The organism is Roseivivax isoporae LMG 25204 (genome assembly GCF_000521865.1).
Lineage (GTDB): Bacteria > Pseudomonadota > Alphaproteobacteria > Rhodobacterales > Rhodobacteraceae > Roseivivax > Roseivivax isoporae.
On sequence record NZ_JAME01000011.1, the window covers coordinates 1 to 110,490 of the forward strand.

The 110,490-nt window shown below is 70.0% G+C and carries 105 protein-coding genes, 1 tRNA gene, 1 other RNA gene and 1 pseudogene (1 of these 108 only partly in view); 69 read left to right on the plus strand and 39 right to left on the minus strand.

What is annotated here, in order from left to right; all coding sequences use genetic code 11:
• Window positions 1–416: hypothetical protein (locus RISW2_RS08685; protein ID WP_043769230.1), on the plus strand; the 416-nt coding region annotated here is incomplete at its 5' end.
• A gap of 560 nt (window positions 417–976) precedes the next feature.
• Here RISW2_RS08685 and RISW2_RS08690 read toward each other — a convergent pair.
• Complete coding sequence (locus RISW2_RS08690) at window positions 977–3,256, minus strand: adenosylcobalamin-dependent ribonucleoside-diphosphate reductase (protein ID WP_043769232.1); 2,280 nt, start codon at window positions 3,254–3,256, stop codon at window positions 977–979.
• Between the two features lie 119 nt (window positions 3,257–3,375).
• On the opposite strand from RISW2_RS08690, the gene RISW2_RS08695 reads away from it, so the two are divergent.
• The gene (locus tag RISW2_RS08695; protein WP_043769235.1) at window positions 3,376–3,822 is read left to right on the plus strand and encodes a DUF1489 family protein; all 447 of its coding nucleotides are present in this window, start codon (window positions 3,376–3,378) and stop codon (window positions 3,820–3,822) included.
• Between the two features lie 34 nt (window positions 3,823–3,856).
• Here the strand turns inward: RISW2_RS08695 and RISW2_RS08700 are convergent, their stop codons facing one another.
• Entirely contained in the window at window positions 3,857–4,837 is a 981-nt protein-coding gene (locus RISW2_RS08700) for a hypothetical protein (RefSeq protein WP_043769237.1), read from the minus strand.
• A gap of 294 nt (window positions 4,838–5,131) precedes the next feature.
• Between RISW2_RS08700 and yghU the strand changes: the two genes are divergently transcribed.
• Both yghU and RISW2_RS08710 read left to right on the plus strand, forming a co-directional pair.
• On the plus strand, window positions 5,132–5,989 hold the full coding sequence (gene yghU, locus RISW2_RS08705; RefSeq protein ID WP_043769239.1) for a glutathione-dependent disulfide-bond oxidoreductase: 858 nt from the start codon (window positions 5,132–5,134) through the stop codon (window positions 5,987–5,989).
• Window positions 5,986–6,837, plus strand: coding sequence for a class I SAM-dependent methyltransferase (locus tag RISW2_RS08710; RefSeq protein WP_043769241.1), 852 nt, complete (start codon window positions 5,986–5,988; stop codon window positions 6,835–6,837). The genes yghU and RISW2_RS08710 overlap by 4 nt, the downstream gene beginning before the upstream one ends.
• Window positions 6,838–6,883: 46 nt before the next feature.
• Here the strand turns inward: RISW2_RS08710 and choX are convergent, their stop codons facing one another.
• Window positions 6,884–7,810 (minus strand): choline ABC transporter substrate-binding protein, encoded by a 927-nt coding sequence (gene choX, locus RISW2_RS08715; RefSeq protein ID WP_043769243.1) that lies wholly within the window; start codon window positions 7,808–7,810, stop codon window positions 6,884–6,886.
• Between the two features lie 195 nt (window positions 7,811–8,005).
• On the opposite strand from choX, the gene RISW2_RS08720 reads away from it, so the two are divergent.
• Complete coding sequence (locus tag RISW2_RS08720; RefSeq protein ID WP_043769245.1) at window positions 8,006–9,310, plus strand: P-loop NTPase family protein; 1,305 nt, start codon at window positions 8,006–8,008, stop codon at window positions 9,308–9,310.
• A gap of 95 nt (window positions 9,311–9,405) precedes the next feature.
• A tRNA-Met gene (locus tag RISW2_RS08725) sits at window positions 9,406–9,482 on the plus strand.
• A gap of 392 nt (window positions 9,483–9,874) precedes the next feature.
• Here RISW2_RS08725 and RISW2_RS08730 read toward each other — a convergent pair.
• Window positions 9,875–10,801 (minus strand): DMT family transporter, encoded by a 927-nt coding sequence (locus RISW2_RS08730; RefSeq protein ID WP_043769248.1) that lies wholly within the window; start codon window positions 10,799–10,801, stop codon window positions 9,875–9,877.
• Between the two features lie 69 nt (window positions 10,802–10,870).
• On the opposite strand from RISW2_RS08730, the gene RISW2_RS08735 reads away from it, so the two are divergent.
• A complete protein-coding gene (locus tag RISW2_RS08735; protein WP_043769250.1) occupies window positions 10,871–11,782 on the plus strand; it encodes a LysR family transcriptional regulator in 912 nt (303 codons plus the stop codon).
• A gap of 85 nt (window positions 11,783–11,867) precedes the next feature.
• Here RISW2_RS08735 and RISW2_RS08740 read toward each other — a convergent pair whose 3' ends face one another.
• Window positions 11,868–12,464 (minus strand): TetR/AcrR family transcriptional regulator, encoded by a 597-nt coding sequence (locus RISW2_RS08740; protein ID WP_043769251.1) that lies wholly within the window; start codon window positions 12,462–12,464, stop codon window positions 11,868–11,870.
• A gap of 197 nt (window positions 12,465–12,661) precedes the next feature.
• Here RISW2_RS08740 and RISW2_RS08745 point away from each other — a divergent pair, with 197 nt between their 5' ends.
• The 12 genes from RISW2_RS08745 to RISW2_RS08800 all read left to right on the plus strand — a co-directional run bounded on the left by RISW2_RS08745 (window position 12,662) and on the right by RISW2_RS08800 (window position 23,393).
• The gene (locus tag RISW2_RS08745; protein ID WP_043769253.1) at window positions 12,662–13,114 is read left to right on the plus strand and encodes an SRPBCC family protein; all 453 of its coding nucleotides are present in this window, start codon (window positions 12,662–12,664) and stop codon (window positions 13,112–13,114) included.
• Window positions 13,111–13,956: an FAD binding domain-containing protein gene (locus RISW2_RS08750; protein WP_043769256.1), complete on the plus strand. Its 846-nt coding sequence runs from the start codon at window positions 13,111–13,113 to the stop codon at window positions 13,954–13,956. Before RISW2_RS08745 ends, RISW2_RS08750 begins: the two co-directional genes overlap by 4 nt.
• Entirely contained in the window at window positions 13,953–14,432 is a 480-nt protein-coding gene (locus tag RISW2_RS08755; protein WP_156943808.1) for a (2Fe-2S)-binding protein, read from the plus strand. Before RISW2_RS08750 ends, RISW2_RS08755 begins: the two co-directional genes overlap by 4 nt.
• Window positions 14,429–16,750 (plus strand): xanthine dehydrogenase family protein molybdopterin-binding subunit, encoded by a 2,322-nt coding sequence (locus tag RISW2_RS08760; RefSeq protein ID WP_043769260.1) that lies wholly within the window; start codon window positions 14,429–14,431, stop codon window positions 16,748–16,750. The genes RISW2_RS08755 and RISW2_RS08760 overlap by 4 nt, the downstream gene beginning before the upstream one ends.
• Before the next feature lie 77 nt (window positions 16,751–16,827).
• On the plus strand, window positions 16,828–18,015 hold the full coding sequence (locus RISW2_RS08765; RefSeq protein WP_043769262.1) for an amino acid ABC transporter substrate-binding protein: 1,188 nt from the start codon (window positions 16,828–16,830) through the stop codon (window positions 18,013–18,015).
• A gap of 112 nt (window positions 18,016–18,127) precedes the next feature.
• On the plus strand, window positions 18,128–19,015 hold the full coding sequence (locus RISW2_RS08770) for a branched-chain amino acid ABC transporter permease (protein WP_084615309.1): 888 nt from the start codon (window positions 18,128–18,130) through the stop codon (window positions 19,013–19,015).
• Window positions 19,012–19,914, plus strand: a complete 903-nt coding sequence (locus RISW2_RS08775) for a branched-chain amino acid ABC transporter permease (RefSeq protein ID WP_043769266.1) — start codon at window positions 19,012–19,014, stop codon at window positions 19,912–19,914. Before RISW2_RS08770 ends, RISW2_RS08775 begins: the two co-directional genes overlap by 4 nt.
• Window positions 19,914–20,633, plus strand: coding sequence for an ABC transporter ATP-binding protein (locus RISW2_RS08780; protein WP_043769269.1), 720 nt, complete (start codon window positions 19,914–19,916; stop codon window positions 20,631–20,633). The genes RISW2_RS08775 and RISW2_RS08780 overlap by 1 nt, the downstream gene beginning before the upstream one ends.
• A gap of 8 nt (window positions 20,634–20,641) precedes the next feature.
• Window positions 20,642–21,346 (plus strand): ABC transporter ATP-binding protein, encoded by a 705-nt coding sequence (locus RISW2_RS08785; RefSeq protein WP_051491886.1) that lies wholly within the window; start codon window positions 20,642–20,644, stop codon window positions 21,344–21,346.
• 38 nt (window positions 21,347–21,384) lie between these two features.
• Window positions 21,385–21,675 (plus strand): YciI family protein, encoded by a 291-nt coding sequence (locus RISW2_RS08790; RefSeq protein ID WP_051491887.1) that lies wholly within the window; start codon window positions 21,385–21,387, stop codon window positions 21,673–21,675.
• Window positions 21,676–21,698: 23 nt separating this feature from the next.
• On the plus strand, window positions 21,699–22,145 hold the full coding sequence (locus RISW2_RS08795) for a cupin domain-containing protein (protein WP_051491888.1): 447 nt from the start codon (window positions 21,699–21,701) through the stop codon (window positions 22,143–22,145).
• Window positions 22,146–22,148: 3 nt separating this feature from the next.
• The gene (locus tag RISW2_RS08800) at window positions 22,149–23,393 is read left to right on the plus strand and encodes an FAD-dependent monooxygenase (RefSeq protein WP_043769273.1); all 1,245 of its coding nucleotides are present in this window, start codon (window positions 22,149–22,151) and stop codon (window positions 23,391–23,393) included.
• 173 nt (window positions 23,394–23,566) lie between these two features.
• Here RISW2_RS08800 and RISW2_RS08805 read toward each other — a convergent pair whose 3' ends face one another.
• Window positions 23,567–24,427, minus strand: coding sequence for a LysR family transcriptional regulator (locus tag RISW2_RS08805; protein WP_043769275.1), 861 nt, complete (start codon window positions 24,425–24,427; stop codon window positions 23,567–23,569).
• A 93-nt stretch (window positions 24,428–24,520) separates the two neighbouring features.
• Here RISW2_RS08805 and RISW2_RS08810 point away from each other — a divergent pair, with 93 nt between their 5' ends.
• The 6 genes from RISW2_RS08810 to RISW2_RS08835 all read left to right on the plus strand — a co-directional run bounded on the left by RISW2_RS08810 (window position 24,521) and on the right by RISW2_RS08835 (window position 31,411).
• On the plus strand, window positions 24,521–25,966 hold the full coding sequence (locus RISW2_RS08810; protein WP_043769277.1) for an aldehyde dehydrogenase family protein: 1,446 nt from the start codon (window positions 24,521–24,523) through the stop codon (window positions 25,964–25,966).
• Window positions 25,963–26,976, plus strand: coding sequence for a membrane dipeptidase (locus tag RISW2_RS08815; RefSeq protein WP_043769279.1), 1,014 nt, complete (start codon window positions 25,963–25,965; stop codon window positions 26,974–26,976). The genes RISW2_RS08810 and RISW2_RS08815 overlap by 4 nt, the downstream gene beginning before the upstream one ends.
• Window positions 26,977–27,011: 35 nt before the next feature.
• Window positions 27,012–28,562 (plus strand): BCCT family transporter, encoded by a 1,551-nt coding sequence (locus tag RISW2_RS08820; protein ID WP_043769281.1) that lies wholly within the window; start codon window positions 27,012–27,014, stop codon window positions 28,560–28,562.
• Window positions 28,563–28,629: 67 nt separating this feature from the next.
• Complete coding sequence (locus RISW2_RS08825) at window positions 28,630–30,309, plus strand: hypothetical protein (protein WP_051491889.1); 1,680 nt, start codon at window positions 28,630–28,632, stop codon at window positions 30,307–30,309.
• A complete protein-coding gene (locus RISW2_RS08830; protein ID WP_051491890.1) occupies window positions 30,306–31,040 on the plus strand; it encodes a DUF3726 domain-containing protein in 735 nt (244 codons plus the stop codon). The genes RISW2_RS08825 and RISW2_RS08830 overlap by 4 nt, the downstream gene beginning before the upstream one ends.
• Before the next feature lie 17 nt (window positions 31,041–31,057).
• Window positions 31,058–31,411 carry a RidA family protein gene (locus tag RISW2_RS08835; protein ID WP_043769286.1) on the plus strand — a complete coding sequence of 118 codons (354 nt, stop codon included), beginning with the start codon at window positions 31,058–31,060 and terminating at the stop codon, window positions 31,409–31,411.
• A gap of 52 nt (window positions 31,412–31,463) precedes the next feature.
• Here the strand turns inward: RISW2_RS08835 and RISW2_RS08840 are convergent, their stop codons facing one another.
• Window positions 31,464–31,967, minus strand: a complete 504-nt coding sequence (locus RISW2_RS08840; protein WP_043769288.1) for an MgtC/SapB family protein — start codon at window positions 31,965–31,967, stop codon at window positions 31,464–31,466.
• Between the two features lie 175 nt (window positions 31,968–32,142).
• Between RISW2_RS08840 and RISW2_RS08845 the strand changes: the two genes are divergently transcribed.
• Complete coding sequence (locus tag RISW2_RS08845) at window positions 32,143–32,673, plus strand: RNA polymerase sigma factor (RefSeq protein ID WP_051491891.1); 531 nt, start codon at window positions 32,143–32,145, stop codon at window positions 32,671–32,673.
• An 11-nt stretch (window positions 32,674–32,684) separates the two neighbouring features.
• Here the strand turns inward: RISW2_RS08845 and RISW2_RS08850 are convergent, their stop codons facing one another.
• The 4 genes from RISW2_RS08850 to RISW2_RS08865 form a co-directional block, all read right to left on the minus strand.
• Complete coding sequence (locus tag RISW2_RS08850; protein WP_051491892.1) at window positions 32,685–32,933, minus strand: DUF6894 family protein; 249 nt, start codon at window positions 32,931–32,933, stop codon at window positions 32,685–32,687.
• Window positions 32,934–32,954: 21 nt separating this feature from the next.
• Window positions 32,955–33,686: a Crp/Fnr family transcriptional regulator gene (locus tag RISW2_RS08855; protein WP_043769290.1), complete on the minus strand. Its 732-nt coding sequence runs from the start codon at window positions 33,684–33,686 to the stop codon at window positions 32,955–32,957.
• A 315-nt stretch (window positions 33,687–34,001) separates the two neighbouring features.
• Window positions 34,002–34,295, minus strand: coding sequence for a hypothetical protein (locus RISW2_RS08860; RefSeq protein WP_043769292.1), 294 nt, complete (start codon window positions 34,293–34,295; stop codon window positions 34,002–34,004).
• Window positions 34,296–34,376: 81 nt separating this feature from the next.
• A complete protein-coding gene (locus RISW2_RS08865; RefSeq protein ID WP_051491893.1) occupies window positions 34,377–35,213 on the minus strand; it encodes a M15 family metallopeptidase in 837 nt (278 codons plus the stop codon).
• A gap of 153 nt (window positions 35,214–35,366) precedes the next feature.
• On the opposite strand from RISW2_RS08865, the gene RISW2_RS08870 reads away from it, so the two are divergent.
• Both RISW2_RS08870 and RISW2_RS08875 read left to right on the plus strand, forming a co-directional pair.
• Window positions 35,367–38,042 (plus strand): S8 family serine peptidase, encoded by a 2,676-nt coding sequence (locus RISW2_RS08870; RefSeq protein WP_162164315.1) that lies wholly within the window; start codon window positions 35,367–35,369, stop codon window positions 38,040–38,042.
• Window positions 38,043–38,056: 14 nt separating this feature from the next.
• Window positions 38,057–39,715 (plus strand): S1 family peptidase, encoded by a 1,659-nt coding sequence (locus RISW2_RS08875; RefSeq protein ID WP_043769295.1) that lies wholly within the window; start codon window positions 38,057–38,059, stop codon window positions 39,713–39,715.
• Between the two features lie 6 nt (window positions 39,716–39,721).
• Here the strand turns inward: RISW2_RS08875 and RISW2_RS08880 are convergent, their stop codons facing one another.
• From RISW2_RS08880 to RISW2_RS08890, 3 genes are all read right to left on the minus strand, one after another.
• Window positions 39,722–43,180, minus strand: a complete 3,459-nt coding sequence (locus RISW2_RS08880; protein ID WP_051491894.1) for a chemotaxis protein CheB — start codon at window positions 43,178–43,180, stop codon at window positions 39,722–39,724.
• 15 nt (window positions 43,181–43,195) lie between these two features.
• On the minus strand, window positions 43,196–43,738 hold the full coding sequence (locus RISW2_RS08885) for a PAS domain-containing protein (protein ID WP_043769297.1): 543 nt from the start codon (window positions 43,736–43,738) through the stop codon (window positions 43,196–43,198).
• Window positions 43,739–43,915: 177 nt separating this feature from the next.
• On the minus strand, window positions 43,916–45,154 hold the full coding sequence (locus RISW2_RS08890) for a lytic murein transglycosylase (RefSeq protein ID WP_043769299.1): 1,239 nt from the start codon (window positions 45,152–45,154) through the stop codon (window positions 43,916–43,918).
• A 251-nt stretch (window positions 45,155–45,405) separates the two neighbouring features.
• Between RISW2_RS08890 and RISW2_RS08895 the strand changes: the two genes are divergently transcribed.
• The 4 genes from RISW2_RS08895 to RISW2_RS08905 all read left to right on the plus strand — a co-directional run bounded on the left by RISW2_RS08895 (window position 45,406) and on the right by RISW2_RS08905 (window position 47,539).
• Complete coding sequence (locus RISW2_RS08895) at window positions 45,406–46,116, plus strand: alpha/beta fold hydrolase (protein WP_043769302.1); 711 nt, start codon at window positions 45,406–45,408, stop codon at window positions 46,114–46,116.
• 59 nt (window positions 46,117–46,175) lie between these two features.
• An RNA gene (gene rnpB, locus RISW2_RS23465) (RNase P RNA component class A) lies at window positions 46,176–46,573 on the plus strand.
• Between the two features lie 144 nt (window positions 46,574–46,717).
• Window positions 46,718–46,885: a 50S ribosomal protein L33 gene (gene rpmG / locus RISW2_RS08900; RefSeq protein WP_005856346.1), complete on the plus strand. Its 168-nt coding sequence runs from the start codon at window positions 46,718–46,720 to the stop codon at window positions 46,883–46,885.
• A gap of 141 nt (window positions 46,886–47,026) precedes the next feature.
• The gene (locus RISW2_RS08905; RefSeq protein ID WP_043769305.1) at window positions 47,027–47,539 is read left to right on the plus strand and encodes a GNAT family N-acetyltransferase; all 513 of its coding nucleotides are present in this window, start codon (window positions 47,027–47,029) and stop codon (window positions 47,537–47,539) included.
• An 87-nt stretch (window positions 47,540–47,626) separates the two neighbouring features.
• Here RISW2_RS08905 and RISW2_RS08910 read toward each other — a convergent pair whose 3' ends face one another.
• Together RISW2_RS08910 and RISW2_RS08915 are read right to left on the minus strand one after the other, a co-directional pair.
• Window positions 47,627–48,409 carry a Bax inhibitor-1/YccA family protein gene (locus tag RISW2_RS08910; RefSeq protein ID WP_043769307.1) on the minus strand — a complete coding sequence of 261 codons (783 nt, stop codon included), beginning with the start codon at window positions 48,407–48,409 and terminating at the stop codon, window positions 47,627–47,629.
• Window positions 48,410–48,538: 129 nt separating this feature from the next.
• Window positions 48,539–48,751 (minus strand): DUF1127 domain-containing protein, encoded by a 213-nt coding sequence (locus RISW2_RS08915; RefSeq protein WP_043769309.1) that lies wholly within the window; start codon window positions 48,749–48,751, stop codon window positions 48,539–48,541.
• 136 nt (window positions 48,752–48,887) lie between these two features.
• Here RISW2_RS08915 and RISW2_RS08920 point away from each other — a divergent pair, with 136 nt between their 5' ends.
• Complete coding sequence (locus tag RISW2_RS08920; RefSeq protein ID WP_084615311.1) at window positions 48,888–49,817, plus strand: LysR family transcriptional regulator; 930 nt, start codon at window positions 48,888–48,890, stop codon at window positions 49,815–49,817.
• Window positions 49,818–49,836: 19 nt separating this feature from the next.
• Here the strand turns inward: RISW2_RS08920 and RISW2_RS08925 are convergent, their stop codons facing one another.
• A complete protein-coding gene (locus tag RISW2_RS08925; protein WP_043769311.1) occupies window positions 49,837–50,799 on the minus strand; it encodes an NADPH:quinone oxidoreductase family protein in 963 nt (320 codons plus the stop codon).
• A gap of 299 nt (window positions 50,800–51,098) precedes the next feature.
• Between RISW2_RS08925 and RISW2_RS08930 the strand changes: the two genes are divergently transcribed.
• The 3 genes from RISW2_RS08930 to RISW2_RS08940 all read left to right on the plus strand — a co-directional run bounded on the left by RISW2_RS08930 (window position 51,099) and on the right by RISW2_RS08940 (window position 53,827).
• The gene (locus RISW2_RS08930) at window positions 51,099–51,464 is read left to right on the plus strand and encodes a helix-turn-helix domain-containing protein (protein ID WP_043769313.1); all 366 of its coding nucleotides are present in this window, start codon (window positions 51,099–51,101) and stop codon (window positions 51,462–51,464) included.
• A gap of 78 nt (window positions 51,465–51,542) precedes the next feature.
• Window positions 51,543–52,367 (plus strand): histidinol-phosphatase, encoded by an 825-nt coding sequence (gene hisN, locus RISW2_RS08935; RefSeq protein WP_043769315.1) that lies wholly within the window; start codon window positions 51,543–51,545, stop codon window positions 52,365–52,367.
• Between the two features lie 119 nt (window positions 52,368–52,486).
• The gene (locus tag RISW2_RS08940) at window positions 52,487–53,827 is read left to right on the plus strand and encodes an 8-oxoguanine deaminase (protein WP_043769317.1); all 1,341 of its coding nucleotides are present in this window, start codon (window positions 52,487–52,489) and stop codon (window positions 53,825–53,827) included.
• Between the two features lie 94 nt (window positions 53,828–53,921).
• Here RISW2_RS08940 and guaD read toward each other — a convergent pair whose 3' ends face one another.
• The gene (guaD, locus tag RISW2_RS08945) at window positions 53,922–55,223 is read right to left on the minus strand and encodes a guanine deaminase (RefSeq protein WP_043769319.1); all 1,302 of its coding nucleotides are present in this window, start codon (window positions 55,221–55,223) and stop codon (window positions 53,922–53,924) included.
• Between the two features lie 255 nt (window positions 55,224–55,478).
• Between guaD and mgtE the strand changes: the two genes are divergently transcribed.
• From mgtE to RISW2_RS08960, 3 genes are all read left to right on the plus strand, one after another.
• The gene (gene mgtE, locus RISW2_RS08950) at window positions 55,479–56,876 is read left to right on the plus strand and encodes a magnesium transporter (RefSeq protein WP_043769321.1); all 1,398 of its coding nucleotides are present in this window, start codon (window positions 55,479–55,481) and stop codon (window positions 56,874–56,876) included.
• Window positions 56,873–57,430 carry a 5-formyltetrahydrofolate cyclo-ligase gene (locus tag RISW2_RS08955; protein WP_043769323.1) on the plus strand — a complete coding sequence of 186 codons (558 nt, stop codon included), beginning with the start codon at window positions 56,873–56,875 and terminating at the stop codon, window positions 57,428–57,430. The genes mgtE and RISW2_RS08955 overlap by 4 nt, the downstream gene beginning before the upstream one ends.
• A gap of 71 nt (window positions 57,431–57,501) precedes the next feature.
• Window positions 57,502–58,257, plus strand: coding sequence for a M48 family metallopeptidase (locus tag RISW2_RS08960; protein ID WP_051491895.1), 756 nt, complete (start codon window positions 57,502–57,504; stop codon window positions 58,255–58,257).
• Window positions 58,258–58,265: 8 nt separating this feature from the next.
• Here the strand turns inward: RISW2_RS08960 and RISW2_RS08965 are convergent, their stop codons facing one another.
• The gene (locus RISW2_RS08965; protein WP_043769325.1) at window positions 58,266–58,616 is read right to left on the minus strand and encodes a hypothetical protein; all 351 of its coding nucleotides are present in this window, start codon (window positions 58,614–58,616) and stop codon (window positions 58,266–58,268) included.
• Window positions 58,613–59,599, minus strand: a complete 987-nt coding sequence (cobS, locus tag RISW2_RS08970) for a cobaltochelatase subunit CobS (RefSeq protein ID WP_043769492.1) — start codon at window positions 59,597–59,599, stop codon at window positions 58,613–58,615. Before cobS ends, RISW2_RS08965 begins: the two co-directional genes overlap by 4 nt.
• Window positions 59,600–59,790: 191 nt before the next feature.
• On the opposite strand from cobS, the gene RISW2_RS08975 reads away from it, so the two are divergent.
• The 4 genes from RISW2_RS08975 (at window position 59,791) to msrB (ending at window position 62,359) form a co-directional block, all read left to right on the plus strand.
• Window positions 59,791–60,339, plus strand: coding sequence for a sigma-70 family RNA polymerase sigma factor (locus RISW2_RS08975; RefSeq protein WP_043769327.1), 549 nt, complete (start codon window positions 59,791–59,793; stop codon window positions 60,337–60,339).
• The gene (locus RISW2_RS08980) at window positions 60,336–61,046 is read left to right on the plus strand and encodes an anti-sigma factor (RefSeq protein WP_043769328.1); all 711 of its coding nucleotides are present in this window, start codon (window positions 60,336–60,338) and stop codon (window positions 61,044–61,046) included. Before RISW2_RS08975 ends, RISW2_RS08980 begins: the two co-directional genes overlap by 4 nt.
• Before the next feature lie 104 nt (window positions 61,047–61,150).
• Window positions 61,151–61,711, plus strand: a complete 561-nt coding sequence (locus tag RISW2_RS08985) for a fasciclin domain-containing protein (RefSeq protein WP_043769331.1) — start codon at window positions 61,151–61,153, stop codon at window positions 61,709–61,711.
• Window positions 61,712–61,870: 159 nt separating this feature from the next.
• Complete coding sequence (gene msrB / locus RISW2_RS08990) at window positions 61,871–62,359, plus strand: peptide-methionine (R)-S-oxide reductase MsrB (RefSeq protein ID WP_043769333.1); 489 nt, start codon at window positions 61,871–61,873, stop codon at window positions 62,357–62,359.
• A gap of 220 nt (window positions 62,360–62,579) precedes the next feature.
• On the opposite strand, the gene RISW2_RS08995 is transcribed toward msrB, so the two are convergent.
• Window positions 62,580–63,206 (minus strand): J domain-containing protein, encoded by a 627-nt coding sequence (locus tag RISW2_RS08995; protein ID WP_043769335.1) that lies wholly within the window; start codon window positions 63,204–63,206, stop codon window positions 62,580–62,582.
• A gap of 75 nt (window positions 63,207–63,281) precedes the next feature.
• Here RISW2_RS08995 and RISW2_RS09000 point away from each other — a divergent pair, with 75 nt between their 5' ends.
• Window positions 63,282–63,539, plus strand: coding sequence for a BolA family protein (locus tag RISW2_RS09000; protein WP_043769337.1), 258 nt, complete (start codon window positions 63,282–63,284; stop codon window positions 63,537–63,539).
• Between the two features lie 18 nt (window positions 63,540–63,557).
• Here RISW2_RS09000 and RISW2_RS09005 read toward each other — a convergent pair whose 3' ends face one another.
• Window positions 63,558–64,037, minus strand: a complete 480-nt coding sequence (locus RISW2_RS09005) for a DUF4177 domain-containing protein (protein ID WP_043769339.1) — start codon at window positions 64,035–64,037, stop codon at window positions 63,558–63,560.
• A gap of 185 nt (window positions 64,038–64,222) precedes the next feature.
• On the opposite strand from RISW2_RS09005, the gene RISW2_RS09010 reads away from it, so the two are divergent.
• A complete protein-coding gene (locus RISW2_RS09010) occupies window positions 64,223–64,600 on the plus strand; it encodes a hypothetical protein (protein ID WP_244437534.1) in 378 nt (125 codons plus the stop codon).
• 46 nt (window positions 64,601–64,646) lie between these two features.
• Here the strand turns inward: RISW2_RS09010 and gatB are convergent, their stop codons facing one another.
• Both gatB and RISW2_RS09020 read right to left on the minus strand, forming a co-directional pair.
• On the minus strand, window positions 64,647–66,164 hold the full coding sequence (gene gatB, locus RISW2_RS09015; RefSeq protein WP_043769341.1) for an Asp-tRNA(Asn)/Glu-tRNA(Gln) amidotransferase subunit GatB: 1,518 nt from the start codon (window positions 66,162–66,164) through the stop codon (window positions 64,647–64,649).
• 83 nt (window positions 66,165–66,247) lie between these two features.
• Window positions 66,248–67,483: a hypothetical protein gene (locus RISW2_RS09020; RefSeq protein WP_043769343.1), complete on the minus strand. Its 1,236-nt coding sequence runs from the start codon at window positions 67,481–67,483 to the stop codon at window positions 66,248–66,250.
• 184 nt (window positions 67,484–67,667) lie between these two features.
• Between RISW2_RS09020 and RISW2_RS09025 the strand changes: the two genes are divergently transcribed.
• On the plus strand, window positions 67,668–68,483 hold the full coding sequence (locus RISW2_RS09025; protein WP_244437535.1) for a transglycosylase SLT domain-containing protein: 816 nt from the start codon (window positions 67,668–67,670) through the stop codon (window positions 68,481–68,483).
• 34 nt (window positions 68,484–68,517) lie between these two features.
• Here the strand turns inward: RISW2_RS09025 and RISW2_RS09030 are convergent, their stop codons facing one another.
• Together RISW2_RS09030 and pepN are read right to left on the minus strand one after the other, a co-directional pair.
• Entirely contained in the window at window positions 68,518–69,384 is an 867-nt protein-coding gene (locus tag RISW2_RS09030) for a lysophospholipid acyltransferase family protein (protein WP_043769345.1), read from the minus strand.
• A 168-nt stretch (window positions 69,385–69,552) separates the two neighbouring features.
• Entirely contained in the window at window positions 69,553–72,105 is a 2,553-nt protein-coding gene (gene pepN, locus RISW2_RS09035) for an aminopeptidase N (RefSeq protein WP_043769347.1), read from the minus strand.
• 193 nt (window positions 72,106–72,298) lie between these two features.
• On the opposite strand from pepN, the gene RISW2_RS09040 reads away from it, so the two are divergent.
• From RISW2_RS09040 to RISW2_RS09055, 5 genes are all read left to right on the plus strand, one after another.
• Window positions 72,299–72,583, plus strand: a complete 285-nt coding sequence (locus RISW2_RS09040; protein WP_051491896.1) for a hypothetical protein — start codon at window positions 72,299–72,301, stop codon at window positions 72,581–72,583.
• Between the two features lie 6 nt (window positions 72,584–72,589).
• Entirely contained in the window at window positions 72,590–72,754 is a 165-nt protein-coding gene (locus RISW2_RS23950) for a DUF2256 domain-containing protein (RefSeq protein WP_084615312.1), read from the plus strand.
• 150 nt (window positions 72,755–72,904) lie between these two features.
• A complete protein-coding gene (locus tag RISW2_RS09045; protein WP_043769350.1) occupies window positions 72,905–75,046 on the plus strand; it encodes a malate synthase G in 2,142 nt (713 codons plus the stop codon).
• A 30-nt stretch (window positions 75,047–75,076) separates the two neighbouring features.
• Window positions 75,077–75,502, plus strand: coding sequence for a GlcG/HbpS family heme-binding protein (locus tag RISW2_RS09050; protein ID WP_043769352.1), 426 nt, complete (start codon window positions 75,077–75,079; stop codon window positions 75,500–75,502).
• Window positions 75,503–75,572: 70 nt separating this feature from the next.
• Window positions 75,573–76,349: a gamma-glutamyl-gamma-aminobutyrate hydrolase family protein gene (locus tag RISW2_RS09055; protein ID WP_043769354.1), complete on the plus strand. Its 777-nt coding sequence runs from the start codon at window positions 75,573–75,575 to the stop codon at window positions 76,347–76,349.
• Between the two features lie 4 nt (window positions 76,350–76,353).
• Here the strand turns inward: RISW2_RS09055 and kynU are convergent.
• Both kynU and RISW2_RS09065 read right to left on the minus strand, forming a co-directional pair.
• Window positions 76,354–77,548, minus strand: a pseudogene (gene kynU / locus RISW2_RS09060) (kynureninase).
• Window positions 77,545–78,297: an SDR family NAD(P)-dependent oxidoreductase gene (locus RISW2_RS09065; RefSeq protein WP_043769356.1), complete on the minus strand. Its 753-nt coding sequence runs from the start codon at window positions 78,295–78,297 to the stop codon at window positions 77,545–77,547. Before RISW2_RS09065 ends, kynU begins: the two are co-directional and overlap by 4 nt.
• A gap of 144 nt (window positions 78,298–78,441) precedes the next feature.
• Between RISW2_RS09065 and RISW2_RS09070 the strand changes: the two genes are divergently transcribed.
• The 5 genes from RISW2_RS09070 to RISW2_RS09090 all read left to right on the plus strand — a co-directional run bounded on the left by RISW2_RS09070 (window position 78,442) and on the right by RISW2_RS09090 (window position 84,046).
• A complete protein-coding gene (locus RISW2_RS09070) occupies window positions 78,442–78,906 on the plus strand; it encodes a methyltransferase family protein (protein ID WP_244437536.1) in 465 nt (154 codons plus the stop codon).
• 104 nt (window positions 78,907–79,010) lie between these two features.
• Window positions 79,011–80,585 (plus strand): Re/Si-specific NAD(P)(+) transhydrogenase subunit alpha, encoded by a 1,575-nt coding sequence (locus RISW2_RS09075; protein ID WP_043769358.1) that lies wholly within the window; start codon window positions 79,011–79,013, stop codon window positions 80,583–80,585.
• Between the two features lie 15 nt (window positions 80,586–80,600).
• Window positions 80,601–82,034, plus strand: coding sequence for an NAD(P)(+) transhydrogenase (Re/Si-specific) subunit beta (locus RISW2_RS09080; RefSeq protein ID WP_043769360.1), 1,434 nt, complete (start codon window positions 80,601–80,603; stop codon window positions 82,032–82,034).
• Window positions 82,035–82,334: 300 nt separating this feature from the next.
• Window positions 82,335–82,562, plus strand: coding sequence for a hypothetical protein (locus tag RISW2_RS09085; protein WP_043769362.1), 228 nt, complete (start codon window positions 82,335–82,337; stop codon window positions 82,560–82,562).
• A gap of 167 nt (window positions 82,563–82,729) precedes the next feature.
• Window positions 82,730–84,046 carry a DUF3422 family protein gene (locus RISW2_RS09090; protein ID WP_043769364.1) on the plus strand — a complete coding sequence of 439 codons (1,317 nt, stop codon included), beginning with the start codon at window positions 82,730–82,732 and terminating at the stop codon, window positions 84,044–84,046.
• On the opposite strand, the gene RISW2_RS23955 is transcribed toward RISW2_RS09090, so the two are convergent.
• From RISW2_RS23955 to RISW2_RS09110, 4 genes are all read right to left on the minus strand, one after another.
• The gene (locus RISW2_RS23955) at window positions 83,949–85,034 is read right to left on the minus strand and encodes a YeeE/YedE thiosulfate transporter family protein (RefSeq protein ID WP_084615313.1); all 1,086 of its coding nucleotides are present in this window, start codon (window positions 85,032–85,034) and stop codon (window positions 83,949–83,951) included. The two genes, RISW2_RS09090 and RISW2_RS23955, sit on opposite strands and share 98 nt — an antisense overlap.
• 221 nt (window positions 85,035–85,255) lie before the next feature.
• A complete protein-coding gene (locus tag RISW2_RS09100; RefSeq protein ID WP_043769369.1) occupies window positions 85,256–86,236 on the minus strand; it encodes an ABC transporter permease in 981 nt (326 codons plus the stop codon).
• A complete protein-coding gene (locus RISW2_RS09105) occupies window positions 86,229–87,266 on the minus strand; it encodes an ABC transporter permease (protein WP_043769372.1) in 1,038 nt (345 codons plus the stop codon). Before RISW2_RS09105 ends, RISW2_RS09100 begins: the two co-directional genes overlap by 8 nt.
• A gap of 161 nt (window positions 87,267–87,427) precedes the next feature.
• Complete coding sequence (locus RISW2_RS09110) at window positions 87,428–89,134, minus strand: peptide ABC transporter substrate-binding protein (protein ID WP_043769375.1); 1,707 nt, start codon at window positions 89,132–89,134, stop codon at window positions 87,428–87,430.
• 244 nt (window positions 89,135–89,378) lie between these two features.
• Between RISW2_RS09110 and RISW2_RS09115 the strand changes: the two genes are divergently transcribed.
• Entirely contained in the window at window positions 89,379–91,214 is a 1,836-nt protein-coding gene (locus RISW2_RS09115) for an ABC transporter ATP-binding protein (RefSeq protein ID WP_043769378.1), read from the plus strand.
• Window positions 91,215–91,314: 100 nt separating this feature from the next.
• Here the strand turns inward: RISW2_RS09115 and RISW2_RS09120 are convergent, their stop codons facing one another.
• The 3 genes from RISW2_RS09120 to argE all read right to left on the minus strand — a co-directional run bounded on the left by RISW2_RS09120 (window position 91,315) and on the right by argE (window position 95,071).
• Window positions 91,315–92,478 carry a M20 aminoacylase family protein gene (locus RISW2_RS09120; protein ID WP_043769380.1) on the minus strand — a complete coding sequence of 388 codons (1,164 nt, stop codon included), beginning with the start codon at window positions 92,476–92,478 and terminating at the stop codon, window positions 91,315–91,317.
• Between the two features lie 89 nt (window positions 92,479–92,567).
• Complete coding sequence (locus RISW2_RS09125) at window positions 92,568–93,911, minus strand: NAD(P)/FAD-dependent oxidoreductase (protein ID WP_051491897.1); 1,344 nt, start codon at window positions 93,909–93,911, stop codon at window positions 92,568–92,570.
• On the minus strand, window positions 93,908–95,071 hold the full coding sequence (gene argE / locus RISW2_RS09130) for an acetylornithine deacetylase (protein ID WP_043769382.1): 1,164 nt from the start codon (window positions 95,069–95,071) through the stop codon (window positions 93,908–93,910). The genes RISW2_RS09125 and argE overlap by 4 nt, the downstream gene beginning before the upstream one ends.
• Before the next feature lie 122 nt (window positions 95,072–95,193).
• Between argE and RISW2_RS09135 the strand changes: the two genes are divergently transcribed.
• From RISW2_RS09135 to mltG, 3 genes are all read left to right on the plus strand, one after another.
• Entirely contained in the window at window positions 95,194–95,991 is a 798-nt protein-coding gene (locus RISW2_RS09135; protein WP_043769385.1) for a hypothetical protein, read from the plus strand.
• A gap of 108 nt (window positions 95,992–96,099) precedes the next feature.
• Entirely contained in the window at window positions 96,100–97,359 is a 1,260-nt protein-coding gene (gene fabF, locus RISW2_RS09140; RefSeq protein WP_043769388.1) for a beta-ketoacyl-ACP synthase II, read from the plus strand.
• A gap of 4 nt (window positions 97,360–97,363) precedes the next feature.
• A complete protein-coding gene (gene mltG, locus RISW2_RS09145) occupies window positions 97,364–98,524 on the plus strand; it encodes an endolytic transglycosylase MltG (protein WP_043769390.1) in 1,161 nt (386 codons plus the stop codon).
• A 16-nt stretch (window positions 98,525–98,540) separates the two neighbouring features.
• Here the strand turns inward: mltG and RISW2_RS09150 are convergent, their stop codons facing one another.
• Window positions 98,541–99,017, minus strand: a complete 477-nt coding sequence (locus tag RISW2_RS09150) for an SRPBCC family protein (protein WP_043769392.1) — start codon at window positions 99,015–99,017, stop codon at window positions 98,541–98,543.
• 163 nt (window positions 99,018–99,180) lie between these two features.
• Complete coding sequence (locus RISW2_RS09155) at window positions 99,181–99,921, minus strand: YebC/PmpR family DNA-binding transcriptional regulator (RefSeq protein WP_043769394.1); 741 nt, start codon at window positions 99,919–99,921, stop codon at window positions 99,181–99,183.
• Between the two features lie 138 nt (window positions 99,922–100,059).
• Between RISW2_RS09155 and RISW2_RS09160 the strand changes: the two genes are divergently transcribed.
• The 8 genes from RISW2_RS09160 to RISW2_RS09195 all read left to right on the plus strand — a co-directional run bounded on the left by RISW2_RS09160 (window position 100,060) and on the right by RISW2_RS09195 (window position 108,058).
• Window positions 100,060–100,653, plus strand: coding sequence for a LysE/ArgO family amino acid transporter (locus RISW2_RS09160; protein WP_043769396.1), 594 nt, complete (start codon window positions 100,060–100,062; stop codon window positions 100,651–100,653).
• Between the two features lie 58 nt (window positions 100,654–100,711).
• Window positions 100,712–101,614, plus strand: coding sequence for a DMT family transporter (locus RISW2_RS09165; RefSeq protein ID WP_244437537.1), 903 nt, complete (start codon window positions 100,712–100,714; stop codon window positions 101,612–101,614).
• A 115-nt stretch (window positions 101,615–101,729) separates the two neighbouring features.
• On the plus strand, window positions 101,730–101,927 hold the full coding sequence (locus tag RISW2_RS09170; RefSeq protein WP_043769399.1) for a hypothetical protein: 198 nt from the start codon (window positions 101,730–101,732) through the stop codon (window positions 101,925–101,927).
• A gap of 191 nt (window positions 101,928–102,118) precedes the next feature.
• Window positions 102,119–103,627: a choline-sulfatase gene (gene betC, locus RISW2_RS09175; RefSeq protein WP_043769402.1), complete on the plus strand. Its 1,509-nt coding sequence runs from the start codon at window positions 102,119–102,121 to the stop codon at window positions 103,625–103,627.
• A gap of 3 nt (window positions 103,628–103,630) precedes the next feature.
• Window positions 103,631–105,088 carry a betaine-aldehyde dehydrogenase gene (gene betB / locus RISW2_RS09180; protein ID WP_043769405.1) on the plus strand — a complete coding sequence of 486 codons (1,458 nt, stop codon included), beginning with the start codon at window positions 103,631–103,633 and terminating at the stop codon, window positions 105,086–105,088.
• A gap of 253 nt (window positions 105,089–105,341) precedes the next feature.
• Window positions 105,342–106,979, plus strand: a complete 1,638-nt coding sequence (betA, locus tag RISW2_RS09185) for a choline dehydrogenase (RefSeq protein ID WP_043769408.1) — start codon at window positions 105,342–105,344, stop codon at window positions 106,977–106,979.
• 57 nt (window positions 106,980–107,036) lie between these two features.
• Entirely contained in the window at window positions 107,037–107,732 is a 696-nt protein-coding gene (locus tag RISW2_RS09190) for a thermonuclease family protein (protein WP_043769414.1), read from the plus strand.
• 80 nt (window positions 107,733–107,812) lie between these two features.
• A complete protein-coding gene (locus tag RISW2_RS09195; RefSeq protein ID WP_043769417.1) occupies window positions 107,813–108,058 on the plus strand; it encodes an HP1242/YdcH family protein in 246 nt (81 codons plus the stop codon).
• On the opposite strand, the gene RISW2_RS09200 is transcribed toward RISW2_RS09195, so the two are convergent.
• The gene (locus RISW2_RS09200) at window positions 108,039–108,569 is read right to left on the minus strand and encodes a glutathione peroxidase (RefSeq protein WP_051491899.1); all 531 of its coding nucleotides are present in this window, start codon (window positions 108,567–108,569) and stop codon (window positions 108,039–108,041) included. The two genes, RISW2_RS09195 and RISW2_RS09200, sit on opposite strands and share 20 nt — an antisense overlap.
• A gap of 106 nt (window positions 108,570–108,675) precedes the next feature.
• Between RISW2_RS09200 and RISW2_RS09205 the strand changes: the two genes are divergently transcribed.
• Window positions 108,676–108,945, plus strand: a complete 270-nt coding sequence (locus tag RISW2_RS09205; protein WP_043769420.1) for a DksA/TraR family C4-type zinc finger protein — start codon at window positions 108,676–108,678, stop codon at window positions 108,943–108,945.
• 176 nt (window positions 108,946–109,121) lie between these two features.
• Here RISW2_RS09205 and RISW2_RS09210 read toward each other — a convergent pair whose 3' ends face one another.
• Window positions 109,122–110,490: the 3' portion of a M3 family oligoendopeptidase gene (locus RISW2_RS09210; protein ID WP_043769422.1), read on the minus strand. The gene runs 461 nt beyond the window's last position; the window shows 1,369 of its 1,830 coding nt (coding positions 462–1,830); its start codon lies off the right edge, out of view; the stop codon is at window positions 109,122–109,124.

The window sequence follows — 110,490 nt, forward strand, 5'->3', positions numbered from 1 at the left end:
GGTCGAAACCGGGGCCAGTTCAGAATGAGACCTGGGCACGCTGTGCCCTTCAGGCGGCGCGGCAGCGCCGCCTGAGCGTCTATCCCGATGAGTTCGGATTGGAGCAGGACATCTGCGACGTGACGCTGTGGCTCATCGAGATGCACAGCCTGTCTCGTGTCCACGTGTGGGTGGACCGTCACTACACGCAGATCGGCCGGGAGATCGCCGGCGTGACCGTCATGACCTCGCCGAGCCATCCCGCGCGGCTGACCGACGCGGCGCACCAGGCTTTTCTCGCGCTCGGCTACACGATCGAAGACACCCGCGCAGACACTTACGGCCACCAATTCTGCAACGGGTATCACTCGAAGCATGAGGCGATGCAGGCCTACGCGCGTATCGAGGGTGCGTTGCGACGCTGGCGATCCCCATAGGAAATTCGCAAGCACCTCGGAAAAGGGCGGCGAAAGCCGCCCTTTTTTCTCCTGTCGGGTTCGGCACACCGCCAACTTACGCCTTCCGATCCGTTTTCTGGAAACCGTGTCCTGTCTGCATCTGCTTCAGGCGCGAAACGCTCTCATGTAGCGCGTCAAAATCGCCCAACACGCGACGCCTTGAGTAATAGATGACCCGGGACTCCGATTACCGACACCGTGGATCGAAAATGCTGTAGGGAAAGGACCCACGTTGTCACGCGGGCAGCGAGGCTTTGGGCTCCATAAAAGCAGAAACTGACCAGGAAAAACGGCCCGCCTCCCGGAAGGGAAGCGGGCCGAACTTTTGCTCATGTCGGAGAACTCAGGGGGGACCTGCCAGCAGGACTGTCACGGCAGCATTATCCCACCAAAACAGGCTTGGATACGCGTTCTCAAGAAACCCAGTGATTTCAATCCTTAACTGGATGCAGGCAAAACAAGTCCCGACCCTTGGCAGGCGAATTCACGGGTTTTGGCATAACTACGCCCGTAAAAACAATAACTCGCCCCTCACCATCCTACTGGCACTTCGAATACCCGCAGCTCGTGCAGGTCATGCAGCCTTCGGACATGTGCATGTCGTACTGGCCGCAGGAGGGGCAGGGGCGGCCGCGGGGGGTGTCGAGGCCGACCACGCGGGCCTGGGGGTCGCTCTTGAGGCCCATGCCCTCGCCCTCGAGGAAGCCGATGGCGACGAGGTGCTGCTCGATCACGCCGCCGATGGCGGCGAGGATCGAGGGGATGTAGCGGCCCTTGACCCAGGCGCCGCCGCGGGGATCGAAGACGGCCTTCAGTTCCTCGACCACGAAGGAGACGTCGCCGCCGCGCCGGAACACCGCCGAGATCATGCGGGTGAGCGCCACGGTCCAGGCGAAGTGCTCCATGTTCTTCGAGTTGATGAAGACCTCGAACGGACGGCGGCGCCCGCCCACCACGATGTCGTTGATGGTGAGGTAGATGGCGTGCTCGCTGTCGGGCCACTTGAGCTTGTAGGTGGCGCCCTCGAGCGTCTGCGGCCGGTCGAGGGGCTCGGACATGTAGACGACCTCGGCGCCGGCCTCGGCCTCGTGCACGAGGACGGGCGTCTCGGCGGGCTTGTCGGCCTCGCTCACGCTCAGGACCGACCCGGTGACGTCGTTCGGGCGGTAGGTGGTGCAGCCCTTGCAGCCGGTCTCGTAGGCCTGCATGTAGACGTCCTTGAACGCCTCGAAGCCGATGTCCTCGGGGCAGTTGATGGTCTTCGAGATCGACGAATCCACCCATTTCTGCGCTGCCGCCTGCATCTTGACGTGCTCCTGCGGCGACAGGACCTGGGCGTTCACGAAATGGTCGGGCAGGGGGGCGTCGCCGCGGGTCTCGCGCCACATCTGCACGGCGTAGTCGACCACCTCCTCCTCGGTGCGGGTTCCGTCCTTCTGCAGGACCTTGCGGGTGTAGGCATAGGCGAAGACGGGCTCGATCCCGGAGGAGACGTTGCCGGCATAGAGCGAGATCGTGCCCGTGGGCGCGATCGAGGTCAGGAGGGCGTTGCGGATGCCGTGCGTGCGGATCGCCTCGCGCACGTCCTCGTCCATGGCGCGCATGGTGCCCGAGGCCAGGTACTTCTCGGCGTCGAAGAGGGGGAAGGCGCCCTTTTCCTTCGCGAGGTCCACGCTCGCGAGATAGGCCGCCCGTGCGATGCGCCTGAGCCAGGCCTCGGTCTGCGCGGCGGCCGCGTCCGAGCCGTAGCGCAGCCCGACCATCAGGAGCGCATCGGCGAGGCCCGTCACGCCGAGGCCGATCCGGCGCTTGGCGGCGGCCTCCTCCGCCTGCTGGGGCAGGGGGAAACGCGAGGCGTCCACCACGTTGTCCATCATGCGCACCGCGGTCGCCACCAGATCGTCGAGGGCGTCCTCGTCGAGGCTCGCATCCGTGCCGAACGGATCGGCCACGAGCCGGGCGAGGTTGATCGAGCCGAGAAGGCAGGCGCCGTAGGGCGGCAGGGGTTGCTCGCCGCAGGGATTGGTCGCCGCGATCGTCTCGCAATAGGCGAGGTTGTTGGCGGCGTTGATGCGGTCGATGAAGATGACGCCCGGCTCAGCATAGTCGTAGGTGGCGCGCATGATCCGGTTCCAGAGATCGCGCGCGGGCAGGGTGCGGAACACCTTGCCGCCGAAGGTCAGCTCCCACGGGCCGTCGGCCTTGACCGCCTCCATGAAGGCGTCGGTGACGAGGACCGAGAGGTTGAACATGCGCAGCCGCGCGCTGTCGGCCTTGGCGCCGATGAAGTCCTCGATGTCGGGATGGTCGCAGCGCATGGTTGCCATCATAGCGCCGCGGCGCGAGCCGGCCGACATGATGGTGCGGCACATGGCGTCCCAGACATCCATGAAGGACAGCGGGCCCGAGGCGTCGGCGGCGACGCCCGCGACCGGTGCGCCGCGCGGGCGGATGGTCGAGAAGTCGTAGCCGATGCCGCCGCCCTGCTGCATGGTCAGCGCGGCCTCCTTCAGCATGTCGAAGATGCCGGCCATGGTGTCGGGCACCGTCCCCATGACGAAGCAGTTGAACAGCGTGACCGACCGCGCCGTGCCGGCGCCCGCGGTGATGCGGCCCGCGGGGAGGTAGCGGAAATCCTCGAGCGCGGCGTAGAAGCGATCCTCCCAGGCCGCGGGCTCCGCCTCGGTTTCGGCCAGCGCGCGGGCGATCCGCCGCCAGGTGTCCTCGACCGAGCGGTCGACGGGCGTTCCGTCCGCCTCCTTGAGCCGGTACTTCATGTCCCAGATCTGTTCGGCGATGGGGGCGGCGAAGCGGGTCATGAGGCGATTCCTGATCTGTCGCGAGGGGCCGTCCACCATAGACCGGCCTGCGGATTTGCTCAACGGGTTGCTGTCGATGACGCGACGCCTACAATATGCGCCGTGGAGTGGGAACCATCATGGCACAAGCACGCGCATCCGGGATCTGTCATCTGCTCAAGCTCAGCGCCGGCACCGAGTCGGTCGAGGAGCTGGCGCGCTGGCAGGCTTCGGCGCGCGCCAAGGGTGCGGACGGCAATCCGCGCCACGTGACCCGCATGTGGCCCAAGCGCGAGGCCGACATCGTCGCCGGCGGATCGATCTACTGGGTGATCAAGGGATTGATCCAGTGCCGCCAGCGGGTGCTGCGGCTCGACGAGGTCGCGGGCGGGGACGGGGTGCGCCGCTGCGCCATCGTGCTCGAGCCGGGGCTGATCCGCGTGACGCCGGCGCCGCGGCGGCCGTTCCAGGGCTGGCGCTACCTGATGCCCGACGACGCGCCCGCGGATCTTCCGGCGTCGCGGCAGGACGAGGACGCCCTGCCGCCGGAGCTGGCCGGGGCGCTGGCCGAGATCGGCGTGATCTGAGGCGCGGCGGCCCCGCGCCCCGGATGGCGACGTCTCAGAACCCGATGCCGGTAAGGACGCCGCCCGTGGCGGTCCGGTCGCCCTCGAGAACGTTGCCGGTGAGGGTGTTGCCCGGCAGCCGCTTGCGCGCGGAGGTGTCGCCGAGCGGGATCGTCGCACCGATGGCGATGCGGCGGCCGTCGCTCGCGCCGCCCACCGTGTCGCCATTGAGGTGGGTGTACTCGCCGCTCAGGATCACCGGCTGACCCGCCGCGTAGAGCGTGTAGGCCGCGCCCACCGAGGTGCTGTTGAGCGTGGCGTCGAGGTCATCGGAGGTCGTGCGGTGATAGCTGCCGAACGCCTCGATCCCGTTGCCGAACGCATAGGCCGCGCCGATGCCCGCGGCGGAGGAATCGAAGGTCGTGTCGCCGATGTCGCCGCGCGACAGCACGCCGCTCGCGAACAGGGTAAAGCCGTTCTGGAGGTCGAAGCGCGTGGCCAGCCCGTAATCGATCACGTCGATGTCGTCGGCCGCGTCGTCGAGCTCGGTCTCGCCAATGCTGAGGCGCGTCTGCCAGCGCGGCGTGTCGTAGAACATCTCGATGCCGTAGCTGTCGAGGTTCTGCCGGTCGCCGCCGCCGAAATCGATCGAATCGCGGGCGATGTAGGTCCCGGCGCCGAGTGCGGGCGAGAACTGGTAGCGCGCGGCCACGTCGACGCCGCGGTTCGAGTCGATGCCGAGCCCCTCGCCATCGTTGGTGCCCGTCGCGTCGAGGTCCATGTCGAGGCTAACCGGTCCCGACGAGAACGTGCCGCCGAAATCCAGCGTGCCGGCGGTGCCGTCGAGCCCGTCATCGCCGCCGTAATCGCTGAGGCCGAGAGAGAAGGCGCCGCCGAAGGACACGCCGCCGCCGCCCCCCGGGCCCGCCTGCGCCGCCGCGCCGCCTGCCAGCGCCGCCCAAGACAGCGCCGCGAGAGAGAGGATGCCCGTGCAGCGGGCCCGGCCCTGCCGCGTCGTGAAGGGGATGCTGCCCATGATCTGCCGCCTCGCGTTTTTTTGTGAGCTAAACTAAAGCGTTACTTGCGCCTTTATGCACGGTCAACGTTCGCCCGCACGATTCGTTGCAACCGGCGGGAAGTCGCCGCGGATTTATATGCGGGCCCGTTCACCGCCTGTGCGCACCCCGACGCGGCCTGTGCGGTGGTGCAGCCTGCGGCGTCTGGCCTTTCGGCGGGCGATGGCTACCTTGCGGCCACAAGGCAGGGCTCCGTCCGGGGGCCCGGGCAACGTCCGCGGCGCCGCGCGCCGTGTCATCTGAAAGGAGCCGACATGAGCTACACGCCCCCCGAGATCTGGACATGGGACGCCGAGAGCGGCGGCAAGTGGGCCAAGCTGAACCGCCCGATCGCCGGCCCGACCCACGACAAGGAGCTGCCGGTCGGACAGCATCCGTTTCAGCTCTATTCGCTGGCGACGCCGAACGGCGTGAAGGTGACGGTGCTCTTCGAGGAGCTGCTGGCGGCCGGGCATGCCGGTGCCGAATACGACGCGTGGCTCATCCGCATCCAGGACGGCGACCAGTTCGGGTCGGGCTTCGTCGACGTGAACCCAAACTCGAAGATCCCCGCGCTGATGGACCGCTCGGGTCCGGAACCGGTGCGGGTCTTCGAATCCGGTGCCATCCTGCTGCACCTCGCCGAGAAGTTCGACGCCTTCCTCGGGCCGCGCGCGGTCCGTCCCGAGATGCTGTCGTGGCTCTTCTGGCAGATGGGATCGGCGCCCTATCTCGGAGGCGGCTTCGGCCATTTCTACGCCTATGCGCCCGAGCCCATGGAATACCCGATCAACCGCTTCGCGATGGAGGTGAAGCGCCAGCTCGACGTGCTCGACCGGACCCTCGCGGACCGGCGCTACCTCGCGGGTGACGACTACACCATCGCCGACATGGCGAACTGGGCGTGGTACGGGCAGCTCGCGCTCGGCCGGCAATACGAGGCGGGGACGTTCCTGCAGGTCGAAAGCTACGAGAACGTGCAGCGCTGGGCCAAGGAGATCGACGCGCGTCCGGCCGTGCAGCGCGGGCGCATGGTCAACCGCATGACCGGCGCGCCCGAGACGCAGCTGCACGAACGTCACGACGCCTCCGATTTCGAGACCAGCACGCAGGACAAGGTGGGCGGCGCGTGACCGGTGCGCCCGGCGGCAGCCCCAACGCCGCGCAGGCCGAGGCCTGGGGCGGCGACATGGGCCGCCGCTGGGCGGCACGCACGGCCGATCTCGAGGCGCAGATGGCGGGCGTGCTCGACGTGCTCCTCGACCGCGCCGCCCTGGCGCCGGGCGAACGCGTGCTCGACATCGGCTGCGGGGCCGGCGGCTCCACCCGGGCCGCGGCACGGGCGGTGGGCCCCTCGGGCAGTGCGCTCGGGCTCGACATCTCGGCGCCGCTCCTGGCGCTCGCGCGCGAACGCGCGCCGGACAACGCGCGCTTCGTCCAGGCCGATGCGCAGGTCCACGGCTTTGACGGGCCGCCCTTCGACGCCGCGCTCTCGCGTTTCGGGGTGATGTTCTTCGACGACCCGGTCGCAGCCTTCGCCAACATCCGTTCCGCGCTCGCGCCGGGCGGGCGTCTCGTGATGGCGTGCTGGGCGGGGCCCGAGGGCAACCCGTGGTTCACCGACCCGCGCGACGCGGCGGTGGCACGGCTCGGCCCGGTGCCGCAGGGGGACCCGGATGCGGCCGGTCCCATGGCCTTCCGCGACCCCAGCCGCGTCCTGCCGATCCTCGCGGCCGCGGGCTTTGCCGATGCCGGCGTCGAGACGGTGACCCCTGACCTGCACCTTCCGGACGGCTGGGCGGCGATGGAGCGGATGCTGCCCGAGATCGGCCCGATCCCGGGCATCCTGCGCGAGCGGGGCGGCACGCAGGAGGACCTGCGCGCCATCCTCGGGACGCTGCACGCGCGCTGGCGCGACCGGATCGGACCCGACGGCATCCGGCTGCCCGCCCGCGTCAGGATCTACGCCGCGCGCGCGTGACTGCGCCGCCGCCGGGGGCTTCGCCGCCCCCGCCCGGCGCGCGGGGTCACTGCAGCGCCGACATCACCGCCTCGGTCGCGTCGCCGCCGTCGCGCGTGGTGACGCCCTCGAGCCAGCCCTCGACCATGCCGGTGTTCTCGGCCATCCACGCGGTCGCGGCCGCCTCGGGATCCTGACCGTCGTCGAGGATCGCGGCCATGATCTGGTTCTCCATCTCGAGGCTGAAGGCGAGGTTGTCGAGCAGCGTGCCCACGTTCGGACAGTCCTCGGCAAAGCCCGCGCGCGTGTTGGTGTAGACCGTCGCGCCGCCCAGGTTGGGGCCGAAATACTCGTCGCCTCCCGTGAGATAGGTCAGATCGTAGTTCGCGTTCATCGGATGCGGTTCCCACGCGAGAAAGACGATGGGCTCGTCGCGGTCGCTCAGGCGTCCGACCTGCGCCAGCATCCCCTGTTCAGAGCTCTCGCGGATGTCGAAGTCGCCGAGGCCGAAGGCGTCCGCCTCGATCATGTCGAGGATCAGCCGGTTGCCGTCGTTGCCGGGCTCGATCCCGTAGATCGTTTCGTCGAGCGCGTCGGCGTTCGCGGCGATGTCCTCGAAGCTCTCGATGCCGAGCGCGGCGCCCGCCGCGTTGGTGGCGAGCGTGTACTTCGCGCCCTCGAGGTTCGCGCGCACGGTCACGACAGACCCGTCTTCGCGGTAGGGCGCGATGTCGTTCTCCATCGTCGGCATCCAGTTCCCGAGGAACACGTCGATGTCGCCGTCCGCCATGGAGGTGTAGGTCACCGGCACCGACAGGACCTTGACGTCGGTCTCGTAGCCGAGCGCCTCGAGCACCACGGTCGTCGCCGCGGTCGTCGCGGTGATGTCGGTCCAGCCGACATCGGCGAAGCTGATCTCCTCGCAGGCATCCTGGGCCTGTGCGGCACCGGCGGCGAGGGCCACGGCGATTGCGGTCGTCAGCGTCAGTCTCATGCGGTTTTTCCCCTTCTGTGGTGCCCGCCCGTCGCGGGCGGGCGCATCATGGCCATATAGGCCGGTGCTTCAAGGTTTCCGCAGAGGATGCAGTCCGGCGAAGTCCGGCAAATTGTCCAGTCCGGGCCGCTCTCTCGCCACAAACTGGCGCTTCCTTGTGCGCAAGACCCGCCCAGGGGGAAGAAGGAGCGCCAGATGAACATGCAGTCCACCGTGCTCGCGCCGCCGGCGCCGAAGCGGATCGAGGACATGGCGCTGTCGAAGGTGATGATGCGCGACATCGTCCTCAAGACGATGTTCCGCAAGAGCCTCAACACCGTGAGCGAGCTCGCGCGCACGGTCTGCCTGCCCGTGCAGGTCACGCAGGAGATCGTGGACTACGCCCGCGGCCAGATGCTGCTCGAGGCGATGGGCACGCTGTCGGCCTCGGCGCTGGCCGAGATGACCTACCAGCTGACCGATTCGGGGCGCGCGCGCGCGCTCGACGCGCTGTCGCAGTCGGAATATTTCGGCGCGATGCCGGTGCCGCTGTCGGTCTACCGCGAACAGGTGGCGCGCCAGTCGATCCGCAACATCCAGATCACGCGCGACCAGCTGACGCGCGCCATGGGCCACCTCGTGCTGCCGCCGACACTCCTCGACACGCTCGGGCCCGCGGTCAGCTCCGGCCGGTCGATCCTGATGTACGGGCCCCCGGGCAACGGCAAGTCGTCGATCTCGAACGGGATCCGCGATGCCATGGGCGACCGCATCTACGTGCCGCGCGCGATCGAGTATGCGGGGCAGGTCATCACCATGTACGACCCGATCGTGCACAACGCCGCCGAGGAGGCGCAGGACGATCCCACGCAGCTGCGCCGCCGCACGCTGTTCGATGCGCGCTACGTGCTCTGCCAGCGGCCCACGGTGATCACCGGGGGCGAGCTGTCGCTCGACATGCTCGACCTCGTCTACAACCCCACCGCGCGCACCTACCAGGCGCCGCTGCAGCTCAAGTCGACCGGCGGCATCTTCATTGTCGACGACCTCGGCCGGCAGGCCGAGCCGCCGCAGAAGCTGGTGAACCGCTGGATCGTGCCGCTCGAGGAGGGCAAGGACATCCTCGCGCTGCAATCGGGCGAGAAGTTCGAGGTGCCCTTCGACACGCTCGTGATCTTCTCGACCAACTTCCACCCGAACGAGATCTTCGACCGGGCGGCGCTGCGGCGGATCTTCTTCAAGATCAAGATCGACGGCCCGGACCAGGAGAACTTCCTCAAGATCTTCGCCCTCGTCGCGCGCAAGAAGAAGATGCAGCTCTGCGAAAGGAGCCTCGTCTACCTGCTCAAGCACAAGTACCCGACGATCGACAACGTCTACGCCAACTACCAGCCGGTGTTCCTGGTCGACCAGATGATCGCGGTCTGCAATTTCGAAGGTCTGCCCTACAAGATGACGCCGGAACTGGTCGACCGCGCCTGGGCGAACATGTTCGTGCGCGACGAGCAGATCGTGAAGTGACGGCCCCGCGCGGGGCCGCGGCGGCGCGGGCGAAAAAGTCGGGAAATTTCCGCTTGACCGTCCCCGCCACCTGCCATACTCACCCCCACGCTCTTGGCGGAGTAGCTCAGTTGGTTAGAGCAGAGGAATCATAATCCTTGTGTCGGGGGTTCAAGTCCCTCCTCCGCTACCATCACACCCCAACCTGAAAATCAGGCTCCGAGACGAATGCGGTAATGCGCCGCCTCGGCGGGGAACCCGGCGTCATCACGCCGGGGCCGATGTCAAGACTTCACGCCGAACTGCTGTACCGAACGGGGAGAGGTCACCTTTCTCCCGGACGGCGACGCAGACCTCCATCCCCGGCATCCGTGGTCGCTGGGACGTCGCCTCCATGCCACGTTTCCTCTCGCCCGCGGTCGGTGACGGCGCCATGGCCGTCATGTACATCCATCGCTCTCGCGGCTGGCCGGCGCCTGAGCGCAAGGAGATCCCGCAGGACCGTTTCCCGTCAGCTGGTGATGCCGCGTTCTGCCCCGGCCCGCTTCGGGACCAGGGCGGGCCCACGGACCGGCAACCGGCGCCCTAGCCCCTGTTCCGGTTCCTGCTCATGAGGATCGCGCCGGCGGCGATCATGGTGATCCCCAGCCCTTCCCGCGTGCTGGGAACCTCCCCGAAAAAGAGGGCGCCCCATACGGCGGCGAACCCCAGATACGCGGTGTCGAAGACCCCCACCACCGGTGTCGGAGCGAGGCGGTAGGCCAGGGCAACCGCCGGGGCGATGATTGCCATGAGCACCCCGAGGAGGATCGCGAGGCTCCAGCCCGCGATGCCCAGCGGTGGCCAGAGAGACAGGGCGAAGCCCCCGTCGCCTCCTGGCCGGACGATTGCGAGGACGGCCAGCCCGGCGGCGGCCACACCGCAGAGGCAGAGGTTGAGCGTGACGGCCATCGCGCCCGGGCTCTCGTCCTGGCAGCGGCTCCAGGTGATCAGCCCGGCCAGGGCGTAGAACCCGGCGGCCGCGAGCGGGAGCAGCATCAGAGGGGTGACGCTTTCGGGCGAGGGGGAAACCGCGAGGAACACGCCCGCGAGCGAGAGCGCGATGGCGCTCCACCCGAGGCCGCCGATCGTCATGCCCAGCAGGACGCGGCCGAGCAGCGCCATCCAGGCGGGTGCGGTGTAGTAGCAGGCGGCCGCGAGGGCGAAGGACATGGCCGGCAGCGCCGCGTAGTAGCTGAGCCACATGGCGGAGAGGCAGAGGCTGCGTGCCCAGACCCAGCCGGATAGGCTCGGGCACAGGCCCTGGGCGCCCCGGTCGCGCAGCAGCCATATGGCGAGCAGAAGCGTGGCGACGACGGAGCGCAGCAGGACCAGCTGCGCCAGCCCGAAGCGGTCATCCCCGAGCTTCACCACAGCGTCCGAGAAGGACAGCAGGAAGACGGCCGCGAGGATCGCAAGGATGCCGCGCGCGGGTCCGCCTAGCGGGCGGGGTGGTCTGGATGTCCATTCCATGCGGGGTGGAAAGCAGGCCCGGGCTTGTTCATAAAATGAGAACTTCGAGAAGAACCATGAGGACGTGGAATGGATCGTCGGATGCTGCCGCCGCTGTCCCGTCTGCCGGCCTTCGAGGCGGCCGCACGGCATGAGAGCTTCACCGCCGCCGCCCGGGAACTCGGCCTGACGCAGACCGCCGTGACCAAGCAGATCGCTGCCCTCGAGGCGGATCTCGGTGTGCGGCTCTTCGAGCGGCGGAACAGGGCGGTGTTCCTGACCGACGCGGGACGCGCCTTCGGCCGGGTGGTCGGGACGGCCCTGGCCGACATCTCGGCCGAGACGGCCCGGTTGCGCGGCGGACGCGCCGCCGGCGGACTGGTCCTGCACTGTCAGCTCTGCGAGGCGTTCTACTGGCTGATGCCGCGCCTCGCGCGGTTTCACGAACGGCACCCCGGACTGGAGGTTCGTGTCATCAGCGCGCTCGCCCCGCTCATCGCGGCGCCGGAACCCTTCGACGTGGCGATCCAGACGACCGGGCGGCCGTCCGGCTCGGCGCGCCTGGCCTTCACCGCCTCGGACGAGATCTTTCCGGTTGCGGCGACGGGGCTGGTGCCCGCCGACGCCCTTCCGCTGCCGGTCGCGCGGCTGCCGCAGTACACGCTGCTGTCGCACCAGGTCCTGCCGCAGGACTGGCTGGACTGGCCCGACTGGTTCGCGGCGCTCGGGCACGCGACCCCGAGAAATGCCAGGCTGGCCGGCTTCGACAGCTTTCCGCTGGTCCTGCAGGCGGCGGTGGCGGGCCAGGGGATCGCGCTCGGCTGGCGCAACACGGTGAGCGGGCTCATCGCCGATGGCAAGCTCGTGCGGGTCTGCGCCGAGGCCGTGTTCCGCCCGACCGAGATCTCGGTCTTTCGCGGCACGCGGAGCGGGAACCATCCGGAGACGGATGCCCTGCTCGCCTGGCTGCGCGACGAGCTGGCCGAGCCCGGACGGCATTGACCGTTTCGCCGCCCGGGCGTTCGGCGGGAACGACGCGTCACGACATGCCAACCGCCCCCGCCGGCCGACGGTCGGCTCCGGCCGCTCAGGAGCTGGCGTGGGACCGGCGATCGACGAGCGCGCGCACCATCATGTACAACGCGTCGACGGAGAGGCTGTCCTCGATCTCGCCGCGCCGGAGGTTCTGGCGCAGCGCGATGCCGTCGAAGGCAAGCATGAGCGAATGGGTCAGCGCCTCGCGTTCGGCCGGGTCGGAGCCGGGCAGGGCGCCGCCGATCATGTTGTGGATGCGTGACATGGTCCAGATCAGAAGGTCCGGATTGTATTCGTCGCCGGGCTTTGCCGTGGCGAGGGCCTGAACGAGCGTGAGCGTCTGGCCCGAGCGGTCGGCCGCGATGCCGTGCAACAGCCCGTCGATCAGGCTTCGCAGGCATGCCTCCGGTGTGTCCTGAGCCATGACCTGCTCTTCCAGTTCGGCGACCTTGGCGCGCAGCCATGGATCGAAGACCGCGAACGCGATCTCGAACTTCGAGGCGAAGTAGACGTAGACGTTCGACTGCGAGGTGCCGGCCGCCCGCGCGATGCTGCTGATCGTCGTCGCGATGTAGCCCTTTTCCATGAACAGCCGGTGCGCGGCCTCCATGATGGCCTTTCGGACCTGCTCGCTTTTTTGGCGTGCCATCGGCGCGTCTCCACCGTCGTTTTTAACCGAATGACATTCGCTATTGACAGAATCAAGCCCTTTGCTCCTCATTAAAGAACGTCATTCGTTAATGCGCCGTCAGAGCGTGAAGCCAACCGGGAGATGACCTTGCCACGAACCAGCCAGCCGAACTTCATCTGCAACCTTCCCCTGCGTCATTCCGCTAGGGCAGTCACATGAAGATCGAGGGAGAATTCGAGGTCGAGGCCCCGCGCAGCGAGGTTTGGGACAGGATCCGCGACCCTCAGGTCATGGGCGCCTGCATTCCCGGCTGCGAGGCGGTCGAACAGGTGGACGACATGGCCTACCGGGCGAACATCTCGGTGAAGGTCGGCCCCATCAAGGCGCGCTTCAACCTGCTGGTCGAAGTGCTCGAGGAACGGCCCGAGCACACGATCCTCTCCCGCACCTCCGGCGAGGAAGGGACACGCGCAAGCGTCGTGACCTCGGACAACGTGGTGCGGCTTTGCGATACCGACAGCGGCGGCACGCGGGTGGACTATGCGGCGGATGTCTCGGTCACCGGGCGGCTCGGCAAGTTCGGCCTTGGGATCTTCCGCAAGAAGGCGGACCAGCTGGCGGCACAGTTCGTCGAGAACTTCCGTGCGAGACTGGGGGTGACGGCATGACCGAGGTCCTCAGTCCCCTGACCGTCGACGACGCGATAGCGCTGCTGGTCGAGCATGATGAGGCCATGCCGCTGGCGGGAGGTGCGACATTGATCGCGATGCGCAACGCCTCCCTGGTCGAGCCCTCGCATCTTGTCAGCCTTGACCGTATTGCCGAGCTGCGCGGGATCGACCGCACCGCCGACGGGACGATCCGGATCGGCGCCATGACCCGGCATTGCGACACCGCCGCCTGCGCCGAACTCACCGGCAGTCTTCACGTCCTGCGCCGTGCCGCGGGCATGATCGCCAACCGCGTGGTGCGCAACATGGGCACGATGGGCGGGGCGGTCGCCAATGCCGACCCGGCGGCGGACTACCTTCCGGCGCTCGCCTGCTGCGACGCGACGCTTGAAATCGCGGGGCCGGAGGGGCGGCGGAGCCTTTCGATCCACGACTATGTCGATGACTGGTACGAGACCGCGCTGGGCGAGGGCGAGATCATCACGGCGATCATGCTGCCCGCACCGGTCGAGGCACCTTCCGCGTACCGCAAGATCGCACGGGTGTCGGGCGACTATGCCACCGCGTCCTGCGCCATGGCGCTCGACCCGGACGGGCAGGGTCTGCGCGTAGCCATCGGGGCGTGCGGGCCGGGCCCCCTGCGCGACCGCGCCGGCGAGGACGCCCTGCGCGGCAAGCTCCACGATCCTGCGGCTCTTGCCGAATTCGCCGGCCGGCTCGTGGCCCTGGCCGATCCCGTGGACGACGTGCGCGGCAGCGCCGAGTACCGCCTGCGTCTCATCCCGCGGCTCGTCGCGTCGGTCCTGTCCGAACTCGCCCCGCAGAAGGAGACGGCATGATGGTAAAGAAAGTCCTGCACAGCCTCACCCTGAACGGAGAGGAGGTCCAGGTGGCCACTGCAGCCGGGGCGACGCTTCTCCAGACGCTGCGGGAAGACCTGCGGATCCTCAGCTCCAAGCGCGGATGCAACCAGGGCGTCTGCGGCGCCTGCACCGTGCTCGTGGACGGCACGCCGGTCCGCGCCTGCCTGACCCTGACCGCCCGCTGCGAGGGTCATGCGGTGCAGACGATGGAGGGCATGGACGGCGACCGCGTGATGGCGACGCTCCAGCGCCACATGGTTCAGAGCGGCGGGGTCCAGTGCGGATTCTGTACCGGGGGCGTCCTGATCTCCGCACGCGACCTGCTCGAGGCCGATCCGACCCCGAGCCGCGAGGCGGTGAAGACCGCGCTGTCCGGAAACATCTGCCGCTGCACCGGGTATCGCACCATCGTCGATGCTGTCTGCGGTGCGGCCGAGGAGCTGTCGCAATGAGTCTCGATCAACCGGAACCGATCTTCGTCGGCGGCACCGTCGGCCAGTCCGTCGCCAAGACCGACAGCCTCGAGAAGGTGCAGGGGCGCGCCGAGTACATCGCCGATCTCTACCGCCCCGGCATGTTGCACGGAGCGATCCTCGCCAGCCCGCATGCGCATGCCCGCATCCGGGGCTACGACCTGTCCGAGGCGATGCAGGCCCCGGGCGTCGTGGCGATCATAACCGGGGACGACGTGGGCGAGGGCCGCATGGGCGCCTTCATCAAGGACGAGCACGCCATCGCGAAGGGCAAGGTGCTCTATGTCGGGGAGCCCGTCGCCGCCGTCGCAGCCCGGACCGAGGAGGAGGCACGCCACGCCTGCCGCCTGATCAAGGTGGACTACGAGGAGCTGCCCGCGGTCCTGTCCCCCGAGGAGGGGCTCGCCCGGGACGCACCGATCCTGCACGAGCACCTGGCGGAATACATCAAGGTCTTCGACGCGGGTTCCGACGGCAACCTCTGCAGCCGTACCGAGCTGAGCGAGGGCGACGTGGATGCGGCCTGGGCCGACTGCGACGTGATCGTGGAGGGCGAGTACACCACCCAGCCACAGGCGCATGTCTCGATGGAGCCCTGCGGTGCCCTGGCCGAGGTGGACGCCGCCGGCCGCGTCACGCTCTGGTCCGCGAACCAGTCGGTTTTCCGGGTGCAGGCCAATGTATGCGAAAGCCTCGGCCTTCCGATGTCGAGGCTCCGCAGCCTGACGCCCCGGGTCGGCGCGGGATTCGGGAACAAGATGGAGCCGCACATCCAGCCCATCACCGTGGCGCTGGCCATGAAGGCGATGCGGCCCGTGAAGCTGATCCTGTCGCGCGAGGAAGATTTCGAGATGGTCCGCGCGCGCCATCCCTACCGGGTCCGGATGAAGACCGGCGCGAAATCCGACGGGACGCTCGTCGCGCGCGAATGCGAGGTGCTCGTGGAATGCGGGGCCTTCGCGGACGACAGTCCCGGGGTGATGGGCTACAGCCTGCTGATGTGCGGCGGCCCCTACCGCATCCCGCACATGAAAGCCTCGGGCAAGCTGGTCTACACCAACAAGCTGCGCTTCGGCGCGTTCCGCGGCTTCGGCAACCCGCAGGTTCTGTTCGCGGGGGAACAGCAGATCGACCAGATCGGCGAGAAGCTGGGCCTCGACCCGTTCACGATCCGGCGCCGGAACCTGCTGCGCCGGGGCGACCAGTGGTTCGTCGGGCCGCGCATCGGCTCGAACGGGCTCGGCCGCTGCCTCGACGCGGTCGAGCAGGCCGCCAAGGGGGCTCGCGCCGACGGCAGCCCGCGCAATTTCGGCCTTGCCGTCACCGCGCACATCTCGGGTCTCCTCGGCACCGGCGCCATCGTCAGGATGCTCGAGGACGGGACGATCTCGCTCAATACCGGGGCGACCGATATCGGGCAGGGATCGGACACGGTCCTGGCTCAGATCTGCGCCGAGGAACTGAAACTGCCTTTCGACCAGGTGGCGGTCGCCAGTCCTGACACGGACGGGTCGCCCTACAACTGGGGCACGACCGCGTCCCGCGTGACCTATACCACGGGCCGCGCGGTGAAGGCGGCGGCGAAGAAAGTCGTGGACCAGGCAATGGATCACGCGGCCGAGATTCTGGACTGCGATGTCGCCGACCTCGAACTGCGCGAGGGCGGCCGGATCGGGCGACACGGCTCGAACACCGACGTGACCTTCGCCCAAATCTCGGGGCGCGCGCACTGGGCAGCAGGCGGGCCGCTGGTCGGCAGCGAGACGCTGGTCTTCGACGAGCCGACGCACGATCCGAAGCGGGCGATCGCCCTCGGGCTTCCGTTCCCGCGCATCGGCGTGTTCAGCTTCGCCGCACTCGGCGTCGACGTGGATGTGGACGACACCAGCGGACAGGTGAGCGTGCATGAGGCATGGTCGGCCGCCGATGTGGGGCGCGCGATCAATCCGAGGCTGGTCGAGGTGCAGCTTCACGGCGGCTTCGTCCAGGGGCTGGGATATTCGCTGTACGAGGAAATGGTCTGGGACGGGGCCCGGCTCGCGAACCCGTCCCTCATGGACTACAAGGTGCCGACCGCGCGCGACGTCCCCGACGCGATCCATACCTTCATCATCGAGGACCCGGATCCCACCGGCCCCTTCGGCGCGAAGGGCGCGGGCGAGATCGGCCTGAATGCCGCCCCCGGCGCGATCGCCAACGCCGTGGCCAGGGCCACCGGCGCCCGGCATGCGCATCTGCCGCTGACCGGCGAGCGTGTGCTGGCGGGCATGCTGGACCCCGGGGCCCTGCAGGACTGACCAAAAAGATCCGCACACAAGATCGCAAAGATCAAAAAAAGGGGCCGCGAACAGGGCCTCCAACAGGAGACGAAACGATGAAACGACCAACAAGGCTCGCATCTGCCGCGCTGGCGACGGCGATCGCCCTGACCGCCGCCGGCGCCGCGATCGCGCAGGATCCGATCACGATCGGCTATTCCATCGCGCGTACCGGCATCTACGCGGCCGCCGCGCCGTCGCAGGAAAACCCCTACAAGCTCTGGCAGACGCAGGTGAACGCCGAGGGCGGGCTTGAGCTGCCCGACGGCGTCCGGCGCCCGGTGGAGTTCGTCAGCTACGACGACCAGTCCAACCCCGCCAACACCGTGCGGATTTACGAAAAGCTGATCACGCAGGACGAGGTCGATCTCCTGGCCGCGCCGTGGGGCACGCCGATGCACCTGGCCCTCGCGCCCGTGCTCCAGCGCTTCAAGATGCCGATGGTCGGCAATACCGCGGCATCCGTGCAGCTGCGGAACGTGGCGCCCGGCTATATCTGGTTCCCCACCTCGGCGATCCCCGACACGATGGGGGCGGAGCTTGCCAAGATGATGCAGGCCGAGGGCGTCCAAAGCGTGGCCCTGCTCGCGAACGAGCTGCCCTATTCGCAGGAGTTCCGCAGTTTCCTGATCCCCGCGCTCGAAGAGGCCGGGATCGAGGTCATGGTGGACGAAAGCTATCCGCCCGACATCAAGGACATGACCTCGATGCTGGTCGAGGTACGCGACGCGGCGCCGGACGCGGTGGTCGCGATGACCTACCCGTCGGATGCCTTCCTGTTCGCGGGGCAGGCGAAGGAGTTGGGGATCGAGGCGCCCTTCGTGATGTCGCTGATCGGCCCCACGATCGACGCCTACCGCAAGGCGAACGGGACCGCCGTGAATGGTGTCGTCTCCTCCGCACACTGGTCGCCCGAGGCGGTTGACTGGCCGAAGGGGCAGGCGTTCTTCGATGCCTACGTGGAGGCGTTCGGCGAGGAGCCCGACGCGCTCGATTCCGCGCTCGCCTACATGTCGCTGGAAATCCTCCAGCAGGCGGTGGCCGAGGTGGGCCTCGATCCTGAGGCGCTGCGCGAGGAGATCGCCAGCGGTACCTTCGACACGATCAACGGCGAGGTCCGCTTCGACGGCGTCCAGAACGTCGTGACCCCGACGGGCTTCGTCCAGATCCAGGACGGAAAGATCGAACTGGTCTGGCCCGAGGCCGTGAAGACCGCCGACTACGCGCCCAAGCAGGGCTGGTAATCCGCGGAGCCCCGTCCATGGCGGGCGGGGCAGCCTTCCGTGCCAATCCGACCCGCGCGGGCTTGGCCCCGCGCCATGCCCCCGGGGTCTCAGCTACGGGAACAGGACCGTCGTGGATACATTGCTGTCAGGACAACTTCTCTTTGCCGCGCTCGTTTCGGGATCGCTCTACGCGCTTGTCGCGCTCGGGCTGAACCTAGTCTACGGCACGCTGCGGCTGCTCAACATCGCCCATGGCGATCTGGTGATGATCGGGGCCTACACGGCCTTCTGGGCAATCTCGCTGCTCGCCATCCCGCCGGTCGTCTCGCTGGTCATCGCGGCCGCGCTCTGCGCCCTGCTGGGATGGGCCGTCTACGCGGGTCTCTTCCGGCGGATGCTGGCCAGGCCCGATCTCGCCAAGCGGGTCGAGGCGAACTCCCTGATCCTCTTCTACGGCATTTCGGTGATCCTGCAGAACCTCGCAGCGCTCGCGTTCACCTCGACATCGCGCGGCTACCAGTACCTCGACACCGTCATCACGTGGCAGTGCGTCAGCATGACCGGCAACCGCCTGCTGTCGCTGGGCGTGGCGGCGGCGGTCTGCTTCGGCACCTTGCTGTTCCTGCGCTTCCACCTCTTCGGATGGAGCCTGCGCGCCGTGATCCAGCGGCGCGAGGCGGCGCAGGTCGTGGGCGTGAACCTCAACAGGGTTCAGATGCTGACGATCTGCGCCGGTTTCGCGGTCGCCGGCGTGGCGGGCGTGCTGGTCAGCATGACCGAGCAGATCACGCCCTTCATGGGGTTCCCGTTCACGATCGTGGCCTTCGTCGTGATCATCATCGGGGGCCTCGGCAATATCGGCGCCGGGGTGCTTGCAGGCTTCTGCCTCGGCCTCGTCGAGACCTACGGCATCGCGCTGACCTCGCCCGGCTATCGCTCGATCCTGATCTACGGGCTCTTCGTCGGCGTTCTCCTTCTCCGTCCCGAAGGCATCTTTACCAAGGCGGTGCGGTCATGAGGGGCGCCGGCATGATCCTCGGCGTCGCGCTCGCCGTATTCGGCGCGGCGGTTCCCGCTTTCGGAAGTCCCTACCTGATGGGAGTGGTCTTTCAGGTGGCGATGTGGATCGCCCTCGCGCAGAGCTGGTCGATGCTCTCCGCGACGACCGGCTACCTGTCTCTCGGCCATGCGGTGTTCTACGGCGTCGGAGCCTATGTCTGCGTCCTGCTGACCGGCACGATCCCTTTCGAGCTGGCGTTGCTCGCGGCGGCCGCCGCGGCCGCGCTTTTCGCCGCGCTGGTCGGGATGCCGGTGCTGAGGGTGCGCGGCCCCTATTTCGTGATCCTGACCTACGGGCTGTCCGAGCTTGTCCGCCACGTGGTCATGCGGATCGAATCCGCGCTCGGCAGCTTCGGGCGGATGATCTTCGACGTTCCCGCGACCGAGGTGCTGCTGTGGTGGATGGTTGGGCTTGCGGTGCTGGCCACCCTGGGCGCCTATGCCATCCGTCACTCGCGCTTCGGTGCCGGACTGGCCGCCATCCGCGAGGACGAGGTCGCGGCCGAAACCGTCGGCGTTCCCGTCACGCGCCTCAAGCTCCTGGCCTTCATCGCGTCCGCCGCCATTCCCGGCGCCGTCGGCGGCCTCGCCCTGCTGCGCACGAGCTACTTCGAGCCCGCGCAGGCATTCGATCCGGTGATCTCGTTCACGATCGTCACCATGGCCCTCGTGGGCGGAACCGAAACGGTGCGCGGCCCGATCCTCGGTGCCGTGGGTTTCGCGCTGCTCTCGGAACTTCTGTGGTCCAGCCTGCCCCAGCTTTACATGATCGTGCTGGGCGTGACGCTGATCGCCTTCATCCTCTTCGTTCCGAGAGGCCTCTCCGGCTTGGTCGGACGCATCGGGAGGGCAGGCTGATGGCATTTCTCGACATCACGGGCGTGAGCAAGCGCTTCGGCGGCCTCATGGCGCTCAGCGACGTCAGCCTTCAGGTCGAGAAGGGAGAAATCTTCGGCCTGATGGGGGCCAACGGCGCCGGCAAGACGACGCTCTTCAGCGTGATCGCCGGGCACGTGGCGCCCTCGGCCGGCGAGGTCGTCTTCAACGGGACGCGCCTGACCGGACTGTCGCCCAGCCGGATCTGCCGCCTCGGCCTCTGCCGTACCTTCCAGATCGTGCGGCCCTTCGCCGGTCTCACGGTGGCCGAGAACCTGCGCGTCGCGGCCCTCTACGGAAGCGGGCGCAAGCTCTCGGCCGTCGAGATCGCCCGGGTGGTCGACGCGGCGCTGGAGGCCGTCGACCTGTCGGACCGTCGCCACCTCGACGCGGCGCAGCTGACCCTGTCCGGACAGAAGCGGCTGGAGATCGCCCGCGCGCTCGCCACCGGCGCGCAGCTCGTGATGCTGGACGAGGTCATGGCCGGCCTCAACCCGACCGAGGTCAGCGCGATGCTCGCCACGCTCGAACGGCTGCGCGGCGATCACAGGCTGACCTTCGTGATCGTCGAACACGTGATCGGCGCCCTGATGACGCTCTCCGACCGCATCCTCGTGCTCGATCACGGCGAGTGCATCGCGTTCGGCACGCCCGAGGAGATCGGCAACCACGATCGCGTCGCGGAGGTGTACTTCGGATGACCGTTCCCATGCTTTCCGTAACGGGACTGCGTGCCGCCTACGGGCCGGTCCAGGTCCTGTTCGACGTGGACTTCGACGTGGCAGCGGGCAGCGTGACAACGCTGATCGGTGCCAATGGCGCGGGCAAGACAACGATCATGAAATCCGTGGCCGGACTGGTATCGGCGACGGGCGGGACGATCCGGTTCGAGGGGCGGGACATCACGCGGACGGCGAGCCACGACCGGGTGGACGCGGGCCTCTGCCTGATCCCCGAAGGACGCCTCGTGTTTCCGGGCATGACGGTCGAGCAGAACCTGCGCCTCGGTGCGATCGCGCCGAGGGCGCGGGCGGGCCATTCCGGGATGCTGCAAGAGGTGTTCCGGCGGTTTCCCCGGTTGGAGGAACGCCGGGCCCAGCAGGCCGGGCTGATGTCCGGGGGCGAACAGCAGATGCTGGCGCTCGGGCGGGGTCTCATGGCGCGGCCGCGCCTGATCCTGATGGACGAACCCACCCTCGGGCTGGCGCCGGTGATGGTGAAACAGGTTTTCGAGACGATCGAGGAGCTGCGCACCGCCGGCTTCACGATCCTGCTCGCCGAACAGAATGCCAGGGTCGCGCTCGAGCTCGCCGACAGGGCCTACCTGCTGGAAAACGGCCGCGTCGCGCTGTCGGGGCCCGGGTCAGACCTGCTGGGATCGCCCGAGGTGCGCCGCGCCTATCTCGGGATGTGACCGCCATGCCCGCGTGTCCTCAACCATAGGAGCCGCAGATGCGCTTCATCGCCCTCTTCCTCGACGACGTCCAGCCGGCGCAGATCGACGCGGATCTGACGCGGGACCACTTCGACTACCTGGCCGCCCGCCGCGATCGGATCACCGAGGCGGGCGGACTGCGCGAGGGGCCCGAGGCCCCCTTCTGCGGCTCGCTCTGGGTCATCGAGGCCGACACCCTGGCTGAGGCGCAGGCGCTCGCCGAGGGAGATCCCTACTGCAAGGCCGGGCTCCGGCCCGAGTGCCGCGTGCTGCAATGGAACCGGGCGCCCCTGCCCAAGACCGACTGACCCGACAAGGAAAGGATTGAGCCATGAGTCTCCCGGACGGCACCGAGGTGAAGGTCTTCACCCCCGGCACCACGACCGAAGCCAAGCAGGGCATGCCGCAGTTCTTCGGCGTTTCTGAGAACACGACCGGTGCCAGGCACCTGTCGCTGAACGTGACGGCCTTCGGCCCCGGCGGGCGGGCGAAGTCGCATCGGCACAGGGATTACGAGACGGCGATCTACACCATGTCGGGCCGGATCGTGCTGCTGCACGGGCCGGCCCTCGAAACCGAGAGCCTGATGGAGCCCGGAAGCTTCTGCTTCATCCCGGCAGAGGTGCCGCATGTGGCCTTCAACCTGTCCGAGACCGAGCCGGCGACGGCGCTGACCGCGCGCAACGACCCGCGCGAGCAGGAGAACGTCGTGCTGATGCCCGAACTCGATACCGCGGACCTGGACGCGCGCATCGCCAAGCGCCGGGCGGAGGGCTGAGGGATGAAGGTCATCATCGCGGGCGGCGGCATCGGGGGCCTCACGGCCGCGCTGTATCTCCACAAGCACGGCGTGTCCTGCCAGGTCTTCGAGAAGGTCCCGGAGATCCTGCAACTCGGCGTGGGCATCACCATGCTTCCGCATGCTATCCGCGCCATGAACGAACTCGGGCTGATGGAGCGGCTCGATGAGCTGGGCGTCCGCACGGACCGCATGATCTTCCGGACCCGTGGCGGGCAGGAAGTCTGGAACGCGCCGCGCGGCCTGGCGGCAGGCTACGACGTGCCGCAGATCACCGCGCACCGCGCAGACATCCATCAGGTGCTGCTCGATGCCGTGACCGAACGGCTTCCCGCGGGGGCACTGACCCTCGACGCGGCGTTCGAGGCCGTGGAGGACACGGGGGAGGGGGTCCACGTCACCCTGCGGCGGGGGGACGGCACCACGTTCACAGCCGAGGGCGACGTGCTGATCGGGGCCGACGGCATCCATTCCGCCGTGCGCCGTCTCCTGAACCCCGACGAGGGCGCGCCGCGCTGGTCCGGCCTGATGCTCTGGCGCGGAGCGCTGGACTGGCCGAAGGTGCTCGACGGGCACACGATTATCAATTCGGGCGGCATCGGCAGAAAGTTCATCTTCTACCCGATCGGCCCCGGCAAGACGCCCGGCACGCAGCTCATGAACTGGGCTTGCGTGGTCCGCCAGGCCGAGCCGGGCGCGCCGGCGCCCGGCCGCGAGGACTGGAACCGCGAGGCGCAGGCCGAGGTGCTGCACCCGATCCTCGCCGATTTCGACGTGCCCGAGACCGACATCCGCGCGATGGTCGACGCTACGCCTGTGTTCTGGGATTTCCCGATGTGCGACCGGGACCCGCTCAAGACGTGGACACGGGGCCGCGTGACCCTGCTCGGAGACGCTGCGCACCCGATGTATCCGTTCGGGGCGAACGGATCGGCGCAGGCGATCCTCGATGCGCGCGCACTCGGTCGGCTCTGCGGCGCGGGCGGCGATCCGGCCGCGATCCTGCAGGCCTACGAGGCCGAGCGGCTCGGGCCGGTGAACGAGGTCGTCGCCGGCAATCGCACCGGCGGGCCGGAGCGCGTGATCGACGAGGTGGAAGCCCGCATCGCGCACATGCCCGGGCAAAGGTTCTCCGATCTCGAGACGATCCTGCCCTTCAAGGAACGCGACGCCATCGTGAACGGCTATTCGAGGCTTGCGGGCTTCGCGACGGAGCAGGTGCGCTGACCGATCGGTCGGTCGGCCCGGCGATCCGCTGCGGCGCTCTCAGTCCCTCCAGGCCGGCCCCCTTCCGCTGACGCGCCGCCGCGGCCCGGCCGGTGCGCGGTGAGGGGGCCAGCCACGACGGGCCACGATCCCGGCAATGGGCGCGACGGGCCCCTGTCACGGGTCCGTCCGGCCTAGAGCGCGGTCCAGAATGCCTCGGCTGCGGGACCGAGGTGGCGATCCTCCGACCGGATCTTCCGCAAGTGGCGTCGTGTCGCCGGATCCTCGGGCATCAGGAAGGTCAGTTGGTCGGGCTGGTGCTGCAGGGCGGCACGCGGCAGCACCGTTGCGCCGAGGCCCGCGCGCACGAAGGACAAGAGCGCGGTCGTGTTGCGGGCCTCGAGATTGCAGGCCATGAGCAACCGCGGCACGCAGGCGTGATCGACAAGGTGGCAGAGCGGGTTCGCGATGAGCGGTTCCCGTTCGAGCAGGCTCCAGGAGACCGCTGATCCATCTGTGACTGCCCGTGCGATTGGCCCATCCGTGCGGCAGACAATGCCGAGGTCGTCCTCGAGGATCACGTTGCCATCCTCCGGGGCATCCGTCGTCGCCGACAGGATTCCGATATCGGCGGCGTCGAGCTTGACCCGCCGGCGCACCGTCGCGCTGTCCACGTCGCTGATCTCGAGCCTCACGTCGGGACGGATGCGGCGGAAGGCGGCGATGACGCCAGGCAGGACGGTGACGGCCGCCGACGGTACCGCGGCGATCCGGACCGTTCCCGCCGTCGAGACCGCGTGCCGCCCGATGGCGTCGACACTGCGGGCGAAGGCATCGGTGGCGCGGCTGCTTTCCTCGAGCACGAGCTGTCCCAGCGGCGTCAGCCGGTTCTTCCGGTCGGTCTCGAACAGGGGGGCGCCGATATGGGCTTCGAGCTGCGCGAGTGTCATCGACACCGCGGACGGCGTCCGGGCAAGCAGCGCCGACGCCGCGGTGAGCGAGCCTTGCTCCGCGACGATCCGAAAGGTGCGCAGCATCTCGAGCTTGATGGCCATTACAGAAATCCTGAAATTACATTCAAATGTTCAAGATAGTCTGAAGTCATTCTCCCCGCTAAGGACTGGAGTCAAGCAAGACGAGGATGAGCGATGCACACCGGACTCTACATCGACGGCCGCTGGGAAGCCGGCGCCAGCGAGATCGAAAACCGCAATCCCTCGGACCTGTCGGATGTGATCGGCCATTATGCGCAGGCGAGCGCGGACCAGCTGGACGCGGCCCTGCACGCGGCCAGGCGCGCGCAGGTGGCATGGTGGGCCGCGGGCATCCAGAAACGCCACGACGTGCTCATGGCGATCGGCACCGAGCTGATGGCCCGCGCGGATGAGATCGGTCGGACCGTGGCGCGCGAGGAAGGAAAGCCGCTGGCCGAAGGCAAGGGCGAGGTCTACCGCGCCGGGCAGTTCTTCACGTATTTCGCCGGAGAATGCCTGCGCAATCAGGGCGACCTGGCTGAAAGCGTCCGTGCCGGCGTGGAGATCGATGTGCGCCGCGAACCCTTGGGCGTCGTGGCGATCATCTCGCCCTGGAATTTCCCGGTCGCGACCCCCGCGTGGAAGATCGCCCCGGCGCTCGCCTTCGGCAATGCGGTGGTCTGGAAACCCGCGAACCTGACTCCGGCCAGTGCGGTTGCCCTGACCGAGATCATCGCCAGGCAGGATATCCCGGCAGGCCTCTTCAATCTTGTTGCCGGCCCGGGCCGCGATGTCGGCCAGCGCCTCGTCGATAGCCGAGAGGTCGCGGCGATCAGCTTTACCGGCTCGGTCCCGGTGGGGCGCGGCCTCGCCGCCTCGGCCATCCGCAACATGACCAAGGTGCAGATGGAGATGGGGTCGAAAAATCCAATGGTCATCATGGACGATGCCGATCTCGATCTTGCCGTGGCCTGCGCGTCCGGTGCGGCCTTCGGGGCCACCGGCCAGAAATGCACGGCCGCCTCGCGCCTGATCGTGCACGATTCCGTCCATGACGCGTTCGTCGAGAAGCTGGTCGAGGCGGCAGAGGCTCTCCGGGTCGGTCACGCGCTGGAAGAGGGGACGCAGCTTGGCCCCGTGGTAAGCGAGAGCCAGCTCGCGCAGAACCTCGACTATGTCGGGATCGGCAAACGCGAAGGCGCCGAGCTCTTGTGCGGCGGCGCGCGGCTGGAGCGCGCAACCGAGGGATATTACATGTCCCCGGCGGTCTTCGCGGGAACGCGGAACGACATGCGCATCAACCGTGAGGAGATGTTCGCGCCGATCACCTGCGTGATCAAGGCGGGCAGCTATGACGAGGCGCTCGCCATCGCCAATGACAGCGAATTCGGCCTGACCGCGGGGATCATGACGCGCAGCCTGGCGCGCGCCAGCCATTTCCGCGCCAACATGCGCGCAGGCTGCGTCATGGTGAACCTCCCGACGGCGGGCACGGATTACCACGTCCCCTTCGGCGGACGCGGTGCGTCGTCCTATGGTCCGCGCGAGCAGGGGGCCTACGCCGCCGAGTTCTACACCACCGTCAAGACCGCCTACGTCGCAGCGGGCGAGCCGTCATGAGCGTGCTGATCGACGGGCTGCAATACGCCAACTGGTCGGAAAAGATCTTCCGCCAGATGCGCATGGGCGGCGTGGACGCGGTGCATGTCACCATCGCCTACCACGAGACCTTTCGCGAGACGGTGCTGCAGATCGAACGCTGGAACCGCTGGTTCGAGCGTTACCCCGACCTGATCTTCCAGGGCCGCACCGCGGCGGACGTGACGCTGGCGCAGGCAACCGGCCGCACCGCGATCTTCTTCGGCGCGCAGAATCCCTCCTGCATGGAGGACGATATCGGGTTGATCGAGATCCTGCACACGCTGGGCCTGCGCTTCATGCAGCTGACCTACAACAACCAGTCGCTGCTGGCCTCGGGCTGCTACGAGGCGGACGACACCGGGCTGACCCGCATGGGGCGAGAGGTCGTGGCAGAGATGAACCGCGTGGGCCTCGTGGTCGACATGAGCCATTCCGGCGAACGGTCGACACTGGAGGCGATCGAGCATTCGACCCGCCCGATCGCGATCACCCACGCCAATCCCGCCAGCTGGCACGGGGCACTGCGCAACAAGTCGGATGTCGTGCTGAAGGCCCTGGGCGAAACCGGCGGCATGATGGGCTTCTCGGTCTATCCGCATCACCTGAAGGGCGGGAGCGCCTGCAGCCTTCAGGACTTCTGCGACATGGTCGCGCGCACCGCCGATCTGGTGGGCATCGGCCATGTGGGGATCGGCACCGACCTGTGCCAGGACCAGCCCGACAGCATCGTGGAATGGATGCGGACGGGACGCTGGACCAAGCGGATCGACTACGGCGAAGGCAGTGCCGCGACCCCCGGCTTTCCGGACATGCCGGGCTGGTTCGCCGACAACCGCGATTTCGGCACCCTCCGGGCAGGCCTGCGCGCCGCCGGGATGACCGATGCGGATGCGGACGCAGTCATGGGAGGGAACTGGCTGCGGTTCTTCGAGACGAGTTTCGGTGCTGCCCGCGAATGGGGCGATACCACCGCGCACGCCGCGCAATGACCCCCAAGGGGGGCGATCTTTTGGGAGGAGATCCGATGACCGACACGATCGAAGCCGGCGGCCTGTCCGCCGGTCTTGGAAAGGTGGACAAGCCCTTGTTCGCCATCACCGGGGGCTTCATCGCCCTGTTCTGCGCGCTGGCGCTTTTCAACATCGACCTGCTGTCCGGCATCGTCGACTGGGGATTCAATTTTGCCGCCACCTATTTCGGCCTTTACTGGCAGGTGCTGCTGCTGGCGACTTTCCTGATCGGGCTGCTGCTCTGCGTCCTGCCCGGCGGCAAGACGCGCATGGGCAACCTCGCAAAGCCGGAGTTCACGGTGTTCCAGTGGGGCTCGATGATCATGTGCACGTTGCTGGCCGGCGGCGGCGTCTTCTGGGCCGCGGGCGAGCCCATCGCGCATTACCTTTCGACGCCCCCGCTCTTCGGGGATCTGAGCGCCGATCCGCAGGCGGCGGCCCATGCCGCGCTGGCGCAGAGCTTCCTGCACTGGGGCTTTCTGGCCTGGGCGATCCTCGGCTCGCTGACCACCGTGATGCTGATGCATTACCACTACGACAAGGGCCTGCCCCTCGCTCCGCGCACGCTGCTTTATCCGCTGTTCGGCGACCGGGCGATCAGCGGCCCCATCGGCCTGATCGCGGATGCCTCGTGCATCATCGCCGTCGTGGCGGGGACCGTCGGCCCGATCGGCTTCCTGGGCCTGCAGATGTCCTACGGTCTGAACGCGCTGTTCGGCATCCCGGACACCTTCGCCACGCAGACCGTGGTGATCCTCGCCCTGGCCGGCGTCTACACCGTCTCGGCGATTTCGGGCCTGTCCAAGGGCATCCAGCTTCTGTCCAAGATCAACGTGATCCTCGCGTTCGTGCTGCTGGCCTTCATGCTCGTCGCGGGGCCGACCTTCTTCATCTTCGACGGGTTTGCCGGCGGAATGGGCGTCTACCTGTCGAACTTCTTCGACATGGCGATGTATCGCGGCGAGGCGGGAATGTTCGGCGCGCCAGGCTGGCTCGGCTGGTGGACCGTCTTCTTCTGGGGTTGGTTCCTGGGCTACGGGCCGATGATGGCGATCTTCATCGCCCGGGTCAGCCGCGGCCGGTCGATCCGCTCGATCGTCCTGATGCTGTCGGTCCTCGCGCCGATCGTCACCAATTTCTGGTTCACGATCATCGGCGGCACCGGCATCGCGCTGGAACAGATGACCCCCGGCGTGATCTCGGGGCCGTTCGAGGGCTTCGACCTGCCCGCAGGGCTCCTCGCCACGACGCAGGCGCTGCCGATGGGATTCCTCCTGTCGGTGCTGTTCCTCGTGCTGACGATGATCTTCGTCGCCACCACAAGCGACTCGATGAGCTACGTGATCGCGACGTCGATGTCCGACGACAACCCGTCGCCCATGCTGCGCGCCTTCTGGGGGCTTGCCATGGGGGTGATGGCGCTGATCCTGATCTCGACCGGGGCCGGCGGCATCGGCAAGCTGCAGAGCTTCATCGTGGTCACGGCGGCACCCGTGTCGCTGGTGCTGCTGCCCTCGCTCTGGGACGCGCTGCGCATCACCTTGATGCTGGGAAAGAGAGCCTGATCATTGCCTGGACGTGCGGGCGGGTCGGAACCGCCCGCAGCTTGGACCGACGAACCGCGAGGATGCCATGGATTGCGCTTCCCTGAACCCGATGCCCGAGGCCGAGGCCTTCCGTCGCCCGCCGTCGCAGGTGATGCGCCTCGCGCGGATGGGCTGCGCGCACCCGACCCGCCTGTCGTTCCTGCGCACGCTCCTGCGCCGGGTGACCCGCGAAGGCTGGACCTTCGACCGGCCGGTCTGGGACATCGACGGTACCGGCGTCGGACGCGCCGTCTACCGGGCCGCGGGGCCGGACCGTACCTATTCGCTGGTGGCGTTCGCCCATGACCTGCCCGACGGCATGCGGTCGGACCGGGTGATCGCGACGGCCTGGGACGCCACCTTCACGCTCTTCGACGGGGAACCCAGCGCCGCCGACCTCGACCGCCTCGAGGCCAATGTGCCGCTGCAGGAAGCGGGCCGCATCAGCCCGCGCGAACTGTCGCTCAGCCGCGCCAACCGCTCGGTGCGCCTCTTCGCCCATGTGGTCGAGCGGCTGGCCCGTGGCCAGCAGCCCGACCGCGCCGAAGTCGACGCCGTCGGATACCTGATGCGCACCACCGCCGTGTACGGGTCGGGCAAGTTCGGTGCGGCGGACCGCGCGGCCATCGCGGACCGGCCGGAACTCAGCGCCCCGTTCCAGGCCGAAATGCTCTCGGTCTGGCTGACGCGGCAGTTCACCGTGGATATCGCGGAACACCTTGCCGCCGTTCGCGGCGGTACCGCGGCCGCGCGGCTTGATCCCGCGATCCGGCAGGCTTTGGGCGTCGGAAATTCCACCGGGCTCGGCATGGCGCCGTTCCTGGTGCGCCACCCGGTGCTGCTGAACAACTGGATGGTGGCCCGCGAGGAGGCGCTTGCCCGTGTCCGCGCGCAGCAGGCCGCGGACCCCGACGCCGTGGCGGGATTGCGAGCGGCGATTGCCGACGCCCGGGAGAACGCCATGCTCTGGCGGTCGGGCCATCCGGTCCAGGTGGGGAAACTCGGTGCGCTGCGCCGCGACCTGTCACGTCTCGCCGATCATGTCGCCGGCTGGCCCGCGCCGGGCCTGCGCATTCCCTGGGACGCGCTCTGGCGCTGGGGCGAATCCGAGCTGTCGCTGGAGGGCCAGGAGGCGCTGCTGGCATTGATGCTCGAGCCGCATGGCACGCTCGTCGACGACCTGGCCGATTGCATGACGGCGGACGAAGCGGCCACGTTCCGTCTCGACGGTGCGATGACCGTGGCGACGCTGTCGGCCCTCCTGAAAGAGCATTGCGACTGGGCGCTCTCCACGGATTTCGACCTGCCGGAGAACGCCGCGCGGTTCTGGTACGTGTCCGAGGAAAAGCTGGAACCGCGCCTCGGAAACCGGTTCGAGGAGGAGGGGGCCGCGCTGGAACAGCCTCTCTGCATCGCGCGGCTGGCGCGGGACCTGCATGCGGCGCTGGCCGACTGGCCCGCGGAGACGCCCCTGGCCACGTTCCTCCTTGCCCATCCCGAGCATCGGCTCATGGCACGGCGCGCGCAGATCCTGCACAGCCATCCCTATGCCGAGGTGCAGGACAACCTGATCGCCGAAACGATGCTGCCCATCGACCTCATGCGCTGCAAACTGGCGTTCTTCGGTGCCAGCCGCTTCGACCCCCGGTCCGACAAGTGGGTGCGCATCAGCCTCTTCCAGGGGCTGCCCTATCCGGCCGACGTGAGCCCGGGAGCCTGGACATGACGACGGCGCAGGCTCCTGACTCAGAACCCAACGACCCCACGCGGTCCGGCCCGCAATGGCCGGCGGGCTCGGGCGCGCGGCTGTCGCTGAACGAGATTGCCCAGCTCTGTCTCAAGGCCGCCCGCGGCGCCGGCATGAGCTGGGGCCTGGCCGAGGAGGCGGGCTTTGCCGCGGCCTGGATGGCGGAACGCGGCCTCGACGGACCCGGGGCACTCTTGACGCAGCTCCGCGATGCGGTCGGACGTCCCTGGCGCGACATCTGCCCCGTCGTCGCTCCGGGTGCCTTCCGGGCGGGCGACCGCGGCGGTCTCTGCCCCATCGCGCTTGGCTCGGCGCTCTGCGACCATGCCCGTCTGCCGGAAACCGCCATGGACGGGGCCGCCCTGCAGGTGGGCCCGGTCGATCACCCCGTCCTGCTGCTGGCCTTCCTGTCCGACCTCGCGCGGACGCGGGGCGGCGCCGTACGGCTGGTCTGGCCCCGGGGCGCCGTGCTGCTGACGGCCGATGGCCGAGTGTTCGGCGACGCGGACGAACTGGCACGCGAGACCCGGCTCGACGGCGCGCTGTCCCTCGATGACGTCGCCCCGGAGGAGCAGCCGGCGCCCCGCGCGCCGCTATACGTGCCCTCGGAAACCCTGAGCGGTCTCAATGCCTTCGCGCTGCGCACCACGGTTCCGGCCTCGGACGCCTCGCGCGCCGGCGCCGGTGCCACCGCCGGCGACAACGATTGACAAAAGGAAAGAACCCAATGCGGCTGCAACGATTGAACCCGGGACCACGCATGAGCCAGGCGGTCCTCATCGGCGACACCGCCTTTCTGGCCGGACAGGTGCCCACCGACCTGACGGGCGACATCGCCGCGCAGACCCGCGAGGTGCTGGACAAGGTCGATGCCGTGATGGCCGAACTCGGCGGCACCAAGGCCGACATCGCGTCGGTGCAGGTCTGGCTCGCCGACATGGCCGATTTCCAGGGCATGAATGCCGTCTGGGATGCATGGGTCGACGCCGCCAATCCGCCGGCGCGCGCGACCTGTGGCGTGGCGCTGGCCCGCCCCGGAATGCGGGTCGAGATGATCGTGGTCGCGCGCGCGCCGAGGTGAGCCGGGCCGGTTCTGGGTGACCGCTGCGTGTACCGCGCCATCCGTGGCGCGGTCATTCTTGCGCGTCGACCCCGTCGTCGTCGCGGCCGAAGGCCTTCTCGCCCTCCTTCAGGATGCGCATGACCACCAGCGCGAGGATGGTGGAGGTGACGGCGAGCGACCAGAGGCCAAGGCCGCAGGCCACGCCGATTGCGGCCGAGAGCCACATGCCGGCGCCGGTGGTGAGCCCGCGGACCTCGCCGCGGGTCAGGACGATCAGGCCGGCGGCCAGGAAGGCCACGCCCTCGGTCACCGCCTCGACCACCCGGATCGGGTCGGCGCGCACGTGGTCGCCGGCATCCTCCATCATCACCACGAGTTCCAGCATCACGATGCAGTAGACGCAGGCCGCGACGCCCGTGAGGATGTGCGTGCGCAGGCCCGCGGCCTTGGCGTGCAGCTCGCGCTCGAAGCCGATGAGCCCGCACAGGCCGAGGGCGCCGAGCAGGCGCATCACCACCACGGGCAGGGGCAGGGCGCTGCCGGCCGCGAGGTCGTTGAGGAGCGTGTTCATCATCGGGGCGTGAAACAGCGCAGCGGCCGGAACGTTCCAGAGACCGCGCGCCCTCGGCGCCGACGATCCCCTTTCAGGGGAATGTTCCAGAAAAAATCCCGCATAAGGAGAAAAAAATCGACGCGAGGGCGACTCCATGTTGCCGCGCGTCCGGGGCGTGTCCGGCAAGAAAACGACTATGACGGAACAGCATCGCCACCCCGCCGAGCAGACCCCGGAACTCCGCCGGGACCAGTCCCGCAGCGCGTTCGAGGACGCCCTGACCTCCGAGATGCCCCATGTCAGAAGCTACGCGCTGTCGTTGACGCGCGATGCCGCCAATGCCGACGACCTGGTGCAGGACTGCATGGTGCGGGCGCTGAAGAACTGGCAGTCCTACGCCGCCGGCACCCACATGCGGCGCTGGCTCTTCACCATCGTGCGCAACCGCCATCTCGACCGCTGCCGCAGCGAATCGCGGCGCGGGCAGTCGATCTCGATCGACGACTGCCCGCAGGGCACCCTCGGCCAGCGGGCCGCGCAGGACGACTGGATGGCGCTGCGCGATTGCGGGCGCAAGCTGCGCGAGGCGCGGGCCTGCGACCGCGAGATCCTGTTCATGCGGGTTTTCTCGGGGCTCTCGAACGAGGAGATCGCCCGGCGGCTCGGCATCGCCGAGGGCACCGTCCGCAGCCGTCTGTCGCGCATGCGGGCACAGATGCGGGCCTGAGGCGGCAACCGTCAGGTCGCGTCTGGATCGAGAACCTCGCAGAGGATGCTGGCCGTCGCCACGATGACCGGCACGCGCGCCTCGTCGCGCACCACCACCACGTAGGTCGCGCGGTCGCCGTCGGGCAGTTCGTCCCGCACGATCAGCGCAAGCTCGTGGACAGCGGTGTTCCGCGCGGCCCACAGCGATGGCAGGCATTGCCCGTCGGGATCGCGTTCCCGGGTGCGGCCGTCGTCGATGTCGAAGTAGTACCGTCCCACGCGTTCTCCTTCCTGCAGGGGTCAGCGGTGCGGCGCACCGTCGAGATGAAGGTATCCCGGGTCGAAATGCGCGAACTCCGCCGCCACGTCGTAATCGGGAAAGGTGATCCGCCGGGCCTGCAGCGTGATGAGGCCTTGGTTGCGCATGGACCGGAGCACGCGCTGAACGTGCACCGGAGAGATGCCGAGCAGGTCCGCGATCACCGGCTGCGTGAACGGCAGCTCGAAGGACGTCTCGCCGCCGAGACCCACCGCGCGCAGCCGCGCATGCAGCTCGCAGAAGAGGTGGGTGACCTGCTGGATCGACGGGCGGCGGCCCACGTTCACGAGCCATTCCCGCAGGATCGATTCCTCGACCAGCGACGCCCACCAGCAGGCGCGGCTGATGCCGGACGAGGCGTCGACCAGGGCGAGCACCTCGGTGGCGTCGACGCGGGCGATCCGCGAGGGCACGAGGGTGCCGATCGCGTGATCGACGTGGCCCAGCACCGACATGTGCAGGTCGCAGAAATCGCCGGGCAGCATCAGCCCCACGATGGCGCGCCGCCCGTCGGGCAGGTGACGGTAGCGGCAGGCGACGCCCTCGGTCACCACGTGCACGCGCCGCGGTCGGTCCTCCTCCTGCACGAGGTCGACGCCCGGGGCGACGAGCCGTGCGACCCGGGTCAGGTCGTCGAGGCGCGCCATGTCGGTGCTGCAAAGCGTCGCGCCGCGCTGCAGCTTGCGAACCAGGTGGCTTTTCGTCTGTCTCATGACATCCGGCCGTACCAGGGGCGGGCGCCGCGGAGGCGTGAGCGGTCCGGCGACGCGGGACCCCGCGGGCGGGGACGCGCAGCGGCCCGCAGGCCATCGCCCGGTGGGGCGAGGATAGCACGTTTTCGCGCGCGCCGCCGCATCGGCATGCGGTCGCGCAGGAAGGCCGGGCGGTGGCCCGACGCGGAGATTGGATCGATCCGGCATGTCATTGTGGCGTTCCCCGCGAGCCGTTCGGACACTTATGTCGCATAAACGTCCCGGTCCCGCGACCGTTGCGGCGCGGGGGCACGGGGGTGCGGGGTGCGCGCGTCCTCAGGGCCGGTCAGGACCGGCGTCGTTCGCGGTCGCGGCGTCGGGCACGGGGACATCGCGCGGCTCGGTGCCCGCGGTCAGGTCCTCGTCCTGTCCTGCCGTCGTCGAGATGCCCTGGGCGTCGACGCCGTCGAGCGCCTCGGGCGTGTCGGTGTCGTTCAGGCTGTCGGTATAGGGCACGTAGGTGAACGCGATGAAGGAGGCGATCGCCAGTGCCGCGGGAATCCCGAAAAGCAGGAACAGGGTGCGTCCGCGGCTTCGGCCGCGATCGGACCATGGGGGCTTCGATGCCATGTCGTCTCTCCCGTTCATCGGATCGTGGTCAGGAGAACAACGATGCCGCGGGCCGCGTGCTGCATTCGGATGCGGTGGCGCTCAGGGCCGCCGGCCTGCGACCAGGCGGGCATGCAGGATCAGCTCCGGCCGGTATTCGAAGTGCATCGCGTCGAAATGGTGCCACTTGCCGCCCCAGATGAAGCCGCGGCGCTCCATCGCTTCGACCACGTCCTGCGGCATGCGGTTGTCGTAGCCGCCCGCGGCGCCCTGCCGCCCGCCGGACCAGCGCCAGTAGGGGCCGGTCGCCGGATCGAGATCGACCGCGATGCCGAAGCTGTGGGCGCTCAGCCGGTCGGTCCCGGCGATGACACGCCAGTTGAACCCGCCGCCCGGCGCGCGGAATGCCTCGGCAGTGCCGGGGCCGGCGCGGGCCGCCTCCGCGAGCGCGGCGCGCAGCTGGCAGGCGACGTTGCGCCGCGTGGTGACGGTCACAGGCGCGCCGAGCGGCGGATCGGCCACGGCCACGAGGTGCGCGCGGACCTCGTCCCGCGTGGCGCCCCAGAGCGCGCGGAAGAATGTATCGTTCCGAACGCGTCCCGGATCGTTCCAGGGAACGCTTCGCGCGGCGAGGTCGAAGGCGAGCGGGTAGGGATCGTGGAACTGCGCCCGCACAGACCCGCGCTCCAGACGCTCTGCGGGCGCCAGGTCCGCGCCGTCATCCCAGGGGATCGGGGCGCCCCCGCCGACCGAGAGCTGCGCGCCGTCGGCCGAGAACGCGATGTCGGGATAGGCGAGGCGCAGCGCCGCGCGGGCGGGATCGCCCGGCGCGGCGGGCAGAGGCAGGGCGCGGTAGTCGATGGCGGTGCAGGCGCCTTTCGCCGCGAGCGGCGCCGCACCGAGCAGGACCAGGGCCAAGACCCGCAGGAAGAGCGCCATGAGAGGTCCGTCCCTCGCCGTTTCCCCACCCGACGATGCCGCGCAGCCCGCCCTCGCGCAACCGCGCGTGCGGGGCGCGGACGTCCCGGGGCTTGGCGGGTGACGTAAAGTCATGCTCTACTCCGGCGGGCGGAGATGCGCGGCGGGGGCACGATGGAAGTGCGGGACGACTGGCTGGCCGGGGGCCATTTCAGCTGGGACGCGGGCTATGCGCTCGCCTCCGCATGCAAGCTCGCCTACCGCCCGCCGCGCGCGGCGGCGCAGGTCATCGGCGAGGTCTGGGGCATGTCGCCCCGCACCTTCGAGCGCCGCGCGACGACCGGGTTCGTGGCGATCGGGGAACGGGCGGCGGTGCTGGCCTTCCGCGGCACCGACGGCTTCGCGGACTGGCTCGGCAATCTCGACCTCGACCCGGTCGCCGAACCGGGGCTCGGGGGCCGCGTGCATTCGGGCTTCGTCGCCGCCTACCAGGCGGTCGCGGCGGACGTGGCCGAGGCGCTGTCGGGGATCGGCGAGCGGACGCTCTGGATCACGGGACATTCGCTGGGTGGCGCGCTTGCGGTCATCGCCGCCGGCGCGCAGATCGCGCACCGGCCGGCAGGGCTCGTGACCTTCGGCCAGCCGCGGATGCTCAAGCCGGACGCGCGCGACTTCGTCGACCGGACCTTCGGCAACGCCTACCTGCGCATCGTCAACGACGACGACATCGTGGCGCGCATCCCGCCGAATTACGGCCATACCGGCAGCCTCCTGCATTTCGACTTCACCGGCAGCCTGCTCGAGGCGGGCGAGGCACTCGATTCCGGCGCGGACGGGCCGCCGCCGTTGTCCGACGCGGAGTTCCAGCGCCTGCAGGACACAGCGCGCATGCTCGACGCGGTCGCGACCGAGGGCGCGGCCGATGTCGCGGTCGAGGGGCTGATCCCCGGCCTGCCTGCGCACCGGATCGACGCCTACGTGAACCTGATGCGCCAGCAGGCGCGGCGCCAGCCCGCGACCGGGGCGGCCGAGGCGATGGAAAGCCTGCGCGATGCCGGCCCGGCGGCGCCGCGCGCCGGCGCGCGGGGGGGTGGGCTGGAATCCGGCATCGCCGGCATCGCCGGCGCCGCGCGGCCAGCCCGCCCGGTGGCGCGCCAGCCGGTCCTCGTGCGGCTGCGCGGCAGCGACTGGAAGGAACCGGCTGGGCTCGTGGTGCAGTCGCGCTTCGGCATGTTCGCCACGGCCATGGCGAGCGCCGAGGACCTCCAGGCGCTTGCCGGTGACCCGGGCGTGGTCGCGGTCGAACTCAGCCGCGATCCGAGCGGGCTGACCGAGCTCGACCGCTCGGTGCCCTTCGTGCGCGGGGACGAGGTGCAGCGCCCCCCGCTCGACGAACGCGGCGCGGGCGCGCTCGTGGGCGTGATCGACACCGGCATCGACATCCTGCACGACGCCTTCCTCGACGCGCACGGCACCAGCCGGATCCTCGCCATCTGGGACCAGCGCGCGACGGATCCCGCGCGCACGCCGCATGCGCTGGCCCCGGGCGCCTTCGGCCAGGATTACGGCACGCTGCACCTTGCCGCCGACATCGCGCGGTTCCGCGCCGACGCCGCCGCCGGCATGCCGAGCCACCCGGCCGCGCTGCGCGACCCGCAGGGTCACGGCAGCCACGTGGCGGGCATCGCGGCGGGGCGCGCGGTGGGCGGAATGGCCGACGGCATGGCGCCCGAGGCCGCGATCGTCTGCGTCATCGCGGCGGTGCGGCAGGGGCCGGACGACCCGCCGAGCCTCGGCTATTCCTTCAGCCACGTGGACGCCCTGGCCTTCCTGCGCCGGGTCGCGGACGGCGGCACGCCGGTCCTCGACGATGCCCGCCCGCTCGCCGTGAACGTGAGCCTCGGGATGAACGCCGGGGCGCATGACGGCACCACGACGCTCGAGGCCGCGTTCGACGGCATCACCGGCGGCGGGCGCGATCCTGGCATCGTCATCGTCAAGAGCGCCGGGAACGAGCGCGGCAATGGCGGTCATGCCCGGGTGTCGGTGTTCCAGGGCGGCATCCTGCCGCTCGAATGGGACAGCTCGTCCCGTTTCCGTGACGAGGACTATCTCGAAGGCTGGTTCGACGGGCTCGACGACATCGCGTTCCAGGTGGTCGACCCGGCCGGGACCCGCGGAACGGTCGTCGACTTCGCCAACCCGCGCGCGACCGATCACCTCGGCGGCAACGAGGTGCGCGTGGCGCTGACCCAGATGCACCCAGACAACGGCGACAACCGCCTGACGGTCACGATCCGCGCCGGCACGTCCGCGATCCAGCCCGGCACATGGACGCTCGAGGCCGAGGGCCGGCGTATCGTCAGCGCCGACGGCATGGTCCATGTCTGGATCGAGCGGACCGGCACGCGCGCCGTCCGCTTCCGCGTCGAGGACCCGGAGATGACGCTGTCGGTGCCGGGCACCGCGCGGACGGTGGTCTGCGTCGGCGCCTCGGACGCGGCGATCCCGCTCCGTCTGCTCGGCGCGTCGTCCTGGGGGCTGACGCGCGACGGGCGGGCCAAGCCCGACCTCTGCGCGCCGGGACACGGCATCGTATCGGTGCGCGCGGGCGCGGGCCCGCGGGATACCGTGGCGCTGCCCGGCACGTCCATGGCCGCGCCGCACGTCACCGGGGCGCTGGCGCTCGTCCTCTCGGCGCAGGCGCGGCGCGGACTGCCCCTGTCGAACGCGATGCAGCTGCAGACCGCCCTCGCGCGCACGGTGCGCGGCCTGCCGAGCCGGCACAATGTCGGGGCGGGGTTCGGCGTGCTCGACGCGCGCGCGCTCTTCGACCTGCTCGTGCCCTGAAGGAGGAGCGGCGGATGGCGGAGCACGCGGACGATCCCGGCCTTGCGGCACTGATCGCCCGGCTGCGCGCCTTCGCCGAGGACGCGAGCGATGCCGAGACCGGGCGCGGTCTTCTCGAGGACCTGAAGGATCACCGCCAGTTCGAGCAGATGCTGGGCGTGGCCGAGACGCTGCTCATGCAGGCGCCGGACGACGTGCACCTGCGAAAGCTGCGCGCGCAGGCGCTGCTCGACACCGGCCGCCCGTCGCTCGCGCGCGATGCGCTGCGGGCGCTCGTGGCCGACGGCGACCCGGCCGAGCCCGAGATCGTGGACGCGATGGGGCTGCTCGGGCGCGCGTACAAGGACCTGATGCTGGGCCTCGCCGACACCCATCCCGACCGCGCCGCCACCTGCGCGCGGGCGAGCCTTGCCGCCTATCTCGACACGTTCCGCGCGGCGCCGGCCGGGCGGTCCTATCACGGCATCAACGCCGCCGCGGTCCGGCACTGGGCGGGCGCGCGGGGGCTCGACCACGGCTGCGCCGAGACCCCCGCCGACATCGCCGCCGAGGTGCACGCCGCGCTCGAGGCAGAGGCGACCGACCCGCCGACGATCTGGTGGATCGCCACGCGTACCGAGGCCTTCGTCGCGCAAGGCCGGGTCGAGGCGGCGTTCCCGCTGCTCGCGCGCTATATCGGCGATCCCCGCGCCACGCTCTTCACGCTCGGCTCGACGCTCCGGCAATTCGCGGGCCTCTGGGCGCTGCATGAATGCGGCCCCGAGGGCAAGGCGCTGATCGCGCTCCTCGAATCGTCCTACCTGCAGCGCAGCCAGGCACAGGGCGTGGGCGTCGGAGCGAGCCTCGTGGTGGCCCCCGACCACCTGCGCGACATGCGCACGGGCGAGATCGAGGCGCGCGGCGAACTCGAGGCGATCCTCGGCGCGGAGCAGACGAAGTCGCTCGACTGGTACCGCGACGGGCTGCGGCGCGCGGCCGCGGTGGGGCTCGTGACGCGCCGGGGCGGCGGGCGCAAGGGCACGTGCTTCTGCGTCGATCCGGCGGATTTCGGGCTGCCGGCGGCCGGCGGCGCGCTCTACGCGCTCACGAACTTCCACGTGCTGAACCGCGCGGGCGTGGCGCCGGGGATCGTGCCCGCGGACGCGCGCATCCGGTTCGAGGCCGCGGACGAGCCGGTCGCCTCCACCGACTACGCGGTGGCCGGGATCGTCGCGGAATCCGACGCCGTGGGCGGGCTCGACTATGCGCTCCTGCGGCTCGAGGCGGCGGGTGGCGGGCCGCAGCCTCTCGAGTTGCGGCCCGACCTGCCGCGGCCCGACCCGGCGGCGCGCGCCTACGTGGTGGGCTACCCGCAAAGCGGCACGGGCCTGTCCTTCTCGCTGCACGATTCCCGGCTGCTCGACCACGAGGGGCCGGCGGACGGCGTGCCCGAACGGCAGGACCGCATCCGCATCCACTATTTCTCGCCCACCGAGCCCGGCAATTCCGGCAGCCCGGTCTTCGACCGCGAATGGCGCTGCATCGGCCTGCACCGCGCGGGCTACCGGATCGACATGCGGGCGGGGCTCTTCGGCACGCGCAAGCTGAACGGGCGCCCCGGCACCTATGCCGCGAACGAGGGCTACTGGATCCGCTCGGTCATCGAGGACGTGCGGCGCCAGACGGGCGGCTGAGCCGGGTCAGGCGCGCGGCGTGTAGACCAGCACGGTGCGCCGCTCGGTCGCGTCGGTCTCGGTGTCGACCCGGCCGTCGAGCTGCGCCGCCGACAGCTGCACGAGCGTGGTGCCAAAGCCCGAGGGGCCCTGTTCCAGTTCCTGCGGAGTGTCGTAGACCTCGCGCCAGACCAGTTCCACCCGGTCCGCGTCGAGCTGCGTCCAGCGCACCTCCAGCCGTCCCCGGATCGGGCCCAGAACGCCGTATTTCGCCGCGTTCGTCGCCCATTCGTGCATGAGAAGCGACAGGGCCGTCAGGTCCTGGCTGCCCGCCGGCACGCGCGGGCCACCGATCGCGATGTCCGCATGGCCCGCATGCGGCGCGAGCGAGGCGCGCACGGCATCGTCGAGCGTCAGGTCGCCCTGATCCGGCGTGCGCTGGGTCAGGTCGTGCGATCGGGCAAGCGCGTTCACCCGTTCCTCGACGCGACCGACGAGATCCTCGATCGAGCTGGCCGACCGGCCGGCGATCCGCACCATGCCCGAGATGATCGAGAACATGTTCTTCACGCGGTGGTTCATCTCGCTCAGCACGGTCTCGCGGATGCGCCGCGCCTCGCGTTCGGCGGTGATGTCGAACACGACCCCCAGCACGCGCGAGGTGCCCTGCGTCAGCGGCCCGCTCGTCACGCGCCGGCCGACCACCCGCAGCGACCGGCCCGGCCGCCCCGCGCCGTCGCCGAGCGCGAAGGTCACGTCGATGGCGTCGCCCTCGAGGCCGCGCATGCGCAGGGCATCCTCGACGGCCCCGCGGTCCTCGGGGGCGACGCGGCGCAGCACCTCCCGCAGGCCGGTCAGCGGCGCGTCGTTGCCGATGAGCTTGCGACCCATCTCGTCGAAGCGCAGCGCGCGGTCCCGCGCGTCGTATTCCCAGACGCCGAGCTCCGCCACGTCGAGCGCGAGGCGCAGCCGTTCGCCCTCGTGCGCGAGCGCCTCCTCGAGCCGCAGTGCCTCGGTCAGTTCGCTGAAGATCAGCGTCGCGCCGTCGAGGCGGCCGTCGCGCGTCCGGTAGGGCGTGATGGCAAGCGACCAGAACCGCTCCGCGCCGCGGTCGTCCACCCGCATCTGGCGCACCTCGCCGGTGCGGATCACCTCGTCGACGGTGTCGAGCACCTCCTGCCACTGCCGGAGCGCGCTCGTCATCTCGCCGAGCGGCCGGCCCCGGTCGCCGGCGCGGATCGGGTAGAGCGCCTGGATCGCGCCGGTGTAGTTGCGGATCCGGAGACCCGCGTCGACCACCACAAGCGGCAGCGCGGTCGAGGCAAAGAGGTTCGACAGGTCGGCATTGGCCACCGACAGCTCGTCCACCTTGCTCTTCAGCTCGTCGTTGACCGTCGAAAGCTCCTCGTTCGTCGACTGGAGCTCCTCGTTCATCGACATCATTTCTTCGTTGGAACTCTTCAGCTCCTCGTTCGCGGTCTCGAGCTCCTCGACGGTGGTGTGCAGGCGCGCGCGCGTGGTGCGCAGCTCTTCCTCGAGGCTCTGGACGTGGCTGTCCGAGCGGTCGAGCTCGTCGTATTCGTCCTCGTCCTGCGGCTGGAACGCCGCGCGCTCGCGGAAGACGAGGAGGATCGTGCCGTCTCCCAGCGGGTCGGCCACGAGGTCGAAGCTCTGGCTGCCGAACTCGGACTGCGCGCGCAGGTCGCGCGCCACCGACCGCTTCTGCCGCTCGGCCACGCGCCGGATGATCGCCGACACCGCGTCGCGCGCCCCCGGCCGGGCGAGCGCCGCAGCGTATTGCCGTTCGCCGAGGCCCGGCGACAGCTCCAGGTACTTCCCGAGCTTGCCGGTCGCGTAGAGGATCTCGCCCGTCGGCGCGACCTGCAGGGTCGGGGGGGCATGCGCGGCGAGGATGCGCTGCGCGACGTCCGTCTCCTTCCAGTCGAAGCCGGCGGTCTCCTCGCTCTGCCGTTCAGTGCGTCGCCGCCCGCCGCCCGCATGCGCCTGCCCGCGCAGGTGCAGCGGGTATTCCGGCCGCCCGTCGTTCCGGCGGAAGATCCGCGCGTTGGCGTCAATCGGCGCGAACATATGGTCGTACCGCCCGACCGTCTCGGACGGGCCGAGGAACAGCACGCCGCGCGGCCGGACCGCGTAGTGGAAGATCGGCAGCGCCGAGGCCTGCAACTGGTCGCCGAAATAGATCAGCAGGTTGCGGCACGACAAGAGGTCGATGTTTGAGAACGGCGGGTCGCGGACGACGGAATGCACCGAGAACCGGATCATGTCGCGGATCTTGGCCGAGACCTGGAACTGGCCGTCGCGCGCCACGGTGTAGAGGTCGCGCATCTCCTCCGGGATGTCGGCCAGGGCGGCGTGGGGATAGAGGCCCTCTCGCGCCACGCGCAGCATGCGCTCGTCGATGTCGGTGGCAAAGACCTGCGCCGTGACCTTGCGCTTCTGGAGCCGCGCCTCGTGGGCAAAGAGCATGGCGATGGAATAGGCTTCCTCGCCGCTCGAGCAGCCGGGCACCCAGACGCGGATGTCCTCGCTGCGGCCGGTATTGGCGACGAGCGGGCGCACCACGTGCTCGCGCAGGGCGGCGAAGTGCTCGGAATCGCGGAAGAACCGCGTGACGTTGATCAGGAGGTCGCGGAACAGCGCCTCGCATTCGTCGGGATCGGCGCGGATGTGCGACAGGTAGGCGGTGGCGTCGCCGAGGTCGAGCACCTGAATCCGCCGCTGCACCCGCCGCACCAGGGTCGAGCGCTTGTATCCCGCGAAGTCGTGCCCGACGGTCATCCGCACCACCGAGCAGATGTCGGCGATCGCGTCCTCCACCGTGCGGGCGAGCTTGGTGTCCTCGCTGCCGAGCATGGTGTGGGCGTGGAAATGGCGGATGCTCTCGATGATGCGGTCGGGGCTGCGGACGAAGTCCACGAGCCCGGTCGCCTGCGCCGAGGTGGGCATCCCGTCATATTTCGCGGTGTCGGGGTCCTGCACGATGCAGAGCCCGCCATGTTCCTTGATCGCCCGCAGCCCGGCGCTGCCGTCGGCGCCGGTGCCCGACAGGATGACGCAGGCCGCGGCCGGCCCCTGGTCCTGCGCGAGGCTCTCGAAGAAGTCGTCGATGGGCCGGCGCAGCCCGCGCGGCTGCGCGAATTCCGTCAGGTGGAGCACGCCGCCCTGCACCGACAGGCCGTGCCCAGGGGGGATGATGTAGACCGTGCCGGCAACGATCTTCTCGCCGCCCGACACCTGCATCACGCGCAGGTCGGTGTGCCGGCCGAGCAGTTCAGCCAGCAGGCTCTCGTGGTTCGGGTCGAGGTGCTGCACCACGACATAGGCCATCGGCGCATCGGCCTGCGCCGATTGCAGCATCTCGCGGATCGCCTCGAGCCCGCCGGCCGAGGCGCCGATGCCGACGATGCACAGCCGGTCCGTGCCGGTCGTATCGGTGGTGGTGTCGTTCTCGCGATCGTCTTTCATCTGGCGCGCAGCCCGTCAAACCCCGTCGTCGTTCAGTGTCATGCGCGCCATCATGGCGACCGACCCCGAGATGATTTCCGCCGATCCGAGCATCGCGAGCCCGAATTCCCGGCCGATCTGTTCCATGTCGGACAGGCTGCGGCCGAGTTCGGCGTCGTTCTCGGGCAGCCTGTTTCGCTGGAGCGCGGATGTCATGTCAAATTGTGAGGCCAGGATGTACCTTGTGTCGCCCTCTGCTCCGCGCAGCCGTGCCATGAACACGAGGTTGTGAAACGGCGTGCCGTCCTTGCGGTAGTTCAGGATCGGGAATCTGCCCTGCTCGACGCTGTCGTCGTCGAGGAAGTCGCGGATCGCCTGGCGATCCTTGTCGCGGGTCTCGGCGCCCTGGAGAAAGCGGCAGTTGCGGCCGATCACGTCGTCGGCGTCGTAGCCCGAGAGCTTGCAGAAGGCCTCGTTCACGACGAGCAACGGCGAGTCCTCGTCGCCGCGCGCAAGCGCCAGCGCGACGCCGGAACGTGCGATGTAGGCGCCGAGTGCGCCGGGAGGATCCTCGTGCATCCGTGTCCGTTCCTTGCCGCGGACGCCCCCGGGAGGCGCCGCAGCGCTCTACATATTCCGTATCCGCGATTCGTCTCGTGCAGAAGCGCCGTTGCATGAATATCGCGACGTCTCGCGGCGGCGAAGACAGAGCCGGTATCGTGCCGGGCGCGGGGGTGCAAGGCCGCCCGCGCGGCCTCAGCGGCCGAGCGCCGCGCGCATGCCGGTCTCGGGAAAGCAGGTCGCGGCGTCTCCGCGCTCCTCCTGCCAGGCACCGATGGCCCGGCGCGTGCGGAACCCGGCGAGCCCGTCCGCCCCGCCGGTGTCGTGGCCCATCGCCTGCAGCGCGCGCTGCATCTCTGCCACGTCCGACCGCATGAGCCCGCCGACCGGTCCCCAGGGCGCCGCGAAGTCGCCGACGCCATAGGCGATGCGGTCGCCCACGTGCCCGACGAACAGCGCGTAGAGGTCGCTCATGTTGTAGTCCTTGAGCACGTAGAAGTTCGGCGTGACCAGGAAGGCCGGCCCGTTCCGTCCCGCGGGCAGCATCAGGTAGCCCTCGCCGTCGCGTTCGTGGGCGGGAAAGGCCCGGCCCGAGACGCGCGCGATGCCCATGGCCTCCCACTCCCGGATCGGCCGGCCACGGTCGGGTCCCTCGAGCGTGCAGGACATGTCGGCGGGAAGCGTCACCTCGAACCCCCAGTCGCGGCCGGCGACCCAGCCGTGCCGCGCGAGGTAGGTCGCGATCGACGCGATGGTGTCCGCCTCGGAGTTCCAGATGTCCGCGCGCCCGTCGCCGTCGCCGTCCGCGGCATGTTCGAGAAAGCTCGACGGCATGAATTGCGGCTGGCCGAGCGCGCCTGCCCAGCTGCTCCGGAGCCCGCCCGGTCCGGCGTGCCCGTCCTCGGCGATGCGCAGCGCCGCGACGAGCTCGGCGGTGAAGAGCTCCGGGCGCGTGCTCATGAACCCCTTCGTTCCCAGCACCTCGAACGCGTCGTGCGGGATCGCCGCGCGGCCGTAATTGCTCTCGCGGCCCCAGATCGCCAGCACGATGTGGCCCGGCACGCCGGTGGCGCGCTCCGCCGCGGCGAGGGCAGGGGCGTGCCGCGCGGCCATCTCGCGTCCGATCCTGACCGCCGCGGCGACGCCGCCCGCGTCGAAGTAGCGCCCCGGGCTGCCGAACTCGGCCTGCCGCTGGCGCCGCGGGACCGGGGCGCCGCCCGGCGGCACGAGGCCCGGCAGGTCCCAGTCGAGCCGCAGCCCGCCCGTGGCCCTGTCGAAGGTCGTGCGCGACACGCCCGCCGCGGCCGCCGCGGGCCAGACGGTGTCCTCGAGCCATGCGCGGTAGTCCCGTTCCACCGCCGCGCGGTCGGTCGCCGCGGCGAGGGTCGCCGACAGCGACAGGACGAGCGCGGCGAGGCAGGCGCGGAACGGCATGGGCGGCATCCTCCGGGTTGCGCGGCCGACCCTAGCGCGGATCGCCGGGCGATGCGCCCCGCTTTTTCGGACCGACGCGCGACGGCCGGAATTTCCCGCCGATTCCCTGGCGCGCATCTTTCGCGTGCCATCAGCTCTGGTAACGTCGGGCGGGACTGGCGGTCGGCGGACCGCCGCGGACGGCAGGCAAGAGGGGCAGCGATGGGCGGCGGCAGCAACAGGGTCCGGGAACCGGAGCCGGGTGGCCGCGCATGAGCGAGGCCTTGGTTCTGGTGCCGGGCATCGGGGCGGATGCGCGGCTCTTCCGCCCCCAGATCGAGCACCTCTCGCGCCGCCGGCCGGTCACGGTCGTGCCCGCCGCGCGCGGCGAACGGATCGAGGAGATGGCCTCGGACATCCTGCCGCACCTGCCGCAGCGCTTCGCGCTGGCTGGGCACGGGCTGGGCGGCATGGTGGCGATGGAGATCGTCCGGCGCGCGCCCGACCGGGTCACGCGGATCGCGCTCCTGTCGACGTCGCCGCTGCCCGACACGCCGCCCGAGGCCGCCGCCCGCGAGCCGCGGCTCATCGCGGCGCGGTCGGGGCGGCTTTCCGATGCGCTGTCCGAGGAGGTGCCCGCCACAGCGCTCGCACCGGGACCCGGGCGCATGGCGATTGCCGCCTCATTCCGCGAGATGGCGCTGTCCATCGGGCCCGAGTCCTATTCCCGGCAGGTGCGCGCGCTCCAGCGGCGCAAGGACCAGCAGGCGACGCTGCGCCGCCTGCGCGTGCCCGCGCTCGTGCTCTGCGGGGCGCACGATACGCTGCACCCGGTGCGGCGGCAGAGCTTCCTCGCCGAACTGATCCCGAACGCCGTGCTCGAGGTGATCGACGAGGCCGGCCACCTGCCGACGCTCGAGACGCCCGAGGCCGTGACCGAGGCGCTGGGCGCCTGGCTCGCGGCGCCCATGGTGCCGCGCTGAGGCGGCGCCATCCGAAGGCCCGTTGACCGCGCCGCCGCGCCCGCCTACATCGGCCGGGCGCGGAGGGCCGGATGGCCGCGGGCGGGGCGACCCGTCCGAGGAAAGTCGGGACTCCCGGAAGCAACGGTGCCGGGTAACGCCCGGGCAGGGCAACCTGACGGACAGCGCCACAGAGAACAGACCGCCCCGGTCCGCCGGGGTCAGGGTGAAACGGTGGGGTAAGAGCCCACCGGGGGGCCGGCAACGGCGCCCGCATGGCAAGCCCCACCGGGAGCAATGCCAAATAGGGACCCCGCGCGGGCTGATCCCTCCGGGGATATCGTCGCAGGGCCGCTTCCGCCCTAGGGGTCCGGGTTGGCAGCTCGAGCCGTCGGGTGACCGGCGGCCCAGAGGAATGGTCATCTCCGCCTCCGCGAGGGGGTGCAGACAGAATCCCGCTTACAGGCCCTCCGCGCGTTTCTGCCGCCGGCCCCGCGTCGGCGCAAGAATCCCCGCCCGGGTGCGCCGCGCCCGGTTGACTCGCGGGCCCGCGCGGGTAAAAGGCGGGCTTCGAGACAGATTTCACGGGCCCGCCCGCCGTGCCCGCCCGAAGGAGACGACCATGGCCAAGCCGACCACCATCAAGATCCGCCTGAACTCCACCGCAGGCACGGGCCACTTCTACGTGACCAAGAAGAACGCGCGCACGATGACCGAGAAGATGACCATCCGCAAATTCGACCCGGTCGCGCGCAAGCACGTCGAATACAAGGAAGGCAAGATCAAGTAAGCCTTCCGCCTCGCGACAGACGAGGGACAGGGAAAACCGCGTCCGGGCCGCCGCCCGGTCGCGGTTTTTCGCGTCTGCACGGTGCCGTTCCGCGCCGGTGTGGTATCGTGTCCCGACACGCGGCAGCGGAAGGGGCGGAACATGACGACGGCCGACGCACTGGTCCTGCGCACCGCCCGCCGGACGGACATCGAGGCGATCGACAGGCTCTTGTCCGAAAGCTATCCGCGGCTCCTCAAGGCCGATTACCCGCCCTCGGTGCTGGTGACGGTGATCCCGGTGATCGCCCGCGCGCGCCCGCGGCTCGTGACCTCGGGGACCTATTTCGTGGCCGAGCGCGAGGGCCGCATCGTCGGGGCGGGGGGATGGAGCCCGGTCCCGCGCGACCCGACCGATCCCCGCACCCGTCGTGCCGCCAGCATCCGGCACGTGGTCACCGACTGGCGCGAGGTGCGGCGCGGCATCGGCCGGGCGCTGCTGACCCACGTGATCGAGGATGCGGCGCGCGCCGGCGCGCACAGGCTCACCTGCCGGGCGACGCTGACCGCGGTGCCGTTCTACCGGGCGCTCGGCTTCACCGCCGAGCGGGTCGAGGCGGTCGAGATGCTGCAGGGCATCCCCTTCGAGGCCATGGTGATGTGGCGGACGCTCTGACGTCCCGGGCCTGCCGCCGGAACGAAGAAGGGGCACACCGCCCGCGCGGTGCGCCCCCTGTCTTTCCCGGGTCCGATGGAACCGGTTTTATTCCCGGTTGCCAAGCAATTGCAGCAGGAACATGAACATGTTGATGAAGTCGAGGTAGAGACGCAGCGCGCCCATGATCGCCGACTTGCCCAGCCACTCGCTGTCACCGTACTGCGCGTGCTGCAGGTACTCGTTCTTGATCGACTGCGTGTCGTAGGCGGTCAGGCCCGCGAAGATCAGCACACCCAGCACCGACACGGCGAAGGCGATCGCCGGCGAGCCGAGGAAGATGTTGATGATCGACGCCACGATCAGGCCGATCACGCCCATGATCAGGAACGACCCCCAGCCCGAGATGTCCTTCTTGGTGGTGTAGCCCCAGAGCGAGAGGCCCGCGAAGGCGATCGAGGTCACGAGGAAGACCTGGATGATCGAGTAGCCGGTGAACACGAGGAAGATGGAGCTGATCGACAGGCCCATCACCGCCGCGAAGGCGTAGAAGACGGTCTGCGCGGTCGCCGCCGACATCTTGTTGATGGCGGCGCTGAAGCCGAACACGAACAGCAGGGGCGCGAACATGATCACCCACTTCAGGGGCGAGGCGTAGATCGCCTGGCCGAGCCCGGTCAGGTAGCGATCGGCGCCGATCTGCGCGACACCGGCCGACGGATCGGCCGTGACAGCCAGCGTCGAGATGGCCCAGGCCGCGAGGAACGTGATGAACGTCCCCACCGACATGGTGCCGTAGACCTTGTTCATGTGGGCGCGAAGCCCCTCGTCAATCTGGACCGCGCGGGCGCCGGTGGCCGCGCCGGTCCGGATCGTGTTGTAGTCAGCCATCTGTGCCTCCGAATTGAACCGCGTCCCGGACGTCTCCGCCCAGGTTTGCCTTGCGAATATCGGGAGAGCGTCGTCGCATTTCAAGCACGGATGGTGCGCGTCGGTAGCGGAAACAGCCTGTTCGCGCGTTCAGCGGCGCCATGTCGCAGGCACGTCCCAGGCCGGGCGCCGCGCCTCGGTGCGGGCGTCCGCCGGATCGATGCCGAGGTCGTCGAGCCGGGCGGCATCGAGGCGGCCGAGGTCCCGCCGGCTGCGCGCCAGGTCGCGCATGGTGGCCAGGCGCCGGCCGAGGCCGGACAGGGGCAGGCGCAGCACGGGGGCCAGCACATCATCAAGGGTCATGACGGTCTCCTTCACGTTTCGTGATGTATCGCGTTTCGGGTATCGTTCCTGCTGATGCATATTGTCTTTCGCCGCCCGTTGTGAAACGAATGATTATGACGTCGAACATCACGGCGGCTGATGAGTGGAGGCGAGGATGCGCACCCTGGACCTGACGACGCTGCGGTCCTTCGCGGCGGTGGCCGAGACCGGCGGCGTCACGCGCGCGGCGCGGATGCTGAACCTCACGCAATCGGCAGTGTCGATGCAGCTCAAGCGGCTCGAGGAGATGCTGGGCCTGCAGCTCTTGGAGCGGGCAGGGCGGGGCGTCGCGCTGACGCAGGCAGGCGAGCAGCTCCTGGGCTACGCGCAGCGCATGGTGGCGCTCAACGACGAGATCTACGCGCGGCTGACCGACGACGCCTTCGAGGGAGAGCTGGTGCTCGGCGTGCCCAAGGACATCGTCTACCCGGCGGTGCCGCGCATCCTGCGCCGCTTCCATGCCGAGTTCCCGCGCATGCGCGTGCACCTGCGCGCATCGAACACCGTCACGCTGCGCGAGGATCACCGGCGCGGCGACACCGACATGATCCTGACCACCGAAGAACAGGCGGGCCCGGGGGGCGAGGTGCTGGCCGAGGCGCCGTTGCGGTGGTTCGGCGCGCCCGGGGGCGTGGCGTTCCGCAAGCGGCCGCTGCCGCTGGCGCAGGCGCGGCCGTGCGTGTTCCGCCCGACGGTCCTGCGGCGCCTCAAGGAAGAGGGGCTTGACTGGGAAAGCGCGGTCGAGACCGACAGCGACCGGGGCGTCGAGGCGACGGTCAGCGCGGATCTGGGCGTGACCGCGCTGCTCGAGGGGCACGCGCCGCCCCAGCTCGAGGCGCTCGATCCGGGCCTTCTGCCCGATCTCGGGCGCATCCGCATCAACCTCTATACTGGCGGGCCGGCCTCGGCGCCGGCCGAGGCGCTCGCGCGCATGATCCGGCAGGCCTATGCCGCGCTCGGCACCGGGCCCGATGGCGGCGTGCCCGAAAGCGCGCTGGCGGCGACGCCCATGCCGGCGGCCGAGATGGCAGGCGGGTCGGCCTGAGCACCGCGGAGGGCCGCGCTCAGCCCGGGATGCGGATGACCACCTTGCCGGTGGCCGCGCGCCGCCGCAGCAGGTCGAGCCCCTCCGCCGCCTCGGCCAGGGGCAGCACATGGCTCACATGCGGCCGGATCCGGCCCTTGGCATACCAGTCGAGGAGCGTGCCGAGGCTGTCGGTCAGCACGTCGGGGCGGAACGAGAGGTAGCCCCCCCAATAGAGGCCGATGACCGAGACGTTCTTGACCAGCAGGTGGTTCGCGCGGATCTGCGGCACGTCCCCGCTCGCGAACCCGATGACCAGCACGCGTGCCTCGGGCCGGCAGGCGCGCAGCGCCGCCTCGAACTGCGCGCCGCCCACCGGGTCGTAGACCACGTCGGCGCCGCCGAGCGCCTTGACCTCGGCGCGGATGTCCTGCGTCTCGGCGTCGATCACGTGATCGGCTCCCGCGCCGCGCGCTGCCTCGAGCTTGTCGGCCCCGCGCGCGCAGGCGATCATCCGCGCGCCCATCACCTTGCCGATCTCGACCGCGGTCAGCCCGACGCCGCCGCCTGCGCCGAGCACGAGCAGCGTCTCGCCCTCGGCGAGCCGCGCGCGGTGCGCGAGCGCCACGTGGCTCGTGCCGTAGGCGATCTGGAAGGCCGCGGCGTCGACCGCGTCCATCCCCTCGGGCAGGATCACGGCGCGGTTCGCGGGGAACACGCCCTTCTCGGCGAGCCCGCCCTGTCCGCCGAAGACGGCGACGCGGGTGCCGGGCGCGATGCCCGCGGACGCGCCCGCCGCCTCGACCCGGCCCGCGACCTCCATCCCGAGCACGAAGGGCGGCTCGGGCATCTCCTGGTAGGTGCCCTTGATCATCAGGAGGTCGGCGAAGTTCAGGCCGCAGGCCTCGATGGCCACCCGGATCTCGTCGGGCCCCGGCTCGGGGTCGGGGAGGTCGGCAAGGGCGGGCGCGGCCCCCGCCGCGGCGATCTGGTAGGCGCGCATCTGTCGCTCCGGTCAAGGCTTCGGTTCCGGACGACGTTTGCAGAGCGCCGGGCCAAGTTCAAATGGCCAGGCGACCCGCTCGGTCAGATTGCTGCGCTATCCGTAGGGATAGGCGACATGACGTTAAGAATATTCACTTTAAATGAGTGATAGTCTTGCCCCAATCCGTTGTTTGGCTATACCTTCCCCACACGCTGTAGGGGTGCGCAGCCAGGGAGTGGGTTCGGGAATCGCCGCATGTCGGCCTGCCTCGGAAACCGGTCCCGATTTGTCGGTTATTAAACGAGGAACAGTTCTGGATGACGCATCCTGTGGACGTGCACGTGGGCAAGCGGATTCGGCATCGCCGATGGCTTGTCGGAATGACCCAGCAGCAGCTTGCCGAAAGGGTCGGGATCAAGTTTCAGCAGATCCAGAAGTACGAGACAGGGGCGAATCGCGTCAGCGCATCCCGTCTCTGGGACATTGCGGACGCGCTCGACGTGTCGGTGAGCTTCTTCTTCGAGGGGCTCGAATCCGACAGCGCCGCGCTGCCGGACAATGTCCCTGCGAACCTGATGGGCGACAAGGAAGCGCTGGACCTCATCCGGTCCTATTACGCCATTCCCGAACACCAGCGCCGCCGGCTTTTCGAACTCGCCCGCGTCCTGTCGGACGTCGCCTGAAAGCCTTGAGCACGGTTGCCCCGGCACGCGTCCGGGGCTACCCGTCGGCCCGATGAGGGCAGGGACGGGAACACCACCATGACATCCGGGATCGCCGCCGGCACCGAGGCCGCGCTGATCGAGACCGCGCACGCGCTGGCCGATGCCGCGCGCGACGCGATCCTTCCGCATTTTCGCGCCTCCGCGCTCGTCGTCGACAACAAGCAGGCAGGCGGCTTCGACCCGGTGACCGAGGCGGACCGCGCCGCCGAGGCCGCCATGCGCGCGGTCCTGGCCCAGCGCCGGCCCGACGACGCCATCCTCGGCGAGGAGGCCGGCCGCGCGGCCGGCACGACGGGGCTCACCTGGGTCCTCGATCCCATCGACGGGACGCGCGGCTTCATGTCGGGCACGCCCACCTGGGGCGTCCTGATCGCGCTTGCCGACGCGCACGGCCCCCGCTACGGCCTGATCGACCAGCCCTATATCGGCGAGCGTTTCGAGGGCGGTCTCGGCCGCGCGACCTGGACCGGCCCGCGGGGCGGCGGCGCGCTCGGCGTGCGCGGCACCACGCGGCTCGCCGACGCGACCCTCATGACCACCTTTCCCGAGATCGGCACGCCCGCCGAGCGCGCCGCCTTCGCCCGCGTGGCCGGGGGTGTCCGCCTCGTGCGCTACGGCTGCGACTGCTACGCCTACGCGCTCCTCGCGGCGGGGCACGTGGACCTCGTGATCGAGGCGGGGCTTCAGCCCTACGACATCCAAGCGCCCATCGCGGTGATCGAGGCCGCGGGAGGCGTCGTCACCGACTGGGACGGGCGTCCGGCCCATGCGGGCGGCCGGGTGATCGCCGCCGCGACGCCCGCGCTGCACGCGGCCGCCCGCGCGGCGCTCGCGGCCCCGGGCCCGGCCGAGGGGGGCTGACAGCGCGCGGCCCCTGCGCTAGGACGGTGCCGCTGCGCGAGTCCTTGCCGTCCCTTTTCTGTCGCGCCGCCCCGGTCCCGCACCGAAAAGGGCGCCTTGCGAACAGGGAGCCGCACGCCGTGCCCGACATCCTCCTCCGCGCCGCCGCGCATGTCCTGACCATGGACGACGCGGGCTCCGAGCCCGCTGACACCGACATCCTCCTCCGCGACGGCGTGATCGCCGCCATCGGCCGCGACCTGCACGCGCCCGGCGCCGAGATCGTGCAGGCCCGCGGCTGCCTCGTGACGCCCGGCCTCGTGAACACGCATCACCACCTCTTCCAGACCCTGACGCGCGCCGTGCCGGGCGCGCAGGACGCGGCACTCTTCGGCTGGCTGCGGACGCTCTACCCGGTCTGGGCGCGCATGGGTCCCGAGGAGCTGCGCGTCTCGGCGCTGACGGGCCTCGCCGAGCTCGCGCTCTCGGGCTGCACGCTCAGTTCCGACCACCTCTACCTCTACCCGAACGGCGCCCGGCTCGACGACACGATCGACGCCGCGCGCGAGATCGGCCTGCGCTTCCATCCGACGCGCGGCGCCATGTCGATCGGCGAGAGCGCGGGCGGCCTGCCGCCCGACTCGCTGGTCGAGGACGAGGCCGCGATCCTCGAGGATTGCATCCGCGTGGTCGACGCCTTCCACGATGCCGCGCCCGGCGCCATGATCCGCGTGGGCATCGCGCCCTGCTCGCCCTTCTCGGTCAGCCGCGCGCTCATGCGCGACGCGGCCCTCCTCGCCCGGGACAAGGGCGTCATGCTGCACACCCACCTCGCCGAGAACGACGAGGACGTGGCCTATTCGCGCGCCACCTTCGGCTGCCGCCCCGGCGAATATGCCGAGGAACTCGGCTGGACCGGCCCGGATGTCTGGCATGCCCATTGCGTCCGCCTCGACGCGCCCGAGATCGACCTCTTCGCCCGCACGCGCACCGGCATCGCCCATTGCCCCTGCTCGAACTGCCGCCTCGGGTCGGGCATCGCGCCGGTCCGCGCGCTGCGCGACGCGGGCGTGCCGGTGGGCCTCGGCGTCGACGGCTCGGCCTCGAACGACGCGGGCAACCTCGTGGCCGAGGCGCGCATGGCCATGCTGCTGCAGCGCGTCGCGCACGGACCCGGCGCCATGTCCGCGCGCGAGGCGCTGCGCCTGACCACCCGCGGCGGCGCCGAGGTGCTCGGCCGCGACGATCTCGGTCAGGTCGTTCCGGGCATGCGCGCCGACCTCGCCCTCTGGGACCTCACGGGCGCCGAGAGCGCGGGCAGCTGGGACCCGGCGGCGCTCCTCCTCGCGGGGCCGATGCGGGTGCGCGACCTCTTCGTCGAGGGACGCCAGGTGGTGCGCGACGGCCACCTCGCCACCCTCGACCTGCCGCGGGTCCTCGAGCGCCAGCGCGATCTCGCCCGCGGACTCGCGCGGGCCTGAACGTCCCGCCCTCTCCCCGGCCTCGGGGTCCCGTCTTCTTCTTGGCGGAAATATCCCGGGAGCGCGAGGGCAGCGCCCTCGCAGGCCGGACGGCTCAGCCGGCGGGCGCGCGGGACACCGCCCGCCCGCCGACATAGACCTGCCGCACCGCCCGGTCGTCGCCCATCATGAGCGTCGGGAACACCTCCTCCCAGGCATCCTCCGCGCCTTCCGCGCGCTGGGCGATGGCGGGCGTCGCCGCGAGGTCGAGCACGCAGAGATCGGCCTCGTGGCCGGGCGCGATCCGGCCGATCCGGTCGCCCAGCCCGAGCGCGTCCGCCGAGCCCGCGGTGGCGAGCCACAGGAGCTCGGCAGGATGCAGCGCGAGCCCGCGCAGCTGCCCGATCTCGTAGGCCGCGGCCATGGTGCGCAGCATGGAAAAGGACGACCCGCCCCCGGTGTCGGTGGCGAGCCCGACCCGCATGCCCGCCCGCGCGAGCCCCATGTCGAACAGCCCCGAGCCGATGAAGGTGTTCGAGGTCGGGCAATGCGCCAGCGCCGCGCCGACCTCGGCCAGCCGGTCGCGCTCGCGCGCGGTCAGGTGGATCGCGTGCCCGTAGATGCCGTTCGCCCCCAGCAGCCCGAAGGCCTCGTAGGTGTCGAGGTAGTCGCGCGCCGAGGGGAAGAGCTCCGCCACCCAGGCGATCTCGTCGGTCTGCTCGCTCAGATGGGTCTGCATCGGGCAATCGGGGTGCTCGGCCCAGAGCGCCCCCAGCGCCTCGAGCTGGCCGGGGCTCGACGTGGGCGAGAAGCGCGGCGTGATGGCATAGCCCAGCCGGTCGCGCCCGTGCCAGCGGGCGATCAGCGCCTTCGACTCGTCGTAGGCGCGGCGCGGGTCGTCGCGGAGCGCCGCGGGCGCGTTGCGGTCCATGCAGGTCTTGCCAGCCACCACCCGCTGGCCGCGCGCCCGGGCCTCGGCGAAATAGGCCTCGACGCTCTCGGGATGCGACGTGCAGAAGGTGCAGATGGTGGTGGTGCCGTGCGCCGCCGTCAGGTCGAGGTGCAGCGCCGCCACCGCGCGGGCATGGTCCGGGTCGCCGAACGCGGATTCGACCGGAAAGGTGTAGGTCTCGAGCCAGTCGATGAGCCGCTTTCCCCAGCTCGCGATCATGCGGGTCTGGGGGTAGTGCGCGTGCGCGTCGACGAAGCCCGGGCAGATCAGGTCGCGGCCGAAATCGCGGATGCGCGCCGCGGGATGCGCCGCCCGCAGGCGGTCGACAGGCCCGACCGCGGCGATCCGGCCCTCCGCCACGAGGACACCCGTCTCCGTGGCGATGCGCACCGCCTCCGGTCCCTCGGTCAGCGGGTTGCCGTCGAACAGCAGCACCCGGCCGAGCAGCAGCTCCGCCTCATCCATGCGCCTCATCCCCATCTTCCCGCGCCGATCCCTTCTTAATGACGCCCGCGGGCGCGGTAAATCTTGGGTGACCTTGCGTCATCCCCGTGGCAGGCGGCCCGCGGGCGGGGCAGGCCGGTCGCACAGGCGGTCGCGCGCGCGCGATATGCAGGCCCGGGCCTGTTGATTTCCAGAACCCTCCCCTAATGTCCAGCCGAGTCACGCGCGCCGGAACGCGGCGCCGCCGACGGGTTCACAGGCAGGGGTGGGAGTGGCATGACCGAAGAACAGACCGACATCGCGCCCGAGCCCGAGTCCGAGGACGAGGACGCCTACGTCCTGTCGCCGCGCACGATCTCCTCGATCCTCTATGCGGTCGAGGTCAACGACCGCTCGCGGCTCGTGGAGCTCCTCGAGCCGCTGCACCCGGCGGACATCGCCGACCTTCTGGAGCAGCTCAACGCCTTCGACCGGATGCGGCTCATCCGGCTCTACGGCAACGAGTTCGACGGCGAGATCCTGACCGAGCTCGACGAGGGCATCCGCGAGGAGGTCATCGGGATCCTCAATCCCAAGGTCCTCGCCGACGCGGTGCGCGAGCTCGATTCCGACGACGTGGTCGACCTGCTCGAGGATCTCGAGGACCCGCAGCGCGACGCGATCCTCGACGTGCTCGACGACCCGGACCGGATCGCCGTCGAGCAGTCGCTGACCTACCCGGAATATTCCGCCGGCCGCCTGATGCAGCGCGAGGTGGTCATGGCCCCCGAGCACTGGAACGTGGGCGAGGCCATCGACTACATGCGCAACAATGACGACCTGCCGTCGCAGTTCTACCACATCATCCTCGTGGACCCGCGGCTGAAGCCGGTGGGCAAGGTGGCGCTGGGCAAGATCATGTCGTCGCGGCGGTCCGTGCGGCTGCAGGACATCGCCGACGAAAGCTTCCACGTCATCCCGGTGACCCGCTACGAGGGCGACGTTGCCTATGCCTTCAACCAGTACCACCTGATCTCGGCCCCGGTCGTGGACGAGAACGACCGGCTGGTGGGTGTCATCACCATCGACGACGCGATGATGGTACTCGACGAGGAGCACGCCGAGGACATGCTGCGCCTCGCGGGCGTGGGCGAGGAAAGCTCGCTGTCCGACACCGTGATGGAGACGACGCGCCAGCGGTTTCCGTGGCTTGCCGTCAACCTCGTGACGGCGGTGCTGGCCTCGCTGGTGATCGCGCAGTTCGAGACCGCCATCGCGCAGATCACCGCGCTGGCGGTGCTCATGCCCATCGTGGCGTCCATGGGCGGCAATGCCGGCACGCAGGCGCTGACGGTGGCGGTGCGCGCGCTGGCGACGCGCGACCTCACCGGGTCGAACGCGCTGCGGGTGATCCGGCGCGAGATCGCCGTGGGGCTGGTGAACGGCGCGGCCTTCGCGGTCATCATGGGGATCGTGGGCCTCGTCTGGTTCGGCTCTCTGGACCTCGGTCTGGTGATCGCCGCCGCGATGGTCATCAACCTCGTGGTGGCGGGGCTCGCGGGCATCGGCATCCCCATCGTGCTCGAGAAGGCCGGCGTCGATCCGGCGCTCGCCTCGGGCGCCTTCGTGACCACGGTGACGGACGTGGTGGGTTTCTTCGCCTTCCTCGGGCTCGCGGTGGTGGTGCTGCTGTGACGCTGGCCGAGGACAAGCGCGCGGCGCGGAAGGCGGCCTTTGCCCGCCGCGCCGCGGCCTTCGAGGCGCGCCTGCCCGGTGCCGCCGACCGGCTGGCCGAGGTCCTGTCCGCCCATCGCGGCGCGACCGTGGCCGGGTACCTGCCGATCCGGACCGAGATCGACCCGCTGCCGGCCATGGTCCGCGCCGCGGCGCACGGGCCGGTGGCGGTGCCGCTCATCGACGGGCCGGGACGGCCGCTGCGCTTTGCGCGCTGGAGCCCGGGGATCGAGATGGTCGAGGGGCCGTTCGGCACGCGCACCCCGGTCGCGCCCGAGATCGTCGAACCCGACGTGCTGATCGTGCCGCTCGTGGCGTTCACCCGCGGCGGCGCGCGGCTCGGCTATGGCGGGGGGTTCTACGACCGGACGCTCGCGCTCCTGCGGGCGCGCCGGCCGACCCGCGCCATCGGGTTCGCCTTTGCCGCGCAGGAGGCCGAGAGCCTGCCCGTCGACGACACCGACGCTCCGCTCGACCTGGTCGTGACCGAGGCCGAGATCATCCTGCCCGCCTGAGCGCGGGGCAGGGGAACCCTTTGGCTCCGTCGCGCGATGATCTCGCGACCCCTCGATCCGCCGGAGCCGCCATGTCCTGCACCTGTCACGCGCCGCTGACCCGCCGCCGCCTGCTGACCGGGGCGGCGGCCCTGCCGCTCGCCACGCTGCCCGCCGCCTGCGACCGCGCGGCGGTGCTGGTCTCCGAGGAACAGGCGGCCGAGATGGGGGCCGCGGCCTGGGCCGAGATCCGCGGCTCGGTGCCCGAGAGCCGCGACGCAGCCTTCCGCGAGACGGTGGCGTCGCTGTCCCAGCGCCTGATCGGCGCCGCCGGCAGCGATCCGGCCGCATGGGAGGTCGTCGCCTTCGAGTCGCCCGAGGTCAACGCCTTCGCGCTGCCGGGCGGGCGGATCGGCGTCTTCCGCGGGCTCTACGACCTCGCCGAGACGCCGGCGGAACTGGCCGCGGTCATCGGCCACGAGATCGGGCACCTGCAGGCCGACCATGCCCGCGAGCGCATGGGCAACGCGGTGGCCCAGGGCGTGCTGCAGCGCATGGTGGCGTTCCTCCTGCGGCAGGGTGACATCCAGTTCGACGAGGAGATCATGGCGGCGCTGGGCCTTGGCCTGCGCTACGGGCTGGCACTGCCCTATGGCCGCGCGCAAGAGCTCGAGGCCGACCGGCTGGGCGTCGCCCTGATGCGGGAGGCGGATCTCGATACGCAGGCGGCGATCCGTCTCTGGCAGCGGATGCAGGCGGCCCAGCGGGGCGGGCCGCCGGCGATGCTCGCCACGCACCCCGCGCCCGAGACGCGCATCCGCGAGCTGCAGGAGATCATCGGGACCTGAGCGCCGCTTCAGCCGTCGCCGCAGCGGGTCAGGGCGCGCTCGAGGATGTTGCGGGTGGTCTCGTCACCGCCCACCACGTAGGCGTCGAACATCAGCGCGCGGCCGGGCGCCTCGGCAGCGATGTAGGCGTCGACGCCGGCGGTATCGCCGGTCTCCGCGATCGCCTTTGCGCGCCAGGCGGCGGCATCCTCGCGCGCGGCCTTGGCGCCGTCGAGATAGGCCGAGGCCTCGGCGTAGCGGGCATAGCCGGTCCAGAGGGCCGCGCATTCCGCGGCGGCGTTGCCCTCGACCGAGGCGGCCGCGGGCAGAAGGTGCAGAAGCAGCGCCGCGGGGGCGAGGGTCGCCGCCCGGGGTGTCACCGGATCGCGAGGCGCGCCGCGCTTTCGGGCAGTTCCTCGTCGAAGCAGCGCTGATAGAACTCCGCGACCGTCGACCGCTCGAGCTCGTCGCACTTGTTCAGGAACGACACGCGGAAGGCGTAGCCGATGTCCTTGAAGATCTCGGCGTTCTGCGCCCAGGCGATCACCGTCCGCGGCGACATGACCGTCGAGAGGTCGCCGTTCATGAATGCGGTGCGCGAGAGGTCCGCCACCGTCACCATCTGACGGATCTGCCGACGGCCCTTTTCCGTGTTGTAATGCGGGCACTTCGACAGGACGATCGCCGTCTCGGCGTCGATCGACAGGTAGTTCAGCGTCGCGACCAGCGACCAGCGGTCCATCTGGCCCTGGTTGATCTGCTGGGTGCCGTGATAAAGGCCCGTCGTGTCCCCGAGGCCCACCGTGTTGGCCGTGGCGAAGATGCGGAAATAGGGATGCGGGTGGATCACCTCGTTCTGGTCGAGCAGCGTCAGCTTGCCGTCGACCTCGAGCACGCGCTGGATCACGAACATCACGTCGGCGCGGCCGGCATCGTATTCGTCGAACACGATCGCGGTCGGATTCCGCAGCGCCCAGGGCAGGATGCCCTCCTGGAACTCGGTCACCTGCATGCCGTTCTTGAGCTTGATCGCGTCCTTGCCGATGAGATCGATCCGGCTGATGTGGCTGTCGAGGTTCACGCGCACGCAGGGCCAGTTGAGGCGCGCTGCCACCTGTTCGATATGGGTCGACTTGCCCGTGCCGTGATAGCCCTGGATCATCACGCGGCGGTTGTTGCGGAACCCCGCGAGGATCGCCATCGTCGTGTCGGGATCGAACTTGTACGTGCTGTCGACGTCCGGCACCCGTTCGGTCCGCTCGGGGAAGCCGTGCACGGTCATGTCGGTGTCGATGCCGAAAACCTCGCGGACCGAGATCTCCTCGGTCGGCTTGGCGTTGATGTCGATCGCGCCGTCCGCCATGTCGTTCATGCCTCTCTCGCCGTCCTGCGCGCCACAAGGGGGCGGCGCGCGTCGCGCCCGTGGTGCAACATATCTCGGAGAGGGGCAAGGGGAAGCGTTGCGCGCATCCGGGCCCCATGCCACAAGGTCCGGGCGCGGGCCGCCTTTGCTCCCGCCGCAGTCGCAAGCGCGGATCGGACGGACCGGACGGGATGACCCCTCAGGAGGAAATCGAGGAACTTCTGGCACGGATCGCCATGGGCGATCGCAAGGCGTTCTCGGCGCTATACGACCGGACATCGGCCAAGCTCTACGGCATCTGCCTGCGCGTTCTCGGCGACCGCGCCGAGGCGGAGGAGGCGCTGCAGGAGGCGTTCATCCGCGTCTGGAACCGCGCCGACCTCTACCGCGTGAACGGCTTCTCGCCGATGACCTGGCTCATCACGCTGACGCGCAACATCGCCATCGACCGCCGCAGGCGCAGCCGCGCCGCGAAGCCGGCCGAGGCGCTGGACGTGGCCGACACGATGCCCGACACCGCGCCCGGCCCCGAGGCGCAGGCGGCGCTCGCCTCCGAGACCGAGCGCCTGCACGGATGCATGCGGGAGCTTCCGCCCGACCGTGCAGAGATGGTGCGTCGCGCCTATCTCGAGGGACACACCTACGCCGAGCTGTCCGAGGCCACCGGCGTCAAGCTCAACACCGTGCGCACGTGGCTTCGGCGCGCACTGATCCAGCTCAGGGACTGCCTGGCCAGATGACCGACCGCGAGGACATGGCGACTGACCCTGCAGGGGGCGATGACCGCGCCCTCGCGGCGGAGTACGTCCTGGGCCTCCTGTCGGAGGCCGAGACGGCCGCGTTCGAGGCGCGCCTCGCCGCCGAACCCGCGCTCGAGGCCGAGGTGGTGACCTGGACCGAGTACTTCGCCTCGCTCGCGGGCGAGGTGCCCGAGACCGTGCCGCCCGCGGGCCTGCGCCGCCGGATCGAGGCGCGGGCCTTCGGCGCGCCCGCCGAGGACCGCCGCCCGTTCTGGCGCATGCTGGTGCCCTACGGGCTCGGCGGTGTCGCGGCGGCACTCGTGGTGTGGGCGGCGCTGACCTTCGGCATCCTGAACATGGGCGGGGCAGAGCCGCTCTACGTGGCCGATGCCTCGGTCACGGGCGGCGATCTCGTCGTGCATATCGGCTATTTCGAGGACGCGGGCGAACTGCTGGTGATCCGCGAGGCGGGCGAGGTGCCCGCCGGCAGCGACATCGAGCTGTGGCTGATCCAGGGCGAGGCGGCGCCGGTCTCGCTGGGGCTCCTGCCGCAGGTCGAGGACCGCGTGCGCTACGACATGCCCGCCGACCTCGCCGCGCTCCTGCCCGGCGCGACCTTCGCGATCAGCCAGGAGCCGCCGGGCGGCTCGCCGCTCGGGACCCCGACCGGGCCCGTGCTCGCCACCGCGCCGGTCACGCCTTATTGATCGCGCATGCGCGACGCAGGCGGAAACCCACCGCCTGACCCCTCCGTGGCTTGGAGCGATCCCCCCGTTTCGGGCCGGGACGCATCCAAGGAGGAGAAAGACCCATGACCCTCGGAAAGATCGGTCTCGTCGCGGCCGCCGCGCTCATCGCCGGTGCCGCCCACGCGCAGGACAACCCGCAGGTCGGCGGCGCCGACATGTTCGCCGACCGCACCATCGTCGAGAACGCGGTGAACTCGCCCGTGCACACCACGCTCGTGGCGGCGGTGCAGCAGGCCGGGCTCGTGGACACGCTGAACTCGGCCGGGCCGTTCACCGTTTTCGCACCGACCGACGACGCGTTCGGCATGCTGTCCGACGACAGCCTCTCGGCGCTCATGATGGACGAGAACCGCGAGCAGCTCGCGCAGATCCTGACCTGCCACGTCGTGGCGACCAACGCGCTGTCCGACGCCATCGCCGGCATGATCGCCGATGACGGCGGCATGCACCCGGTTCCGACCGTGGGCGGATGCACGCTGCAGGCGCGGATGTCGGGCGGCACGATCACCCTGACCGACGAGAACGGGCGCGAGGCGACGGTGACCGTGGCCGACGTGCGCCAGTCGAACGGCGTGATCCACGTGATCGACCGCGTTCTGCTGCCGGCGGGGCAGGCGGGCTGACGGCCCGGCCCTTAACGCGGCGGGCCTGAAGCCCCATCTTGGGAAGCGGACGCCCCGGCCTCCCCCCGTCCTCGCGCGGGGCGGGGGGAGGCCGATCCCGGGCGGATATCGAGGCGACGGGCCGTGCGCCGGACCCCGCGCCGGAACTGGAGGTTCGACATGATGAGACGAGATTTCCTGTCCCGCACCGCCGCGGCCCTCGGTCTCGGAGGCGCGGGCGTGGCCGCGTCCCGCAGCGCGCAGGCCGCCGACGGGCCGTACCCGATCCAGCGCAGCGCGGCCGAATGGCGCGAGATGCTGAGCGACGCGGAATACCGCGTGATGCGCGAGGAAGGCACCGAGCGCGCCTTTTCCTCGCCGCTGCACGACCTGAAGCAGGCTGGCACCTATGCCTGCCGCGGCTGCGACCAGCCGCTCTATTCCTCTGAGCACAAGTTCGACAGCGGCACCGGCTGGCCGAGCTTCTGGCAGCCGATCTCCGGCGATGCCATCGGCACCAAGGATGACTGGTCGCTGTTCATGCGGCGGACCGAGTGCCATTGCAGCCGCTGCGGATCGCATCTGGGCCACATCTTCGACGACGGGCCCGAGCCGACCGGCAAGCGTCACTGCCTGAACGGCGTGTCTCTGACCTTTCAGGCGGCCTGACAGGACGTCGGGACAAGGCGCGGGGGACCCCCGAAAACGTCAAGGGCATCCGGCGGGGATCGACCGGATGCCCTTTTCCGTGAGTGCCTTAGGTCCGCTCCCGGTATGTCGGCGGTGCAACCGACACTAGAAAGTTACATCGGGTCATCAATCCGAGTCAAAGGAAAAATACCTCCTTAAGCGGGAATCCGTTGGCGCAGATGCAACCCCCGGTCAGACCTCACTTGAAGTTCCGGCTGTCCTTGATCTGGTCCCATGCCCAGACGACCTGCTGCAGCTGTTCCTCCTGGCTCCGGTCCCCGCCGTTCATGTCGGGATGCAGCACCTTGATCAGCGACTTGTAGGCCTTGCGCACGTCGGCTTTCGACCAGTCCTCGCGCGCATCGAGGATCTCGATCGCCTTGCGCTCGGTGGGGGGCAGGCGACGGCCGCTGCCGCCGTTGGCCTTGCCCGGGTTGCGGGTCGCGTTCTCGCCCAGCACCTGGTGCGCGTCCTCGATGCCGAGACGGGCCCAGGCGCGCGCCTCGGGGTCGCGCCAGTCCTTGGTCTGGCGGTCCCAGACCTTGTCAGCGCTGGCCTGCGCGTTCATCTCCGCCTCGGTCTTGCCGTCGAAGAAGTTCCACTTGAGATTATACTCGCGGACATGGTCCTTGCAGAACCAGTAGAAATCGTCCAGCACGTCGGGAGCCTTCGGCGCACGGAACTTGCCCGGCTGGTCGCAGCCCTCGTGGTCGCAGATACGGGTCGAGGTCTCGCTCTCGCCCGACATGCCACGGCGGCCGCGCGGGTTCTTCCTTTTCGCCGAGGACACGGACATGTCGAAACCGAAGGGGTCGGGTCTGCTCATGTGGGCACCTCTTTTCGACTCGGACGCCGGAGTTTAGACAATCCCCGGCAGGTGTGTAGGGGGAGACGCGGAAAAATGTCCCGATCGGCGGAAATCGAGACGCGGCTGCGCGAGGCCTTCGCGCCGCGCGAACTGATGGTGCGTGACGACAGCGAACGCCACCGCGGCCACGCGGGGTATCGTGAAGGCGGTGACAGCCATTTTCATGTGGTGCTGCGCAGCGCCCGTTTCGAGGGGCTGTCCCGCATCGCCCGTCACAGGGCCGTGCACGACGCGCTGGGATCGCAGCTCATGTCGGACATCCACGCGCTGTCGCTCGACCTCGGGACCTGAGCGCGGCGGCGCGACGGCTCAGCGATCGGGCGTGCGGTCCGCGCGGGCGCGCAGGATGGCCGAAAGGTCGCGCACCTGCTGGGTGTTCTCGACGCCGTTGTCGGTCAGGACCGACGGCTTCTGCGGCGGCGGACCGGGCACGATGCGCACCTCCCCGGCCTTGTCGGCTTCGGGCGCGGCAGCGGTCGCAGGCGCGGGCGCCTCTGGCGGCGTCCCCTCTTCGGGCTTTTCGAGGAGGCGCGGCTGCAAGCCCTCGGGCGAGCCGCTCCGCGGCCGGCGGAACACGAGCAGCGTGCGCCACGTGGTGACCGTGCTCGCGAGTCCGCTGCGTTCCTCGGCGGGCAGGGTGTCCGAACGCTGATATTCCCAGCCCTCCGCGGCCATCTCGTTCATCACCCGCTCCACCGCGCGGGCGAATCGCGCCTCGGGCGTCTTGAGCCCCTTGGCCTTTTCCCCGCGGTAGGGCGCGGGAACGATCCTGTACTCGTAATCCGGCATGGCACCTGTCCGTCGCTCTGCCGGCAGACCCTAGAGCATCGGCGCATGCGGGCGCCAGAGCCCGGCCCGGCGCTACGGATCGCATCGGCACGCTTGCCACAGGCCCGGCGCGCGGGCAGGCTGAGGGCGACGCCACGGCGCCATTTCCGTTCCTACCCGATTTCGCATGACCCGGAGATTTCAGCATGACCCGCATTCCCGCCATCCTCGGCGCCGCTGCCGCCCTCTGCCTCGGTGCCGGCCTGTCGGCCGTCCTGCCGGACAGGGCCGGCGCGCAGTCCTGTTCCGAGATTCGCTTTGCCCGCGGGGCATCCTCGGGCGAGGTGTCGGGCCGCGTCGCCGAAGGCGAGGCGCTCTGCTACAGCTTCGGGACCGGCAGCGGGCAGACCGCGCGCCTCCAGCTCTTCGGCAGCCGGAACACCTGTTTCGCCGTCTTGGGCGTGGTCGACTGTCAGGAGGATTTCAGCTTCCGCACGCAGGCGGGCACCTACGAGGTCTACGTGGCGCCGCTGTTCCGCACGGCCACCTACGAGACCTTCACCCTGCGCCTCACCATCAACTGACGCGCGGGGCGGGGCCGGCCGGCGCTGGACCGGCCGGTGCCGGGCCTCAGAGGCCCAGCTTCGACGAGACGATGTCGTTCACGGCCTTCGGGTTCGCCTTGCCGCCCGTGGCCTTCATGACCTGGCCCACGAACCATCCGGCGAGCTTGGGGTTCGCCTTGGCCTTCTCGACCTGGGCGGGATTCGCGGCGATGACCTCGTCCACCGCGGCCTCGATGGCGCCGGTGTCCGTCACCTGCTTCAGGCCGCGCGCCTCGACGATCTCGGCCGGGTCGCCGCCCTCGGTGTAGAGGATCTCGAAGACGTCCTTGGCGATCTTGCCCGAGATGTCGCCCGACACGATCAGCCGGATCAGACCGCCCAGCTGGTCGGGCGAGACGGGGCTCTCGGTGATGTGGCGGTCGTCGTCCTTGCGCAGCCGGCCGAAGAGCTCGTTGACGACCCAGTTCGCCGCTATCTTGCCCTCGCCGGCCTTGGCCGCCACCGCCTCGAAGAACGCGGCCGTCTCGGCCTCGGCGGTCAGCACGCCCGCGTCGTATTCCGACAGGCCCATCTCCTTGACGAGCCGCGCCTTCTTCTCGTCGGGCAGCTCGGGCAGGGAGGCCGCGATGTCGTCGACCCAGGCCTGTTCCAGCTCCAGCGGCAGAAGGTCCGGGTCGGGGAAGTAGCGGTAGTCGTGCGCCTCTTCCTTCGACCGCATCGACCGCGTCTCGTTGCGGTCTGGATCGTAGAGCCGCGTCTCCTGGTCGATGCTGCCGCCGGCTTCGAGGATGCCGATCTGGCGGCGCGCCTCGTAGTCGATCGCGGCCTGGATGAAGCGCATGGAGTTCATGTTCTTGATCTCGCAGCGCGTGCCGAGATGCGAGAAGTCCTGCGTTTCCTGGTACTTCTCGTAGGCGCCGGGCCGGCAGACCGACACGTTCACGTCCGCCCGCAAGTTGCCGTTCTGCATGTTGCCGTCGCAGGTCCCGAGATAGCGCAGGATCTGGCGCAGCTTGGACAGGTAGGCCGCGGCCTCTTCCGGGCCGCGGATGTCGGGGCGCGACACGATCTCCATCAGCGCGACGCCGGTGCGGTTGAGGTCCACGAAGCTCAGGTTCGGGTCCATGTCATGCACCGACTTGCCCGCGTCCTGCTCGACATGGATGCGCTCGATCCGCACGAGCCGCGCCACGCCGGGCTCCATGTCCACGAGAATCTCGCCCTCGCCGACGAGCGGGTGGTAGAGCTGGCTGATCTGGTAGCCCTGCGGCAGGTCGGGATAGAAGTAGTTCTTGCGGTCGAAGGCCGAGAACAGGTTGATCTTGGCCTTCAGGCCAAGCCCCGTGCGCACCGCCTGCTCGATGCAGAACTCGTTGACCACGGGCAGCATGCCCGGCATCGCGGCGTCGACGAAGGACACGTTGGAATTCGGCATCGCGCCGAACTGCGTGGACGCGCCCGAGAACAGCTTGGCCTTCGAGGCGACCTGGGCATGGACTTCCATGCCGATGACCAGTTCCCAGTCGTGTTTCGCCCCGGCGATGACCTTGGGTTTCGGCGGCTGATAGGTCAGATCCAGCATCCTGCGCTCTCCGGCATTGGCTTGGCGCCCCGTCTTAGGCGAGCACCGCCCCGTCGGCAAGGGGACCGGCCGGTCCGGAGCGCTCAGCGGCCGCCGATCTGCCAGCCGGAGGGCGTCAGCGCCACGTCCTGCCCGTTTCCCAGCTCCGCGGCGAAGTGCTGCGCCAGCGTCGAGAGCGCGCGCGCCTTGCCGCGCTCGGCGGCGCAACCCTCGGTCGGCGTGCCGACCCGGGCATGGGCGGCGGCCCAGACCATCGGATGCACCTCGAGCAGCCGGTCGCGCAGGATCCAGTCGAAGGCGCCGGCGACGCGGCGCTCGGCCGGGTGCGCGTCGGGGCCCGAGCAGAGGGTGAAGCCGGTGAAGGCGGCGAGCATGTTGACCACGTGCTGTTCCGGCCGCCGCTCGAGGATGTCGTAGAGGCCCGCCACGAGGAACTCGGGATCGACCAGCGCGGAGGCGCCGGGATCGACGGCGAGGGCGTCGAGATAGACCCACGCGTAGGCGCCGGCGCCCCAGATGTCCGCGGTGCGCGCGGCGGTGCGCCGGGCCTCGAGGTCGAGCGCGCCGTAGCTGCCGAACCAGCGCGGCAGGAGGTGGGTGCCGAGCGCCCGCATGTGCCGCGGCGTCGTCGGGTCGAGATCGACGAGGTCCTCGTAATCGTCGGCGACCCGCGCTGCCGGACGCCGGTCCGCGGCGAGGAGCGCGCAGCGCACCGCGGCAAGCGAGGGCGCGTCGCATTCGAACGGGTCGTGGGCGTCGACGATGCGCCGGGCGGCGCGGAAATGCGCATGGAACGCGGCGCGGTTCGTCGAGGGCACCTTGGCCCACGCCGCCTCGCCGCGCCAGGCATGGCCGATGTCCACGTGGGCGAGCGCCACCACCAGCGCCACGCCGTGATCGCAGCAGAGCTCCTCGAGCACCTGCTCGAGTTCCCCGAGCGGCTTCAGCGACCCGTCCGCGTCGCCTCGGCGCGCGGCGGCGATGCCGGCATCGACCACGTCCGACCGCGCGCCGCTCGCGAGGATCTCGGCCACGGGCAGGCCCCCCGCGCTCTGGGCGCGGCGCCGGTCGCAGGCGCGGATCAGCGCGCCGAGGGCGCCCCACTCCTCCTGCCGCGCCATGTGCCGGCCCTGCTCGAAATGCCGGGTGATCTCGGCCATCTCGCGGGTGCGCGCGATCACCGGAACCTCGAGCCGACCAGTGCGGAGCGCGGTGTCCCGCGCCCGCGCGGGGGTGTCGGGGCGGAGGGTCACGCGCAGGGCGTCGGCGATGCGGCGCAGCGCGGGGCGGGGCGATATCTCGAGGCTCAGGGTTCGCATGGTCCGACGATTGCTCCGGGTTCTGGGCGCAATCATGGCGGGTGGAAAGCCCGAGCGGTACATATCCGGGGCATGCGCGCGATGCGCGGGTCCTTGCCGACGCGGTCGGATTTCCGCCCATGCCGGACGGGGACACATCACGGATGCTTGCATGGCGGGGCGGATTCGACCGAGGCTCGCGCGCATGCGACGTCATCTGCTTCTTTCCTGCGCAGTGTTCCTCGGGGTGCTCGCGACGCAGGCCGCGGCGAACGGTCCGCTCGGCGCCCTGACCCCCAGGGTCCGCGCCGAAACACCCATCTCAGCGACGATGGCCGCGCCGACCGCGGCGGTGGCCCGGTCGCTTCGTCCGCAGATGCGCGACGACCGCCTGCCGCGCGCCCGCTGGGGCGACACGGCCCGCGGTGTGGCCTGGACGCGTGCGAGCGTGCGCGCGCTGCGCAGCCACGCCGCCGCGCTGACCGACATGGTGCCCGCCGACATCGATCAGTGGTGCCCCGCCTATCCCGAGAACGACGAACGCCTGCGCGAGGCGTTCTGGGTCGGGCTCGTCTCCTCGCTCGCCCGGCACGAGAGCACGTGGCGCCCCACGGTCGTGGGCGGCGGCGGGCGCTGGCACGGGCTCCTGCAGATCCTGCCCTCGACCGCGCGGCTCTACGATTGCCGGGCCAATACCGGCGCGGCGCTGCTTGACGGGCCGGCCAACCTGTCCTGCGGGTTCCGCATCATGGCGCGGACAGTTGCGCGCGACGGCGTCGTGTCGCGCGGCATGCGCGGCGTGGCGGCCGACTGGGGTCCGTTCCACAGCAGCGCCAAGCGCGCGGACATGATGGCATGGTCGCGCAACCAGGCCTATTGCAAGACGGTGCCGTCGACGCGTCCGGTGCTGCGGCCCGAGAGCGGGCAGGGGGCGCCGGTCTTCGCCTTCCGGCCCGCCGGCACGCCGACCCTGTCGACCCGGTCCGAACCGGGCTACCTGCAGCAGTCAGAGGCGCGCTGAGCGCCGGCCAGGACGACGAGCGACGAGGCGGCGTTCAGGTCGCCTTCATCCACGAGGGCCTGCGGGAATTGTCGATGAGCGACACCGCCGGCGCGCGCCGGCCGCCGAGCGCCAGCGTCGCGCGGCGCAGCAGGTCGATTCCCTCTTCGGACGTCTTCGGCAGCGCCGCCGCCGAAATCGGCTCGCCCACCGTCACGCGGTAGGGCTGGCGGTGCTTGTTGAGCGTCTCGTGGAACAGCGTGATGTCCCGCAGCGTCGGGTGGATGAGGTCGAAGAGGTAGAACAGCACCGAGTTGCGCGCGCGGATGTTCACCGGGATCACCGGCAGCTCGAACTTGCGGGCGATCATCGCTGCCGATGCCATCCAGGGCCGCTCGTGCAGGCTGAGACCGCGCCGCTTGGCAAGCCGCCCCGAGGGAAAGATCACGCCGAGCCGTCCGGCATCCACCGCGCGGCGGGTATAGGCCATGGTCTCGCGCGTCTTGCCGTGGCTGCGCTTTTCCTGCCGCCATTCCACCGGCGCGATCATCTCCTCGAACTGCGGCAGGACGCGCAGGATGTCGTGATTCGCGAAATAATAGGCATCGGGCCGCATGGGCGAGATCAGGTGATGCAGCATGATCCCGTCGGCGATGCCGGTCGGGTGGTTCGCCACGATCAGCGCCGGACCGTTGCGCGGGATGTTCGACAGGCCCTTGATCTGCACGTCGCGCGCGAGCATCGCGCCGAGTTGCGCCATGATCTCGGATGCGGGCAGGTCGCGGAACGTGCCGGCAAGCGCGATCGTCTTCTCGTAGCCAAGCATGACGTTGAGAAGCTGGCGCGCCCGGACCGTGCCGAGGCGGTTGGAGTACAGCCACGGCGCACGTTCGGCGATGAGCGGATCGATACGGTCCTTCATGTCCGGCACTCAGTCACGATTTCGTAAAACTCCCATGACACGGCGGTGCCCGAAAGGGAAGGCCGCCGAGGCGGGAGCCCCGCTTGCGGCAGGGGTCCGCCTTACTTCGCAACGCGCGGACGTGCGAACGCGTTCCGTGGCGCCGGAAAAAAATGCGGCGGGCCCCGCTCAGCCGAGGAGCCGCGCCACCATCTCGGACGTGTCGCGGCTGAGGCCCGGCTGGTCGCGCAGCCGGCCGAGCGCCGCCCTCATCTTCTCCTGCCGGGCGGCGTCGTACCGCTTCCAGCTCTGGAAGGCGGTGCACATCCGCGCGGTGGTCTGCGGGTTCTTGGCGTCGAGGCGGATCAGCCAGTCGGCGAGCAGATCGTAGGCCGCCCCGTCCGCACGGTGGAACCCCGCGTGGTTCATCGCCAGCGCGCCGAGGCAGGCTCGGAACCGGTTGGGGTTTTTCCAGTCGAAATCCGGGTGTTCCGTCAGCCGCCGCGTCACGTCGACCGCGTCGTGCGGCGGGGCAAAGGCGATCTGCACGCCGAACCACTTGTCCATCACCAGCCGGTCGTGGCGCCATTGCGCCTCGAAGGCGGCGAGCGCGTCGTCGGCGGCGCCAGCGGTGATGAGGCTCGTCAGCGCCGAAAGCTGTGCGGTCATGTTGTCGGCCGCATCGAATTGCGCGCTGGCGGCCTTTCCGCCGTCGACCCGGCTCTGCATCGCAAGGACCGCGCCGCCGAGCGCGCGCTTGCCCGCCTGCGCGGCATCGGGGCTGAACGGCGCGTCGACGCGCGCCTCCTCGGCGAGGGCCGGAAGCTGCGCCTGCCAGAGCTCGGCGCGGGCCTGCCGGTGCTTTTCGGCCGCGGCGTGGATCGCCTCGGGATCGGGCGTCGTGCCCGCCTCGTAGAGCCGTTGTGCCAGTTCCGATTCCGACGGGAGCCCGAGAAGCAGGGCACGATAGGCCGGGTCCAGCGCGCTGTCGCGAATCACGTCGAGCAGCGCGTCGAGCCAGGCGCCGTCGGGGCCCCGGGCCGGATCGGACAGCATGTTCATGAGCGAGGCGACCGCCAGCGCGCGGCTCGCCTCCCACCGGTTGAAGGGGTCGGTGTCGTGCGCCAGGAGGAACAGGTTCTCCTCGCGGCTCGCGTCGCGCTCCAGCACCACGGGGGCCGAGAAGCCGCGCAGGATCGAGGCCACCGGCCTGGCCGGCAGGTTCGGAAAGCTGAAGCTCTGCTCGGCCTCGGTCATCTCGAGCAGGGTGGTCGGCACCACCTCGTCGCCGTTGGGGTTCAGGAGCCCGACCGCGATGGGCAGGACCTGCGGCAGCTTCTCGTCCTGCCCGGGCGTGGGCGGCGTGTGCTGGCGGAAGGTCAGCGTGTAGGTCGCGTCGGCATAGCTTTCCTCGACCGACAGGCGCGGCGTGCCGGCCTGCGAATACCAGCGCTTGAACTGCGCGAGGTCGCGCCCGGTCGTGTCCTCGAACACCCGGAGCCAGTCCTCGATGGTGCAGGCCTGCCCGTCGTGACGCTCGAAATAGAGGTCGAGCGCGCGCGCATAGGCGTCGTCGCCCACCAGCCGCTTGAGCATGCCGATGACCTCGGCGCCCTTCTCGTAGACCGTCGCGGTGTAGAAGTTGTTGATCTCCTGAAAGCTCTCGGGCCGCACGGGATGGCTCAGCGGCCCCTGGTCCTCGGGGAACTGGCGCGCGCGCAGGTCGATCACGTCGCCGATGCGCTTGACCGGGGCCGAGCGCAGGTCCGAGGTGAACTGGCTGTCGCGGAACACGGTCAGCCCTTCCTTGAGGCAGAGCTGGAACCAGTCGCGGCAGGTGATGCGGTTGCCGGTCCAGTTGTGGAAGTACTCGTGCGCGATGATCGCCTCGATGCGCTCGAAATTGGCGTCGGTCGAGGTCTCGGGGCTCGCCAGCACCGCCGACGAGTTGAAGATGTTGAGACCCTTGTTCTCCATCGCGCCCATGTTGAAGTCGTCGACGGCGACGATGTTGAACACGTCGAGGTCGTATTCGCGGCCGTAGACGTCCTCGTCCCAGCGCATGGACTTCTTCAGCGCCTCCATGCCCCAGGCGCATTTGCCCTCGTCGCCGGGGCGCACCCACAGGTTCAGGTCGACAGCGCGTCCAGACCGCGTGGTGAAACGGTCCGAATGGGCGCGCAGGTCGCCCGCGACAAGCGCGAAGAGGTAGGCGGGCTTGGGCCACGGGTCGTGCCATTCGGCCCAGCCCGCGCCCGTGTCGCCGGGATTGCCGTTCGACAGGAGCACCGGCAGGTCCGACTCGATCCGGACCGAGAACACCGCCATCACGTCGGGACGGTCGGGATAATAGGTGATCTTGCGGAAGCCCTCGGCCTCGCACTGGGTGCAGTACATGCCGCGCGACATGTAGAGACCCTCGAGCGCGGTGTTGTCCTCCGGCGCGATCTCGACCTCGGCCTCCCAGTCGAAGGGGGCGTCCGGCACCGGGCAGGTCAGGCCCTGCGGCGTCACGTCGGGCGTGACCTCGGCGCCGTCGATCGCGGCGCGGATCAGCTTCAGCTCCTCCCCGTGCAGGAAGAACGTGCGGTCCGTTGCCGCAGGGTTCGGCGCGAAACGGATGCGGCTCGTGACGCGCGTCGCCGTGGGAGCCAGCCGGAAGGTCAGCTCGACCTTTTCGACGGTGAAGCCGAAGGGCGTGTAATCCTTGAGGTAGATCGTCTGCGGCGCGGCGTCTTTCACCGGAAGTCTCCTTCTCGCGAGGTCGCGGATGGCGCCGGGCGCGCGCGCCCGGGGATGTGATGTCGGGGGGCGGCGTGTTGCCGGAACATCGCTCTGGCCTACCGTGTTAGCCAACAAGGTCCTGTCCCGCAACGACTCCGGTGCCTCCGGACCCGGCGGGAACGCGCAGGGCGGAAACACGGATGGAAAGACCATGTCTGCACCCGACACGAACACCGAGAAAGAGGAAAAGCGCCATCGCCCGGCCCTGCTCGGGATCCGCGCGACCCTCGTCTACGCGGGGATATTGCTCATCGCCTTCATCGCCTGGATCAGCTTCAGCAGTTCCGAGGATACCGGCGAGCCCGGCGGCGACGACACTGTCCAGACCGTGCCCGAAGGGCAGGAAACCGAGAACGCGCTCGAGGGCTACGAGGAGGACAATTACGAGCCCGGCGGCAATGCGACCGGCACCGTGGACGGCACCTCCACCGAGTAGGCCGCGATGCCCAGGGCCCGGGCCAAGGCCGACCTGCCGACCAAGACCTGCCCGGTCTGCGGCCGCCCCTTCACGTGGCGCCGCAAGTGGGCCCGGGTCTGGGACGAGGTCATCTACTGTTCCGAACGCTGCCGACGCAGCAAGGCGCCGCGCAAGGACCGCGGCGCCTGACATGCGTGCGCATGCCTGCTGGACGGGCGGTGCACGTGGTACGATCTTCTCCACCCAAGCGCGGGCTTGTTTCCGATAGGAACGCGGTGCTAATTGCGCACCACGGCATACTGAGCCCGCGAGACGACGCCCGAAGGAGGAGAGCCGACCATGTCCGACCGTGTCACGAAGGCCGATTTGGCCATCGACCGAGAGCTGTTCGACTTCGTCGAGAAGGAGGCGCTGCCCGGAACGGGCGTCGACGCCGACCGCTTCTGGCAGGGCCTGTCGGACCTCGCGCACACCTTCGGGCCGCGCAACGCGGAACTCCTGTCGGTGCGCGACCGGCTGCAGCAGCAGATCGACGACTGGCACCTGCGCAACCGCAACGCGCCGCACGACCACGAGGCCTACAAGCGTTTCCTCGAGGAGATCGGCTACCTGCTGCCCGAGGGCGAGGATTTCGAGATCGACACCGCGAATGTCGACCCCGAGATCGCGACCGTGCCCGGGCCGCAGCTCGTGGTGCCGATCACCAACGCACGCTACGCGCTCAACGCCGCCAACGCGCGCTGGGGCTCGCTCTATGACGGACTCTACGGCACGGATGCCATGGGCAGCACGCCGCCCGCGGGCGGCTACGACAAGGGCCGCGGCGCGCGGGTGGTGGCCCGGGCGCGCGTCTTCCTCGACGAGGCCTTCCCGATCGAGGGCGGCAGCCATGCCGATGCCCGCCGGTACCACGTCTCGAAGGGTGCGCTCCTCGTCGACGACATGCCGCTCGCCGATCCGTCGAAGTTCGTGGGTTACCGCGGTCACCCGCGCGCACCCGATGCGGTCCTGCTGCGCAACAACGGCCTGCACGTGGAACTGGTGTTCGACCGGACCCACGCGATCGGGTCGCGCGACCAGTGCGGGCTTGCCGACGTGCGGCTCGAGAGCGCGATCTCGGCGATCATGGACTGCGAGGACTCGGTCGCGTGCGTCGACGCCGCCGACAAGGTGCTGGCCTACCGCAACTGGCTGGGCCTCATGCGCGGCGACCTGACCGACACCTTCGAGAAGGGCGGCCAGCCGGTCACCCGCGCGCTCAACCCCGACCTGACCTTCACCGCGCCGGACGGCAGCGGGTCGGTGTCGGTCAAGGGCCGCGCGCTCATGCTCGTGCGCAATGTCGGCCACCTCATGACGAACCCCGCGATCCTCACGAAGGACGGGGCGGAGATCTACGAGGGCCTGATGGACGCCATGGTGACGGCGCTTATCGCCATTCACGACCTCGCGCGGCCGGGCGGCAATTCCGTAGCCGGATCGGTCTACGTGGTGAAGCCCAAGATGCACGGACCGGACGAGGTCGCCTTTGCCGACGAGACCTTCACCCGCGTCGAGGAGGTGCTGGGCCTGCCGAAGAACACCGTCAAGCTCGGCATCATGGACGAGGAGCGGCGCACGTCGGTCAACCTCAAGGATTGCATCCGTGCGGCGCGGCACCGCTGCGCCTTCATCAACACGGGCTTCCTCGACCGCACCGGCGACGAGATCCACACCTCGATGGAGGCCGGACCGTTCAGCCGCAAGGACTTCATCAAGCGCAAGGCTTGGATCGGCGGCTACGAGAACCGCAACGTCGACATCGGGCTCGAATGCGGCCTCTCGGGCCGCGCGCAGATCGGCAAGGGCATGTGGGCCATGCCCGACATGATGGCGGCGATGCTCGAGACCAAGATCGAGCACCCCAAGGCCGGCGCGAACTGCGCCTGGGTGCCGTCGCCCACCGCCGCCACGCTGCACGCGCTGCACTACCACAAGGTCGACGTCTTCGCGGTGCAGGCGCGCCTGCGCAAGGGCGGGCGCCGCGCGCATGTCGACCAGCTGCTCGACATCCCGCTCGCGAGCTACCGCAAGTGGTCCAAGGAGCAGGTCGAGCGCGAGGTCGAGAACAACGCTCAAGGCATCCTCGGCTACGTGGTCCGCTGGGTCGACCAGGGCGTCGGCTGCTCCAAGGTGCCCGACATCAACGACGTGGGCCTGATGGAGGACCGCGCGACCTGCCGCATCTCGGCACAGCACATCGCCAACTGGATGCATCACGACGTGATCTCGCGCGAGGACGTCATGGCGATCCTGCGCCGCATGGCCGAGGTGGTCGACCGCCAGAACGCGGGCGACCCGGCCTACCGGCCGATGGCGCCGGGCTTCGACGGGATCGCGTTCCAGGCAGCCTGCGACCTCGTCTTCCGCGGCCGCGAACAGCCCTCGGGCTACACCGAGCCGGTGCTGCACCGCCGCCGCCTCGAGCTCAAGTCGGCCTGAGACACACGCCAGAAAGGGAGAGGGACACCCATGTCGATTTCACTGAGACGCGCGCGGACCATGATCCGCAAGGCCTTCGAGAACGCGCGGGGCGCCGAGATGAAGCCGCTCGCCGCGGTCGTGCTGGACGAGGGCGGCCACATCATCGCCTTCGAACGCGAGGACGGCGCGCGCCCGGGCCGGTTCGAGATCGCCCACGGCAAGGCCTACGGCGCCGTGATGCTGGGCATGCCGGGCTCCGCACAGATGGCGCGCGCTGAGGCACAGGCCTATTTCATCGCCTGCGCGAACGGCGCGCTCGGCGGCCGCATGGTGCCGGTACCGGGCGGGGTCATCGTGCGGGATTCCAAGGGAAAGATCCTCGGCGCCGTCGGTGTGAGCGGGGATACCTCGGACAACGACGCGGCTGCCGCAAAAGCGGGCATCGAGGCGGCCGGGCTGACCGCGGAAATCTGACGCGGGTTTATAAGGGCGGGCCGTCCGGCTATATCTGGTGCCATAGCAGCAGCACGCAGAGAGGTCAGCCATGGCCCGCCCCGTCATCGGCATCGTCACGAACTCCCACCTCATCAACGACCAGTATCCCGCGCATGCGAGCGGCACGATGCTGTCCGAGGCGGTGGCCGAGGTATCGGACGGCCTGCCGCTCCTGATCCCGGCGGACCCGACCCACGTGGCGCTGGGCGACCTTCTCGACACCTGCGACGGCTTCCTGCTTCCCGGCGGTCGTCCGAACGTGCACCCAGAGGAATACGGCGAGCAGCCGACCGAGGCGCACGGCGCCTTTGACCGTGGCCGCGACCGGGTGGTGCTGCCGCTCATCCGCGCCTGCGTCGAGCGCGGGCAGCCCTTCCTCGGCGTCTGCCGCGGCTTCCAGGAGGTCAACGTCGCCATGGGCGGGACGCTGCACCCCGAGATCCGCGAGCTTCCCGGCCGGATGAACCACCGCATGCCCCCCGACGGCACGCTCGAGGAGAAGTTCGCGCTGCGCCACAAGGTGGCCTTTACCGAGAACGGACCGTTCCACCGTCTGATGGGATCGACCGAGGTGATGACGAACACGCTGCACGGGCAGGGCATCCAGGTCGCGGGCCGCCGCATCGTCATCGATGGCCGCGCCCCGGACGGCACGCCCGAGGCGATCTACGTGGACGGCGCGCCGGGGTTCACGCTGGCGGTGCAGTGGCACCCCGAGTGGAAGGCGTCCGAGGACCCGGTGTCGCGGCCGCTCTTCGCGGCCTTCGGGCAGGCGGCCCGCGACTGGGCTGCGCGCAGCCGGTATGCCGGCCTGAAATCCGCCTGATCGGTCAGGTCACCGCTGCGCGCGCCCGGAATTCCGGGCGGTCCCACGCGCCGCTGTCGATCACCCGCCCGATCACGCCGGCCGCGCGGTCGATGTCGTCCTCGTCGAGGTAGAGCGGCGTCACCCCGAACCGCATGATGTCGGGCGCGCGAAAATCGCCGATCACGCCCTGCGCGATGAGCGCCTGCATCGCGGCATAGCCTTCGGCAAAGCGGAACGACACCTGGCTGCCGCGCCGGGCGTGGTCGCGCGGGGTCACGAGCTCGAGCGCGGGGCAGGCGGCTTCGACCGCCGCGATGAACCGGTCGGTCAGTTCCAGCGACCGCGCCGCGCAGCGCGGCCATGTCGACCGCGTCCCAGACGTCGAGCGCGGCCTCGAGCGCCGCGAGCGCGAGGATCGGCGGCGTGCCGACGCGCATCCGCTCGATGCCGGCGCCGGGTGCGTAGCCCTGCTCGAACGCGAAGGGCCGCGCATGGCCGAGCCAGCCCGACAGCGCCGGCCGGGCGCTGTCGGCATGCGCTGCCGCCACGTAGATGAAGGCCGGTGCGCCGGGCCCCCCGTTCAGGTACTTGTAGGTGCAGCCCACGGCGAAATCCGCCTGCCCGCCCGCCACGTCGACGTCGAGCGCGCCGGCCGAATGGGCAAGGTCCCAGATCGCGAGGGCACCCGCCGCATGGGCCCGCCGGGTCAGGTCCGCCATGTCGTGCCGCCGCCCGGTGCGGTAGTCGACTTCGGTCACGAGCGTGCAGGCGACCTCGTCGGTGATGGCGTCCGCCAGGTCCTCCGGCGCCACCACGCGCAGCTCGTAACCCTGCCCGAGCATGCCGAGAAGCCCCTCGGCCATGTAGAGGTCGGAGGGAAAGTTGCCGCTGTCCGACAGCACCACGCGCCGATCGGGCCGCAGCGCCAGGGCCGCGGCAAGCGCCTGGTAGACCTTGATCGACAGCGTGTCGCCCATGACGACGCTGCCCGCGGGCGCGCCGATCAGCCGCCCCACGCGGTCGCCCACGTCGCGCGGCATCGCCATCCAGCCGCAGGTGTTCCAGCCGCGGATCAGCTCCGCCCCCCATTCCCCGGTCAGCATCTTCTGCATGCGCGCGGGCGCGCCCACCGGCAGCGGCCCGAGCGAGTTGCCGTCGAGATAGGTCACGCCGTCGGGCAGGGCGAACTGGGTCCGGGTCCAGCGGAAATCGGTCACATCTCACCTCCGGCGATCTGGATGGCCTGTCCGCGCACGCTACCCGAGCCGCCGGAGCAGAGCCAGAGGGCGGCCTCGGCCACCTCCTCGGGCAGGATCAGGCGGCCGTGCGGGTTCGCGCCCTCCATGGTGCGGCGGGCCTCGGCCTCGGACAGTCCGGTGCGCTCCATGATCCGCGCGACGTTCTGCGGCACGATGTCGGTGTCCACGTAGGCCGGGCAGAGCGCGTTGAAGGTGATGGGTTTGCCTGCGTAGTCGGCCGACAGGCCGCGGATCAGCCCGACGAGCCCGTGCTTGGACGCCGTGTAGACCGGCGCGCCGTTCAGCCCCTTCAGCCCCGCGATGGACGCGATGGCGATCACGCGGCCCCAGTCGGTCTGCCGCATCCCGCCCAGGCACTCGCGGATGGTCAGGAAGGCCCCGTCGAGGTTCGTGGCCATCGTGCGCCGCCAGAAATCCATGTCGGTGCGGTGGATGGCCGAGGGCTCGGCGATGCCGGCATTGGGCACGCAGATCTGCACCGGCCCCCGCGCCGCCACTGCCGCGGCGACGCCGTCCACGACCGAGGCCTCGTCCGACACGTCCATCTGCAGCGGGTGGATGCGCTCGGCGCGCGCGGCCTCGAGCGGTCCGGCCCGGCGTCCGGTGATCGTCACCTCTGCGCCCTCGGCCGCGAGCGCGCGCGCGACGGCGAGCCCGATCCCCGTGCCGCCGCCCGTCACCAGCGCGTGTCTGCCTGCGTGCTGCATCTGCTCCTCCCGGTTGCGTGCCCGGGACCCTAGCCGCGCCGGCGGGCGGGGTGAAGTCCGCGTGTCCCTCCCTGTCGCTTTTGCCCTTGCCCACGGGCCCCGTACTCCCGATGGTGCCCGGGAACCTTGCCGCAGGTCGTGGGGATGACATCCGAGATGCCGCGCAACGCGCTGAAATGGCTCGACATGCCGCCCGTCTGGCTGGCGGCGGCCCTGCTGCTCGCGTGGCAGCTGCGCGGCATCGGCCCGGCGCTCGGCCGGGCGGGCGACGTGGCGGGCGGGCTCCTCCTCGTGGCGGCCCTGGCCCTTCTCGGGCTCGCGGTGCGCGAGTTCCGCAGGCACCGCACCACCATCGTCCCGCACGAAGAGGCGCGCGCGCTCATCACGACGGGCATCTACGCGCGGTCGCGCAACCCGATCTACCTCGCCGACGCGCTGATCCTCGCCGGGTTCGCGCTGGTCTGGTCGGCGCCGCTCGGCCTGATCCTCGTGCCGGTCTTCGTCTGGATCGTCACCAAGCGGTTCATCCAGCCCGAGGAGGCGCGATTGTCGGCTAAGTTTGTTGCCGCCTTCGACGCTTACGCGCAACAAACGAATAGGTGGCTTTAACTCGTCGCGAAGCTATGCTCTATGGCCGCGATGATTGCGGACCGCCGCCGGCCCGGCCCGGCGCCACCCCGCACAACAGGAATGAGGGAGAGGGGACGACACCCGTGAAGATAGGCACGCCAAAGGAAATCCTCGACGGCGAGAACCGGGTCGCGATGACCCCGGACTCGGCGAAGATGCTGCAGAAGCTCGGCCATGAATGCCTGATCGAGGCGGGGGCCGGCGAACGCGCCGGGTTCCTCGACGCGGATTACCGCGAGGCCGGCGTGACCGTGGTGGACGGCCCCGACGCGCTCTGGCAGGGCGCCGACGTCATCGCCAAGGTGCGCCCGCCCACCGAGGGCGAGGTCGACCGGCTCGACAGCGGCAAGACGCTGATCTCCATGTTCTATCCGGCCTCGAACGAGGACCTGATGAAGCGTGCGGCCGACAAGGGCGCAAGCGTCATCGCGATGGATATGGTGCCGCGCATCAGCCGCGCGCAGAAGATGGACGCGCTGTCGTCCATGGCCAACATCGCTGGCTACCGCGCGGTGATGGAGGCGGGCAACAATTTCGGCCGCTTCTTCACCGGGCAGGTGACGGCCGCGGGCAAGGTGCCGCCGGCCAAGGTGCTGGTGGTGGGCGCGGGCGTCGCCGGGCTGGCCGCGATCGGCACGTCCACGAGCCTCGGCGCCATCACCTACGCCTTCGACGTGCGCCCCGAGGTGGCCGAGCAGGTCGAATCGATGGGCGCCGAGTTCGTCTATCTCGACTTCGAGGAAGAGCAGACCGACGGTTCGGAATCGGGCGGCTACGCGAAGCCCTCGAGCCCCGAGTTCCGCGAGGCGCAGCTGGCGAAGTTCCGCGAGCTGGCGCCCGACATCGACATCGTCATCACGACGGCGCTCATTCCCAACCGCGAGGCGCCCGAGCTCTGGACCGAGGACATGGTCAAGGCCATGAAGCCCGGCTCGGTGATCGTCGACCTCGCCGCCGAGCGGGGCGGCAACTGCAAGCTCACGGTGAAGGACGAACGCATCGTCACCGAGAACGGCGTGATCATCGTTGGCTACACCGACTTCCCCAGCCGGATGGCCAAGCAGTCCTCGCTGCTCTTCTCGACGAACGTGCGCCACCTCCTGACCGATCTGACGCCCGAGAAGGACGGCAAGATCAACCACAACATGGAGGACGATGTGATCCGCGGCGCGACCATCGCGCACGCGAAGGAGGTCACCTTCCCGCCGCCGCCGCCCAAGACCAAGGCGATCGCGGCGCAGAAGCCCAAGCCCAAGGAAAAGGAAAAGACCCCCGAGGAGAAGCGCGCCGAGGAGATGGCCGCCTTCAAGAAGCAGACGCGGAGCCAGGTGACGCTGCTCACCGTGGGCGCCGTGCTGCTGCTGGCGGTGGGTCTCGTGGCGCCCGCAAGCTTCATGCAGCACTTCATCGTCTTCGTGCTGTCGGTCTTCGTGGGCTTCCAGGTGATCTGGAACGTGAGCCATTCGCTGCACACGCCGCTCATGGCGGTGACCAACGCCATCTCGTCGATCATCATCCTCGGCGCGCTGATGCAGCTCGGGTCCACGTCCTACCTCGTGATCCTCCTCGCCGCGGTCTCGGTCTTCATGGCCGGCATCAACATCTTCGGCGGCTTCCTCGTCACCCGGCGCATGCTCGCCATGTTCCAGAAATCGTAAGCGGGAGGCAGGACAATGGATTTCGGTTTCACAACCGCGGCCTACGTGGTCGCAGCGGTCCTCTTCATCCTCTCGCTCGGGGGGCTGTCGGGACAGGAAAGCGCGAAGCGCGCGATCTGGTACGGCATCGCCGGCATGGCGCTGGCGGTGGTCGCCACGCTGATCGGCCCGGGGTCGGGCCTCTGGGGCGTGTCGGTCATCCTCGTGCTCATGGGCGGCGTGATCGGCTGGCAGCTCGCCAACCGCGTACAGATGACGCAGATGCCCGAGCTCGTGGCGGCGATGCACAGCCTCGTGGGTCTCGCGGCAGTCTTCGTCGGCTTCAACGCCGACTTCACCATCAACCTCGTCGAGGCCGCCAAGGAGACGGGGCAGGCGGTCGAGGGGAACTTCGCGCTGCTCGTCGCCAAGAAGACGCCGGTCGAGATCGGCATCCTCATGGTCGAGCTCAGCCTCGGCGTGTTCATCGGCGCGGTGACCTTCACCGGCTCGATCATCGCCTACGGCAAGCTTGCGGGTAAGGTGAACACCACTGCCCAGCAGTTGCCCGGCGGGCACATGCTGAACCTCGCCGCGGTGCTGGGCTCGGTCCTGATGCTCGTCCTCTACCTGAGCGGCGCGGGCTCTTGGACGCTGTTCGTGCTGGCGCTCCTGGCGTTCTTCATCGGCTACCACCTCATCATGGGCATCGGCGGCGCCGACATGCCGGTCGTGGTGTCGATGCTGAACTCCTATTCGGGCTGGGCCGCCGCGGCTATCGGCTTCTCGCTCGGCAACGACCTGCTGATCGTGGTCGGCGCGCTCGTCGGCTCGTCGGGTGCGATCCTCAGCTACATCATGTGCAAGGGCATGAACCGGTCCTTCGTGTCGGTCATCCTCGGCGGCTGGGGCGGCACGCAGGGCGAGCAGCAGGCGGTCGAGGGCGAGATGGTGCCCACCGACGCCGACAACGTCGCGCAGTTGCTGGACGAGGCCGACAGCGTGATCATCGTCCCGGGCTACGGCATGGCGGTGGCGCAGGCACAGGGCAACGTGGCCGAGCTGACCCGCCGCCTGCGCGCGCAGGGCAAGGAGGTGCGCTTTGCCATCCACCCGGTTGCGGGCCGTCTGCCCGGGCACATGAACGTCCTATTGGCCGAGGCCAAGGTCCCCTACGACATCGTTCTCGAGATGGACGAGATCAACGAGGATTTCCCCGACACCGACGTGGTGATCGTGATCGGCTCGAACGACATCGTGAACCCCGCGGCGCAGGACGACCCGAACTCGCCCATCGCCGGCATGCCGGTGCTCGAGGTCTGGAAGGCCAAGAACGTCATCGTCTCGAAGCGGGGGCAGGGCACGGGCTATTCCGGCATCGAGAACCCGCTGTTCTTCAAGGACAACACCCGGATGTTCTACGGCGACGCCAAGAAGTCGCTGGACGAGCTGCTGACCAAGGTCGCCTGAGGGCACGAACCGCCCACGACTCCAGGCTTCCGGCGCCCTGCCGCGTACCCCGCGGCAGGGCGTTTTCCGTTGCGGGAAGGCGACTCGCAGGTGTTGCAGGCATGCATCTGTTCCAGCGCGTTCCGCGCCGCGGGACGCCGGGCACCTGCGGCGCTGAGCCGATTGCCGCGCAGCGCGCGGCCATCCTCTGCCGACCGGTTTGGACCTCGCTGCGCCCCACTCCAGATCCATGCTACAGACCATGGGCGCCCGCTCCGGGATGGATGAAACGGCGCCGCTTGCTGCCCATAAGGTGATCGCATGATCAGTCAGGAAACGCGCTCGATGCGCATTTTTGCCATGGCGACGATGGGGCTCCTGCTTGCAGGGATCGCCATGCTCGCCGCCCCGACCATCGGGAACTGGGCCGTCGTGCTCGGGGTCATGGCCGCGCTGCCGCTGCTGCGCGCGGTGCTTCTGGCCATCTCGCTCGACCGGCCGGACCGCGACGACGCCGACCTGCCCGAAAAAGCGCCGCGCGGCCACTGACCGCATCTGGGCCGGTCGCGTGCCAAGGCGCTGAAAGACCTGCGCATCCCGGGGATGCGCCGGCATGACGGGGCGGCTGCAGTGGGCGGCCGCGGCGATCGGGGCGCTTTACGCGGGGGCGTCGCGCGGTATCTAGTCGGCCGAGACGACCCGAGGCCGGAGCCCCAATGCCCCCGATCCAGGACCACCCGCTGCGCTACAAGCTTGCCAACGAGCTGCACGCGCGGCCGTTTCCCTCGCTCAAGGCGCCCTGCCGCGCGGTCTACCTCGCGGTCAAGAAGCCGCACCAGGCGGCGTCGCGGGACAAGACGCAGGACCTCCAGCACCTGACCGCGCTGCTCGAGCGGCACGGCGACCAGCCGCCGCAGCCGGGGGCCACGCATTTCTCGGGCAGGCTGGGCCAGCACACGCTGAAATGGGAACAGCACACCGAGTTCGTCACCTACACGGTGTTCCTGAACGGGCTGAGCGACCGTCCCTTCGACCCCGCGGATTTCGACGTCTTCCCCTCCGACTGGCTCGACCAGGCGCCGGGCGTGCGCATCACTTCGGCGCTGATCCGGGTGGAGGAGCGTCCCGAGGGCGACGAGGGGATCGAGCGGCGGCTCGAGGACTGGCTCGTGCCCGAAAGCATCGCTGTGTCGGCCGTGCTGGACGACGACGCGATCATCGCGGGCGATTTCCGCATCGATCCCGCCGGGCACCAGCGCTTTGCCGTGTTCACCAAGGGGCATGTGGGCGAGCGGCGCACCGGCCGGGTGGTCCAGCGGCTCTGCGAGATCGAGACCTACAAGGCGATGTCCATGCTCGGCTTCACCCGGGTCAAGGAGATCTCGCCGAAGCTCGGCCAGATCGACACCGAGCTGTCGAAGCTGATGGAGGCGATGACACAGGGCACCGGCCCTGCGGAGGAGACGCTGAAGGCGCTCCTGTCGGTGTCGGCCGAGCTCGAGGCGCTGTCGGCGCAGACCTCGTTCCGGCTGGGCGCCACGGGCGCCTACGAGGCCATCGTGGGGCAGCGCATCTCGGTCCTGCGCGAGGCGCGCTGGAAGGGGCGGCAGACCTTCGCCGAGTTCATGATGCGCCGCTACGATCCGGCCATGCGCACGGTGAAGTCGACGGAGCGGCGCATCGGCACCATGTCGCTGCGGGCGATGCGCACGTCGGAATTGCTGCGCACGCGGGTCGAGGTGGAACGCTCGGCGCAGAACCAGGAACTGCTCGAGGGCATGAACCAGCGCGCCGAGATGCAGCTGCGCCTGCAGAAGACGGTCGAGGGCCTCTCGACCGTCGCGATCAGCTACTACGCCGTGTCGCTCGCGTCCTACCTGCTCTACCCGGTGGCGGAGGGCTTCGGCGTGTCGAAGGGCCTCCTGACCGCGGGTGTCACTCTGCCGGTTGTGCTGGCCGTGTGGTGGATGATCCGGCGCCTGCGCCGCGAGATGGAAGGTCGCGCGCCCGAGAAACCCCCGGCACCGCGTTGACGGCGAGGGCCCCCACCACGATCGAGACCAGCGCCAGCGTCGCGGCGACCGACAGCGTGGGCACGCCGGCGAGGCCTGCGCCAACGGTGCAGCCCCCCGCCAGCACGCCGCCCATGCCCATGAGCACCGCGCCCGCGGCATAGCGGCCGGTCTCGGCCGGGGACTCGAAGCTCTGCCAGCGGAAGCTGCCGAAGATCAGCGCCGCGAGCAGCGCGCCGAGCAGCGTGCCGCCCACGAGACCGGTGCCGAAGCCCGCCGGAATGGCGGTCGAGGCGATCACGAAGAAGAGCGAGTCGGCCCAGGGCGCGGTGAAGGACAGGCTCTCGAAGGGGACGGGGTCGAAGTCGTCGAAGAGGACGAAGCCCGTGCCGATCCAGCCGAGCGGCACCAGCGCCCCGATGAGCGCCGCCATCACGAGCATGCCGGCCCGGTTGCCCGAACGCAGCGCCACCACGAGCGCGCCCACCGCAAGGAGCGCCGTCCAGAGCAGGGCGGGACCGGGCAGGGCCGCCATGTCGCCGAGCGGCAGCGTCACGCTGCCGAGGGTCGTGCGCACGGGCGCGAGGACGCCCTTCAGCGTCGCGTGTGCCGCGACCGCGAAGACCAGCACGACGAAGACCGCGCGCAGGTTCCCGCCCGCGCCGAGGACCGTCAGCCGCGAGATGCAGCCGCGGGTCAGGACCATGCCCGCCCCGAACATGAGTCCGCCCGCCACGATCGCGAGCACCGGCAGGTTCGTGGCCATGAAGCGGTGGCCGCCGAAATCGATCCAGCCGGCTGCGACCGCGGCCTGCGTGCCGACGACCGCGACGGCGAGCGCGGTCAGCCAGACGCCACCCGCGGCGCGCGCGTCGCTGCCGACGAGAGAGCGGCGCAGGCAGAAGCCCGTGCGTTCCGCGAGGACCCCGAACGCGAGACCGAGGACAAGGCCGAGGACGACGGCCGCCTGGGCCACGGTCAGGGTCTCGACCCCCAATTGCTCGAACATGGCGCACACCTCCCGCAGGATCTGGAATCCAGACCTGATAGAGCGGGCGCGCGGAGGAATTCAAGCGCGGGGCAGGCGCCCGCGAGGGGCGGGCAGAGAACGCTCGTCCTTCGGGCTCGGGCCTTCAGGGACATGCGTTCCAAACGCGCCCGCAGCGCTCCGCCCGCGTTTGGGCCCGCGGGGAGGGGCCGCAAGCCTGTCTTTTTTCGCGTCCCGCCGCCTCAGCGGCCGCGGATGCGCGGGTCGAGCGCGTCGCGCAGGCCGTCGCCCAGGTAGTTCACCGACAGGACCGTGAGCGAGATGGCGATGCCTGGCAGCATCACGCGTTCGGGAAAGTCGACCATGCGTGGCACCGCGTCGGCCAGCATCTTGCCCCAGGTGGGAAAGTCCGAGGGAAAGCCCACGCCGAGGAACGACAGCGCGCTTTCGGTGATGATCGCCGTGGCAAGGCCCAGGGTCGCCGAGACCATGATGGGCGACAGCACGTTCGGCAGGAGGTGGCGCAGGATGATCTTCCACGAGGTGGTGCCGATCGACCGGGCCGCCAGCACGAACTCGCGTTCCTTGAGCGCCAGCACGTCGCCGCGCACGATCCGCGCGGTGGGCATCCACGAGGTGATGGCGATGACCGTCACGATCAGGATGAACATGCCGCCCTCGGGGCCGAAATTCGCCCTGAGCGGCTGGCGGAAGAGCGTCACCGCCACGAGGAGGAGCGGCAGGATCGGCAACGACAGGAAGAGGTCGGTGAGCCGCATGAGCGGACCGTCGAGCCGCCGGAAGAACCCCGCGGCGACGCCGATGGCCGTGCCGATCAGGACCGACAGCACCATCGCCGCCCAGCCGACCGCGAGCGAGGCCCGGCCGCCCGCGATCATCTGCGCCAGCTGGTCGCGTCCGAGGTTGTCGGTTCCGAACGGATGCGCCCATGAGACCGTCGCGTCGCCGTTCCAGAGCACGGTGTAGATCGGCCGCACGTCCTTGTTGCGGATGTCGAGCTGCTGGGGATCGAGCGTCCAGATGTAGGGGCCGAAGAGCACCGCGAGCGTGACGAAGATCAGGAACCCGCCGCCGAGCACCGCCCCCTTGTGGCGCAGGAACTGGCGCCAGACATCCGCCCACTGGCTGCGCGGCGGCGCCTCGGGGCCTTCGTCGCGCAGCGCCTCGATGGCCTGCGGGCTGGCGGGAGTGGGCTCAGTCATAGCGGATCCTCGGGTCGAGCACGCCATAGAGCACGTCGGCGATGAGGTTGAACATGACGATGAGGAAGGCGAAGATGAAGGTCAGCGTCATCACCATCGGCAGGTCGTTCGCGAAGAGCGCGGTGATCAGGAGCTGCCCGATCCCGTTCACCTTGAACACGTTCTCGGTGATGATCGCGCCGCCGAAGATCGCCGGGACCCCGAGCGCGATCACCGTGACCACCGGGATCATCGAGTTCCGCAGCACGTGGATGTTGACGACCACCGCCTCGGTCAGGCCCTTGGCGCGGGCGGTGCGCACGTAGTCCTGCCGCAGGTTGTCGAGCATCGAGGCGCGCATGTAGCGCGAGAACTGCGCGGTGGTCTGCAGCGCCAGCACCATCACCGGCATGATCATCTGCTGCAGCTGGAAGACGAAGCTGTCCCAGTCGTTCACCACGTGCGTGGTGTCGTAGATCGACGGGAACCAGCCGAGCTGCACCGAGAAGATCACGATCAGCAGCGGACCGGTGAAGAAGGGCGGGATCGAGAAGCCGATCATCGTGACGAAGGTGCCGGCCTGGTCGAAGACCGAGTATTGCCGGTAGGCCGAGTAGATGCCGATCGGCAGCGAGATCAGGATGCCCACCACGTAGGCGAGGCCCACCACCCAGAGCGTCTGCGGCAGGCGCTGGATCACGATGTCCATGACCGGCGAGCGGGTCTGCCACGAGATCACGCGCAGTTCGCCCGCGTAGAGGTTGGTGTCGGGCAGCCAGCCGAAGAGCATCGTGTCGCGGGTCAGCCAGTCGATGAAGACCTGCGGCTCGAGCACGAAGACCTGCCACAGCCACTTGCCGTACTGCACCAGCGGCGGCTCGCCGAGCCCCAGCGCCTGGCGCATCTGTTCCTTCACCTCGGGCGGAACCGTCAGCGGGACCTGCGCCATCGGGTCGCCGGGGGCGAGCTGCAGCAGCATGAAGATCACGAAGCTGATGAGCAGCAGCGTCGGGATCGACAGGATCAGCCGCCGGATCGTGTAGGTGAGCATGCGGGGCCTCCGGAGGGTGAGGGGCCGTCAGGGACAGAGCGGCGCCGGTCCGGAAAGCCGTCCGGGCGGGCGCGGGGCCCGCCCGGAGCAGGAAGGCGTCCGGAACGATGCAGGCCGGGCGGCGCGGCGGCCTTGCGGCCCGCGCACACCGCCGCGGTCGGTCAGCCGTCGATCCGGTACCAGTCGGCAGCGTTCCAGAGCTCGCTGTCCCAGGTGTTCAGGACCACGCCGCCCAGCGTGTTCGACCGGGCCGAGACGCGGCCGCGGTCCACGAGCGGAACGATGGTCATGCTCTCCTTGGTGATCATGTCGTTCAGAGCCTTGGCGATCCGCGTCCGCTCGGACATCTCGCCGGTGCGGGCAAGCTCGTCGAGCAGCGCGTCGTACTCCTCGTCACAGTAGCGGTTGATGTTCTCGCCCTGCCACTGGGTCGAGGGCTTGGGCTCGTTCCCGCAGCGGTACATCGACAGGTACGGCTGGGGATCGGTGCCGTCGAAGTTGTTGGCGTACATCTCGACGTCCGCGTAGAACTTCTGGAAGGTGTCCGGCGACCCCGGGTCCCCGCCGAAGAACACCGAGGAATCCACGTTGCGCAGCTCGGTCTCGACGCCGATCTCGGACCACCACTGCTTGATCAGCGCCTGGAAGTCCTGCCGCACCGCGTTGGTGGAGCTCTGGAACAGCAGCGACAGCGGCTCGCCGTCCTTGTCGCGGATGCCGTCGCCGTCGCTGTCGGTCCAGCCCGCCTCCTCGAGCAGCGCCTTGGCGCCCTCGATGTCCTGGGTCAGGCAGTCGGTGTTGTCCGAGGCGAACATCTCGGGCGCCGGCACGAGGTTGCAGGTGGCGCGGCCGGCCTGGCCGTAGCCCACCTCGACGAGCAGCTCGCGGTCGATCGCCATGGAGAGGGCGCGGCGCACGCGCTCGTCCGACAGGATCGGGTGCGGGTGCGCCACGGTGGACCGCTCGCCCTCGGGCAGGGACGGGTCGGGATCGGTCATGTTCATCTCGATGCGCTCGACCAGCGTGCCGAAGGCCGCGATCGGCTCGCCCTGGCCCGCCGCCGCCATCTGCTCGAGCACGTCGGGCGCGAGCTGCAGGTTCCACGCATAATCGAACTCGCCGGTCTCGAGCACCGCGCGCGCCGCCGCGACCGCATCGCCGCCGCCCTTGAAGTTCACCGTCGCGAAGGCCGGCTTTGCGGGATCGCGGTAGTTCGGGTTCGCCTCGAGCGAGATCACGTCGTTCGGGCGGAACTCGGTCACGGTGAAGGGCCCGGTGCCCACCGGGTTGAAGTTCTGCTCGGTGCAGGACGAGGCCGCGGCGCCGAGGCAGTCCTGGAACTGCGCCTTCTGCAGGATGGGAGACTGGCCGCCCATGAAGGGCCCGTAGGGGTTCGGCGTCGGCTGGCCGAAGGTCACCTGCACGGTCAGGTCGTCCAGCGCCTCGACGCTGGTCACGCCGTCGAACTTCGCGCGCTGGGCGCAGCCGCCCTCGGGATGCATGCAGTATTCCGCGGTGAAGACCACGTCCGCGGCGGTGAACGGCGTGCCGTCGGACCAGAGCAGCCCCTCCCTGATCTTCCACGTGATCTGGGTGAGGTCCTCGGAGACGCCGCCGTTCTCGACCGTCGGGATCTCGGTGGCGAGGTAGGGCACGCGCTCGCCCTTCTCGTTGTAGCGCGCCAGCGGCTCGATCACGAGGCTCGAGGCCTCGATGTCCTTGGTGCCCCCAGAGAGGTAGGGGTTCATGATCGACGGGGCCTGCCAGTAGATGATGTTCACCTGCCCGTCGGAGCCACGCTCCGCGAAGGCTGCGGGCGCAAGTGCCACGCCTGCGGCAGCCCCCAGAAGAAGGGTCTTGAGCTTCATGTCTGTCTCCCTGTTGCGCACCCTTTTGGGTTGCGTCGACATTGCCGGCCTCGTGCGGCGTCGCGACCCGCCATCTGCCGGAGACGGCCGGGCCGTGCGCGAACGCCGCACCGTAGCGGGCATCGAAAACCGAGATTCGTCAAAAAGCAAGTCTCGGCGTGCGGAATTGCCGCAGGGCATTTGACCCGCGCCGAGCCTGACCGTAGCGTTGCCCGAACCTGCCGCGTTCCGAGGAGTTCCGCGCATGCTCGACACGACCGCCGAGGCCCGCCCGATCGCCCGGATCGACAAGCTCAGGGTCGAGTTCGAGAGCAAGACCGGCATCATCGTCGGCGTGAAGGACGTCTCCTTCGACATCGCCGCCGGCGAGACCGTCTGCGTCGTCGGCGAGAGCGGGTCGGGCAAGTCGGTGACCTCGCTGTCGCTGATGCGGCTGATCGAGTTCGGCGGCGGCCGCATCGCCGGTGGCTCGCTGGTCTTCGACCGCCGTACCGACGGCCCGCTCGAGCTGGCGGGCGCCGACCAGGACCTGATGCGGTCGATCCGCGGCAACGAGATCGGCATGATCTTCCAGGAGCCGATGACGGCGCTGAACCCGGTCTTCACGATCGGCCGGCAGCTGACCGAGGGCCTCAGGGTGCATCGCGGGCTCGACCGCGACGCCGCGACCGCGCGCGCTCTCGAGCTCCTGCGCGAGGTCCGCATCCCCGAACCAGAGCGGCGGCTGAAACAATATCCGCACGAGCTCTCGGGCGGCATGCGGCAGCGCGTGGTGATCGCCATGGCGCTCGCCTGCAAGCCGCGCCTCCTCATCGCCGACGAGCCCACGACCGCGCTCGACGTGACGATCCAGGCCGAGATCCTCGCGCTCATCGACCGGTTGAAGCGCGAGACCGGGACGGCGGTCATGTTCATCACCCACGACATGGCGGTGGTGGCGCAGATGGCCGACCGCGTCGTGGTCATGTTCCGCGGCGAGAAGGTGGAGGAGGGTCCGGTCACCGAGATCTTCGAGCGCCCGCGGCATCCCTACACCCGGGCGCTGCTCGCCGCGGTGCCGAAGCTCGGCGAGATGCGGGGCACCGACGCCCCCGCGCCGATGAAGCTCGTGGGCCGCGACGACATCGACCGCAGCCCGATCCCCGGCACCGCCGAGACGCTCCTGACCGTGCGCAACCTCACCACGCGCTTCGCGGTCCGGGGCGGCTTCTTCCGCCGCACCGTCGCCAACGTGCACGCGGTCGAGGACGTGTCCTTCACCATCAACCGCGGGCAGACCCTGTCGCTCGTGGGCGAATCGGGCTGCGGCAAGTCTACTGCCGGCCGCTCGCTCCTGCGTCTCGTCGAACCGCTCTCGGGCAGCGTCGATCTCGACGGCACCGACATCCTCGCGCTCTCGCCGGCCGCGCTGCGCCGCGCGCGCCAGGACATGCAGATGATCTTCCAGGACCCGTTCGCCTCGCTCAACCCGCAGATGCAGCTCGCGGACCAGGTGGCGGAGCCCATCCGCAACTACGGCACCCTCGCGGGCTCGGCGATCCGCGACCGGGTGGCCATGCTCTTCGACCGGGTCGAGCTGCCGCGCTCGTTCATGCGCCGCTACCCGCACGAGCTCTCGGGCGGCCAGCGGCAGCGCATCGCCATCGCCCGCGCGCTCGCCCTCAACCCCAAGCTCATCGTCTCCGACGAGGCGGTCTCGGCGCTCGACGTCTCGGTGCAGGCGCAGGTGCTGAACCTGATGATGGAGCTGCAGGCCGAGCTCGGCCTCTCCTACCTCTTCATCAGCCACGACATGGCGGTGGTCGAACGGGTCTCGCACCATGTGGGGGTCATGTATCTCGGCCGCATCGTCGAGCTCGGCCCGCGCCGCGCGGTCTTCGAGGACCCGCGCCACCCCTACACGAAGGCGCTGATGCAGGCGGTCCCGATCGCCGATCCGCGCCAGCGCAAGACCGAGCGCGACCTGAACTTCAAGCCGATCCCGTCGCCGATCCACCCGGTCGGCCACGATCCCGAACCCTCGGTCTACGAGGAGGTGGCGCCCGGCCACCTCGTCCTCGCGACGGAGAGCGGCTACTGACGGGGCAGGCCGGCGAAGGGCCCCGGTCCGGCCCTTCTTCTTGGTCGAAATATCCCGGGAGCGCGAGGGCAGCGCCCTCGCAGCCCGGCCGCCGCTCGCCTCAGGCGGCGGGCAGGCGGCGCTCGACGATCTCGGCCCACCACGAACAGCCCGCGGGGATCGCCTCGTCGTTGAAGTTGTATTCGGGGTGATGCACCGAGGCGGTGTCGCCGTTGCCCACGAGGATGTAGGCGCCCGGCCGTTCCTCGAGCATGAAGGCGAAATCCTCGCCGCCCATGACGAGCTCGGCATCCGCGCACTGGCCCGAGACCGCGCGGGCCACCTCGGCCGCGAACGTGGTCTGTTCGTCCGAGTTCACCATCACCGGGTAGTTGCGCGTGTAGCTCACCTCCGCCGTCGCCCCGAAGGCCTCGGCGACCGAGGTGCAGATCGCCTTCATCCGCGTCTCGGCGAGGTCGCGCATCTCGGGCGAGAGCGTGCGCACCGTGCCCTTGAGGTGCACGCGCTGCGGGATGACGTTGTAGGCGTTGGACGAGGTCTGGAAGGATGTGACCGACACCACGAGCTGCGCCACGGGGTCGGCGTTGCGGCTCGCGATGCTCTGCAGCGCGCCCACGATCTGCGCGGCGGCAACCGTGGTGTCGACAGTCTCGTGCGGCTTCGCGGCGTGGCCGCCCTTGCCCTCGATCTCGATGTCGAAGATGTCGGTCGCGGCAAAGAACGGGCCCGGCCGGATCGCGAACTGTCCCACGGGCACGCCGGGCCAGTTGTGCATGCCGTAGACTTCCTCGATCCCTAAGCGTTCCATCATCCCGTCGCGGCACATCTCGCGGCCGCCGCCGCCGCCTTCCTCCGCCGGCTGGAAGATCACGGCGACGGTGCCGTCGAAGTTGCGCGTCTCGGCGAGGTAGCGCGCCGCGCCGAGCAGCATCGCGGTGTGCCCGTCATGGCCGCAGGCATGCATCGCGCCGGGCATTTTCGAGGCGTAGTCGAGCCCCGTCGCCTCGGTGATGGGCAGCGCGTCCATGTCGGCGCGCAGCCCGATGGTGCGGCCCGACGCGGTCGAGCGGCCGCGGATCACTCCCACGACGCCGGTGCGGCCGATGCCCTCGACCACCTCGTCGCAGCCGAAGGCGCGCAGCTTCTCGGCGACCAGCGCCGAGGTGCGGTGCGTCTCGAACAGGATCTCGGGGTTTTCGTGGATGTCGCGTCGCCACGCGGTGATGTCGCCGTGCAGTTCGGCGAAGCGGTTCTTGACCGGCATGAGGGGATCCCAGGATTTGATCAGAATTGCTCCGAGCCTGCCTCAGCCCGCCGCCGTCCGCAAGGCGGCACGCGGGATCGTGCCGGGCCTCAGACGTTCGGGCCGGGCACCATGCGCGAGCCGTCCGAGAACCGCGAGAGGCGGAACCGGACCAGGTCGTGGCCCGGCGCGTTCCCCTGCACGAGGTCGGCGGCGATGCGCCCGAAGGCCGGCCCGATGCCGAAGCCGTGCCCGCTCATCCCGAAGGCGAGGGTGAGGCCGGGCAGGGGGGCGGCGCGGTCGACCACCGGCACCAGGTCGGGCATGGTGTCGATCATCCCCGCCCAGACCCTGCGGGCGCGGACCGGCCCGAGATCGGGAAAGGCCGCCTCGAACCCGGCGATCGCCGAGGCCGCGCCGGCCATGTCGGGCGCGGGGTCGAGGATGCGCATGCGCTCGAACGGGCTTTCCGCGTCGGCGTCCCACCGGCGCGGGGTGCGCCAGGCGTCGGGAAAATGCGCGGGCGCCGCGGGCTTCAGCCGCACCGGCACCGTGCCCTGCCGCAGCACCGGCAGGTAGGACGGCGCGGCGCGCACCGCGTCGGGCCCCACATAGAGCGTCGCCGCGACCGAGGGGGCGAGCGTGTAGCCGCCGTCGGCGCGCGGCCGGAACGCCACGCGGTCGTCGACGCCCGCGCCCGCCACGCGCTGCGGCAGCGGATCGGTCGCCAGCGCCGTGGAGCGCACGGAGAGCTGCGGCACCCGGATCCCGTGGCGGCGCAGGAAGAGCGCCGACCAGGCGCCGCCCGCCAGCACCGCCTCGGACGTGCGGATCGTGCCGTGCTCGGTCACGACCCCAGCGACCCGGCCGCCGGCGATGTCGAGCGTCCGCACCGCGCAGCCCTCGAGGATCGTCGCGCCCTCGGCCACGGCGAGGCGCGCGAGCTCGGGCACCGCGACCCACGGCTCGCCCTTCAGGTCTGTGGGCGTGTGCAGCGCGCCGGTCCAGCCCGCCGCCGCGCCCGGCAGCAGCGCGTCGAGCCCGGAGGCCTCGACGAGGTGCGAGGATAGGCCGTGATCGCGGGCCGAGGCGAGCCATGCCGCGAAACGCTCCATCTCCTTCTGCCCGCGGGCGAGGTAGCTCACGCCCACCTGGCGGATGCCGAGCCGGCCGCCGCATTCGGCGTCGAGCGCCTGCCACAGGCGCTGCGCCTCGAGCGCCACGGGAATCTCGGCCATGTCGCGCCCCTGCACGCGGATCCAGCCCCAGTTGCGCGAGCTCTGCTCGGCCGCGATGCGCCCCTTCTCGAGCAGGGTGACGCGCAGGCCCGCCCGCGCCAGAAAGAGCGCGGCGCTGACCCCGATCACGCCGCCGCCGATCACCACGACGTCGGCGGCCGCGGGCAGCGCGGCGCCGTGTTCCGCGGGCCGGTCCATGCGGAAGGGGAAGCTCATGCCGCCAGCGCTCCCACGAGGCGGCGCATGAAGTCGTGCCCCGCCTCGAAATCGGCGACGGAGATGTACTCGTCGGGCTGGTGGGCGATGCCGATGTCGCCCGGCCCGCAGACCACCGCGGAATAGCCCGCCGTCTGGAAGTGGCTCGCCTCGGTGCCGTAGCTCACCATGTGGGTGGCGTTGTCGCCGGTCAGCCGGCGCACCAGCGCCTCGGCCGCGCCGTCCTCCTCGGGCACGAAGGTCGGCAGCGAGAACGCGTCGGTGACGATCACCCGCGCCTCGGGCCGGACCGCCTGCATCTCGGCCTCGAGCGCCGCCGCGCGGTCGAGGAAGCGCTGCCGCCAGGCCTGCGGGTCCTCGCCCGGCACGACGCGGAATCCCATGGAGAAATGGCAGTCCTTCGCGGTGATGTTGTGCGCGGTGCCGCCGCGGATCATGCCCACGTGCACGTTGGTGCAGGGCGGGTCGAAGGCGGCGGCGAGCGCGCTCGGCTCGGCGCCGTAGGTCTCGGCGTTCACCGCGTTCGCCCACTCAACGAGCTTCGCCCCCCACATGATCGCCGACACGCCGCGGTCGAGGATCGAGGAATGGACCTCGAAGCCCTGCACGTGCACGTCGAAGCTGACGCCGCCCTTGTGGCCGGTCACCGGCGCGAGGTTCGTGGGCTCGCCCACGATCACCGCCGAGGCGCGCGGCAGCGCCGCCTGCATGGCCGCGATCATCGGCGGCGCGCCGGTGCAGCCGATCTCCTCGTCGTAGGAAAGCGCGATCTGCAGCGGCCGCGCGACGCCCGCGTGCCGCGCCTCGACCAGCGCCCAGATCGCCAGCGCGTCGAAACCCTTCATGTCGGTGGTGCCGCGTCCGTAGAGCCGCCCGTCGCGCTCGGTCAGGGTGAAGGGGTCGGACGTCCAGGGCTGGCCGTCGACCGGGACCACGTCGGTATGGCCCGACAGGACCAGCCCGCCCTCGACCTCGGGTCCCACATGGGCGAAGAGCGCCGCCTTGTCCCGGGTGTCGTTCCAGTGCCGGTGGCAGGTGATGCCGTGCCCCGAGAGGTAGTCCTCCACCCAGTCGACGAGATCTAGGTTGCTGTCGCGGCTGACGGTCGGAAACGCGATCAGGCGGGCGAGGATGTCGCGGGGCGAGAGGCGGTCGGGCATGGATCCTCCGGGAACGTGGGGCGGCGGTCCAGACTTACGCGCATCCCGCGTCGATCGCAAAGCCCCCGCCGCCGGGACCTGCGGGCTTGCGACGGGCACGGCGCGGCGCTAAGCGCTGCGCCATGACCCGCGCCACCATCGCCTGCATCAAGTGGGGAACGCTCTTCGGCCCCGAATACGTGAACCGGCTCTATTCCGGGGTGCGTCGCAACCTGTCGGTGCCGGTGCGCTTCGTCTGCATGACCGAGGAGCGCGCGGGCCTGCATCCCGACATCGAGGTGATCGGCCTGCCGACCGAGCCCTTCCGCGCCGAGATGGACGCGGCGCTCGCGGTGGCGAACCGGCAGGGCGCCATGCGCAAGACCTCGCTGTTCCGCGAGGGCGCGATCCCGGACGCGGACGGGCCCGTGCTGGGCTTCGATCTCGACGTGGTGATCACCGGTGATCTCGACCCGCTCCTCGCGCTCGAGCCCGGCAAGGTCGCCATGCGCCACGACTGGACGGAACGGCGCAAGGGCCGCCCCACGGGGCACGGCTCGGTCTTCCGCTTCGACCCGGCACGGCACGGCTACCTCTACGACGACCTCGCCGCAGCACCTTATGCCGAGGTCGAGAAGGCGCGCGGGTCCGAGCAGCGCTATACCAGCCACAAGGCGATGGATCGGGGTGATTTCGTCTATATTCCGGGCGATTGGGTGGTCAGCTTCAAGTATGACTGCAACCCGTTCCCGCGGAACTGGCTGCGGCCGCCGCGCCTGCCCGGGGACGCGCGCGTCGTGTGCTTCCACGGCCGGCCGAAGATGCCGGAGGCGATCGAGGGCTACACCCGGTCGCTGGTGCGGCGCTCGGCTCCCTGCGGCTGGCTTGCCGAGCACTGGGTCGACCGCGCGCGCGCTGATCTCGGGCCCGATTGGGCCTGAGCCCGAACCCGGCGCGGATCCCCGCCCGCGCCCGTCCCTTGCCCTTGCCCCGCCGCCCCGGCACGCGGTAAGAGCAGACGCCAAAGCTTATCGAGGAAGGGCAGCAACATGCGTCGCGTCGTGGTCACCGGTCTTGGCCTTGTCACCCCGCTTGCTTGCGGCGTCGAGGAAAGCTGGCGCCGCATCCTCGCCGGGAAATCCGGCGCGGGTACGATCACCCGGTTCGACGCGAGCCATCTCGCGACGACCTATGCCTGCGAAGTTCCACACGGCGACGGCAGCGACGGCACCTTCAATCCCGACGACTGGCTGGAGAAGAAGGAGCAGCGCAAGGTCGATGCCTTCATCCTCTACGGCCTCGCCGCGGCGGAACAGGCCGTGCGCGATGCCGGCTGGACGCCCGAGGACGAGGAGGAGCGCCTGCGCACCGGCGTCATGATCGGCTCGGGCATCGGCGGGCTCGAGGCCATCGCCGAGACCGCCTACCTCATCCGCGACAAGGGCGCGCGGCGGGTCTCGCCGTTCTTCATTCCCGGCGCGCTCATCAACCTGATCTCGGGCAACGTGTCGATCCGCTACGGCTTCAAGGGGCCGAACCACTCGGTGGTCACCGCCTGCTCGACCGGGGCACACGCCATCGGCGACGCCGCGCGGCTCATCATGCTGGGCGACGCGGACGTGATGGTGGCGGGCGGCGCCGAGGCCGCGATCTGCGAGATCGGCATCGCCGGCTTCAACGCCTGCAAGGCGCTGTCGACCAAGCGCGGCAACGCGCCCGAGACCGCCAGCCGGCCCTATGACGCCGACCGCGACGGATTCGTCATGGGCGAGGGCGCGGGCATCGTCGTGCTCGAGGATTACGAGCACGCCAAGGCGCGCGGCGCGAAGATCTACGCCGAGGTCAAGGGCTACGGCATGTCGGGCGACGCCTACCACATCACCGCGCCGGCCGAGGACGGCGACGGCGCGCTGCGCTCCATGCGCGCGGCGCTCCGCAGCGCGGGGCTCGAACCGGCGGATCTCGACTACATCAACGCGCACGGCACCTCCACCATGGCCGACGTGATCGAGCTCGCCGCGGTCGAGCGCATGCTGGGCGATGCCGCCTCCAAGGTCACCATGTCCTCGACCAAGTCGTCGACCGGGCACCTCCTCGGTGCCGCCGGGGCGATCGAGGCGATCTTCTCGATCCTCGCGATCCGCGACCAGGTCGCGCCGCCGACCATCAACCTCGACAACCCCGCCGTCGAGACGCCCATCGACCTCGCGCCCAACGCCAAGCGCGAGCGCGAGGTGCGCTACGCGCTCTCCAACTCGTTCGGGTTCGGCGGCACCAATGCCAGCGTGATCTTCGGACAGGTGGCCTGACCCGATGTGGAAGAGCATCGCCTCGAACGCGCTCACGTTCCTCGTCGTCGCGGTGTTCCTGCTGGGCGGCGCGCTGATCTGGGCGCAGAACACCTATTCCGACGAAGGGCCGCTGGCCGAGGCCATCTGCCTCGACGTGCCGCGCGGGTCGAACATGTCGCTGGTGTCCGAGAACCTGGCCGAACAGGGCGCGGTCTCGTCCCCGATGCTGTTCCGGCTCGGCGCGGAGTACAGCGACAAGACGCAGGACCTGAAGGCCGGCAGCTTCCTGGTGCCCGAGCGGGCCTCGATGGCCGAGATCGTCGACATCGTCACCCGCGGCGGCGCCTCCACCTGCGGGACCGAGATCATCTACCGCATCGGCGTGAACGCCGCCGAGGTCGAGGTGCGCGAACTCGACCCCGCCACCGGCCGCTTCGTCGAGGTGGTGGAATTCGATCCCGCCGCCGACGCGGCGCTGCCCGAGGACTACGTGTCGCGCCGCGACGACGCCGACACGCGCTTCCGCGTGGCGCTGGCAGAGGGCGTGACCTCCTGGCAGGTGGTCGAGGAGCTGAAATCCGTCGACGTGCTCGAGGGCGAGGTCGAGGTGCCCGTCGAAGGCTCGCTCGCGCCCGACAGCTACGAGATCGCCCGCGGCGACAGCCGGGCCGAACTCATCGGCCGCATGCAGCGCGCCCAGGAGGTCATCCTGGCCGAGGCCTGGGAGAACCGCGCCGACGAGCTGCCGCTCGAGACGCCGGAAGAGGCGCTGATCCTCGCCTCGATCGTCGAGAAGGAGACCGGCGTCGCCGAGGAGCGGCCGCAGGTCGCGTCGGTCTTCGTGAACCGCCTGCGCCGCGGCATGCGGCTGCAGACCGACCCGACGGTGATCTACGGAATCACGGAGGGGCAGGGCGTGCTGGGCCGGGGCATCCGCCAGTCGGAACTGCGCGCGGCGACGCCCTACAACACCTACGTGATCGAGGGGCTGCCGCCCACGCCCATCGCCAATCCGGGGCGCCTCTCGATCGAGGCCGCGCTGAACCCCGCCGAGACGCCCTACGTGTTCTTCGTTGCCGACGGCACCGGCGGCCACGCCTTTGCCGAGACGCTCGAGGAGCACAACCGCAACGTCGCCCGCTGGCGCGAGATCGAGGCGGAACGCGCCCAGCAGCAGAACTGACCGGGCGCGCTGGCCGTCACATGCGGACGGCCAGCTTTTGCGCGTAGGCCTCGAGCTGCGTCGCGACGACACCCCAGCCGTCGAAGAACCCCATCTCCTCGTGGTTCCTGCGGGCCTCGGGCGTGCGGTGCCGGGCGGTCGCGGTGTAGCGCGTGCCGCCCTCTCCATCGTCCGCGAAGTCGAGGATCGCGGTCATGAACGGCTCGGGCGCGGGCTTCCACCCCTCGGTATACGCATCGGTGAAGACGAGCCGTTCCCGCGGCACGATCTCGAGGAAGACGCCGCGATTCTCCATCACGTTGCCCTCGACCTCGAAGGTGGTGTCGAACCGGCCCCCGACCCGCAGGTCGATGTCGCAGGCGGTCACCCTGTGCGGGGCGGGAATGAAGAAGTGCGGGATGTGCCGGGGATCGGTCCAGCAGGCCCAGACCGCGGTGCGGGGCGCGGCGAGGTCGCGGGTGAACGAAAGGTCGGTATCGGGATCGGGTGTCATGGCGGGCGGGCCTCCTCTGCATCAGGGCGCGGTGCGGCGCGGGGTCGGTCGTCCCCGCATCGCCGTGCCCCCGATCAGGCTGCCCCGCCCGCACCGCGCGGAGCAAGGCCGCTCCGCGCCTCGGGCTTTGCCCGGCGGCCGTCCGCCGGATGCCGCGGCGCGCTCAGAGCTGCGCCATGACCTCGTCGGAGGCCTCGAAGTTGGTGGTGACGCGCTGCACGTCGTCGTCGTCCTCGAGCGCTTCCACGAGCTTCATCAGTGACTGCATGCCGTCGAGGTCGAGTTCCGTGGTGGTCGAGGGACGCCAGACGAGCTTGGTCGATTCGGATTCGCCAAGCGCCTCCTCGAGCGCCGAGGACACCTCGTTGAGGTCACTGTCGGCGCACCAGATCACATGGCCCTCGTCCGAGCTCTCGACGTCCTCGGCGCCGGCCTCGATGGCCGCCATCATGACGTCGTCGGCGCTGCCCGCGGTTGCGGGATAGACGATCTCGCCCTTGCGCTCGAACATGAAGGCGACCGACCCGGTCTCGCCGAGATTGCCGCCGTTCTTGCCGAAGGTCGAGCGCACGTTCGACGCGGTTCGGTTGCGGTTGTCGGTCATCGCCTCGACGATCACCGCGACGCCGTTCGGGCCGTAGCCCTCGTAGCGGATCTCCTCGTAGTTCTCGGCGTCGCCGCCGGTTGCCTTCTTGATCGCGCGCTCGATCACGTCCTTCGGGACCGAGTTGGACTTGGCTTCCTTGACCGCGAGGCGCAGGCGCGGGTTCTTGTCCGGGTCGGGATCGCCCATCTTTGCCGCGACCGTGATCTCCTTCGAGAGCTTCGAGAAGAGCTTGGAGCGCGCGGCGTCCTGGCGCCCCTTGCGGTGCTGGATGTTCGCCCATTTGGAATGGCCGGCCATGATCGTGCCTCGTGACGTGGGAATGCGGGAAAATCAGCCGTCTCTATAGGGCAGGGCGCCCCTCAAGGGCAAGCCCGCTGGACCCCGTGCCGCCGTCGGTCTAGAGCGCGGGCCGGAACGCGCACTGGGGAGGACGGCATGCAGGCTGCACTGGCGGGCTATGGGCTCGGGCTCTCGCTGATCCTCGCCATCGGGGCGCAAAACGCCTTCGTGCTGCGGCAGGGACTGCTGCGGCGGCACGTGCTGGCGGTGGTGCTGACCTGCGCGGTGTCGGACGCGGTGCTGATCGTCGCGGGCGTCGCCGGCATGGGGCGACTGTCCGAGGCCTGGCCGTGGTTCGGCCCGGCGATGCGGCTGGGCGGTGCGGCCTTCCTCCTGTGGTATGGTGGCCGCGCGCTCCTGTCCGCGTGGCGGGGCGGGGCGGCGATGGATGCGGGCACAGCCGCACAGTCGCTCGCCGCGGCGCTCGGCACCTGTCTCGCGCTCACCTGGCTCAACCCCCATGTCTACCTCGACACGGTGGTGCTGCTCGGCGCGGTCTCGGCGCAGTACGACAGCCGCGCGGCCTTCGCGGCGGGGGCTGTCACCGCCTCCTTCAGCTTCTTCTTCGCGCTGGGCTACGGCGCGCGGGCGCTCGCGCCGCTCTTCGCGCGGCCCGGAGCCTGGCGTCTTCTCGACCTCGTCGTCGGGCTCACCATGTGGGCCATCGCGATGTCGCTCCTCCTCGGCTGACGCGCCGGCGGCCAATACCTGCTTGCACATCCCCGCGTCCCGTCGCTTGATGCGCGCCATGGTGACGACGGCGCAACGCCCCCTCGCGGGCATTCTCTGGATGGTCGCGACGGGCTTCTGTTTCGTCATGGTGACCGCGCTCGTGAAGACGCTGGGCGGGCGCATCCCGGCCGCGGAAAGCGCGTTCCTGCGCTATCTCCTCGGGCTCGTCTTCCTCGTGCCGTTCTGGCGCCAGATCGTCGACATGCGCCTCTCGCGCCGCCAATGGGGCCTCTACGGGGTGCGCGGCGTTTTCCACACGCTGGGCGTGATCTGCTGGTTCTACGCCATGACGCGCATCCCCATCGCCGAGGTCACGGCGATGAACTACCTCAACCCGGTCTACGTCTCGATCCTGGCGGTGCTTTTCCTGGGCGAGACCATCGCGGCGCGGCGCATCCTCGCCATCGTCGCGGCGCTGGCCGGCGCGCTGCTCATCCTGCGGCCGGGCTTCCGCGCGCTCGATCCCGGGCACGTGGCGATGATCTTCACCGCGCTCCTCTTCGCGGGTTCCTATCTCACGATGAAGATCCTCTCCGGCCAGCAGAGCGCGGCGGTCGTGGTGGGCATGCTGTCGCTGACGGTGACGCTCGGCCTTGCGCCCTTCGCGGCGCTCGACTGGGTGACGCCGACCTGGGGGGAGCTCGGCATCCTCTTCGGCGTGGCGAGCTTTGCCACCGCGGGGCACTATGCCATGACGCGCGCCTTCGCGGCGGCGCCGCTCACGGTGACGCAGCCCATCACGTTCCTGCAGCTCGTCTGGTCGGTGGCGATCGGTGCCGCGTTCTTCAATGAGCCTCCCGATCCCTTCGTGATCGCGGGCGGCGGCGTCATCATCGCCTCGGTGACCTTCATCACCTGGCGCGAGGCGCGCGCCAAGCGCCGCCAGATCACCCCCGGCATCCACGAGACAAAGGGCTGAAAGGCCGCTTTTTGTTTCCGCTCCAGAAATTGCCGCCGGCGGGGCCGAGTCTTGCCGCAATCCGCCGGGAAAGTCGGGGTCACGAGGAAAATCCAGTGTGTTTACGGAGTGACCCATGTTTGCAGGACAGACCCTGACCGAGAATTTCAGCGACATCCGCGCCTTCGCCATGGGCGAGCGCCGCAAGGTGGTGTCGGACGCCGAATGGCGGTTCCGGATGCGCGGCTACGGCTACAACCTGCGCAAGACCGACAGCGGCTACGAGGTGGCCCGCCTGCCCCAGAACGACGTGATCGGCGTGATCGAGGCCTGATCCCCTCCAGGAGCCTCGAGACGCTGTCGGCCCGGCCGGTCCCGCGAGGACCCGCCGGGCCTTATTTTTTGCCAGCGATCGTAAGGCGGCGGGCCCGGGGCCGGACTGTCAACCCCTCTATCTGATTGACTGGTCAATCAACATGTCCTAGATGTGCCGTGAAGTGAAGGCATGACGGAACGGAGGACCCCATGACGCGGCCGAACATCCTGGTGATCATGGTCGATCAGCTGAACGGCACGCTGTTTCCCGACGGACCTGCCGACTGGCTGCATGCGCCCAACCTGCGGCGGCTCGCCGACGGCTCGACGCGGTTCGCCAATGCCTACACGGCCTCGCCGCTCTGCGCGCCGGGGCGGGCGTCCTTCATGTCGGGCCAGCTGCCGTCGCGCACGCGCGTCTACGACAACGCGGCCGAATTCGCGTCGGACATCCCGACCTATGCGCACCACCTGCGCCGGGCGGGCTACCAGACCTGCCTGTCGGGCAAGATGCATTTCGTCGGGCCGGACCAGCTGCACGGCTTCGAGCAGCGGCTGACCACCGACATCTACCCGGCCGATTTCGGCTGGACGCCCGACTACCGCAAGCCGGGCGAGCGCATCGACTGGTGGTACCACAACCTCGGGTCGGTGAAGGGCTCGGGCGTCGCCGAGATCTCCAACCAGATGGAATATGACGACGACGTCGCCCACAACGCCGAGCAGAAGCTCTACGACCTCGCGCGCGGCCATGACGACCGGCCGTGGATGATGACCGTCAGCTTCACCCACCCGCACGATCCCTACGTCGCGCGCCGCAAGTACTGGGACCTCTACGAGGACTGCGACCACCTCATGCCCGAGGTCGGCCCGCTCGGCTACGAGAACCACGACCCGCACGCGCAGCGCATCTTCGACGCCAACGACTGGCGCAACTTCGACATCTCGGACGCGGACGTGGCGCGGTCGCGCCGTGCCTACTTCGCCAACATCTCGTATCTCGACGACAAGATCGGCGGCATCCTCGACGTGCTCGAGCGCACCCGGCAGGAGGCGATCATCGTCTTCGTCTCGGATCACGGCGACATGCTGGGCGAGCGCGGCCTGTGGTTCAAGATGTCGTTCTACGAGGGCTCGTCGCGTGTGCCGCTGATGATCGCGGCGCCGGGCATGGAGCCCGGTCTCGTCACCGCGCCGGTGTCCACGATCGACCTCTGCCCGACGCTCTGCGAGCTCGCACACGTCTCCATGGCCGAGGTGCTGCCCTGGACCGAGGGCGAAAGCCTCGTGCGGCTGGGGCAGGGCGGCGAGCGCACCTCGCCCGTGTCCATGGAATACGCAGCCGAGGCGTCGCAATCGCCGCTCGTGGCCCTGCGCGCGGGACGGTGGAAATACACCAACTGCGCGCTCGATCCCGAGCAGCTCTTCGATCTCGAGGCCGATCCGCACGAGATCCGCAACCTCGCCGAGGTGCCGGAGCATGCCGATGTGCTGGAACGCTTCCGAGAGATGGCGGCGCTGCGCTGGGACCTCGAGGATTTCGACGCCGCCGTGCGCGAGAGCCAGGCGCGTCGCTGGGTCGTCTACGAGGCGCTGCGCCAGGGCGGCTACTACCCGTGGGACTACCAGCCGCTGCGGCAGGCCTCCGAACGCTACATGCGCAACCACATGGACCTGAACGTGGTCGAGGAAAACCAGCGCTTTCCGCGCGGGGAGTGAACGATGACATACGACACGCAACCGAACGCCAGCCATTTCGTCAACGGCGCGCCGCTCGAGGACGCGACCGGGGACGTCATCGACGTGATCTATCCGGCGACCGGCGAGGTCATCGCCAGGGTGCACGCCGCGACCGACGCGGTGATCGCCGAGGCGGTCGCGGGCGCGCAGGCGGCGCAGGCGGAATGGGCGGCGACGCCCCCGCGCGAGCGGGGCCGCGTGCTGACACGCGCGGCGCAGATCCTGCGCGAGCGCAACCGCGAGCTGTCGGTGCTCGAGACCATGGACACCGGCAAGCCGCTGTCCGAGACGCTCGTGGCCGACGCGACGTCGGGCGCCGACGCGCTGGAATATTTCGGCGGCATCGCCGCGGGCCTCACCGGCGAGCACATCCCGCTCGGGCGCGACTGGGCCTACACGGTCCGCGAGCCGCTCGGGGTCTGCGTGGGCATCGGCGCGTGGAACTATCCCACGCAGATCGCCTGCTGGAAGGCGGCGCCGGCGCTCGCCTGCGGCAACGCGATGATCTTCAAGCCGTCCGAGACGACGCCGCTCTCGGCGCTGAAGGTCGCGGAGATCCTCGTCGAGGCGGGCCTGCCCGCGGGGCTTTTCAACGTGGTGCAGGGCGCGGGGGCCGTGGGCGCGGCGCTCACCACCCATCCCGCGGTCGACAAGGTGTCGCTGACGGGCTCGGTGCCGACGGGCCGCAAGGTCTATGCCGCGGCAGCCGAGAGCATCAAGCACGTGACCATGGAGCTCGGGGGCAAGTCGCCGATCCTCGTCTTCGACGACGCCGACATCGAGGACGCGGTCGGCGGCGCCATCCTCGGCAACTTCTACTCCTCGGGGCAGATCTGCTCGAACGGCACGCGCGTCTTCGTCCAGAAGGGGCTGCGCGAACGCTTCGTCGCCCGCATGGCCGAACGCATGGCCGAGGCGGTGATCGGCGATCCGCTCGACGAGGCCACGAATTTCGGGCCGCTGGTGTCGGCCCGGCAGATGGAGATCGTCACGTCCTACCTCGAGAAGGGCAAGGCGGAGGGCGCGCGGCTCGTCGCGGGCGGCGAGCGGCTCGACCGCCCGGGCTACTGGGTGACGCCGGCGCTCTTCGACGGGGTGACCGACGACATGACCATCGCGCAGGAGGAAATCTTCGGCCCCGTGCTGTCGGTCCTCGAGTTCGAGACCGAGGACGAGGCGGTGGCGCGCGCCAACGACACGACCTTCGGGCTGTCGGCGGGCGTGTTCACCCGCGACCTCGCGCGGGCGCACCGGGTCATCGGGCGCCTCCGGGCGGGCACCTGCTTCGTCAACTCCTACAACGACGCGCCGGTCGAGATGCCGTTCGGCGGCGTGAAGATGTCGGGCGTGGGACGCGAGAACGCCAAGGCGGCGATCGAGCACTATTCGCAGCTGAAGTCGGTCTACGTGCGCATGGGACCGGTCGAGGCGCCGTTCTGACCGGGTGACGGAGCGCGGGCGCGGCCCGCGCGGCCATGCCCCGGAGAGCTCCCGCCCGCCCACCCCGCTCTCCGGGGCATGGCCGGGTGCGGGGCGGCGGGGTCAGGACAAGGGATCGCGCGCGCGGGCGGGACGGCACCCGTGTCCCCCGGCGCGGAAACAGTCCGTGCGGGACGCGGATGCGCCCGTCCGGCCCCCACGCGACGGGGACGGACGCGGCGACCGCCACGCCCGCGCAACGGAGGTGAGTGACATGGATGCGGATTACATCGTCGTCGGGGCCGGCAGCGCCGGCTGCGCCATGGCCTACCGCCTGGCCGAGGCCGGCAGGTCGGTCGTGGTGGTCGAGCACGGCGGCTGGGACGGCGGCCCCTTCATCAACATGCCGGGAGCGCTCAGCTACCCGATGAACATGCCGATCTACGACTGGGGCTACCGGACCGAGCCCGAGCCGCATCTGGGCGGCCGCAGGCTCGCCGCGCCGCGCGGCAAGGTGCTGGGCGGCTCGTCCTCGATCAACGGCATGGTCTACGTGCGCGGCCACGCCATGGACTACGACACCTGGCGCGACATGGGCGCGGACGGCTGGGGCTACGCGGACGTGCTGCCCTATTTCCGCCGGATGGAGACGAGCCATGGCGGCCAGGACGGCTGGCGCGGCAATGACGGGCCCCTGCACGTGAGCCGCGGTCCGCGCGACAACCCGCTGACCCGCGCCTTCGTCGAGGCCGGGCGCCAGGCGGGCTACGGGACGACCGACGACTACAACGGCGAGAAGCAGGAAGGCTTCGGCCCGATGGAGGCGACGATCCACCGCGGCGAGCGCTGGTCGGCCGCCAAGGCCTACCTCCGCCCGGCGCAGAAGCTCGGGGCGCGGGTCGTCCGCGGCCTCGTCACCCGCGTGGTGATCGAGGAGGGCCGCGCGCGCGGCGTCGAGGTGGTGAACGGCGACAGCCGCGAGACGCTCCGCGCGGGCGAGGTGATCCTGTCCGCGTCGGCCTTCAACACGCCGAAGCTCCTGATGCTGTCGGGGATCGGGCCGGCCGCGCATCTCGCCGAGCACGGCATCGACGTGGTCGCCGATCGCCCGGGGGTGGGCGCGAACCTGCAGGACCATCTCGAGCTTTACATCCAGATGGCGGCGACCCAGCCGGTGAGCCTCTTCCGCTACTGGAACCTGCTCGGCAAGGCCTATGTGGGCGCGCGCTGGCTGTTCTCCCGGACCGGGCCCGGCGCCTCGAACCAGTTCGAGAGCGCGGCCTTCATCCGGTCGCGGGCGGGCGTGGCCTACCCGGACATCCAGTACCATTTCCTGCCCATCGCGGTGCGCTACGACGGGCAGGCCGCGGCCGAGGGACACGGCTTCCAGGCGCATGTGGGCCCCATGCGGTCGGCCTCGCGCGGCCGCGTGCGGCTGACCTCGTCCGATCCCGCGGCCCCGCCGTCGATCCTCTTCAACTACATGAGCGACCCGCAGGACTGGGAGGATTTCCGCACCTGCATCCGGCTCACGCGCGAGATCTTCGCCCAGCCGGCCTTCGCGCCCTATGCGGGGCACGAGATCCAGCCCGGCGCGGACGCGCAGGACGACGCGGCACTCGACGCCTTCGTGCGGGAGCACGCGGAAAGCGCCTACCACCCCTGCGGCACCGCGCGCATGGGCCGGCGCGACGATCCCGACGCCGTGGTCGATCCCGAAGGCCGGGTGATCGGGGTCGAGGGCCTGCGCGTCGCCGACAGCTCAGTCTTCCCGCGCATCACCAACGGCAACCTCAACGCGCCCTCGATCCTGACGGGCGAGAAGATGGCCGACCACGTTCTCGGGCGGCGCCTCGCGCCCGAGAACGCCGAACCCTGGGTGCATCCCGACTGGCGGACCGCGCAACGCTGACGGACCGTTTCCGCTCATCCGCTTGATCCCGCCGCTCCACGCGGCGAGAGTAACCGGATGTTAAGGATCTGTTCGATTTCCGTTCTGGCCGTGGCCCTCGGCCTGTCGCTCGCCGCCGCACGCGCCGCGGCCGACCCGGGGCCCGCCGGCACCGTGCGGGTCGTCGACGGCGACACGTTCGACGTGGGCGGCACGCGGGTGCGGCTTCATGCGGTCGACGCGCCCGAGCACGACCAGACCTGCGGCGGGCAAGGCGCCGCGCGCTGGGCCTGCGGCGCCTGGGTGACCGCGGAGGTGCGCCGCCGCTACGAGGGCCGGCGCGCCGAGTGCACTGCGCGGGACGAGGACCGCTATGGCCGCGTCGTCGCCACCTGCAGAGTCGGCGGCCGCGACATGGGCGCGGCGCTCGTGCGCGACGGCCTGATCCTCGCCTATCCGCGCTACGGCGAGACCTACGTGGCACTCGAGAAGGAAGCGCTGGTCGCCGGCCGCGGCCTGCATGCGGCGGCGATGCAGAGGCCCGAACGCTACCGCGAGGCGCAGCGCGCTGCGACTTCCGCCCCGGCACCCGCGCCGCGCGGCGCCGGGGACTGCGCCATCAAGGGCAATATCGGCGGATCGGGCGAGCGCATCTACCACGTGCCCGGACAGCGCGACTATGCCGCAACCCGCATCTCCGGGGACAGGGGCGAGCGGTGGTTCTGCACCGAGGAGGCAGCGCGGGCGGCAGGCTGGCGGCGCGCGATGCGCTGAGATTGATCGGGATCAAGGCGCGGGGGGCGCTGCGCGGGCAGGATGGCGCCGACATGACCCCGGTAGAAGGACCCCGCGCCATGACCCGCACGCCCCATCGCCTCGCCGACGACTTTCCCGGTCACCGCGAACGCCTGGCCGACCTGCGCCGCACCGATGCCCACCTGGCGCGGCTCGCGGCGGAATACGACGCGCTGAACGAGCGCATCCACCTGTCCGAGATCAACGTGATGCCGCTCGAGGACCTCGAGGAGGTGCAGTGCCGCAAGGAGCGCGCGGCGCTCAAGGACGCGATCTACGCTACGCTCACCCGCGCGCCGGCCTGAGCAGCGCCTCGATCCGGCCGACGATGTCCTCGGACATCGGCCGCACCGCCGACCCCCAGGTACCCGCGACCGAGCCGTCGGGCGCGATCAGCACCTTGTTGAAGTTCCAGGCGGGGCGGAACCCCTCGGTCTCGGCCAACCAGCGGTAGAACGGGTGGGCCCGGGGGCCGGTCACCGCGGTGATCGTGGTCATCGGCAGGTCGAGACCGAAGTTCAGCTCGCAGAAATCCTTGACCGCCTCGGCGCTCTCGAGCTCCTGCCGGAAGTCGTTCGACGGCACGGCGAGCACGATCAGCCCCGCATCGCGGTAGCGGTCGTAGAGCGCCTGCAGCGCATCGTATTGCGGCGTGAAGGCGCAGCGCGAGGCGGTGTTGACCACGAGGACCGGCCGGCCCTGCCAGTCGGTCGAGGCGATCTTGCCGCCGTCGATCGAGGGAAACGTGAACCGTTCGAGGGCCAGCGCCGGCAGGGCGGCCAGCACGAAGACGAGGGTTGCGAGAAGACGGAACATCGGGGCATCCTCCAGTGCCGGGAGAGCTAGTGCCGCGCGGCGCGGCTTCCACATCGTGCGGGCAGGCACGCAGGCGCGTGCCTGCCGGTTTCAGGCGGAGGCGAGGATGGCCGGAGGATGGACGCGCGACGGCGCGGTGAACGAGCAGATCGAGGCGTCGATCAGCGAGGAGCTCGCGCGCCTGCGCGCGCGCCGCGCGCCGGCGGGCGAGAGCCTTGCCCGGTGCGCGGAATGCGACGAACCCATCCCCGAGAAGCGCCGCGCAGCGATCCCGGGCGTCAAGCTCTGCATCGACTGCCAGCAGGACCGCGACCGCCGTCCCGCCGCGCGCTCCGGCATCAACCGACGCGGCTCGAAGGACAGCCAGCTCAAGTAGCCGGCGGAGGACGGCAGAAGGGGCTCCGCCCCTCTTGGCGCGTGCCGCGCCAATTCACCCCGGGATACTTCCGCCAAGAAGAAACGGGGGGCTGCGCGCGCGGCTCGTGCTTCTTCTTGGTCAAAATATCCCCGCCGGAGGCTCCCGCCCGGGCCTGCCCGGGCGGGATCGGCCTCTCAGCCTTCCATCGCCTCGAGCTCGTCGATGAAGCCCTCGATCATCGCCAGCCCCTTGTCCCAGAAGGCGGGGTCGGTCGCGTCGAGCCCGAAGGGCGCGAGCAGCGCCTTGTGGTGCTTGGAGCCGCCGGCCTTCAGCATGTCGAAGTACTTCTCCTGGAAGCCTTCGGGGCGCGCCTCGTACTCGGCGTAGAGCGCGTTCACCAGCCCGTCGCCGAAGGCATAGGCGTAGACGTAGAAGGGCGAATGCACGAAGTGCGGGATGTAGGCCCAGAACGTCTCGTAGCCGTCCATGAAGTCGAAGGCGGGTCCGAGGCTCTCGGCCTGGACGCTCATCCAGAGCGCGTTGATGTCGTCCGGGGTGAGTTCGCCGTCGCGGCGCGCCGCGTGCAGCTTGCACTCGAAGTCGTAGAACGCGATCTGCCGCACCACGGTGTTGATCATGTCCTCGACCTTGCCGGCCAGCAGCACCTTGCGCTCGGCGTCGTCCGCGGCATTGGCGAGCATCCGGCGGAAGGTCAGCATCTCGCCGAAGACCGACGCGGTCTCGGCGAGGGTGAGCGGCGTCGCGGCCAGCATCTCGCCTTGGCCCGCGGCCAGCACCTGGTGCACGCCGTGCCCCAGTTCGTGGGCGAGCGTCATGACGTCGCGCGGCTTGCCGAGATAGTTCAGCAGCACGTAGGGGTGCACGTCGGTGACGGTCGGGTGGGCGAAGGCCCCCGGCGCCTTGCCCGGCGTCACGCCCGCGTCGATCCAGCCCCGGTCGAAGAAGGGCTGCGCGATCTCGGCCATCTTCGGGTCGAAGCCCGCATAGGCGTTCATCACCGTCTCGCGTGCCTCGTCCCAGTCGACCACGCGGTCCGAGGACATGGGCAGCGGCGCGTTGCGGTCCCAGACCTGCATGCGCTCGACGCCGAGCCACCGGCGCTTGAGCTCGTAGTAGCGGTGCGAGAGCCGCGGATAGGCCTTCACCACCGCGTCGCGCAGCGCCCCGACCACCTCGGGCTCCACGTCGTTCGAGAGGTGCCGCCCAGTCTGCGCCGTGGGCATGCCGCGCCAGCGGTCGAGGACCTCCTTTTCCTTGGCCTGCGTGTTGTGCACGCGCGCGAAGGTGCGGACATTCGCTCCGAAGGTCTCGGCGAGGGCGCGCGCCGCCGCCTCGCGGCGGTCGCGGTCGCGGTCGGTCAGCAGGTTCAGCGTCGCCTCGATGCCGAGTTCCTCGCCATCCACCTCGAAGGTGAGCCCCGCGATCGTCTCGTCGAAGAGCCGCTCCCAGGCGTCGCCCACGACCCCCATGTCGTGCAGGAACTTCTCCATCTCGTCCGACAGCTGGTAGGGTTTCAGCGCCCGGATGCGGTCGAAGGCGGGC

Bases quoted from the DNA above. Each gene is read 5' to 3' on its own strand.
- RISW2_RS08690 (WP_043769232.1), bottom strand. From the start codon at position 3,256: ATGACCCGCTTCGCCGCCCCCATCGCCGAACAGATCTGGGACATGAAG.
- RISW2_RS08695 (WP_043769235.1), top strand. From the start codon at position 3,376: ATGGCACAAGCACGCGCATCCGGGATCTGTCATCTGCTCAAGCTCAGC.
- RISW2_RS08700 (WP_043769237.1), bottom strand. From the start codon at position 4,837: ATGGGCAGCATCCCCTTCACGACGCGGCAGGGCCGGGCCCGCTGCACG.
- yghU (WP_043769239.1), top strand. From the start codon at position 5,132: ATGAGCTACACGCCCCCCGAGATCTGGACATGGGACGCCGAGAGCGGC.
- choX (WP_043769243.1), bottom strand. From the start codon at position 7,810: ATGAGACTGACGCTGACGACCGCAATCGCCGTGGCCCTCGCCGCCGGT.
- RISW2_RS08720 (WP_043769245.1), top strand. From the start codon at position 8,006: ATGAACATGCAGTCCACCGTGCTCGCGCCGCCGGCGCCGAAGCGGATC.
- RISW2_RS08730 (WP_043769248.1), bottom strand. From the start codon at position 10,801: ATGGAATGGACATCCAGACCACCCCGCCCGCTAGGCGGACCCGCGCGC.
- RISW2_RS08735 (WP_043769250.1), top strand. From the start codon at position 10,871: ATGGATCGTCGGATGCTGCCGCCGCTGTCCCGTCTGCCGGCCTTCGAG.
- RISW2_RS08740 (WP_043769251.1), bottom strand. From the start codon at position 12,464: ATGGCACGCCAAAAAAGCGAGCAGGTCCGAAAGGCCATCATGGAGGCC.
- RISW2_RS08745 (WP_043769253.1), top strand. From the start codon at position 12,662: ATGAAGATCGAGGGAGAATTCGAGGTCGAGGCCCCGCGCAGCGAGGTT.
- RISW2_RS08750 (WP_043769256.1), top strand. From the start codon at position 13,111: ATGACCGAGGTCCTCAGTCCCCTGACCGTCGACGACGCGATAGCGCTG.
- RISW2_RS08755 (WP_156943808.1), top strand. From the start codon at position 13,953: ATGATGGTAAAGAAAGTCCTGCACAGCCTCACCCTGAACGGAGAGGAG.
- RISW2_RS08760 (WP_043769260.1), top strand. From the start codon at position 14,429: ATGAGTCTCGATCAACCGGAACCGATCTTCGTCGGCGGCACCGTCGGC.
- RISW2_RS08765 (WP_043769262.1), top strand. From the start codon at position 16,828: ATGAAACGACCAACAAGGCTCGCATCTGCCGCGCTGGCGACGGCGATC.
- RISW2_RS08775 (WP_043769266.1), top strand. From the start codon at position 19,012: ATGAGGGGCGCCGGCATGATCCTCGGCGTCGCGCTCGCCGTATTCGGC.
- RISW2_RS08780 (WP_043769269.1), top strand. From the start codon at position 19,914: ATGGCATTTCTCGACATCACGGGCGTGAGCAAGCGCTTCGGCGGCCTC.
- RISW2_RS08785 (WP_051491886.1), top strand. From the start codon at position 20,642: ATGCTTTCCGTAACGGGACTGCGTGCCGCCTACGGGCCGGTCCAGGTC.
- RISW2_RS08790 (WP_051491887.1), top strand. From the start codon at position 21,385: ATGCGCTTCATCGCCCTCTTCCTCGACGACGTCCAGCCGGCGCAGATC.
- RISW2_RS08795 (WP_051491888.1), top strand. From the start codon at position 21,699: ATGAGTCTCCCGGACGGCACCGAGGTGAAGGTCTTCACCCCCGGCACC.
- RISW2_RS08800 (WP_043769273.1), top strand. From the start codon at position 22,149: ATGAAGGTCATCATCGCGGGCGGCGGCATCGGGGGCCTCACGGCCGCG.
- RISW2_RS08805 (WP_043769275.1), bottom strand. From the start codon at position 24,427: ATGGCCATCAAGCTCGAGATGCTGCGCACCTTTCGGATCGTCGCGGAG.
- RISW2_RS08810 (WP_043769277.1), top strand. From the start codon at position 24,521: ATGCACACCGGACTCTACATCGACGGCCGCTGGGAAGCCGGCGCCAGC.
- RISW2_RS08815 (WP_043769279.1), top strand. From the start codon at position 25,963: ATGAGCGTGCTGATCGACGGGCTGCAATACGCCAACTGGTCGGAAAAG.
- RISW2_RS08820 (WP_043769281.1), top strand. From the start codon at position 27,012: ATGACCGACACGATCGAAGCCGGCGGCCTGTCCGCCGGTCTTGGAAAG.
- RISW2_RS08825 (WP_051491889.1), top strand. From the start codon at position 28,630: ATGGATTGCGCTTCCCTGAACCCGATGCCCGAGGCCGAGGCCTTCCGT.
- RISW2_RS08830 (WP_051491890.1), top strand. From the start codon at position 30,306: ATGACGACGGCGCAGGCTCCTGACTCAGAACCCAACGACCCCACGCGG.
- RISW2_RS08835 (WP_043769286.1), top strand. From the start codon at position 31,058: ATGCGGCTGCAACGATTGAACCCGGGACCACGCATGAGCCAGGCGGTC.
- RISW2_RS08840 (WP_043769288.1), bottom strand. From the start codon at position 31,967: ATGATGAACACGCTCCTCAACGACCTCGCGGCCGGCAGCGCCCTGCCC.
- RISW2_RS08845 (WP_051491891.1), top strand. From the start codon at position 32,143: ATGACGGAACAGCATCGCCACCCCGCCGAGCAGACCCCGGAACTCCGC.
- RISW2_RS08855 (WP_043769290.1), bottom strand. From the start codon at position 33,686: ATGAGACAGACGAAAAGCCACCTGGTTCGCAAGCTGCAGCGCGGCGCG.
- RISW2_RS08860 (WP_043769292.1), bottom strand. From the start codon at position 34,295: ATGGCATCGAAGCCCCCATGGTCCGATCGCGGCCGAAGCCGCGGACGC.
- RISW2_RS08865 (WP_051491893.1), bottom strand. From the start codon at position 35,213: ATGGCGCTCTTCCTGCGGGTCTTGGCCCTGGTCCTGCTCGGTGCGGCG.
- RISW2_RS08870 (WP_162164315.1), top strand. From the start codon at position 35,367: ATGGAAGTGCGGGACGACTGGCTGGCCGGGGGCCATTTCAGCTGGGAC.
- RISW2_RS08875 (WP_043769295.1), top strand. From the start codon at position 38,057: ATGGCGGAGCACGCGGACGATCCCGGCCTTGCGGCACTGATCGCCCGG.
- RISW2_RS08880 (WP_051491894.1), bottom strand. From the start codon at position 43,180: ATGAAAGACGATCGCGAGAACGACACCACCACCGATACGACCGGCACG.
- RISW2_RS08885 (WP_043769297.1), bottom strand. From the start codon at position 43,738: ATGCACGAGGATCCTCCCGGCGCACTCGGCGCCTACATCGCACGTTCC.
- RISW2_RS08890 (WP_043769299.1), bottom strand. From the start codon at position 45,154: ATGCCGTTCCGCGCCTGCCTCGCCGCGCTCGTCCTGTCGCTGTCGGCG.
- RISW2_RS08895 (WP_043769302.1), top strand. From the start codon at position 45,406: ATGAGCGAGGCCTTGGTTCTGGTGCCGGGCATCGGGGCGGATGCGCGG.
- rpmG (WP_005856346.1), top strand. From the start codon at position 46,718: ATGGCCAAGCCGACCACCATCAAGATCCGCCTGAACTCCACCGCAGGC.
- RISW2_RS08905 (WP_043769305.1), top strand. From the start codon at position 47,027: ATGACGACGGCCGACGCACTGGTCCTGCGCACCGCCCGCCGGACGGAC.
- RISW2_RS08910 (WP_043769307.1), bottom strand. From the start codon at position 48,409: ATGGCTGACTACAACACGATCCGGACCGGCGCGGCCACCGGCGCCCGC.
- RISW2_RS08915 (WP_043769309.1), bottom strand. From the start codon at position 48,751: ATGACCCTTGATGATGTGCTGGCCCCCGTGCTGCGCCTGCCCCTGTCC.
- RISW2_RS08920 (WP_084615311.1), top strand. From the start codon at position 48,888: ATGCGCACCCTGGACCTGACGACGCTGCGGTCCTTCGCGGCGGTGGCC.
- RISW2_RS08925 (WP_043769311.1), bottom strand. From the start codon at position 50,799: ATGCGCGCCTACCAGATCGCCGCGGCGGGGGCCGCGCCCGCCCTTGCC.
- RISW2_RS08930 (WP_043769313.1), top strand. From the start codon at position 51,099: ATGACGCATCCTGTGGACGTGCACGTGGGCAAGCGGATTCGGCATCGC.
- hisN (WP_043769315.1), top strand. From the start codon at position 51,543: ATGACATCCGGGATCGCCGCCGGCACCGAGGCCGCGCTGATCGAGACC.
- guaD (WP_043769319.1), bottom strand. From the start codon at position 55,223: ATGGATGAGGCGGAGCTGCTGCTCGGCCGGGTGCTGCTGTTCGACGGC.
- mgtE (WP_043769321.1), top strand. From the start codon at position 55,479: ATGACCGAAGAACAGACCGACATCGCGCCCGAGCCCGAGTCCGAGGAC.
- RISW2_RS08960 (WP_051491895.1), top strand. From the start codon at position 57,502: ATGTCCTGCACCTGTCACGCGCCGCTGACCCGCCGCCGCCTGCTGACC.
- cobS (WP_043769492.1), bottom strand. From the start codon at position 59,599: ATGGCGGACGGCGCGATCGACATCAACGCCAAGCCGACCGAGGAGATC.
- RISW2_RS08975 (WP_043769327.1), top strand. From the start codon at position 59,791: ATGACCCCTCAGGAGGAAATCGAGGAACTTCTGGCACGGATCGCCATG.
- RISW2_RS08980 (WP_043769328.1), top strand. From the start codon at position 60,336: ATGACCGACCGCGAGGACATGGCGACTGACCCTGCAGGGGGCGATGAC.
- RISW2_RS08985 (WP_043769331.1), top strand. From the start codon at position 61,151: ATGACCCTCGGAAAGATCGGTCTCGTCGCGGCCGCCGCGCTCATCGCC.
- msrB (WP_043769333.1), top strand. From the start codon at position 61,871: ATGATGAGACGAGATTTCCTGTCCCGCACCGCCGCGGCCCTCGGTCTC.
- RISW2_RS08995 (WP_043769335.1), bottom strand. From the start codon at position 63,206: ATGAGCAGACCCGACCCCTTCGGTTTCGACATGTCCGTGTCCTCGGCG.
- RISW2_RS09000 (WP_043769337.1), top strand. From the start codon at position 63,282: ATGTCCCGATCGGCGGAAATCGAGACGCGGCTGCGCGAGGCCTTCGCG.
- RISW2_RS09005 (WP_043769339.1), bottom strand. From the start codon at position 64,037: ATGCCGGATTACGAGTACAGGATCGTTCCCGCGCCCTACCGCGGGGAA.
- RISW2_RS09010 (WP_244437534.1), top strand. From the start codon at position 64,223: ATGACCCGCATTCCCGCCATCCTCGGCGCCGCTGCCGCCCTCTGCCTC.
- gatB (WP_043769341.1), bottom strand. From the start codon at position 66,164: ATGCTGGATCTGACCTATCAGCCGCCGAAACCCAAGGTCATCGCCGGG.
- RISW2_RS09020 (WP_043769343.1), bottom strand. From the start codon at position 67,483: ATGCGAACCCTGAGCCTCGAGATATCGCCCCGCCCCGCGCTGCGCCGC.
- RISW2_RS09025 (WP_244437535.1), top strand. From the start codon at position 67,668: ATGCGACGTCATCTGCTTCTTTCCTGCGCAGTGTTCCTCGGGGTGCTC.
- RISW2_RS09030 (WP_043769345.1), bottom strand. From the start codon at position 69,384: ATGAAGGACCGTATCGATCCGCTCATCGCCGAACGTGCGCCGTGGCTG.
- RISW2_RS09040 (WP_051491896.1), top strand. From the start codon at position 72,299: ATGTCTGCACCCGACACGAACACCGAGAAAGAGGAAAAGCGCCATCGC.
- RISW2_RS23950 (WP_084615312.1), top strand. From the start codon at position 72,590: ATGCCCAGGGCCCGGGCCAAGGCCGACCTGCCGACCAAGACCTGCCCG.
- RISW2_RS09045 (WP_043769350.1), top strand. From the start codon at position 72,905: ATGTCCGACCGTGTCACGAAGGCCGATTTGGCCATCGACCGAGAGCTG.
- RISW2_RS09050 (WP_043769352.1), top strand. From the start codon at position 75,077: ATGTCGATTTCACTGAGACGCGCGCGGACCATGATCCGCAAGGCCTTC.
- RISW2_RS09055 (WP_043769354.1), top strand. From the start codon at position 75,573: ATGGCCCGCCCCGTCATCGGCATCGTCACGAACTCCCACCTCATCAAC.
- RISW2_RS09065 (WP_043769356.1), bottom strand. From the start codon at position 78,297: ATGCAGCACGCAGGCAGACACGCGCTGGTGACGGGCGGCGGCACGGGG.
- RISW2_RS09070 (WP_244437536.1), top strand. From the start codon at position 78,442: ATGACATCCGAGATGCCGCGCAACGCGCTGAAATGGCTCGACATGCCG.
- RISW2_RS09080 (WP_043769360.1), top strand. From the start codon at position 80,601: ATGGATTTCGGTTTCACAACCGCGGCCTACGTGGTCGCAGCGGTCCTC.
- RISW2_RS09085 (WP_043769362.1), top strand. From the start codon at position 82,335: ATGATCAGTCAGGAAACGCGCTCGATGCGCATTTTTGCCATGGCGACG.
- RISW2_RS09090 (WP_043769364.1), top strand. From the start codon at position 82,730: ATGCCCCCGATCCAGGACCACCCGCTGCGCTACAAGCTTGCCAACGAG.
- RISW2_RS23955 (WP_084615313.1), bottom strand. From the start codon at position 85,034: ATGTTCGAGCAATTGGGGGTCGAGACCCTGACCGTGGCCCAGGCGGCC.
- RISW2_RS09100 (WP_043769369.1), bottom strand. From the start codon at position 86,236: ATGACTGAGCCCACTCCCGCCAGCCCGCAGGCCATCGAGGCGCTGCGC.
- RISW2_RS09105 (WP_043769372.1), bottom strand. From the start codon at position 87,266: ATGCTCACCTACACGATCCGGCGGCTGATCCTGTCGATCCCGACGCTG.
- RISW2_RS09110 (WP_043769375.1), bottom strand. From the start codon at position 89,134: ATGAAGCTCAAGACCCTTCTTCTGGGGGCTGCCGCAGGCGTGGCACTT.
- RISW2_RS09115 (WP_043769378.1), top strand. From the start codon at position 89,379: ATGCTCGACACGACCGCCGAGGCCCGCCCGATCGCCCGGATCGACAAG.
- RISW2_RS09120 (WP_043769380.1), bottom strand. From the start codon at position 92,478: ATGCCGGTCAAGAACCGCTTCGCCGAACTGCACGGCGACATCACCGCG.
- RISW2_RS09125 (WP_051491897.1), bottom strand. From the start codon at position 93,911: ATGAGCTTCCCCTTCCGCATGGACCGGCCCGCGGAACACGGCGCCGCG.
- argE (WP_043769382.1), bottom strand. From the start codon at position 95,071: ATGCCCGACCGCCTCTCGCCCCGCGACATCCTCGCCCGCCTGATCGCG.
- RISW2_RS09135 (WP_043769385.1), top strand. From the start codon at position 95,194: ATGACCCGCGCCACCATCGCCTGCATCAAGTGGGGAACGCTCTTCGGC.
- fabF (WP_043769388.1), top strand. From the start codon at position 96,100: ATGCGTCGCGTCGTGGTCACCGGTCTTGGCCTTGTCACCCCGCTTGCT.
- mltG (WP_043769390.1), top strand. From the start codon at position 97,364: ATGTGGAAGAGCATCGCCTCGAACGCGCTCACGTTCCTCGTCGTCGCG.
- RISW2_RS09150 (WP_043769392.1), bottom strand. From the start codon at position 99,017: ATGACACCCGATCCCGATACCGACCTTTCGTTCACCCGCGACCTCGCC.
- RISW2_RS09155 (WP_043769394.1), bottom strand. From the start codon at position 99,921: ATGGCCGGCCATTCCAAATGGGCGAACATCCAGCACCGCAAGGGGCGC.
- RISW2_RS09160 (WP_043769396.1), top strand. From the start codon at position 100,060: ATGCAGGCTGCACTGGCGGGCTATGGGCTCGGGCTCTCGCTGATCCTC.
- RISW2_RS09165 (WP_244437537.1), top strand. From the start codon at position 100,712: ATGGTGACGACGGCGCAACGCCCCCTCGCGGGCATTCTCTGGATGGTC.
- RISW2_RS09170 (WP_043769399.1), top strand. From the start codon at position 101,730: ATGTTTGCAGGACAGACCCTGACCGAGAATTTCAGCGACATCCGCGCC.
- betC (WP_043769402.1), top strand. From the start codon at position 102,119: ATGACGCGGCCGAACATCCTGGTGATCATGGTCGATCAGCTGAACGGC.
- betB (WP_043769405.1), top strand. From the start codon at position 103,631: ATGACATACGACACGCAACCGAACGCCAGCCATTTCGTCAACGGCGCG.
- betA (WP_043769408.1), top strand. From the start codon at position 105,342: ATGGATGCGGATTACATCGTCGTCGGGGCCGGCAGCGCCGGCTGCGCC.
- RISW2_RS09190 (WP_043769414.1), top strand. From the start codon at position 107,037: ATGTTAAGGATCTGTTCGATTTCCGTTCTGGCCGTGGCCCTCGGCCTG.
- RISW2_RS09195 (WP_043769417.1), top strand. From the start codon at position 107,813: ATGACCCGCACGCCCCATCGCCTCGCCGACGACTTTCCCGGTCACCGC.
- RISW2_RS09200 (WP_051491899.1), bottom strand. From the start codon at position 108,569: ATGTTCCGTCTTCTCGCAACCCTCGTCTTCGTGCTGGCCGCCCTGCCG.
- RISW2_RS09205 (WP_043769420.1), top strand. From the start codon at position 108,676: ATGGCCGGAGGATGGACGCGCGACGGCGCGGTGAACGAGCAGATCGAG.